This is a genomic window from Nonomuraea sp. NPDC054003, from assembly GCF_055585125.1.
Map to the genome: position 1 here is coordinate 1 of NZ_JBVJKR010000006.1, position 114,392 is coordinate 114,392.

General features: G+C 71.8%; 93 protein-coding genes, 1 pseudogene and 1 riboswitch. Of the genes and pseudogenes, 52 read left to right on the forward strand and 42 right to left on the reverse strand.

Going from position 1 to position 114,392, the window contains the following annotated elements; genetic code table 11:
• Positions 1–200 precede the first annotated feature (200 nt).
• Positions 201–1,073 carry an Ig-like domain-containing domain gene (locus tag ACZ6YG_RS16545; RefSeq protein WP_466018488.1) on the forward strand — a complete coding sequence of 291 codons (873 nt, stop codon included), beginning with the start codon at positions 201–203 and terminating at the stop codon, positions 1,071–1,073.
• Positions 1,074–1,212: 139 nt separating this feature from the next.
• On the opposite strand, the gene ACZ6YG_RS16550 is transcribed toward ACZ6YG_RS16545, so the two are convergent.
• On the reverse strand, positions 1,213–1,809 hold the full coding sequence (locus tag ACZ6YG_RS16550; protein WP_466018489.1) for a UTRA domain-containing protein: 597 nt from the start codon (positions 1,807–1,809) through the stop codon (positions 1,213–1,215).
• 38 nt (positions 1,810–1,847) lie between these two features.
• Between ACZ6YG_RS16550 and ACZ6YG_RS16555 the strand changes: the two genes are divergently transcribed.
• From ACZ6YG_RS16555 to ACZ6YG_RS16565, 3 genes are all read left to right on the forward strand, one after another.
• Positions 1,848–2,381, forward strand: coding sequence for a hypothetical protein (locus ACZ6YG_RS16555; protein WP_148029405.1), 534 nt, complete (start codon positions 1,848–1,850; stop codon positions 2,379–2,381).
• Between the two features lie 390 nt (positions 2,382–2,771).
• Positions 2,772–3,503 carry a dienelactone hydrolase family protein gene (locus ACZ6YG_RS16560; protein ID WP_466018490.1) on the forward strand — a complete coding sequence of 244 codons (732 nt, stop codon included), beginning with the start codon at positions 2,772–2,774 and terminating at the stop codon, positions 3,501–3,503.
• A gap of 183 nt (positions 3,504–3,686) precedes the next feature.
• Positions 3,687–4,859: a Cmx/CmrA family chloramphenicol efflux MFS transporter gene (locus ACZ6YG_RS16565; RefSeq protein ID WP_466018491.1), complete on the forward strand. Its 1,173-nt coding sequence runs from the start codon at positions 3,687–3,689 to the stop codon at positions 4,857–4,859.
• On the opposite strand, the gene ACZ6YG_RS16570 is transcribed toward ACZ6YG_RS16565, so the two are convergent.
• Entirely contained in the window at positions 4,814–5,761 is a 948-nt protein-coding gene (locus tag ACZ6YG_RS16570; RefSeq protein ID WP_148029408.1) for a DNA polymerase ligase N-terminal domain-containing protein, read from the reverse strand. The genes ACZ6YG_RS16565 and ACZ6YG_RS16570 overlap by 46 nt on opposite strands.
• A 104-nt stretch (positions 5,762–5,865) precedes the next feature.
• On the opposite strand from ACZ6YG_RS16570, the gene ACZ6YG_RS16575 reads away from it, so the two are divergent.
• Positions 5,866–6,720, forward strand: a complete 855-nt coding sequence (locus ACZ6YG_RS16575) for a hypothetical protein (RefSeq protein ID WP_466018492.1) — start codon at positions 5,866–5,868, stop codon at positions 6,718–6,720.
• Positions 6,717–7,568, forward strand: a complete 852-nt coding sequence (locus tag ACZ6YG_RS16580) for a hypothetical protein (RefSeq protein WP_466018493.1) — start codon at positions 6,717–6,719, stop codon at positions 7,566–7,568. Before ACZ6YG_RS16575 ends, ACZ6YG_RS16580 begins: the two co-directional genes overlap by 4 nt.
• On the opposite strand, the gene ACZ6YG_RS16585 is transcribed toward ACZ6YG_RS16580, so the two are convergent.
• From ACZ6YG_RS16585 to ACZ6YG_RS16610, 6 genes are all read right to left on the reverse strand, one after another.
• Complete coding sequence (locus ACZ6YG_RS16585; protein ID WP_148029411.1) at positions 7,565–8,239, reverse strand: FadR/GntR family transcriptional regulator; 675 nt, start codon at positions 8,237–8,239, stop codon at positions 7,565–7,567. The two genes, ACZ6YG_RS16580 and ACZ6YG_RS16585, sit on opposite strands and share 4 nt — an antisense overlap.
• A 25-nt stretch (positions 8,240–8,264) precedes the next feature.
• Positions 8,265–9,287, reverse strand: a complete 1,023-nt coding sequence (locus tag ACZ6YG_RS16590; protein WP_148029412.1) for an MBL fold metallo-hydrolase — start codon at positions 9,285–9,287, stop codon at positions 8,265–8,267.
• Complete coding sequence (locus ACZ6YG_RS16595; RefSeq protein WP_466018494.1) at positions 9,284–10,402, reverse strand: steroid 3-ketoacyl-CoA thiolase; 1,119 nt, start codon at positions 10,400–10,402, stop codon at positions 9,284–9,286. Before ACZ6YG_RS16595 ends, ACZ6YG_RS16590 begins: the two co-directional genes overlap by 4 nt.
• Before the next feature lie 43 nt (positions 10,403–10,445).
• A complete protein-coding gene (locus ACZ6YG_RS16600; RefSeq protein WP_466018495.1) occupies positions 10,446–11,441 on the reverse strand; it encodes a sigma-70 family RNA polymerase sigma factor in 996 nt (331 codons plus the stop codon).
• Between the two features lie 52 nt (positions 11,442–11,493).
• Positions 11,494–12,432 (reverse strand): NADP-dependent oxidoreductase, encoded by a 939-nt coding sequence (locus ACZ6YG_RS16605; protein WP_466018745.1) that lies wholly within the window; start codon positions 12,430–12,432, stop codon positions 11,494–11,496.
• A gap of 217 nt (positions 12,433–12,649) precedes the next feature.
• Complete coding sequence (locus ACZ6YG_RS16610) at positions 12,650–13,276, reverse strand: TetR family transcriptional regulator (protein ID WP_219551039.1); 627 nt, start codon at positions 13,274–13,276, stop codon at positions 12,650–12,652.
• 253 nt (positions 13,277–13,529) lie between these two features.
• On the opposite strand from ACZ6YG_RS16610, the gene ACZ6YG_RS16615 reads away from it, so the two are divergent.
• Positions 13,530–14,735, forward strand: coding sequence for an acyl-CoA dehydrogenase family protein (locus tag ACZ6YG_RS16615; RefSeq protein ID WP_466018496.1), 1,206 nt, complete (start codon positions 13,530–13,532; stop codon positions 14,733–14,735).
• Positions 14,735–15,889 carry an acyl-CoA dehydrogenase family protein gene (locus ACZ6YG_RS16620; protein ID WP_219550993.1) on the forward strand — a complete coding sequence of 385 codons (1,155 nt, stop codon included), beginning with the start codon at positions 14,735–14,737 and terminating at the stop codon, positions 15,887–15,889. Before ACZ6YG_RS16615 ends, ACZ6YG_RS16620 begins: the two co-directional genes overlap by 1 nt.
• Positions 15,890–15,920: 31 nt before the next feature.
• Here ACZ6YG_RS16620 and ACZ6YG_RS16625 read toward each other — a convergent pair whose 3' ends face one another.
• Positions 15,921–17,837, reverse strand: coding sequence for an RNA polymerase sigma factor (locus ACZ6YG_RS16625; RefSeq protein WP_466018497.1), 1,917 nt, complete (start codon positions 17,835–17,837; stop codon positions 15,921–15,923).
• A 270-nt stretch (positions 17,838–18,107) separates the two neighbouring features.
• On the opposite strand from ACZ6YG_RS16625, the gene ACZ6YG_RS16630 reads away from it, so the two are divergent.
• From ACZ6YG_RS16630 to ACZ6YG_RS16650, 5 genes are read left to right on the forward strand one after another with little or no spacing between them, the layout of a single operon-like run.
• Positions 18,108–19,166 (forward strand): ABC transporter ATP-binding protein, encoded by a 1,059-nt coding sequence (locus tag ACZ6YG_RS16630; protein ID WP_219550988.1) that lies wholly within the window; start codon positions 18,108–18,110, stop codon positions 19,164–19,166.
• The gene (locus ACZ6YG_RS16635) at positions 19,159–19,833 is read left to right on the forward strand and encodes an ABC transporter permease (RefSeq protein WP_148029419.1); all 675 of its coding nucleotides are present in this window, start codon (positions 19,159–19,161) and stop codon (positions 19,831–19,833) included. Before ACZ6YG_RS16630 ends, ACZ6YG_RS16635 begins: the two co-directional genes overlap by 8 nt.
• Positions 19,830–20,522: an ABC transporter permease gene (locus tag ACZ6YG_RS16640; RefSeq protein ID WP_466018498.1), complete on the forward strand. Its 693-nt coding sequence runs from the start codon at positions 19,830–19,832 to the stop codon at positions 20,520–20,522. Before ACZ6YG_RS16635 ends, ACZ6YG_RS16640 begins: the two co-directional genes overlap by 4 nt.
• A 15-nt stretch (positions 20,523–20,537) precedes the next feature.
• A complete protein-coding gene (locus ACZ6YG_RS16645; RefSeq protein WP_148029421.1) occupies positions 20,538–21,449 on the forward strand; it encodes an ABC transporter substrate-binding protein in 912 nt (303 codons plus the stop codon).
• A 31-nt stretch (positions 21,450–21,480) separates the two neighbouring features.
• Entirely contained in the window at positions 21,481–21,963 is a 483-nt protein-coding gene (locus ACZ6YG_RS16650) for a flavin reductase family protein (RefSeq protein ID WP_261808325.1), read from the forward strand.
• Here the strand turns inward: ACZ6YG_RS16650 and sppA are convergent.
• The 4 genes from sppA to glgB all read right to left on the reverse strand — a co-directional run bounded on the left by sppA (position 21,960) and on the right by glgB (position 29,345).
• Positions 21,960–23,657 carry a signal peptide peptidase SppA gene (gene sppA / locus ACZ6YG_RS16655; RefSeq protein ID WP_466018499.1) on the reverse strand — a complete coding sequence of 566 codons (1,698 nt, stop codon included), beginning with the start codon at positions 23,655–23,657 and terminating at the stop codon, positions 21,960–21,962. The two genes, ACZ6YG_RS16650 and sppA, sit on opposite strands and share 4 nt — an antisense overlap.
• Positions 23,658–23,718: 61 nt before the next feature.
• On the reverse strand, positions 23,719–25,086 hold the full coding sequence (locus ACZ6YG_RS16660) for a S8 family peptidase (RefSeq protein WP_466018500.1): 1,368 nt from the start codon (positions 25,084–25,086) through the stop codon (positions 23,719–23,721).
• A gap of 84 nt (positions 25,087–25,170) precedes the next feature.
• Complete coding sequence (locus tag ACZ6YG_RS16665) at positions 25,171–27,096, reverse strand: S8 family peptidase (protein WP_466018501.1); 1,926 nt, start codon at positions 27,094–27,096, stop codon at positions 25,171–25,173.
• A 98-nt stretch (positions 27,097–27,194) separates the two neighbouring features.
• Positions 27,195–29,345 carry a 1,4-alpha-glucan branching protein GlgB gene (gene glgB / locus ACZ6YG_RS16670; RefSeq protein WP_466018502.1) on the reverse strand — a complete coding sequence of 717 codons (2,151 nt, stop codon included), beginning with the start codon at positions 29,343–29,345 and terminating at the stop codon, positions 27,195–27,197.
• A 141-nt stretch (positions 29,346–29,486) separates the two neighbouring features.
• On the opposite strand from glgB, the gene ACZ6YG_RS16675 reads away from it, so the two are divergent.
• The 3 genes and pseudogenes from ACZ6YG_RS16675 to ACZ6YG_RS16685 form a co-directional block, all read left to right on the forward strand.
• Positions 29,487–31,010 carry an MFS transporter gene (locus ACZ6YG_RS16675; protein ID WP_271277193.1) on the forward strand — a complete coding sequence of 508 codons (1,524 nt, stop codon included), beginning with the start codon at positions 29,487–29,489 and terminating at the stop codon, positions 31,008–31,010.
• A 207-nt stretch (positions 31,011–31,217) separates the two neighbouring features.
• Positions 31,218–31,366, forward strand: a riboswitch (cyclic di-AMP (ydaO/yuaA leader).
• A 13-nt stretch (positions 31,367–31,379) separates the two neighbouring features.
• Positions 31,380–32,054 carry a CHAP domain-containing protein gene (locus tag ACZ6YG_RS16680; RefSeq protein WP_466018503.1) on the forward strand — a complete coding sequence of 225 codons (675 nt, stop codon included), beginning with the start codon at positions 31,380–31,382 and terminating at the stop codon, positions 32,052–32,054.
• 28 nt (positions 32,055–32,082) lie between these two features.
• Positions 32,083–32,358, forward strand: a pseudogene (locus ACZ6YG_RS16685) (DUF4328 domain-containing protein); the annotation flags it as partial.
• On the opposite strand, the gene ACZ6YG_RS16690 reads toward ACZ6YG_RS16685, so the two are convergent.
• The 3 genes from ACZ6YG_RS16690 to ACZ6YG_RS16700 form a co-directional block, all read right to left on the reverse strand.
• A complete protein-coding gene (locus ACZ6YG_RS16690; protein WP_466018504.1) occupies positions 32,355–33,695 on the reverse strand; it encodes a maltokinase N-terminal cap-like domain-containing protein in 1,341 nt (446 codons plus the stop codon). The pseudogene ACZ6YG_RS16685 and the gene ACZ6YG_RS16690 overlap by 4 nt on opposite strands.
• A 3-nt stretch (positions 33,696–33,698) precedes the next feature.
• Complete coding sequence (treS, locus tag ACZ6YG_RS16695) at positions 33,699–35,399, reverse strand: maltose alpha-D-glucosyltransferase (protein WP_148029430.1); 1,701 nt, start codon at positions 35,397–35,399, stop codon at positions 33,699–33,701.
• Positions 35,400–35,471: 72 nt separating this feature from the next.
• Positions 35,472–37,517, reverse strand: coding sequence for an alpha-1,4-glucan--maltose-1-phosphate maltosyltransferase (locus ACZ6YG_RS16700; RefSeq protein ID WP_219548324.1), 2,046 nt, complete (start codon positions 37,515–37,517; stop codon positions 35,472–35,474).
• A gap of 238 nt (positions 37,518–37,755) precedes the next feature.
• Here ACZ6YG_RS16700 and glgP point away from each other — a divergent pair, with 238 nt between their 5' ends.
• Positions 37,756–40,338 carry an alpha-glucan family phosphorylase gene (glgP, locus tag ACZ6YG_RS16705; protein WP_466018505.1) on the forward strand — a complete coding sequence of 861 codons (2,583 nt, stop codon included), beginning with the start codon at positions 37,756–37,758 and terminating at the stop codon, positions 40,336–40,338.
• 45 nt (positions 40,339–40,383) lie between these two features.
• Positions 40,384–41,280 carry a MurR/RpiR family transcriptional regulator gene (locus ACZ6YG_RS16710; RefSeq protein WP_148029433.1) on the forward strand — a complete coding sequence of 299 codons (897 nt, stop codon included), beginning with the start codon at positions 40,384–40,386 and terminating at the stop codon, positions 41,278–41,280.
• Here ACZ6YG_RS16710 and ACZ6YG_RS16715 read toward each other — a convergent pair.
• Complete coding sequence (locus ACZ6YG_RS16715) at positions 41,243–43,156, reverse strand: N-acetylmuramoyl-L-alanine amidase (protein WP_466018506.1); 1,914 nt, start codon at positions 43,154–43,156, stop codon at positions 41,243–41,245. The genes ACZ6YG_RS16710 and ACZ6YG_RS16715 overlap by 38 nt on opposite strands.
• 151 nt (positions 43,157–43,307) lie before the next feature.
• Between ACZ6YG_RS16715 and ACZ6YG_RS16720 the strand changes: the two genes are divergently transcribed.
• Entirely contained in the window at positions 43,308–44,081 is a 774-nt protein-coding gene (locus ACZ6YG_RS16720) for an enoyl-CoA hydratase/isomerase family protein (RefSeq protein WP_466018507.1), read from the forward strand.
• On the opposite strand, the gene ACZ6YG_RS16725 is transcribed toward ACZ6YG_RS16720, so the two are convergent.
• Positions 44,078–45,151: an endo-1,4-beta-xylanase gene (locus ACZ6YG_RS16725; RefSeq protein WP_466018508.1), complete on the reverse strand. Its 1,074-nt coding sequence runs from the start codon at positions 45,149–45,151 to the stop codon at positions 44,078–44,080. The genes ACZ6YG_RS16720 and ACZ6YG_RS16725 overlap by 4 nt on opposite strands.
• On the reverse strand, positions 45,148–46,488 hold the full coding sequence (locus tag ACZ6YG_RS16730; protein ID WP_466018509.1) for a glycoside hydrolase family 30 protein: 1,341 nt from the start codon (positions 46,486–46,488) through the stop codon (positions 45,148–45,150). The genes ACZ6YG_RS16725 and ACZ6YG_RS16730 overlap by 4 nt, the downstream gene beginning before the upstream one ends.
• Before the next feature lie 201 nt (positions 46,489–46,689).
• On the opposite strand from ACZ6YG_RS16730, the gene ACZ6YG_RS16735 reads away from it, so the two are divergent.
• From ACZ6YG_RS16735 to ACZ6YG_RS16780, 10 genes are all read left to right on the forward strand, one after another.
• Positions 46,690–47,073, forward strand: coding sequence for a hypothetical protein (locus ACZ6YG_RS16735; RefSeq protein WP_148029438.1), 384 nt, complete (start codon positions 46,690–46,692; stop codon positions 47,071–47,073).
• A complete protein-coding gene (locus ACZ6YG_RS16740) occupies positions 47,070–48,278 on the forward strand; it encodes a DUF6395 domain-containing protein (protein WP_466018510.1) in 1,209 nt (402 codons plus the stop codon). Before ACZ6YG_RS16735 ends, ACZ6YG_RS16740 begins: the two co-directional genes overlap by 4 nt.
• A gap of 34 nt (positions 48,279–48,312) precedes the next feature.
• Positions 48,313–49,155 (forward strand): M55 family metallopeptidase, encoded by an 843-nt coding sequence (locus tag ACZ6YG_RS16745; protein ID WP_466018511.1) that lies wholly within the window; start codon positions 48,313–48,315, stop codon positions 49,153–49,155.
• A gap of 179 nt (positions 49,156–49,334) precedes the next feature.
• The gene (locus tag ACZ6YG_RS16750) at positions 49,335–50,885 is read left to right on the forward strand and encodes a flavin monoamine oxidase family protein (protein WP_466018512.1); all 1,551 of its coding nucleotides are present in this window, start codon (positions 49,335–49,337) and stop codon (positions 50,883–50,885) included.
• A 60-nt stretch (positions 50,886–50,945) separates the two neighbouring features.
• On the forward strand, positions 50,946–51,458 hold the full coding sequence (locus tag ACZ6YG_RS16755; RefSeq protein ID WP_148029442.1) for a YbaK/EbsC family protein: 513 nt from the start codon (positions 50,946–50,948) through the stop codon (positions 51,456–51,458).
• Between the two features lie 191 nt (positions 51,459–51,649).
• A complete protein-coding gene (locus ACZ6YG_RS16760; protein ID WP_466018513.1) occupies positions 51,650–54,289 on the forward strand; it encodes a serine/threonine-protein kinase in 2,640 nt (879 codons plus the stop codon).
• 10 nt (positions 54,290–54,299) lie between these two features.
• Positions 54,300–56,099, forward strand: a complete 1,800-nt coding sequence (locus tag ACZ6YG_RS16765; RefSeq protein ID WP_246640756.1) for a serine/threonine-protein kinase — start codon at positions 54,300–54,302, stop codon at positions 56,097–56,099.
• Positions 56,100–56,135: 36 nt separating this feature from the next.
• Entirely contained in the window at positions 56,136–57,362 is a 1,227-nt protein-coding gene (locus ACZ6YG_RS16770) for a serine/threonine-protein kinase (RefSeq protein ID WP_466018514.1), read from the forward strand.
• Between the two features lie 228 nt (positions 57,363–57,590).
• A complete protein-coding gene (locus ACZ6YG_RS16775; RefSeq protein WP_148029444.1) occupies positions 57,591–58,370 on the forward strand; it encodes an electron transfer flavoprotein subunit beta/FixA family protein in 780 nt (259 codons plus the stop codon).
• A 19-nt stretch (positions 58,371–58,389) separates the two neighbouring features.
• Positions 58,390–59,343: an electron transfer flavoprotein subunit alpha/FixB family protein gene (locus ACZ6YG_RS16780; RefSeq protein WP_466018515.1), complete on the forward strand. Its 954-nt coding sequence runs from the start codon at positions 58,390–58,392 to the stop codon at positions 59,341–59,343.
• Between the two features lie 591 nt (positions 59,344–59,934).
• Here the strand turns inward: ACZ6YG_RS16780 and ACZ6YG_RS16785 are convergent.
• The 10 genes from ACZ6YG_RS16785 to ACZ6YG_RS16830 all read right to left on the reverse strand — a co-directional run bounded on the left by ACZ6YG_RS16785 (position 59,935) and on the right by ACZ6YG_RS16830 (position 68,712).
• Positions 59,935–61,731 (reverse strand): sensor histidine kinase, encoded by a 1,797-nt coding sequence (locus tag ACZ6YG_RS16785; RefSeq protein WP_466018516.1) that lies wholly within the window; start codon positions 61,729–61,731, stop codon positions 59,935–59,937.
• Positions 61,728–62,441 (reverse strand): response regulator transcription factor, encoded by a 714-nt coding sequence (locus ACZ6YG_RS16790; RefSeq protein ID WP_148029447.1) that lies wholly within the window; start codon positions 62,439–62,441, stop codon positions 61,728–61,730. Before ACZ6YG_RS16790 ends, ACZ6YG_RS16785 begins: the two co-directional genes overlap by 4 nt.
• A gap of 35 nt (positions 62,442–62,476) precedes the next feature.
• Complete coding sequence (locus ACZ6YG_RS16795) at positions 62,477–63,238, reverse strand: ABC transporter permease (RefSeq protein ID WP_466018517.1); 762 nt, start codon at positions 63,236–63,238, stop codon at positions 62,477–62,479.
• Positions 63,235–64,131, reverse strand: coding sequence for an ABC transporter ATP-binding protein (locus ACZ6YG_RS16800; protein ID WP_466018518.1), 897 nt, complete (start codon positions 64,129–64,131; stop codon positions 63,235–63,237). The genes ACZ6YG_RS16795 and ACZ6YG_RS16800 overlap by 4 nt, the downstream gene beginning before the upstream one ends.
• A 94-nt stretch (positions 64,132–64,225) precedes the next feature.
• Positions 64,226–64,726 carry an HIT family protein gene (locus ACZ6YG_RS16805; RefSeq protein ID WP_148029450.1) on the reverse strand — a complete coding sequence of 167 codons (501 nt, stop codon included), beginning with the start codon at positions 64,724–64,726 and terminating at the stop codon, positions 64,226–64,228.
• 17 nt (positions 64,727–64,743) lie between these two features.
• Positions 64,744–64,998 (reverse strand): response regulator transcription factor, encoded by a 255-nt coding sequence (locus tag ACZ6YG_RS16810; RefSeq protein WP_466018519.1) that lies wholly within the window; start codon positions 64,996–64,998, stop codon positions 64,744–64,746.
• 49 nt (positions 64,999–65,047) lie between these two features.
• Positions 65,048–65,845, reverse strand: a complete 798-nt coding sequence (locus ACZ6YG_RS16815) for an ABC transporter permease (RefSeq protein WP_271276432.1) — start codon at positions 65,843–65,845, stop codon at positions 65,048–65,050.
• Positions 65,842–66,762, reverse strand: coding sequence for an ABC transporter ATP-binding protein (locus tag ACZ6YG_RS16820; RefSeq protein ID WP_466018520.1), 921 nt, complete (start codon positions 66,760–66,762; stop codon positions 65,842–65,844). The genes ACZ6YG_RS16815 and ACZ6YG_RS16820 overlap by 4 nt, the downstream gene beginning before the upstream one ends.
• A 91-nt stretch (positions 66,763–66,853) precedes the next feature.
• The gene (locus ACZ6YG_RS16825) at positions 66,854–68,041 is read right to left on the reverse strand and encodes an MFS transporter (protein WP_148029453.1); all 1,188 of its coding nucleotides are present in this window, start codon (positions 68,039–68,041) and stop codon (positions 66,854–66,856) included.
• Between the two features lie 158 nt (positions 68,042–68,199).
• Entirely contained in the window at positions 68,200–68,712 is a 513-nt protein-coding gene (locus ACZ6YG_RS16830) for a TetR/AcrR family transcriptional regulator (protein ID WP_148029454.1), read from the reverse strand.
• Between the two features lie 54 nt (positions 68,713–68,766).
• Between ACZ6YG_RS16830 and ACZ6YG_RS16835 the strand changes: the two genes are divergently transcribed.
• Positions 68,767–69,930 (forward strand): cysteine desulfurase family protein, encoded by a 1,164-nt coding sequence (locus tag ACZ6YG_RS16835; RefSeq protein ID WP_271276429.1) that lies wholly within the window; start codon positions 68,767–68,769, stop codon positions 69,928–69,930.
• 27 nt (positions 69,931–69,957) lie between these two features.
• Here ACZ6YG_RS16835 and ACZ6YG_RS16840 read toward each other — a convergent pair whose 3' ends face one another.
• Positions 69,958–71,007 (reverse strand): DUF695 domain-containing protein, encoded by a 1,050-nt coding sequence (locus ACZ6YG_RS16840; RefSeq protein ID WP_397198818.1) that lies wholly within the window; start codon positions 71,005–71,007, stop codon positions 69,958–69,960.
• A 707-nt stretch (positions 71,008–71,714) separates the two neighbouring features.
• Between ACZ6YG_RS16840 and mnmA the strand changes: the two genes are divergently transcribed.
• Positions 71,715–72,773: a tRNA 2-thiouridine(34) synthase MnmA gene (gene mnmA / locus ACZ6YG_RS16845; RefSeq protein WP_187280965.1), complete on the forward strand. Its 1,059-nt coding sequence runs from the start codon at positions 71,715–71,717 to the stop codon at positions 72,771–72,773.
• Here the strand turns inward: mnmA and ACZ6YG_RS16850 are convergent.
• Positions 72,770–73,399, reverse strand: coding sequence for an MBL fold metallo-hydrolase (locus tag ACZ6YG_RS16850; protein ID WP_271276425.1), 630 nt, complete (start codon positions 73,397–73,399; stop codon positions 72,770–72,772). The genes mnmA and ACZ6YG_RS16850 overlap by 4 nt on opposite strands.
• Before the next feature lie 24 nt (positions 73,400–73,423).
• Here ACZ6YG_RS16850 and ACZ6YG_RS16855 point away from each other — a divergent pair, with 24 nt between their 5' ends.
• The 7 genes from ACZ6YG_RS16855 to ACZ6YG_RS16885 all read left to right on the forward strand — a co-directional run bounded on the left by ACZ6YG_RS16855 (position 73,424) and on the right by ACZ6YG_RS16885 (position 83,743).
• Complete coding sequence (locus ACZ6YG_RS16855) at positions 73,424–74,413, forward strand: methionine synthase (RefSeq protein WP_466018521.1); 990 nt, start codon at positions 73,424–73,426, stop codon at positions 74,411–74,413.
• A 70-nt stretch (positions 74,414–74,483) separates the two neighbouring features.
• Positions 74,484–76,646, forward strand: a complete 2,163-nt coding sequence (ligA, locus tag ACZ6YG_RS16860) for an NAD-dependent DNA ligase LigA (RefSeq protein WP_466018746.1) — start codon at positions 74,484–74,486, stop codon at positions 76,644–76,646.
• Positions 76,647–76,807: 161 nt separating this feature from the next.
• Entirely contained in the window at positions 76,808–78,868 is a 2,061-nt protein-coding gene (locus ACZ6YG_RS16865; protein WP_148029460.1) for a putative bifunctional diguanylate cyclase/phosphodiesterase, read from the forward strand.
• Positions 78,869–78,977: 109 nt separating this feature from the next.
• Positions 78,978–79,277: an Asp-tRNA(Asn)/Glu-tRNA(Gln) amidotransferase subunit GatC gene (gene gatC / locus ACZ6YG_RS16870; RefSeq protein ID WP_049556801.1), complete on the forward strand. Its 300-nt coding sequence runs from the start codon at positions 78,978–78,980 to the stop codon at positions 79,275–79,277.
• Positions 79,274–80,767 carry an Asp-tRNA(Asn)/Glu-tRNA(Gln) amidotransferase subunit GatA gene (gene gatA, locus ACZ6YG_RS16875; protein WP_148029461.1) on the forward strand — a complete coding sequence of 498 codons (1,494 nt, stop codon included), beginning with the start codon at positions 79,274–79,276 and terminating at the stop codon, positions 80,765–80,767. The genes gatC and gatA overlap by 4 nt, the downstream gene beginning before the upstream one ends.
• Before the next feature lie 38 nt (positions 80,768–80,805).
• A complete protein-coding gene (gatB, locus tag ACZ6YG_RS16880) occupies positions 80,806–82,311 on the forward strand; it encodes an Asp-tRNA(Asn)/Glu-tRNA(Gln) amidotransferase subunit GatB (protein ID WP_466018522.1) in 1,506 nt (501 codons plus the stop codon).
• A gap of 112 nt (positions 82,312–82,423) precedes the next feature.
• Complete coding sequence (locus ACZ6YG_RS16885; RefSeq protein WP_466018523.1) at positions 82,424–83,743, forward strand: MFS transporter; 1,320 nt, start codon at positions 82,424–82,426, stop codon at positions 83,741–83,743.
• A gap of 51 nt (positions 83,744–83,794) precedes the next feature.
• Here the strand turns inward: ACZ6YG_RS16885 and ACZ6YG_RS16890 are convergent, their stop codons facing one another.
• Genes ACZ6YG_RS16890 through ACZ6YG_RS16900 form a run of 3 tightly spaced genes read right to left on the reverse strand, consistent with a single transcriptional unit; the run spans position 83,795 to position 86,805 of the window.
• Positions 83,795–85,315: a tripartite tricarboxylate transporter permease gene (locus ACZ6YG_RS16890; protein ID WP_466018524.1), complete on the reverse strand. Its 1,521-nt coding sequence runs from the start codon at positions 85,313–85,315 to the stop codon at positions 83,795–83,797.
• Positions 85,316–85,843, reverse strand: coding sequence for a tripartite tricarboxylate transporter TctB family protein (locus ACZ6YG_RS16895; RefSeq protein ID WP_148029464.1), 528 nt, complete (start codon positions 85,841–85,843; stop codon positions 85,316–85,318). It abuts the gene before it with no gap.
• Positions 85,843–86,805: a tripartite tricarboxylate transporter substrate binding protein gene (locus ACZ6YG_RS16900; RefSeq protein WP_466018525.1), complete on the reverse strand. Its 963-nt coding sequence runs from the start codon at positions 86,803–86,805 to the stop codon at positions 85,843–85,845. Before ACZ6YG_RS16900 ends, ACZ6YG_RS16895 begins: the two co-directional genes overlap by 1 nt.
• 142 nt (positions 86,806–86,947) lie before the next feature.
• Here ACZ6YG_RS16900 and ACZ6YG_RS16905 point away from each other — a divergent pair, with 142 nt between their 5' ends.
• The 3 genes from ACZ6YG_RS16905 (at position 86,948) to ACZ6YG_RS16915 (ending at position 91,217) form a co-directional block, all read left to right on the forward strand.
• Positions 86,948–88,495, forward strand: coding sequence for an ATP-binding protein (locus ACZ6YG_RS16905; RefSeq protein ID WP_261808327.1), 1,548 nt, complete (start codon positions 86,948–86,950; stop codon positions 88,493–88,495).
• Complete coding sequence (locus ACZ6YG_RS16910; RefSeq protein WP_148029467.1) at positions 88,492–89,154, forward strand: response regulator; 663 nt, start codon at positions 88,492–88,494, stop codon at positions 89,152–89,154. Before ACZ6YG_RS16905 ends, ACZ6YG_RS16910 begins: the two co-directional genes overlap by 4 nt.
• Positions 89,155–89,333: 179 nt before the next feature.
• Entirely contained in the window at positions 89,334–91,217 is a 1,884-nt protein-coding gene (locus ACZ6YG_RS16915; protein ID WP_466018526.1) for a VanW family protein, read from the forward strand.
• A 3-nt stretch (positions 91,218–91,220) separates the two neighbouring features.
• Here the strand turns inward: ACZ6YG_RS16915 and ACZ6YG_RS16920 are convergent, their stop codons facing one another.
• Complete coding sequence (locus ACZ6YG_RS16920; protein WP_397198811.1) at positions 91,221–92,270, reverse strand: PQQ-dependent sugar dehydrogenase; 1,050 nt, start codon at positions 92,268–92,270, stop codon at positions 91,221–91,223.
• A 38-nt stretch (positions 92,271–92,308) separates the two neighbouring features.
• Here ACZ6YG_RS16920 and ACZ6YG_RS16925 point away from each other — a divergent pair, with 38 nt between their 5' ends.
• From ACZ6YG_RS16925 to ACZ6YG_RS16950, 6 genes are all read left to right on the forward strand, one after another.
• Positions 92,309–93,229: a 2-hydroxyacid dehydrogenase gene (locus ACZ6YG_RS16925; protein WP_148029470.1), complete on the forward strand. Its 921-nt coding sequence runs from the start codon at positions 92,309–92,311 to the stop codon at positions 93,227–93,229.
• Positions 93,230–93,468: 239 nt separating this feature from the next.
• Positions 93,469–96,087: a putative bifunctional diguanylate cyclase/phosphodiesterase gene (locus ACZ6YG_RS16930; protein WP_466018527.1), complete on the forward strand. Its 2,619-nt coding sequence runs from the start codon at positions 93,469–93,471 to the stop codon at positions 96,085–96,087.
• Positions 96,088–96,328: 241 nt separating this feature from the next.
• Entirely contained in the window at positions 96,329–98,065 is a 1,737-nt protein-coding gene (locus tag ACZ6YG_RS16935) for an acetolactate synthase large subunit (protein WP_148029471.1), read from the forward strand.
• Positions 98,062–98,586 (forward strand): acetolactate synthase small subunit, encoded by a 525-nt coding sequence (gene ilvN, locus ACZ6YG_RS16940; RefSeq protein ID WP_148029472.1) that lies wholly within the window; start codon positions 98,062–98,064, stop codon positions 98,584–98,586. The genes ACZ6YG_RS16935 and ilvN overlap by 4 nt, the downstream gene beginning before the upstream one ends.
• Before the next feature lie 23 nt (positions 98,587–98,609).
• Positions 98,610–99,593: a ketol-acid reductoisomerase gene (gene ilvC, locus ACZ6YG_RS16945; protein WP_148034310.1), complete on the forward strand. Its 984-nt coding sequence runs from the start codon at positions 98,610–98,612 to the stop codon at positions 99,591–99,593.
• A gap of 314 nt (positions 99,594–99,907) precedes the next feature.
• A complete protein-coding gene (locus tag ACZ6YG_RS16950) occupies positions 99,908–100,159 on the forward strand; it encodes a hypothetical protein (protein ID WP_148029473.1) in 252 nt (83 codons plus the stop codon).
• Between the two features lie 90 nt (positions 100,160–100,249).
• On the opposite strand, the gene ACZ6YG_RS16955 is transcribed toward ACZ6YG_RS16950, so the two are convergent.
• Positions 100,250–100,762: a nuclear transport factor 2 family protein gene (locus ACZ6YG_RS16955; protein WP_466018528.1), complete on the reverse strand. Its 513-nt coding sequence runs from the start codon at positions 100,760–100,762 to the stop codon at positions 100,250–100,252.
• Between the two features lie 108 nt (positions 100,763–100,870).
• On the opposite strand from ACZ6YG_RS16955, the gene ACZ6YG_RS16960 reads away from it, so the two are divergent.
• Positions 100,871–101,710 (forward strand): LysR family transcriptional regulator, encoded by an 840-nt coding sequence (locus ACZ6YG_RS16960; RefSeq protein WP_466018529.1) that lies wholly within the window; start codon positions 100,871–100,873, stop codon positions 101,708–101,710.
• Between the two features lie 140 nt (positions 101,711–101,850).
• On the opposite strand, the gene ACZ6YG_RS16965 is transcribed toward ACZ6YG_RS16960, so the two are convergent.
• The 3 genes from ACZ6YG_RS16965 to ACZ6YG_RS16975 form a co-directional block, all read right to left on the reverse strand.
• On the reverse strand, positions 101,851–102,681 hold the full coding sequence (locus tag ACZ6YG_RS16965; RefSeq protein WP_466018530.1) for a CAP domain-containing protein: 831 nt from the start codon (positions 102,679–102,681) through the stop codon (positions 101,851–101,853).
• A gap of 213 nt (positions 102,682–102,894) precedes the next feature.
• Positions 102,895–104,436 carry a D-alanyl-D-alanine carboxypeptidase/D-alanyl-D-alanine endopeptidase gene (dacB, locus tag ACZ6YG_RS16970; protein WP_148029476.1) on the reverse strand — a complete coding sequence of 514 codons (1,542 nt, stop codon included), beginning with the start codon at positions 104,434–104,436 and terminating at the stop codon, positions 102,895–102,897.
• A 94-nt stretch (positions 104,437–104,530) separates the two neighbouring features.
• Positions 104,531–105,088 carry a DUF1707 and FHA domain-containing protein gene (locus tag ACZ6YG_RS16975; protein ID WP_148029477.1) on the reverse strand — a complete coding sequence of 186 codons (558 nt, stop codon included), beginning with the start codon at positions 105,086–105,088 and terminating at the stop codon, positions 104,531–104,533.
• A gap of 88 nt (positions 105,089–105,176) precedes the next feature.
• Between ACZ6YG_RS16975 and ACZ6YG_RS16980 the strand changes: the two genes are divergently transcribed.
• From ACZ6YG_RS16980 to ACZ6YG_RS16990, 3 genes are read left to right on the forward strand one after another with little or no spacing between them, the layout of a single operon-like run.
• A complete protein-coding gene (locus ACZ6YG_RS16980) occupies positions 105,177–105,689 on the forward strand; it encodes a PadR family transcriptional regulator (RefSeq protein WP_148029478.1) in 513 nt (170 codons plus the stop codon).
• Positions 105,686–106,366, forward strand: coding sequence for an ABC transporter ATP-binding protein (locus ACZ6YG_RS16985; RefSeq protein WP_466018531.1), 681 nt, complete (start codon positions 105,686–105,688; stop codon positions 106,364–106,366). Before ACZ6YG_RS16980 ends, ACZ6YG_RS16985 begins: the two co-directional genes overlap by 4 nt.
• Positions 106,363–109,017: an FtsX-like permease family protein gene (locus tag ACZ6YG_RS16990; protein WP_466018532.1), complete on the forward strand. Its 2,655-nt coding sequence runs from the start codon at positions 106,363–106,365 to the stop codon at positions 109,015–109,017. The genes ACZ6YG_RS16985 and ACZ6YG_RS16990 overlap by 4 nt, the downstream gene beginning before the upstream one ends.
• Here ACZ6YG_RS16990 and ACZ6YG_RS16995 read toward each other — a convergent pair.
• Together ACZ6YG_RS16995 and ACZ6YG_RS17000 are read right to left on the reverse strand one after the other, a co-directional pair.
• Entirely contained in the window at positions 108,974–110,356 is a 1,383-nt protein-coding gene (locus ACZ6YG_RS16995) for an MFS transporter (protein WP_466018533.1), read from the reverse strand. The genes ACZ6YG_RS16990 and ACZ6YG_RS16995 overlap by 44 nt on opposite strands.
• 50 nt (positions 110,357–110,406) lie before the next feature.
• Entirely contained in the window at positions 110,407–111,261 is an 855-nt protein-coding gene (locus tag ACZ6YG_RS17000) for a hypothetical protein (protein ID WP_148029482.1), read from the reverse strand.
• 238 nt (positions 111,262–111,499) lie between these two features.
• On the opposite strand from ACZ6YG_RS17000, the gene serA reads away from it, so the two are divergent.
• On the forward strand, positions 111,500–113,089 hold the full coding sequence (gene serA / locus ACZ6YG_RS17005) for a phosphoglycerate dehydrogenase (RefSeq protein WP_148029483.1): 1,590 nt from the start codon (positions 111,500–111,502) through the stop codon (positions 113,087–113,089).
• 405 nt (positions 113,090–113,494) lie between these two features.
• Here the strand turns inward: serA and ACZ6YG_RS17010 are convergent, their stop codons facing one another.
• Complete coding sequence (locus tag ACZ6YG_RS17010) at positions 113,495–114,310, reverse strand: class I SAM-dependent methyltransferase (protein WP_466018534.1); 816 nt, start codon at positions 114,308–114,310, stop codon at positions 113,495–113,497.
• Between the last annotated feature and the right edge of the window lie 82 nt (positions 114,311–114,392).

The window sequence follows — 114,392 nt, forward strand, 5'->3', positions numbered from 1 at the left end:
CTGATGCAAGTGTGACTAATAGTGCTATTGCTGCTTAAATAGGATTTAGATCGCAGAGTGGTTGAACCTCATACACCACGATCTTGGACGCGGCCTACCCTGGCTGAGACTCCCACCCAACCCGCTGATCGTCTCCGGCAGCACTAGCCGCCAGCAACTGCGGTAGCTCTGCTGCGCCCTGGTGAATAGATTGGCTGTCCATGTCTGAGGTGATGCGCTTCTACTACGAAGGCGAACCTGAGCCGCAGATGTCCGAAGAGTGGGAAGCGTTCATGAACGATCCAGATCGCTTTCGCGGTTATCCGGCGCTGCCCGACCCTGAGGACATCACCGCGGAGGAACTGCTGGAGCAGTTGCAGACGGTCGACACTCGGTCAGTTCGCGATAGCAACGACCCGCTCCTTTCCGTACCACCGGAACAGATCGATCCACCTGTCGAGGACACCGATCCGCCCACAGTGGTCGCCTCTGGCCCAGAGAAGGACGCGGCGGGAGTACATCCCAAGGCCGAGATCTGGGCCGTGTTCAGCGAGTCGGTCACCGAAGCGCGGATGGAGCTGAAGGGCCCCGACGGCTCCCCGGTCGCAGGCACCTCCCAGCAGGAGAACGAAGACATCGCAGCGTTCCTGCCCGAGCAGCCGCTGGCCGTCGATACCCGATACACCGTCGAAGTGTCCGGTGCGAAGGACGCGGCGGGCAACGTCATGTCCGGCCCGCACACTTGGTCGTTCACCACGGGGGCTGACTTTCCGACCGTGAGCGGGTTCGAACCCGGCCGGGATGCCACCGATGCGCCCCCGGACATCAAGGTCATGATGACGATCAACGAGGCGGTGACCGACGTCCAAGTCATCATCAAGGATCCATCGGACACGGCCGCACAGGGGACGCTCAGCAGCGACAACGGCAACACCCTGTGGACCTTCACACCGGCGGCGCCGCTCGCCGTCTCGACCGTGTACCGGGTGGAGATCAGCGGGGCCAAGAACGACTCCGGCAATGTCATGGCGCCCTACACCTGGTCATTCACCACCGGCGAGACATCTCCAACCGAGCACAAGGCGGCGGGCTGATGTCTGGAGTATCGCTGTCCATCGTCAATCCCTCGGTCACGAGGAGTTCACTCCGAACATCGTCAGCTTCACCCTGCTGAAACTGTAGTTCTGTTCTGCTGTGCCATAGGAGTCCAACGCCGTGGCTGCGGCGCGAACCTCACGAGGTAGCCGCCGCATCGCCGACCGGGCCGTTGTACGCCAGCATGGTCGACTCCGCGGGCACCACGATGTCCGCCACCTCCACCACTCGATCGCCGGCGAGGTGGGCCCGTTGGATCACCATCACCACGCTTCCCGCGCCGATGTCGAGCCGCTTCGCCTCCTTGTGGGTCGCCACCCGCGCCGACACCCGCTCGTCCCAGGCGTCCACCATCAGCCCGATGGAGGCCATGCGGCGTGGCACGCCCTGACCCGCGAACTCGCCGCCTTCGGGGAACGCGATCGGCGTGCCCTTCGTCAGCGCCAGCGGCTCCCATGAGGTCAGCAGCATCCACGGCCCCTCGTCCTTGGTCGAGAACAGGTAGGCGGTGCGCATGACGTCGTGCCAGTGCCCGTCCGCTTCGGCGAGGCCGAGCCGCTCGCGTATCTCCGGCGGGGCCTGCATCGTGTCGGAGGTGTACTCCAAGCTGCCGTGACGGCCCTGCTCCTCTATCGCCGGACCGAACGGCGAGCCGTCCTGCCGCTCCCGGAACCACGAGCGCACCAGCACCTGCTGTCCCGCCTCGCCGACGCCTACGGGGAGCAGGCCACGCACACCGGACGGATGATCTACGTCGAGCTGTGGGACCGGCCGTGAGCGGCTACAGCGTCGTCCCGTTTGTGATCGCCTACGCCCGCGAGGAGGTACGCGACCGGCTCGTGTTCGAGCCGCACGACGGATCGGACCGCGGGCTGCGGTTGGCGTACGAGATCCCGCGCAAGGGCGACCGCGTCGGCGGCGTCCTGCGCGCCCGCGTGCGGGACCTGCGCAGGCGTGTCGGCAAGCGCGGCCCCGAGCGGATGCGCAAGCTCAACACGAGACGGCAGTGGTTGTGCATGGACCGGCTGTTGTGCCAGGTCTGCTCCCGCCCCGCGACCGAACCGGGCACCGGCCGGTCATGGTGGATCCTCGTCCCGCCCGTGTTCGAGGTCGACGACAGCGGGCGAGGGGGCCGTACGAACGCGCCGCCCACCTGCCGCGCCTGCGTCGACATCGCGCTGAGCGAGTGCCCGATGCTGCGCGCCGATGCCACCGTGTGCACCGTCGGCCGGGTCGAGCCCGCCGGAGTGCTGGCCGACATGTACGAGCCCGGCCCGGTGCCGACGCTGACCGCGCACAACGTCTAGGTCTCCTGGGACGCCTTCGCCCGCCACCCGCATATCCTGGCCACGTCGCAGGTCGTCCAGCTGCACGATGTACGCGAGCTGGTCAGGACCGGATGAACAGCCAGGAAGCCGACTCGCCCGGCTCGTAGGGGGAGTCGAGGCGTTCGGCGACCACGCCGGGTAGGCCCGGCCGATCCGCCGATATTTCGGATATATGCACTCAGCCAACCTCCCACAACGCGCTCACCGGCATCGCCCGCATCCCACCACCTCCGTGATACGTTCGGCGGCGGCATGCGCCGCTAAAGACTGAGGAGGTGAGACCGATCAACGCTGTGACAGGTCGGGGCTCCCTCCCTCGCATGGCCTAGGGAGTGCCCGAAGAAGGCATCCCGAAAGGCTTCAATCGCTATGCGCTTCACCTCTGAAACGTCGTCCGACGGCGTCTCCGAACAGCTCTTCACCCTCGGTGAGATCCCCGGCGTGCTGTGGACGCCGGAAGACGCCACCGGCCCTCGACCCCTCGTCCTGATGGGCCACGGCGGCGGCCAGCACAAGAAGGCTCCCGGCATCGTGTTCCGCGCGGGCCGCTTCGTGGCCGAGTGCGGTTACGCGGTGGTGGCGGTCGACGTGCCCAGCCATGGAGACCGTCCTAAGGACGAGGAGTACGACCGGATCGCGACCGCGAACCAGGCCCGCGCGGACGCCGGAGAGGAACTGGCTCCGCTGATCGCCTCCTTCCAGGCCCTCGTGGCCCGCCGGACCGTACCGGAGTGGCGGGCGGTCCTGGACGCGGTCCAGGAACTCGACCACGTCGGCACGGGCCCGGTGGGCTACTGGGGCGTGTCGCTGGGCTGCGGGCTCGGCGTCCCGTTCGTCGCCGCCGAGCCCCGGGTCCAGGCGGCGGTCCTGGGGTTGGGCGGGGCGCTGTCATCGGCCGGGGACGCCGCGCGCATCACCGTCCCGGTGGAGTTCCTGGTGCAGTGGGACGACGAGCGGGTCCCCAGGGCCCAGAGCCTGGCCCTGTTCGACGCCCTGGGCTCGGCCGAGAAGACGCTGCACGCCAACCCAGGCAAGCACGCGGAGATTCCGCTGTTCGAGATGGACAGCACGCTGCGGTTCTTCGCCCGCCACCTCCGCTGACCCAGGGACGCGAGCCAGGCGGATAATCGGTTGGCATCGCAGGACGCCCGTTGTTAGGTTGCCGGGCGTGTCCAGCCCAGAGGCGTCAAGACGGTAGCCACCGGTCATCCGGTGGCGTAAAGAGACCACCGGATCACCGGCCCCGCTTTCCTGTCGATCCCTCTCTGGGTGCGGAGCCTCTTCATGCCTTTCTTCGTCCACCTGCTCGGGCTGGCCGTGTTCGCCATGGGCACGTCCGAGTTCATGCTGTCCGGCCTGGTGCCGGGCGTCGCCCAGGATCTGGGCGTGACGATCCCGGAAGCCGGCCGGCTCACCTCGGCGTTCGCCGTGGGGATGATCGTCGGCGCGCCGCTGATGGCGATCCTGAGCCTGCGCTGGCCGCGGCGGCGCGCGCTGCTGGCGTTCCTGGCGGTCTTCCTGCTCGTGCACGTCCTCGGCGCGGTCACCACGAGCTTCGACGTCCTGCTGCTGACGCGGGTCGTCGGGGCGCTCGCCAACGCCGGGTTCCTGGCCGTGGCGCTGTCGGCGGCCACCGGCCTGGTCGCGCCGGACGCCAAGGGGCGCGCCACCGCTGTCCTGCTCGGCGGGGTCACCGTCGCCTGCGTCGTCGGCGTGCCCGCGGGGGCGCTGCTCGGCCAGATGTGGGGGTGGCGGTCGGCGTTCTGGGCGGTGGCCCTGGTGTCGGCGCCGGCGTTCGCCGCGATACTCAGGTCGGTGCCCGCCTCTCCGGCCGTCGTCTCCCGCGAGGGCGGGGCGCGCCCGGAGCTCGGGGCGCTGCGCGACCGGCGCCTGCTGGTGACGCTGCTGCTCGGCGCGCTGGTGAACGGGGCGACCTTCTGCGCCTACACCTACCTCGCGCCGATCGTCACCGACGTGGCGGGGATGGGTACGGCGTGGGTGCCCGTCGTGCTGGCGCTCTTCGGCCTCGGTTCGTTCGCCGGCGTCACCGTCGCCGGCCGGGTCGCCGACGTACGGCCCGCGCGGCTGCTGGTCCTGGGCGGGGCGGCGCTGCTCGCCGGGTGGGTGGTGTTCGCGCTGACCGCCGGGAGCCCGGTGGCGACGGTCGTGCTCGTCCTCGTCCAGGGGACGCTCGCGTTCGCCGTCGGTTCGACGCTGATCTCCCAGGTGCTCTACGCCGCCACGGGCGCGCCGACGCTGGGCGGCGCGTTCGCCACGGCGGCGTTCAACGTCGGCGCGGCGCTCGGGCCCTGGCTGGGCGGTCTCGCCATCGGCGCGGGTTACGGGTTCCGCTCGCCGCTGTGGGTGAGCGCGCTGCTGGTGGCGCTCGCCCTCGCCGTCCTGGTACGGCGTCAGGACGGGATGAACAGCCAGGCCGCCGACTCGCCCGGCTCGTAGGGGGAGTCGAGGCGCTTGGCGACCACGCCGGGCAGGCCCTGCCGACGTGCCGCCTCAAGGACCGGCCGGGCGTCGCCGGGCCAGGAGGGGGCGGTCTGCCAGCGGGGCGTGGACAGGTCGAGCGCCTCCAGGGCCGCCCGGCGGACCTCGTAAGGCTCGTCCAGCAACACCCGGCCGTCGTCGTACAGCAGGTCGTAGAAGACCAGCACCTCGGCGCCCGAGAGGGTGGCGAGTTCGCCGTCCAGGAGGGCGGTGCGGCTGCCGAACGACGCCGCGAGCGCCCGCAGCCACGGGTGCTCGCGGGCGGCGGCGGTGCGGCCGCCCTCGATCGGAACCAGGAGGCGGCGCCCGCCCCAGGCGAACTCGTACGCGTACGCGGCGGTGTCGCGCGGCAGGCGGGAGCGGCGCGAAGGGAGCATGGGCGCGACGTCCGGCAGGGGAGCGCGGGACGGGGGATCCATGCGGTGGATCATCCAGTTCTTGCCGTTCGTCTGGAACAGCACGAACCGGCCCTCGGCTCGGGAGCCGTGCAGGACGACCTTGACCTCGCGCTCGGACCATTTCTCGGTCTCGTACGTGCCCTGGTCCCAGATCGTCATGGTGCCGCCGCCGTACTCGCCCTGGGGGATCTCGCCGTGGAAGGTGAGGTACTCCATCGGGTGGTCCTCGGTGTGCACGGCCAGGTGGTTGGTGGCGGGGTCGGACGGCAGGCCCTTGGGGATGGCCCAGGAGGCGAGCACGCCGTCGCGTTCCAGGCGGAGGTCCCAGTGGAGGGAGCGGGCGTGGTGCTCCTGGATGACGAAGGAGTCGCCGCCGCCGGGAGCGGGGGATGCCGGGGGGACGGGTTCGGGGGTACGGCTGGCGTCGCGTTTGCTCCTGTATTGCGTGAGTTTGTCAGCCACACAGCCGTACTACCCGGTTATTCGCGAATGGACGAGCGAACCCCCGCCGGCTTCTGGAAGGATGATCTCTCCCAAGCAATCCCCCTCCCAAGGACATCAGAATCATGAGGCGTTGGATCCTCCCCGCGGCCGTCGCGCTGGCCGCGGCTCTACCCGCGACCCCCGCCGTGGCCCAGGCCGCCCCCGACCCGGCGCAGGCCGTCAAAGCGCAGCTGCGGCACGAGCGCGGGGTGCGCATCGCCGAGATCTCGCGGACCGTGACCGGCAAGGCGTCCACCAGGACCCGCTACCACAGCGGCATCCAGCTCGCCCCGACCGGCCCGGTCGCCTCGTGGGCCGACGTCGAGGACGCCTCCGACACCCGCAGCCAGGACGGCCTGGGCGCCAAGCCCGGCCAGAAGGCCGCCGTGGGCACGTCCGTCTACACCTCCGGCGAGGCCGTCGCCGACCTGCTGCCCAAGGACAAGCTCTGGATCCGGGTGAAGCAGAGCGGCCACCCGAACCTGGCGCTGGCCACGGCCAGCAAGCAGACGATCAACGTGTTCGACCCGGCCGTGCTCAAGGCGGTGCTGAAGGGCAAGGGTGGCAAGGCGGTCACCGGCGGCCGTCACTACAAGGGCACGATCACGTACGCCAAGCTGTACGAGGCCGCGAAGGGCCACTACGGCAAGCTGTTCGACGGCGCCCCGCGCGGCGCCTTCGCCAAGACCGCGATCTCCTGGAAGCTCTGGACCGACGGCCAGGGCCTGCCCGTGCGGCTCTCGACCACCGAGCGGGCCACGTCCGGCGCGTACCGCACCATCGACACCCGCTACTCCAGCTGGGGCGAGCACCTCATCGTCACCGCCCCGGCCAGGGCCGAGGTCGTCGAGTGGAAGGACCGCAGCCGCCCCGGCACCGCGAACTCCGTGAACGACCTGGTCCTGACGGACGCGTACGCCGGCACCGGCCAGTCGTGAGGCGACTCGTTCTCGCGGCGGTGGCCGCCACGCTGGCCGTCCTGATGACGGCCCCGCCGGCCGCCGCCCGGACCGCCGCCCCCGACCCCGTCCGGGCGCTGCAGAAGCAGCTCAAGTCCGAACGCGGCGTCAAGCTGAGCGAGGTGTCCAAGTCGGGCTTCGGCTCCTCCACCACACGCATCCGGACCAAGAGCGGCGTCCAGCTCTCCCCGTCCGGCCCCGTAGCCACCTACACCTCCATGGAGCCCGTGGACGAAGAGGACGCCTCGGTCGAGATGCTCGCTTTTCCACGGGGGGCATACCTCGGCGGAGAGGAGCTCGCGAAACTACTTCCCGACGGGAAGACCTGGGTGGGTCTCGAAGCCGCCAAGGGGATCACCATCAACCCCGTCGTCCTCGCCAGCATGCAGCCGATCCACGTGTTCGACCCTGCCGTGCTCAAGGCGACGCTGAAGGGCGAGCGAGCCAAGCCGGTCTCCGGCGGCTACTCCTACCGGGGCGTCGTGACGTACAAGGAGCTGTACGAAGCGTCGAAGTCCTTCTACGCCGCTCAGGTCGAAGGCCTCAAGCCCAGCGACTACGCCAAGAGGAAGGTCTCTTATCGGCTCTGGACCGACGAGAAGGGCCTGATCCAGCGCCTGCAGACGCAGGAGGCCATGGGTTCGGGCGAGCACAGGTACGTCGCCACCGCTGACACCCGCTTCTCCGACTGGGGGCACCCCCTGGTGATCTCGCCCCCGGCCGCGGACGAGGTGTTTCCCTACGAGGACTTGCAGAACCTGCGGATGCCGCTGCCCGACCCGCTGGAGGACCCCCTGCTGAAGGACGGTCTCCTCGGGCTTCGTTAGTCGAGGGCCTTGCGGAGCCAGGATTCGACGCCCGCCACGTGGACGGTGGCCCAGGCACGGGCCACCTCCCCCTGGCGGGCGGCGATCGCCTCGTAGATCGCGGTGTGCTGCTCGCGGGTCTTGGCCAGCGCGCCCTCCTGGGTGAGGCCGCGCCAGATGCGCGCCCGGGTGGTCGGCCCCGACAGGCTCTCGATGAACGAGCAGAGCACGCTGTTGCCCGACCCGAGCGCGATCCGCTGATGGAACCGCAGGTCGTTGGCGACCAGCTCCTCGATCGTCGGCTCCTCGGGCAGCGACTCCAGGATCACCCGCAGCTCGTCGATGTCGTCGTCCGTCATCAGCTCGGCGGCCATCGCGGTGGCGGCCGGCTCCAGGATGCGGCGTACCTCGAAGAACTGCAGCACCGTGTCGTCGCGGTGCAGGTCGAGGACGAACGACATGGTGTCGAGCAGCAGCCGGGGCTCCAGGCTGGTGACGTAGGTGCCGTCGCCCTGCCGTACGTCCAGGACGTTGATCAGGGCGAGCGCGCGCACCGCCTCGCGCAGCGAGTTGCGTGACAGCCCGAGCCGCTCGGCGAGGTCGGCCTCCTTGGGCAGCCTGTCTCCCGGGGCTACCTCGCCCGAGAGGATCATCTGCTTGATCTTGTCGATGGCCGCGTCGGTGACCGCCACGCTTTTCTCCCTAGACATCGGATGTCTACGATTCTAGGGCTTGGAAACGTACCGGATCGCCTCCCGGCAGGCGGCGGAGCACGCCGCGGACCTCCAGGGTGCGCAGGTGGGCGGCGGCCTCGCCGGCCGCCATGCCTCGCAGCATCGGCGGCAGCTCGGACCAGGGCCGGTTCCAGGTCATCATGGCGGCGGTCTCCCAGATGGTCAGCGGCTCCGCGCGCTCGGCCAGCAGGGCGAGGAGCCGTTCGAGCTTCTCCTCGTGATGGTGACGGATCTGCGCGGCCCGTGCCGCCACATCTGGAAATGTCCATTCATGAGCGGGCAGGGCGCCGAGCTCTCCCAGCTCGCCGACCCTGGTCAGCGACTCCAGGAAGTCGCCCAGCGGATCGACGTCGTCCCGGTCGAAGGGATAGATCCCGATGTGCGGGGTGATGCCGGGCAGGACGTGGTCGCCGGTGAAGAGACGGTCGGCGTCCTCCAGGTGCAGGCAGACATGGCCGGGAGTGTGGCCGGGGGTGTGCACCACCCGCAGCTTCCTGCCGGGCAGGTCGACGAGGTCGCCGTCCCGCAGCCGCCGGTCCGCCGGCGCGGGCGGGTCCTGCCTGCCGTCGGCCGCCGGGCCCTCGGGCAGGTCCTCCGACGGCGCGCCGGCCCGGCGGAGCATGTCGACCTGGAAGGACCCGCGGACGTCCGAGGGGACGCCGTTCATCATGTCCACGATCGCCGCGTCCGCCTCGTGCATGGCGATCCAGGCGCCCGACTCCTCCCTGACCCTCCCGGCCAGCCCGGCGTGGTCCGGGTGGAAGTGGGTCACGACCACCCCGTGCACCGACGCCACGTCGATCCCCGCCGCCGCCAGCCCGTCACGCAGCGCCGCCCACGCCTCCGGGTGGTTCCATCCCGCGTCCACCAGCACCGGCCCGCGCGGGGACTCGATCGCGTACACGAGCGTGTAGCCGAGCGGGTTGCCGGGGATGGGCACGGGCACGCTCCACACCCCGAAGCCGAGGTCCAGCGGGCGCTGCTCGGCGTACGAACGACGGGTCACGCGAGACGCTCGATGATCGTGGCGGTGGCCAGGGCGCCGCCCGCGCACATGGTCACCAGCGCCGTCGAGCCGTCCGACCGTTCCAGCTCGTGCAGCGCCGTGGTGATCAGCCGCGCGCCCGTCGCCCCGACCGGGTGGCCGAGCGCGATCGCGCCGCCGTTGACGTTGACCCGGTCGAGGTCGGGCTCGTGCACCTGCGCCCAGGACAGCGCCACCGACGCGAACGCCTCGTTGACCTCGAACAGGTCGATGTCGCCGATCGTCATCCCGGCCGCGGCCAGCGCCTTCGCGGTCGCGTCCACCGGCCCGTCCAGGTGGTAGTACGGCTCCGCGCCGACGAGCGTCTGGGCCAGGATCCGCGCCCGGGGGCGCAGCCCGTGGCGTGCGGCGGCCTCCCTGCTCATCAGCAGCACGGCGGCGGCGCCGTCGGAGATCTGCGAGGAGGTGCCGGCGGTGTGGAGCCCTTCCTCGCCCAGCACCGGCTTGAGCCGGGCCAGCCCTTCGGCCGTGGTCTCGCGCAGCCCCTGGTCCCTGGTGACGGTCCCGACGGGGACGATCTCGCGCTCGAACCGCCCGTCGGACCACGCCTTCGCGGCCCGCTGCTGGGACCGGGCGCCGAACCAGTCGAGCCGCTCCCGGGTGAGCCCTCGCCGCCGGGCGATCCGCTCAGCGGCCGTGAACTGGTCGGGCAGGTCGATGCTCCAGTCGTCGGGCCGCGGGTTCGCCGGCAGCACGTTGCTGCCGAGCGGCGCCCGGCTCATCACCTCGACGCCGCAGCCCACGCCGACGTCCATCACCCCGGCCGCGATCATGGCCGCCGCGAGGTGCACCGCCTGCTGGGAGGAGCCGCACTGGGCGTCAATGGTGGTCACGCCCGTCCGGTAGGGGAGACCGGCGTAGAGCCAGGCGTGCCTGCCGATGTGGCCGCCCTGCTCGCCCGCCTGCGTCACGCATCCCGCGAACACCTGGTCGACCAGCGCGGGATCGATCCCGGCCCGCTGGATCAGCCCGTTGAGCGCGGTGGCCAGCACCTGCTGCGGTTTCAGCTCGGCCAGCCAGCCGCCGCGCTTGCCGATCGGGGTGCGGACGGCCTCGACGATGACGGGTGTGCGCACAGTCTCCTCCAGAGCGTTACTCTGGTCGCGACTGTAACTTGTTCTACTTTGATCCGGAAGCCCCGGCGGGCAACGAGGCGGGCAGCCCGAACCGCGCGAACATCCCCGGCTCGAAGAACATCGCGACATGGCTGACCTGCGGCCCGTCGAAGTCGAGCACCTGCAGCGCGAACTCCCGATAGATGTCGCCCTCGCGCAGATAGAGGGCGAACGCCTCCTGCCCGTTGGCCCGTGCCGGAACCAGCCGCAGATCCTCAGGCGCCTCTGCGGGGCACTGCGCTTGCACGAGCCGGGCGATGTCTTCCGCGCCCTGGTACCACCCGTCGAAGGGGGGCATCTCGAAGACCGCGTCCTTGGTGAACAGCTCGACGATCGCCCCGACGTCGTAGGACTCGAACGCCTCGACGTAGCGGTCGAGCTGCTCGCGCTGGTCCGCAGTGAGCGGCTCCGGCCGGTCGTCGAGGCTCGGCGCGACCTGCTCCAGCTGGGCGCGGGCGCGCTGGAGGACGCTGTTGACCGCCGTGGTGGTGGTGTCGAGCACCTCGGCCACCTCGGCGGCCCGCCACTTGAGCACGTCACGCAGGACCAGCACCGCCCGCTGGCGCGGCGGGAGGTGCTGCAGGGCCGCGACGAGCGCGAGCCGGATGCTCTCGCGGGCGGTGACGATCGCGGCCGGGTCGTCGCCGCCCGCGCCCACCATCCCGTCGGGGACGGGCTCCAGCCACGGCACCTCGTGACGCTCCACCAGCGGCGCGGTCGGCTCGGACGCCGGCGCGCCCAGCCCGGTCGGCAGCGGCCTGCGCCCTCGGCTGTCGAGCGCGGTCAGGCACTGCGTGGTGGCGATGCGGTAGAGCCAGGTGCGCAGCGACGAGCGGCCCTCGAACCCGTCGTAGTGGCGCCAGGCCCGCAGGTAGGTCTCCTGCACCAGGTCCTCGGCGTCGTGCACCGAGCCCATCATGCGATAACAGTGGGCGAGCAGCTCCCGGCGCATCGGATCGGCCTGCCGGAGGAACTCCTCGTTAGATGGCCTCTCGGTCATACAGTCCTGTATAGACGACGCCACCGACAGATCGCTTACGCGCAGGTCAGGGTCAGTGCGGCACGGTGAGGACGATCTTGCCGGTGGTACGGCCGCTCTCGCCGAGTTCGTGCGCCTTGGCCGCGTCCCGCAGCGGTAGCACGGCGGCCACCTCGGGGCGCAGTCTGCCCGCCTCCATCAGCGCCGCCAGCGCGCGCATGGCGGCGTGGTCGGGCTCGACCAGCATCACCGCCGACCTGACGCCCAGCGCGGCCGCCTCGTCGTGCACGCCCTCGTCCAGCACCGACAGGGGCAGCGTGACGATCGTGCCGCCCCGGCGCATGGTGCGCAGCGAGCGCCGCCCGTAGTCGCCGCCGATGCCGTCCAGCACCACGTCCACGTCGCCGACGACCTCGGCGAAGTCGACCTCGCGGTAGTCGACCAGCTCGTCCGCGCCGAGCCCGCGCAGGAACCCGTGCTTGGCCGCGCTCGCCGTGCCGATCACGTACGCGCCCCGCGCCTTGGCGATCTGCACCGCGAAGTGGCCCACCCCGCCGGCCGCGGCGTGGACGAGGACCCGCTGCCCGCCCCTGAGCCCGGCCACGTCCACCAGCGCCTGCCACGCGGTCAGCGCGGCGAGCGGGACGGCCGCCGCGTGCACGTGGTCGACGCTGGGCGGCTTGCGGGCGAAGTGACGGGACGGCGCGGTGACGTACTGGGCGTAGGCGCCGTTGCCGTACGGGTAGCGCAGCATGCCGAACACCTCGTCGCCCGGCTCGTACAGGGCCTGGCCGAGACCGGAGCCCTCCACCACGCCGGAGACGTCGTAGCCGAGCGTGAACGGCGGCTCGCCCAGCAGCCCGCCCGTGGCGCGCGTCTTCCAGTCGGTCGGGTTGACGCCGGTGGCCTCCACCCGCACCAGCACCTCGGTCGGGCCGGGCACCGGCTTGTCGGTTTCCGTCATCTTCAGCACCTCAGGGCCGCCGAGCGCGTCCTGAGTGATCGCAAGCATCCTCATGCTCAAAGCTTGCGGTACGGGCGAGCGCCGCGAGAAACCGGCCCCCGCAAAGATCCGGCCAAACGCCTGACCACTTTCGCCGACCGGATCCAGCGCGAGCGTCCGCGAGATGCGGCCGGCGACGCGGGCCGGGCCGGTCGGTTGGAGGAGGCCGGTAGGCGAGCTCGACAGGGCGCACGCGCCGGTCGTGCGGGGACGCGGGCCGGGGGTGTCAGAGGCCGGCGAGGAGGCGGTCGGCGGCGAGCTCGATGCGGCGCTGGATCTGGTCGTGGGTGCGGCGGCCCCGGAGGATCTCCAGGAGTTCCTGGACCCACACGCTCGCCAGCGAGCCCGCGAGGGCGAGCTGCTCCTCGGTGGCCTGCTCGGGGGTGGTGCCCGTGGAGACGCGCAGCAGGAGGCCGGCCATGCGGTCGCCGAGCGGGATCTCGACGTCGTCGGCGAGGATGAGCGAGCGGATCAGCGCGTCGGCCAGCTCGGGCTCGCGCATGAGCCCTCTGGTGGCCCGCATCAGCACGTCGACCGCGCGTCCCGGCGGGGTGGCCGCGCTCGGCGGGCGCCGCTCGATGCTGCTCTCCAGCAGGTCGATCTCCTCGCCGACGACGGCCACGACGAGGTCCATCTTGGACGGGAAGTAGCGGTAGAGCGTGCCGAGCGCCACGCCTGCCCGCTCGGCGACGGTGCGCATCTGCATGGCCTCGACGCCGCCCCGCGAGGCGAGGGCCGCGGCGGCCTGGACGATGCGCTTGCGGCGCTGGTGCTGGCTGCGCGAGCGGGCGCCCTGGCCGTCGGGAGAGGATCCGCCGGACGTGAGGCCGTCGGGTGTGAGGTCGTGCTCCATGGTCCCCTCAGGGTGGGTGGGGGGTGTGGCGATGGCTCCGCGAGTGGCCGCCTGCGGGGTACGCATAAGAACACGTTATCTGATTTCCCGATGCCCCGGCTTGTTACTCGCCGGTCACAAAGAAGGCCTATCAGTGCATGTCTTCCCCGTTACGCGGATATATCGAGGATTATTCGGATTAATTGGCCCTGGACAGATATTGGAATCTGTTCTAGTTTTCGATTCGGTTGACCGAGCGCTTGGTGGAGGGCAGATGGACTTCGGCCTTGACGAGACCCAGGAAGCCCTGCGCGACCTGGCCGCCGGCCTGCTCGCCAAGGAGGCGAGCCAGGAGCGGCTGGAGGCGCACGAACGCGGCGGCGCACCGTACGACGAACGGCTGTGGCAGGCGCTGCGCGAGTCCGGGCTGACCGCGATCTGCGTGCCGGAGCACGCGGGCGGCGCGGGGCTGGGGCCCGTCGAGATGGCGGTGGTGCTGCGCGAGGCCGGTGCGCGGGCCGCGCCGGGCCCGCTGGCCGCCACCCTGGTGAGCACCTTGGCCACGAGCCGGTACGGCACCCCGGACCAGCAGAAACGGCTGACCGGCGCCACCGTCTCCACGGTCGCCATCAGGGAGCCGGGCAGAGCCCTGGCCGACCCACCCGCCACCACCGCCGAGCGGAAGGCGGGCGGCTGGGCGTTGACCGGCCGCAAGTGCGGCGTCGCCTACCCCGACGGCGACCTGCTGGTCACCGCGGACGAGGGCCTCTTCCTGGTCCCCACACCCGGCTCCACCCCGACGGCCGAGACCGCCGTCCCGGCGTCCGGCTCCGCCCCGACGGCCGAGACCACCGTCCCGACGTCCGGCTCCGCCCCGACGGCCGAAGCGACTGCCCCGGCGCCCGGGATCGCCGTCCCGGCGTCGGGCTCGGCCTCGGGGGGTGAGGCCGCCGCCGTGGTCGCGGTGTCCGAGTTCGCCTCGGCGGGGGAGGTCGTCGCGACCGTCACGTTCGACGCGGCACCGGCGGAGCGGGTCGCGGGTCCCGAGGCGGTGGCGGGGGTGCGCCATCTCTATACGGCCGCGACGGCCGCGCAGGCGTCCGGGGTGCTGGCCGGGGCGCTGCGGCTGACCACCGAGCACGTCAGGAACCGCAAACAGTTCGGCCGCGCGCTGGCCGAGTTCCAGGCCGTCACCACGCAGGTCGCCGACGTCTACATCGCGGCGCGGGCGCTCGACGTCGCCATGTGGTCCGGGGCCTGGCGGCTGGCCGAAGGGCTGCCCGCCGAGGAGGACCTGGCGCTGGCCGCGTACCACACGAGCGAGGCGGCCCGCGCGCTCTACACCTGCCAGCACCTGCACGGCGGGCTGGGGCTCGACGTGACGTACCCGCTGCACCGCTACTTCGCGCACGCCAAGCACCTGGCGCACCTGCTCGGCGGCGCCGACGCCCAGCTCGACCTGATCGGAGCGCTCGCCTGATGCTCATCGACCTGACCCCAGAACAGCGCCGCCTCCAGGGCGAGCTGCGCGCGTACTTCGCCGCCTGCCTGACTCCCGAGGAGCGCGCCAAGATCGCCGAGGATCCGTTCGGCGAGGCGTACATGGCCCACTGCCGCCGCCTGGGCCGCGACGGCAAGCTCGGCCTCGGCTGGCCGGAGGAGTACGGCGGCGCCGGTCTCGGCCCCATCGAGCAGCAGATCTTCGCCAACGAGATCGCCCGCGCCGGCGTCCCGTACCCGCTCATCTCCGTGCAGACCGTCGCACCGACGATCATGCAGTACGGGACGCGGGAGCAGAAGGAACGGTTCCTGCCGAGCATCCTCGCGGGAGAGTGCCACTTCGCGATCGGCTACACCGAGCCCGAGGCCGGCACCGACCTCGCGTCGCTCCGCACCACGGCCGTGCTGGACGGCGACCACTACGTGGTGAACGGCCAGAAGATCTTCACCAGCGGCGCCCACTACGCCCAGTACATCTGGCTGGCCGCCCGCACCAACCCCGACGCGAAGAAGCACAAGGGCATCACCATGATGATCGCCTCCACGGACGACCCCGGCTTCTCCTGGACGCCGATCACCACCATGGACGGCCGCCACCACACCAACGCCACCTACTACACCGACGTCCGCGTCCCGGTCGACATGGTGGTCGGCGAGGTCGACAAGGGCTGGGACCTGATCGTCAACCAGCTCAACCACGAGCGCGTCACGCTCGGCCCCGCCGGGAACCTCGCCCAGATCCACGATCGCCTCCTGGCCTGGGCCCGCCGCGCCGGGCTGGCCGACCAACCCGACGTGCGGCGCGTGCTCGGCCGCGTCCGGGCTTTCTCCCGTACGAACGAGCTGCTCAACTGGCAGGTCGCGGCGAACATGGACCTCGGCTGGCTGGGCGCGCCCGACGCCTCCGCCACCAAGATCTACGCCTCCGAGCGGATGCAGGAGGCGGGACGGCTCGTCGGCGAGATCCTGGCCCGCTACGGCGACCCGGCCGACCCGGAGACGGCCGCGCTGATCGAGGTGACCGACCGGGGCGTCAAGGGTGGCCTGGTGCTCACCTTCGGCGGCGGCGTCAACGAGGTGCAGCGGGAGCTGATCGCCATGCTCGGGCTGAGCCTGCCCAGGCCGCCTCGGTGACGGCGCTGGTCCCGGCTTCGCCCGGGGCCGGTCAGGGCTTGAGGATCATGGGGACCGAGAAGAACACGATCATCGCGATCGCCACGCAGATCAGGAAGCCGATCAGCTCCCATGCCCAGTCGTGGTGACGGTTGCGGCGCTTCTTCTTCTTTCTGTTCTTGGCAGGGGACGGCTTGCGGCCCTTCTGCGCCTGCGGCTTCCGGAGGGCGGGACGCGGCTTCGTCGCCAGCGGATCCGCCTTCTCCCCGCCACCCGCCGTACGAAGCTGTCCGGACTCACCCGTACGTGACCCATCCGTACGAGAGTCAGCCTTGAGGAAGTCAGAGGTACGGGAGTCGGCCTTGAGGACGTCAGCCGTGGGGGAGTCGGCGGGGGAGGGCTTCGCCGGCTGGGGGCGGAGGTCCTGGATCGGGGGCGTCTCCGGCTCCGGGGCTGAAGGGGCGGCCGGCATGCGGTAGACCGGCTCCCTTGGCTGGGCGCGCGGGGTGAACAGCGGCCCGGCCTCGCGGGCGGGGCCCGGCTGGGCGAGGAAGTCGCCGGTCATGGGAGCAGCCATGTCCGGGAGGCCTCCGGTCGCCGGGCTGGTGCCGCCCGGGTCGTCGAGCACGTCGCCGCCGGTCAGAAAACCGGTGGGCGCGGCCATCGGCGGCTCGCCCATACCGGGCTTCGCCCCCCGCGGCGTCGGCCGGCCGGGGGCGAACTGAGCGGGACCGGGCTGAGCGGGACCGGACGGCTGAGCGGGACCGGACCTGGCGGGGCCCGGCTGAGCAGCGCCGGGCTGAGCAGGACCGGGCTGAGCGGGACCGGGCTGAGCAGGACCGGGCTGAGCAGGACCGGGCTGAGCAGGACCGGGCTGAGCAGGACCGGGCTGAGCAGGACCGGGCTGAGCAGGACCGGGCTGAGCAGCGCCGGGCTGGGAGGGCCGTCGGGGGCGGAAGGCTTCGAAGGGGGTCGGGCGGGCCTCGAAGGGCTTCAGCGAGGCGGGGTTTCCCCTCAGGCGCTCGAAGGGCGCCGAGGACCCGGGGTTCGAGCGCAGGGCGTCGAAGGGCGCTGAGGACGCCGGGTTCGAGCGCAACGCGTCGAAGGAGGCCGGGGACGCGGGGTTCGAGCGCAGGGCGTCGAAGGGGTTCGCGCGGAGGGCGTCGAAGGAGGCCGGGCCCTCGCGTACGTCGTCGCGGAACTTGGGCATCGGCGTCGTGGTCGCGTCGTGGTCGGGGACGCGCGACGGCGAGGGGGGCCTGAGCAGGTCGCGGGGGAAGAGGACGGTCGTGGTCGCCGGGTCGGCCGTGCCGAGCGGCTGCGGCCAGGCCGGCGGCACGGGCCAGCGCGGCTTGACGAACAGCGGCGCGGGATCGGCGGTGCTGGAGCCGGCCAGGTGGATGCGGAGGGTGCCGGGTGGTTCGGGCCACGGCAGGCGGCCGAAGACGTCGCGCAGCGGCGCGACCGCCAGCGCGCCGTAGACGTCGGCCACCGGCTTCGAGCCGCCCGCCCCCGTCGCGGTCAGCGCCATGTTGAGTATCTGCCGGAACCGGTGGGCGGCGCTGAGCGCCAGCTCCTCCGCCGTGTCGGCCGCCACGTCGAGCACCCAGGCGAGCTCGGCCAGGTCGAGCCCGCAGACGTGGCCGAGCACGAGCACCTCGCGCTGCTGCGGCCGAAGCTCGCGCAGGATGCGCTCGACCAGCGCGGACACGGGGTCGGTCAGCGGATCGACGACCGGCGGCGCGTAGACCACGTCGCGCCGGTGGATCTCCCGGCGGGCGAACGCGTACAGGGCGGCCCGGGGAGGATCCTCCGGCGCGCTGGTGAGGACGGACTCCAGGACGTCGGCCGCCGAGCCGAGATCGCCGAGCTGGTCGGCACAGTAGACGAACAGCCCGGCGGCGTGACCGTCGTAGAGCTCGGCGATCTGCTCGCGACGGGAGCGCTGATCGGTGAGCGGGTGTGTCACGTTGACCGGTTCCTCTTAATAGCAAGGGCGGACGCTGAGGGGGAGGGGGTGCGCCGGTGAATCTGGAGGTTGTGGAGGCAATCATGCCAACAATCGCTGGTGGAGCGCACTACCGAAGGGCGAATTACTGGGGAATCGCAGGTCGGTGAAGCGGTTCAGTTCGGACCCGCTAGGACAGAGGGGGATGGATCGCCGTAGTCTGTGGGTTCAAGAGATCATGCGGCGGTCGTGGCAGGGGGTCGCGGCCCTGCTCGATGCGGGAGGTCGCGCGTGATCACTTTCGATGCTGTCACCAAACGCTATCCGGACGGGACGGTCGCCGTGGACCGCCTCGGCCTGGAGGCGCGCACGGGGGAGATCACCGTGCTCGTCGGCCCCTCGGGGTGCGGCAAGACGACGTCGCTCCGGATGATCAACCGGATGATCGACCCCAGCGAGGGCCGGATCCTGCTCGACGGCGCTCCCGTGGACACCGTCGATCCCCCGGTGCTGCGCCGCGGCATCGGATACGTGATCCAGCAGGCGGGCCTCTTCCCGCACCGCAAGGTCGTCGACAACGTCGCCACCGTCCCGTACCTGCTCGGCTGGAACCGCAAGCGGGCCCGCGGCCGGGCCATGGAGCTGCTTGAGCGGGTCGGCCTGGACCCCGCGATGGGCGAGCGTTACCCGTTCCAGCTGTCCGGCGGGCAGCAGCAGCGGGTGGGGGTGGCCAGGGCGCTGGCCGCCGACCCGCCCGTGCTGCTCATGGACGAGCCGTTCAGCGCGGTCGACCCGGTGGTCCGCACGAACCTCCAGGACGAGCTGATCAGGCTCCAGGCCGAGCTGAACAAGACCATCGTGTTCGTCACCCACGACATCGACGAGGCGATCAAGCTCGGCGACCGGGTGGCGGTGCTGCGCGTGGGCGGCAAGCTGGCGCAGGTCGCCGACCCCAAGACGCTGCTGACGGAGCCCGCCGACGACTTCGTACGCGAGTTCCTCGGCCGCGACCGGGGGATCCGCCGCCTGCAGTTCGTCTCCACGGGCGGGCTGCGCCTGCGCACCGACCTGACCGTGCGGGAGGGCGCCGACGGGCGGGGCGACGAGCCGTGGCTGCTCGCGCTCACCGCCGAGGGACGGGCCGCCGGCTGGCTGGCGCGCGGCCGGCCGGGCGAGCTGGGGCCCGCGGGCACGTTCCGCCACGGCCGCGACTCCATGCGCGCGGCGCTGGACGCGGCGCTGCTGTCCCCGTCGGGGCACGCGGTGGCGGTGGACGAGCAGGACAAGGTCGTCGGGGTGGCCACCCGGCAGGCGCTCGACGAGGCGCTGACGGAGGCCGTCCATGGGTGACGGGCCTCCCTCACTCTGGGAGTGGATCGCCCGCAACTGGGACACCGGGCGGGCCGGCAGCATCAGGGACCTGCTGAGCGACCACCTGCTGATGTCGCTGGTGCCGATCGTCGCCGGGCTGGCGCTGGCCCTGCCGCTCGGGCTCGCCTGCATCCGGTGGCGGTGGCTCTACCAGCCCACCGCGGCCGTGTTCAACGTGCTCTACGCGCTGCCGTCGCTGCCGCTGTTCATGCTGCTGATCTCGGTCACCGGGCTGTCGCCGGTCACCGTGATCATCCCGCTGATCTTCTACGCGATGGCCGTGCTCATCCCCGCCGTGGTCGACGGGATCCGCGCGGTGCCCGAGCACGTCCGGCAGTCGGCGGTGGCCATGGGCTTCACGCCGCTGCGCCGGCTGGTGCAGGTGGAGCTGCCGATCGCGGCGCCGGTGGTGATCGCCGGGCTGCGGGTGGTGGCCGTCTCCAGCATCAGCCTGGTCAGCGTGGGCGCGCTGATCGGGCAGGGCGGGCTGGGCATGCTGTTCACCCGCGCCTACCAGAACCCGTTCCTGCCGCCGGTCGTCGTCGGCATCGGGCTGATCGTGCTGCTCGCGCTGGTCGCCGACGGGCTGCTGGTGCTCGCGCAGCGGCTGCTGACGCCGTGGGAACGGGCGAGGAGGGCGACGTGAACTGGCTCGTCGACTTCTTCGGCGACCCCGCGCACTGGTCGGGGCCGTACGGGATCCCGGTGCGGCTGCTGGAGCACCTGGAGTTCTCCGCGCTGGCCCTCTTCCTGGCCACGCTGGTCGCGGTGCCGCTCGGCCTGCTGATCGGTCACACCGGCAGGGGCCACCTGGTCGTGGTGGTCTCCGCCAACCTGGCCAGGGCGATTCCCACGCTGGGCGTGCTGGTGCTGTTCGTGCTGCTGCTCGGCACCGCGTCGATCTGGCCGGTGATCATCCCGCTGGTGCTGCTGGCCGTGCCGCCGATCCTGGTCAACACCTTCGAGGGGATCAGGGGGGTGGACCCGGAGCTGCGTGACGCCGCGTACGGGATGGGACTGCGTGGCGGGCAGGTTCTGGGGCAGGTGCTGGTGCCGGTGGCGCTGCCGCTGATCCTGCTGGGGCTGCGGCTGTCGGCCATCCAGGTGGTCGCGACCACCACGGTCGCGGCCTACACCGGTCTGGGCGGGCTCGGGCGGTTCGTTATCGACGGTTTCGCGACACAGGATTACGCGAGCGTCTTCGGGGGTTCTGTGTTGATTGTGCTGTTCGCGCTCGTGGTGCAGGTCGGATTCGCGCTCGTACAGAGAGTGACCGTCTCCCCGGGCGTGAGCCGGCGACTGAAGGTACGTGACAGTGGTGCAACCTCCCGCTAGAAGGGGAAACAACTGATGAGACGCATGTTCGGCACCGCGGCGGTGCTCCTGTCCGCGGCGCTCGCGCTGGCCGGCTGTGGCGGCGGCGGCGGTGACAACCCGCTCCAGAGCACGGCCGCCACGCCGACCGGGTCGGCTTCCGGCGGGGGGACTGTCGTGATCGGGTCGTTCGACTTCGACGAGAGCGTGCTGCTCGCGTCGATCTACGCCCAGGCGCTGGAGGCCAAGGGCGTGCAGGTGGAGGAGAAGCCGCGGATCGGCAGCCGCGAGGTCGTCTACGACCAGGTGAAGGGCGGCGGGCTGACGATCGTGCCCGAGTACAACGGCAACCTGCTCGCCTACGTCGACAAGGAGAACACCGCGGCGACCGCCGAGGAGATCAACGCCGCGCTGAAGGAGAAGCTGCCGCCCGAGCTGGAGGTGCTCGACTCCTCCCCGGCCGAGGACAAGGACACCCTCTCGGTCACCAAGGAGACCGCGCAGAAGACCGCCACGATGGACGACCTGGCCAAGGTGTCGAAGGACATGGTGGTGGGCGGCCCGCCGGAGTTCAAGGACCGCTGGGAGCAGCGTTTCAAGGACGTGTACGGGATCGAGTTCAAGGAGTGGAAGCCGACGGGGCCCACGACGGCCGACGCCATCAAGGACGGCTCCATCCAGGTGGGCAACGTCTTCAGCACCGACCCGAAGATGACCATCAACGAGCTGGCGCCCCTTGAGGACACCAAGAACATCTTCCCGGCCCAGAACGTGACCCCGCTGGTCCACAAGGCCACGGTGGACGACACGGTCAGGACGACGCTCAACGGCGTCTCCGCCAAGCTGACGACGGACTCGCTGCTCGACATGATGCAGAAGATCTCCGTCAACAAGGACGAGCCCGCCACGGTGGCCGGGGAATGGCTGACCTCGAACGGCCTCGGCTGACCCGCCCCGCCCGGATCCGGGGGGCCGGGCGGTGAGCGAGTTCACCGACGCCATGGCGCAGCTCGCGGCGGGCGTGTCGGTCGTCACCGTGCGCGACGGGCGCGACGACGTGGGCGTCACCGTCTCCACGCTGATGTCGGTGTCGCTGGACCCGCCGCTGATGCTCGTCAGCCTGGGCAGCGGGGGCTACGTCAACGAGGTGCTGCTGCGCCAGGACCGGTGGGCGTGCTCCCTGCTGTCGTCAGGCCAGGCGGCGATGGCCAGCCGGTTCGCGGCGGCGGGCCGGCCGAGCGCCCGCCACCTGGTGGCGGGCGTCCCGCACCATCGCGGCCCGCACTCGGACGCGATCGTCCTGGACGGCGGCGTCGCCGCGCTGGAGGCGGAGACCACGCGGGTGGTGCCGGCGGGCGACCACACGCTGTTCGTGGCCCGGGTCCTGGCCGTCGACTACGTGGCCCCGGGCCTGCGGCCTCTCATCCGCCTGCGCGGCCGCTACCGCGCGGTCGGCGCCTAGCGGATCGTGTACCAGGCGGGGAGCGCGAGCGGACCGGTCGCCGGGAGGCCGAGCTCGGCGGAGAGCCTGGCCAGCGGGCCCCAGGAGTCCAGGCGCACCCTGGCCAGGGCCGCGGCCTTGTCGTCGCTGGACTCGGGGCCGCGCAGGCGCTCCAGCGGGTTGAGCCTGGGATAGACCCGGACCGGGGCGTCCTCGGCGAGGCCGACGCGCTTCCTGGCGAGCTGCAGCGCGTCCTCCAGCCCGCCCAGCTCGTCGACCAGGCCGCCCGCCCGCGCGTCGGCGCCCGTCCAGACCCGGCCGCGGGCCAGCTCGTGGGCGCGCTCGCGGCTCAGGTCACGGGCCTCGGCCACCTTGCCCACGAAGTCGTCGTAGATCCTGTCGAGCCAGGCGTTGACCCGCTCCCACTGCTCCGGCGAGAAGCCGCGCGAGGTGGAGAACATGCCCGCGTTCGCGCCCTGGGCGACGTGGTCGGTGTCCACGCCGAGCTTCTCCAGCAGCTCCGACAGCACCGGCTTGCCGCCGAGCACGCCGATCGAGCCGGTGAGCGTGCCCGGCTGGGCCACGATCACGTCGGCGGCCATCGAGACGAAGTAGCCGCCGGAGGCCGCCACGTCGCCCATCGACACGATCACGGGCTTGACCTTGCGCGTCAGCACCACCTCACGCCACACCGTGTCGGAGGCCACGTACGAGCCGCCCGGGCTGTCGACGCGGAACACCACGGCCTTGACGTGCTCGTCGCGGCGGGCGGCGCGCAGCGCGGCGCTGATCGTGTCGGAGCCCATCGCGCCGCCCCCGCCGAGCGGGCTGCGGCCGCTGCGGCCGGTGCGGATCGCGCCGTCGCCGTGGACGAGCGCGATGCCGTCGGCGGTCGGATGCGGCAGCTTCTTGACGGCCGACGCCCGGTGGTAGCGGGACACGTACTGCAGCAGGGAGTCCTCGCCGGCGGCGCGCTTGACCTCGCCGTACACCTCGTCCCGGTAGGCCAGGCCGTCGACCAGCCCGGCGTCCACCGCCTCGGCGCCGATGAACGGGCCGCGGTCGATCAGCTCGCGCACCTTGCCGGGGTCGAGCCGGCGGCCGTCGGCGATGCCGGCCACGATCTGCTCGGTGATGGACTCGACGATCCGGGCCATCGACTCGCGGTGCGGCTCGGTCATGTGGTCCTGGGTGAAGGTGTTGGCCGCGGTCTTGTACTCGTGGCGCTGGCCGATCTCGTAGTCGACGCCGAGCTTGCCCAGCGCGTTCTTGAGGAAGCGCTGCTCCAGGACCACGCCGGTGAGCCCCACGTCGCCGCTGGGCTGCAGGTAGACCCGGTCGAAGGCGCTGGCCAGGAAGTACGGGATCGTGCCGGCGCCGAACTCGCCGAACGTCTCGGCGAAGGCCACGGTCTGCTTGCCGGAGGCGCGGAACTCGACGACGGCCTGGCGCAGCTCCTGGACGGTCGCCAGCCCGATCGGATTGCCGCCGATCTTCACGATCAGCGCCTTGACCCGGGAGTCCTGCCGGGCCCGCTTGAGCCCGGCCAGCACGTCGGAAAGGCGGGGCTTGCGCATGGACAGCAGCGCGGCCAGCGGGTCCGAGGGCGGCCCCTGGGTGAGCCCCTCGGTGAGGTCGAGTTCAAGTACGAGCGGAGCGGTGCGCCGCTGCCGGAGCTTCTCGACGGTTTCGAAGATCGCCTTGCCTGGGTCCATAGAGCCACCCTAAGCGGCAGAAGTCGGGCGCGTGTGTCCAACTCCTGCCAAGTGGGGCGGCTCAGCCCTGCGTGACGGCCGAGGTCGCGCGGCCCAGGTCGATGCGCGGCGTGCCGACGCTCCGGGAGGAGGCGCTGTAGACGACGGACCGGCCGGTCTCCTGGAGCCGCCGCAGGATCTGCGCCGCGTCGAGCGCCGGAAACGCCTGCTTCATCACCGCGAACGCCCCCGCCACGTGCGGCGCGGACATCGACGTGCCGCTCATCGACGCGTACGTGTCGTCCGGCACCGAGGACTCGATCGTCACGCCCGGCGCGAACAGGTCGAGCAGCGCGCCCCGGTTGGAGAAGACGGCGACCGCGTCGGCGTCGTCGGTGGCGCCCACCGTGACCGCGCTGGAGATGCACGCGGGCGAGGCGACGCCGTCGCGCGCGCTCCCGTTGCCGGCCGCCACCACGGGCGCGACGCCCAGGTTCAGCAGCGTGTCGAACTGGCCCTTGAGCGCCGACGCCTCCGGGTCGGCGTCGCAGTGCGCCTGGAAGGGGCCGCTGCCGCCGAAGCTCATGTTCACCGAGGCCACGTTGTACGTCCTGGCCACGCGGGTGACGTAGTCCAGCGCCAGCTTCTGGTCGGAGGTGTAGGTGACGAAGCAGGGGGCCTGGGCGCCGACCCCGCCGCAGCCCGTGGCGGTGTCGACCCGGCTGAAGACCTGGATGGGCAGGACCGCCGCGTCGGGGGCGACCCCGTTGCCGGGGGCGCCGGGCGCGTTCCGGCCCGCGGCGATGCCGGCCACGTGGGTCCCGTGGCCGCACTGGTTGACGCCGCGCGACATGCAGCGCGGGATCGCTGTGTCCGCCGCGCCCGGCCCGGTCTGGGTGTCCTCGCCGCTCGGGCACAGGGAGACGGACCCGGTGCTCGCGTCGGTGGTGGAGAAGCAGGCCTGGTCCACGATGCGGCCGGCCAGGAAGGGATGGTCGCCGTCGATGCCCAGGTCCAGGACGGCGACGGTGGCGCCGCGGCCCGTCCAGCCCGCCGCGTTGGCCCGGTCAGAGCCGATCACGCGGGTGCTGTCGGCCAGAAAGGGCACGCTCGGCCGGTCCGCGTACACGGCCTGGACCCGGGGGTCCCTGCGCAGCTCGGCGAGGGTGGCGGCGTCGACCTCGGCGACCAGGAAGCCCGCCGAGGCGGACGACTCCAGCACCTTGGCGCCGGCCGAGGCCCGCTCGACGTCCGTGGCGACCTTGCCCACCGGCTGGCCGGGCCGCAGCTCGACGATGGAGCGGACCTTCTTCTCGGACCTGATCTGCTCGACCAGGCCGTTGCCGACGGTGGGACCGTCGCTGACAGGAGTGCCGGCGTTCCCCGCGGGCGCCGTGCCCACGATCGTCGTCAGCGCGACCGCGCAGGCGAGCACAGAGCGAGATCCCACGGGTTTCCTCCGAGACGTCAAGCGGACGACACGGCGGATAGCTCCCCGGTCGTGTCGTCCGTGACGCCTCGGTTTTCTAGCCTTTTACCGGGATTTGATCACCTTGGTGGCAGCTTTCTTGAGCGCGGCATTCGTGGGCTTCTTGGCCAGCCGCACCTTCTCTGAGGATTTGAGGGTCTTGGTGCCGTTCACGCCGTGCGCCCAGTTGAGCCAGCCGGTGAGCAGCGCGCTGTCCAGCCTGCGCTTGGCGGTCTTGGTGTTCTTGATCACCCGGTACGCCTTGCCCAGCGACGAGGCCTTGGTCAGCTCGGGGAAGACCTTGCTGGCCTTGCCCACCAGCTTCAGATAGCAGGTGAGGGTCTCGTCGCTCATCGTGCCGCTGCCGCGGTGGATCTCCTTGGCCCACTGCTTGGCGGTCAGCCGCTTGGCCGCGGTGCCCCTGGTGCAGACCGGCGCGGCCTTGGCGGCCGGGGTCGGCGTGACGGTGATCGTGACCGTGACGGTGACCGTCGGCAGCGGCACCGGCGTCGGGTCGTCGGACGGCTGCTCCGGCTCGGGGGTCGGGCCGCTGCCCGTCGGGTCGGGCTGAGGGCTCGGGTCCGGGTCGGCCGGGTCCGGGTCCCCCGGGCCTGGATCGGCCGGGTCGGGGGCGGCCGGCGGGCTCTGGCTGATCTCCGGCTGCGGCGTGCCGCCCGTCACCGCCGCCGCCACGTCCAGCCGCGGCGTGCGCACCTCGGCGCCGTCGACCTGGTAGACGTACGGCCTGCCGGTCGACACGAGCTTGGCGATCAGGTCCGGCATCGGCGTGTCCGGCGACTGCGCCTTCAGCAGCGCCAGCGCGCCCGCCACGTGCGGGGTGGCCATCGAGGTGCCGCTGTAGGTGGTCATCTGGTCGTCAGGCACCGACGACTCGATGTCCACGCCGGGCGCGAACAGGTCGAGCAGCGCACCCCGGTTGGAGAAGTCGGCGATGGCGTCGCCGTCGTCGTTCGCCCCGACGGCCACCGCGGAGCTGATGCAGGCGGGGAACGTGGCGCCCTCGAAGTACTCGTTGCCGGCCGCGACCACGGTCGCGACGCCCTTGGCGAGCAGCGCGTCGATCTTCGGCTTGAAGACCTGCGCCTCCTCGCTGTCGTCGCAGCTCGTCTCGTACGGCATGCCGCCCAGGCTCAGGTTCACCGCCGCGATGGGCTCGGTGAGCGAGGCCACGTGGTCCAGGGCCAGCCGCAGCGACGACTCGTACGCCAGCAGGCAGGCGGCCGCGCCGCACAGGTCCTCGTCGTTGACCCGGCTGAACACCTGCACCGCGACGATCCCCGCGCCGGGCGCGACGCCGCCGGTGCCCGCGGCGATGCCGGCCACGTGGGTGCCGTGGTCGCACAGGTTCGTCCCGTCCAGCAGGCACTTGGCCGTGGTGGCGTCGGCCGAGCCGGCGCCCACCTGGCTGGTCTGGCCGTTGGGGCAGAGCGACTCGACGCCCGCGTCCACGGCGGAGAAGCAGGCCTCGGCCACCACCCGGCCGCTCAGGAACGGGTGGTCGAGGTCGACGCCGGTGTCCAGGATCGCGATGTTCTGTCCGGCCCCGGTGTGACCGGCGGCGTGCGCCTGGTCGGCCCCGATCTGCGCGATGCTGGAGGCCAGCGCGGGCGGGTAGGCGCGGTCGCGGTGGATGGACGTCACCCGGGGGTCCTCGGCGAGCGCGGCCAGCTCCTCGGCCGTGCCCTCGACCACCATGAACGGCTGGGCCTGAGGCTGCAGCAGCACCTCGACGCTGCCCTCGGCGGCCCTGGCCGCCATCGGGGCGTGCTGGGCGGGGTCGGTCAGCTCGACGATGGCGCGCACGCTGCCGCCGTCGACGGCTAAGCCCTCCTCGACCTTCTCTTCGGCGCTCGTGGCGGCGGGGGTTGGGGTCGGTGTGGGCAGCGTCGGCGTTAAATCGTCGGCGAACGCCGGCGCCGCGGGGAGCAGCGCCAGCATGATCGCGGCAGCGATCAGGGGGCGAAGTCGCACCGGCTTCCTCCGAGGAGACATGATCTCGGAGTTTAAGGTGATTTGTCAGGACCGGACAGGCCCTGCCGCTCCTTTCTCACCAGACTTTCAGGCACCAGTCAGGAAGGCGGAGAGGTCAGCCAGACCGCGCCCATCGGCGGCACCCGCAACGTCGTCGAGTAGCGCAGCCCGTGCCACGGCTCGTCGACCGCCTCCACCTCGCCCATGTTGCCCACGCCGCTGCCCCAGTACTCGTAGGCGTCGGTGTTGACCGCCTCCGCCCAGCGCCCCCCGTACGGGAGACCGAGCCGGTAGTTCTCGTGCGCCGCGCCGCTGAAGTTGACCACGCACGCCACCGCGGACCCGTCCTTCGCGTACCGCAGGAACGAGAATGTGTTGCCCGGCGCGTCGTCGGCGTCGATCCACCGGAAACCCTCGGGCCTGGTGTCCTGCTCCCACAGCGCCGGGGTGTCCTTGTAGAACCGGTTGAGGTCGCGTACCAGCCTCTGCACGCCCTGGTGGCCGTCGAACTCCAGCACCCACCAGTCGAGCCCGCGCTCCTCCGACCACTCCGAGCCCTGGCCGAACTCGCCGCCCATGAACAGCAGCTGCTTGCCCGGATGCGCCCACATGAACGCCAGCAGCGCGCGCAACTGGGCGAAGCGCTGCCACTCGTCGCCGGGCATCTTGCCCATCAGCGAGCCCTTGCCGTGCACCACCTCGTCATGGGAGAGCGGCAGGACGTAGTTCTCCGAGTAGGCGTAGATGAGCGAGAACGTCATCTGATGGTGGTGGTACTGCCGGAAGATCGGCTCGTGCCGGAGATACTCCAGCGTGTCGTGCATCCAGCCCATGTTCCACTTGAACCCGAAGCCGAGCCCGCCCAGGTGCACCGGCCGCGACACCCCGGGCCAGGCGGTCGACTCCTCGGCCACGGTCGCGATGCCGGGCGCCTCCCGGTAGCAGACCGAGTTCATCTCCTTGAGGAACTCGACCGCGTCGAGGTTCTCCCGGCCGCCGTAGACGTTGGGGGTCCACTCGCCCTCCCGCCGGGAGTAGTCGAGGTAGAGCATCGAGGCCACCGCGTCCACCCGCAGGCCGTCGATGTGGAACTCCTTGAGCCAGTAGAGCGCGTTGGCGACCAGGAAGTTGCGCACCTCGCGGCGCCCGAAGTCGAACACGTACGTGCCCCAGTCGGGGTGCTCGCCCCTGGCCGGGTCGGCGTGCTCGTAGAGCGGGGTGCCGTCGAAGCGGGCCAGCGCCCAGTCGTCCATCGGGAAGTGCGCCGGCACCCAGTCGAGCACCACCCCGATGCCCTTGGCGTGCATCCGGTCGACGAACGCGCGGAACTCGTCGGGGGTGCCGAAGCGGGCCGTCGGCGCGTAGTAGGAGGTCACCTGGTAGCCCCACGACCCGCCGAACGGGTGCTCGGCCACCGGCAGCAGCTCCACGTGCGTGAAGCCCAGGTCGGCCACGTACTCGGAGAGCTGGTCGGCCAGCTCCAGATAGGACAGGCCGGGCCGCCACGAGCCCAGGTGGACCTCGTAGATGCTCATCGGCCCGTTGCGCGGCTGCTCGTCGCGCCGCCCCGCCATCCACTCCTCGTCGGCCCAGACGTAGTCGGACTGCTCGACGACCGAGGCGGTCTGCGGGGGCAGCTCGGTCCTGCGCGCCATCGGGTCGGCCTTGTCGCGCCACACGCCGTCGGCGCCCAGCACCTGGTACTTGTAACGTTCGCCCGCGCCGAGGCCGGGGACGAACAGCTCCCACACCCCCGAGCGGCCCAGCGAGCGCATCGGGTAGGCGGTGCCGTCCCAGTGGTTGAAGTCGCCGATCACCCGGATGCCGCGGGCGTTGGGCGCCCAGACGGCGAACGCCGTGCCCGGCGTGTCCTGGTGTTCCATCACGCGGGCGCCGAGCACCTCCCACAGCCGCTCGTGCCGCCCCTCGCCGATCAGGTGCAGGTCGACCTCGCCCAGCGTGGGCCAGTGCCGGTACGGGTCGCGCGTCTCGTGCGCCTCACCGCCGGGATAGCGCACGCTCAAGGTGTACGAGGGAACCTTGTCCAGACCGGGGACCGTGGTCTCGAACACGCCGTGGGCCACGTGCTTCATGTCGTGCGCGGTGCCGTCGTCCAGCACCACGCGGACCCGTTCGGCGAGCGGGCGCAGCGCTCGGAAGGTCACCCCACCCGCTCCTGGGTGGGCGCCCAGCACGGAATGCGGATCATGGTGCGCCCCGCCCGCGAGGCGGTCGAGCTCTGTCCTCATCGGCATGCTCCCAACACTGCCCTATGGCGACCGTCCATCTGTGGCACTGCCCGCATTCACCCCGACAATCACCGAAAGTGCGGAATCTTGGGTTTATCGGGGATTGACCTCAAGCGTGGTTGGGTTTTTAGCGTTCCATGCATGGACATACAACAGCGTGCGGGCAAGCGGGAGTGGATCGGCCTGGCCGTCCTCATCCTGCCGACCCTGCTGCTCTCGATAGACGTGACCGTGCTGCACCTGGCCGTGCCCGCGCTGAGTGAGGACCTCCGGCCCACCGGGGCGCAGCTGCTGTGGATCAACGACATCTACGGGTTCCTGATCGCCGGGTTCCTCATCCCCATGGGCACGCTGGGCGACCGGATCGGGCGCAGGCGGCTGCTGCTGATCGGGGCCGCGGCCTTCGCGCTCGCCTCCGCCGCGGCCGCGTACGCGCCGAGCGCCGAAGTGCTCATCGCCGCCCGCGCCGCGCTGGGCGTGGCGGGCGCGACGCTCATGCCCTCGACACTGTCGCTGATCCGCACCATGTTCCACGACCCCGCCCAGCGGACGACCGCGATCAGCCTGTGGATGGTCGGCTTCACCGGCGGCATGGTGATCGGGCCGCTGCTCGGCGGGTCACTGCTGGAGACCTTCTGGTGGGGGGCGGCGTTCCTGCTCGGGGTGCCGGTGATGGCCGTGCTGCTGGTGGCGGGGCCGCTGCTGCTGCCCGAGTACCGCTCGCCCGCCGTGGGCCGGATCGACGCGCCCAGCGTGGTGCTGTCGGTCGCGGCCGCGCTCGCGGTCACCTACGGGGTGAAGGAGCTGGCCGCCGGCGGGGCGGGCGCCGTCGCGCCGCTCTCCCTGGTAGCCGGGACGGCGCTGGCGGTGGTCTTCGTACGAAGGCAGCGCGGGCTGGCCGAACCCCTGCTCGACCTGCGGCTGTTCGCCGAGCGGCGCTTCTCCGGGGCGCTGGGCACGCTGATGCTGGTCATCCTGGTGGGGCCGGGGATCGGCCTGCTGACGGCGCAGTACCTGCAACTCGTGCTCGGCCTGTCGCCGCTGGAGGCCGGGCTGTGGACGCTGCCCAACGCGGTGGCGATCATCTTCGGGTTCGTGGCGACCCCGGCGCTGGCGCGGCGGGTCCGGCCCGCGGTCCTCGCGGCCGGGGGACTGGTGCTCGGCGCGGCAGGGGTCCTGCTCCTCACGATGGCAGGCACGTCGGGGCTCGCCGCGCTGGTGACCGGGCAGACGCTGTTCTTCCTGGGCGGCTCGCCGCTGCTCGTGCTGGGCATCGACATCGTGGTCGGCGCGGCGCCGCCGGAGCGCTCCGGCTCGGCGGCGGCGCTGTCGGAGACCGCCCAGGAGTTCGGCGGCGCGGCCGGGCTGGCCGTCTTCGGGAGCATCGCCGCCGCCGTCTACCAGGCCCGCCTGCGCGTACCGGAGGAAGTCCCCGCGGAGGCGGCGGCAGCGGCCCGCGACACCCTGGGCGGCGCCATGGCCGTCGCGTCCGCTCAGCCCGCCTCCGTCGCCGCCACGCTCGCGGAGGCGGCCAGGGCCGCCTTCACCACGAGCCTCACGGTCACGGCGGCGGCCGCCTCGGTCGTCCTGCTCGCCGCGGCGATCCTGGCGGCCACCGCCCTGCGCCACGTCCCCCGGCTCGGCTCCTCGCCCGACGGTTCGTAACCGGATCGAAGGTAAAGAATTCGTGCGGGATCCCCCATGTCATAGGGGATCCCGTCGTCGGGGTCCGTCCCGCGCTTGCCCTTTCCCTTGCGCGACGATTACCTTCGGACCCATCGATGGCACGCGCTTGAGCAGCGCTTTTAGGTAAGCCCCCGCGCGTTGCCGATGAATTGCCGAGACCGCGCCCACCCGCGCACATGCGGGAACACGGCGCGGCCGCCGAATCCGCCCTCTGGCGGAACCGGGGACCCACCTTTCTCTGGGGTGAATCGGTCGCTCTTCACCAAGGGCGCACCGTAGGGCACTTCCACGCCCGAACCCGACAGCTAACCCGGTAGGCGGCATGGAAGCAAGGAGCAATCCCCGAGCATGGTCAAGCACATCTTCGATCGCATCCCGTCCACCTCCCGCCTGGCCCTGGGCGCCACCCTGGCACTCGGCGCCGCCTTCGCCGGCACCTCCGCCGCCGCCACCGCGGCCGCCGCCTCCCCCTCCCAGCCCCACCCGGTCGCCCAGCAGCACAGCAGCGCCGGCCAGGCCACCGCCGTCAGCGCGAGCACCGTCCTGCAGGTCGCCGAGTCGCAGATCGGCGTCACCGAGGACGCCGCCGGCGGCGGCACCAAGTTCCACCAGTGGTACATGTCCTCCCCGCGCGCGGCCGAGACCCTGGCCCGTGACGGCGGCGGCACGCCCGCGCTGTACGCCAACGCCCCCTGGTGCGCGATGTTCGTGTCCTGGGTCGGCGAGCAGGCCGGCGCCCGCTCCACGATCGGCTGGGACGCCTACACCGTCACCCACGCCCAGTGGTTCAAGGACAACAACCGCTGGGGCAGCGAGGCCAAGCCCGGCAGCGTCGTCTTCTTCGACTGGGGCGGCAGCAAGAACATCAGCGCCGTCGACCACGTCGGCCTGGTGAAGAAGGACAACGGCGACGGCACGATCACCACGATCGAGGGCAACACCGGCAACGGCAAGGTCGAGGAGCGCATCCGGCCCGTGTCCCACGTGGCCGGCTACGGCTACCCCGAGTACAAGGCCGCCTGAACGGCCTGACAACCGCGCCAGCCATCGGGACGAGAACGATCCTTGGCCGCGCTCGGGGCTGGTCACGCTCTGGTGGGCGCTCTGGCTGATCGGCAACTGGGTGGCGCTCGTGGCCGGGCGGCTGTTCTTCAACGCCGAAGAGCTGGAGTCCATGGCGTCGGCGGCCAGGTTCGACGTGCTGAGCTGCGCGCTGATGCTGGTGGCGGCGGTGCCGGCGGCCCTGGTGGTCCTGCGGATCAGCAACGCGCAGGAGGCGCGGCGCCCCGCCGCTCCGGTGTCGCCCTTCGAGAGCCCGGCCGTCTAGCGGAAGGCGGCCAAGGGGATCGACACCCAGGTGGGGCGGTTGCGGGCCTCGTACACGACCTCGTAGACCGCCTTCGACAGTTCGAACGCGCGCAGCAGCGCCGTGTCGGCGGGGGTGATGACGCCGCCGCCCTCGGCGTAGCCCTCAAGGAACGCGGCCCTGTTGCGCTTGGCCCACTCCTCGGCCATCGGCTCCAGGCGGGCCGCCTCGGAGTGGTCCGCCAGCAGGTGCCTGGCCGCGTAGTCGAACGAGCGCAGCATGCCGGCCACGTCGCGCAGCGGCGAGGAGAGCGCGCGGCGCTCGGCCAGCGGCTGGCCGGGCTCGCCCTCGAAGTCGAGCACCACCCAGTCGGTGGTGGTGCGCATGACCTGGCCCAGGTGGTAGTCGCCGTGCACCCGCTGGACGCGCACCTCGGTGGTCAGCTCCTCGGCCCGGTGGTAGGCGAGCTCCAGGGCGGGCACGTGCTCGCGCAGCTCGGGGACCTCGCCCACGGCGCGGCCGAGCTGCCGCCTGAAGTCCTCGGCCATCCGCTTGATCTCGTGCGGCTCCATCACCTCCGTGCCGAACGCCTCGCGCAGCTCGTGGTGGACGCGGGCGGTGGCCGCGCCGAGCCGGCCCGCCTCTGCGGCGAAGTCGCCGCCCGCCTCCGCGGCGGGGAGGCCGGGCAGCGAGTTGTAGAGGTCGCGCACGCTGGTGAGCGCCAGGTCCCAGCCGTCGGTGGAGTTCGACAGGAACTCCTGCATGATCGCCAGCGTGGTCGGGGTCTCGTCGAGGTCGGTCTCGATCCACCCGTACGGCTGCGCGATGTGCGGCGCCTGCCTGATCGCGAGCGCGGTGACGATCTCCAGCTCCGGGTTGACGCCGGGGACGAGCCGGCGGAAGAGCTTGCAGATGTACTCCTCGCCGAACACCAGCGAGGTGTTGGACTGCTCGGCCCCCAGCACCAGGCTGCGCTGGGTGGTGTCGATCTCGACGCCGGGCAGGTGGTGGAACCGCACGCCCGCCCGGCCCGAGCCGGCCGCCATCGACTCCAGGATCCAGCGGGTCAGCTCGTGGTCGTGGACGGCGTCGTACACCACGCATTCCCCGTCGTCCGCCGCGTACGGCCCGATGAAGGCGTGGGTGAGGGTGTCGGGAAGCTCCCTGCGCAGGCCGAGCAGGAGCTGGTAGCGCTCGCGGGACCCCTCCTGCCACACCGACACGATCAGGTGGCGCAGGCTCGGGTCGCCCGCCTCGATGACGACGTCGGAGTCGATCGACAGCGAGTCGATCGGGCGCCCCTTGCCGCCGAACCAGCGTTGGCGTGCGATCCATGCGGCAAGGAGCTCCTCCAGCACGTCCTACTCCTCCTGGGTGTGGGCCGGCGGCAAAGTGAACCAGTAGAACCCATGCCCAGGGAGCGTCAAAAGATACGGAAGTTCGCCAATCGGTGGAAACGGCACGCCACCCATGGTCTCCACGGGCGAGACGCCGACGAACCTGCGCAGGTCCAGCTCCACCGGCTGCGGGAAGCGGGACAGGTTGTTCACGCAGAGCATGCGGTCGTCGCCCAGCTCGCGGACGAACGCCAGCACGCTCGGGTTGGAGGAGTTGAGCTCGATGAACTCGCCGAGCCCGAACACCGGGTGGCGCTTGCGGATCTCGATCATCCGGCGGGTCCAGTGGAGCAGCGAGCCGGCGTTCTTCTGCTGGGCCTCGACGTTGAGCCCCTGGTAGCCGTAGATCGGGTCCATGATCACCGGCAGGTAGAGGCGGCCGGGGTCGCAGTCGGAGAAGCCCGCGTTGCGGTCCGGGTCCCACTGCATGGGGGTGCGGACGCCGTCGCGGTCGCCGAGCCAGATGTTGTCGCCCATGCCGATCTCGTCGCCGTAGTAGAGCACCGGCGAGCCGGGCAGCGAGAGCAGCAGGGCGGTGAACAGCTCGATCTGGTTGCGGTCGTTCTCCAGCAGGGGCGCCAGCCGGCGGCGGATGCCGACGTTCGCCCGCATACGGGGGTCTTTGGCGTATTCGGTATACATATAGTCGCGTTCTTCGTCCGTGACCATTTCGAGGGTCAGCTCGTCGTGGTTGCGGAGGAAGATTCCCCACTGGCAGTTTTCCGGAATTTTCGGCGTTTGTGCCAAAATTTCGGAAATGGGGTAACGGGACTCCCGGCGGACCGCCATGAAAATGCGGGGCATCAGCGGGAAATGGAAAGCCATGTGGCATTCGTCCCCGCCGCCCACCGGGTCGCCGAAATACTCCACCACGTCCGAAGGCCACTGGTTGGCCTCGGCCAGCAGCACCCGGTCCGGGTAGAGCCTGTCGACCTCGGCCCGCACCCGCTTGAGGTATTCGTGCGTCTTCGGGAGGTTCTCGCAGTTGGTGCCCTCCTCCTCGAAGAGGTACGGCACCGCGTCCAGCCGGAACCCGTCGATGCCCAGGTCGAGCCAGAAGCGCAGCACCTCCAGCATCGCGTCCTGCACCGCGGGGTTCTCGTAGTTGAGGTCCGGCTGGTGATGGAAGAACCGGTGCCAGTAGTACTGCCCGCGCACCTGGTCATACGTCCAGTTGGACGTCTCGGTGTCGATGAAGATGATGCGGGCGTCGGGGTAGCGCGTGTCGGTGTCGGACCAGACGTAGAAGTCGCCGAACGGCCCCTCCGGGTCGTGGCGGGACGCCTGGAACCACGGGTGGGCGTCGCTGGTGTGGTTCATCACCAGGTCGGCGATGACCCGCATGCCGCGCTTGTGCGCCTCTTCGACCAGCCGTACGAAGTCGCCGAGGTCACCGAACTCCGGGAGGATCTTCATGAAGTCGGCGATGTCGTAGCCGCCGTCGCGCAGCGGTGACTCGTACAGCGGGAGCAGCCAGAGGCAGTCGACGCCGAGCCACTGCAGGTAGTCGAGTTTGCCGATGAGGCCGCGGATGTCGCCCGTGCCGTCGCCGTTGGAGTCGGCGAACCCTCTGATCAGCACCTCGTAGAAGACGGCACGCCGGTACCAGTAGGGGTCGCGTGGTTTCTCGTCGTCGAAGGTGTTGGGAATGGGTGTGGAGCTCATGAGCTCTCCTCTCGGGTGCTCATGAGGGAGGCGCTTGCACACACTGTTGAAGACTCCCCGCTGAATTCAGCTCTACCGTGGCGACGCTCGTACGGTGAGAAGGTGGGCCGGCTGGATGTGAGGGTCGAGACGCACGTAGTTGTTCTGTCTCCAACGGTACGACTCGCCAGAAAACTCGTCGTCCACCACGAACTCGGCGTTCCAGTCGAGCCCGAGGGCGGGCAGGTCGAGGTCTACCGTGGCCTCGTGCGTATGGTGCGGATCGAGGTTGATCACCGCTATGACGACGTCGCCCAGTCCGTGCCGTCGTGTGGCCGCGTCGTAGGCGCCGGGCAGCCGTTTGGAGAAGCAGATGATGTCCGGCTGGTCGACCCGGTGGAACCGTAGGTTACGCAATTCCTGCAGGGCCGGGTGGGCCCTTCTGAAGAGATTCAGGTGGGTGATGAAGGGCGCCAGGCTGCGGCCCTCCCGCTCCGCGGTCACCCAGTCACGCGGCCGGTACTGGTACTTCTCGCTGTCGAGATACTCCTCGCTGCCGGGACGTACCGGCACGTTCTCCGCGAGTTCGTAGCCCGAGTACACCCCCCACGTCGGCGAGGCCGTCGCCGCCAGCACGGCCCTGATCTTGAACGCCGGGACCCCGCCGTGCTGCAGGTACTCGTGCAGGATGTCCGGCGTGTTGACGAACAGGTTGGGCCGCAGGAAGTGGGACGTGGCGTGGGACAGCTCCGCCAGGTAGTCCTCGACGTCCCACTTGGAGTTCTTCCAGGTGTAGTACGTGTACGACTGGTGGAAGCCGATCTTGCCCAGCGCGTGCAGCATCGGCGGCCGGGTGAACGCCTCCGACAGGAACAGCACGTCAGGGTCGGTGGCGTGGATGTCGGCCATGAGGCGCTCCCAGAACGCCACCGGCTTGGTGTGCGGGTTGTCCACCCGGAAGATCCGCACGCCGTGGTCCATCCAGTGGCGCAGCACCCGCTTGATCTCCGCGTACAGGCCCTCGGGGTCCTTGTCGAAGTTGAGCGGGTAGATGTCCTGATACTTCTTGGGCGGGTTCTCGGCGTACGCGATCGTGCCGTCGGCCCGGACGGTGAACCACTCCGGGTGCTCCTTGACCCACGGATGGTCGGGGGAGCACTGCAGCGCGAAGTCGAGCGCCACCTCCATGCCCAGCTCGCGGGTGCGGCCGACGAAGTCGTCGAAGTCGTCGATGGTGCCCAGGTCGGGGTGGACGGCGTCGTGCCCGCCGTCCTCCGAGCCGATCGCCCACGGCGAACCGGGGTCGTCGGGCTCGGGGTTGAGCGTGTTGTTGCGTCCCTTGCGGAAGGTGTGGCCGATCGGGTGGATCGGGGGCAGGTAGACGACGTCGAAGCCCATCTTGGCGATGGCGGGCAGTCGCTTGGCCGCAGTCTGGAAATTTCCGGACTTGGAGGCGCCGACGCCGTTGACCACGGCCCCCTCCGACCGCGGGAAGAACTCGTACCAGGAGCCGTAGAGCGCCCGCCGCCTGGACACCCGCACCTTCTGCTGCCTGGACCTGGTGACCAGCTCGCGCAGCGGGTGGGCCGCCAGCAGCGAGGCCGTCTCGGGCAGCTGCGCGATCGACAGCCGGGCCCGCGGGTCGAGGTCCTCGTCGCGCAGCCTCGCCGCGACGCCGAGCAGCGCGGCCCGGTGGCCGCAGGCGCTCTCGCCGTTGGCGCCGTCGGGAGCCGGGCAGTCGGCCTGCCGCACGGCCCTGGCCGCGCGCTCGAACAGGCGCGCGCCCTCCTCGCACATGAGATCGGTGTCGAGCCCGCGCGGGATCTTGATGTCGGCGTCGTGCAGCCAGCTGGCGATGGGGTCGCTCCACGCCTCCACGCGGTAGAGCCAGTCGCCCTCGCTCGGCAGGCAGACCTCCACGGCCCACCGGTCGGTGCCGGGGGCGGTCTCGCGCATCGGTCTCAGCCTGCCCCGCTGCCCGTCCGGCGCGGTGAGAACCACTCCGGCGGCCACGGCGTCATGGCCCTCCCGGAACACGGTCGCGGAGACCTCGAAGGTCTCGCCGGCGACCGCCTTGGCGGGCCACTGCCCGCAGTCGACGACGGGGGAGATGTCCGTGATGGGAATTCGTCCGATCATCGCATTTCAAGGTTTGCGACGGCACTCGGTACCGCCGGAGGCTTTCCTGGCAGGATCGATCCTTGCACGTGAATTGCGGGCAGCGGTGGATAGAACTCCCGAGTGTCCCCGGGAGAACCTGACATGGGGGAAAGTTGCCCCAAAAGTCTCCCTTCATGCTTCATCTCGGAAGGGGTTTGAAAGCCGGGACTGGGGGTGAAGGAACCAGACGTTCCTCCTAGCCCGTAGGGTTCACATTGTGAGAGCTATCCGCCGGTTCACCGTCCGGACCGTCCTGCCCGCGGAGCTGGCCGCACTCGGCGAGCTCGTCCACAATCTGCGCTGGTCATGGCACCCAGAGACGATGGATCTCTTCGCCGAGGTCGACCCCGTCCTCTGGGAGCGGGTCGGCCACGACCCGGTCGCGCTGCTGGGCGCCGTGGGGCCCGACCGGCTGGCCGAACTGGCCGCCGACCGCCGCTTCCGCCGGCGGCTCGCCGACGCCGCGGACGACCTGCGCGAGTACATGACCGCGCCGCGGTGGTACCAGACGCTGCCCGACGCCGCGCGGGCCATCGCCTACTTCTCACCCGAGTACGGCATCGCCGCCGCGCTGCCGCAGTACTCGGGCGGCCTCGGCATCCTGGCGGGCGACCACCTCAAGGCGGCCAGCGACCTCGGCGTGCCGATCCTGGCCGTGGGCCTGCTCTACCGCCACGGCTACTTCACGCAGTCGCTCTCGCCCGAGGGCTGGCAGCTGGAGCACTACCCGTCGCTCGACGCCGGGGGCCTGCCGCTGAGCCTGCTCAAGGAGCCCGGCGGCGCGCCGGTCAAGGTCCGCATCTCGCTGCCCGACGACCGGGTGCTGCACGCCCAGGTCTGGATGGCGCAGGTCGGGCGGGTCCCGCTGCTGCTGCTCGACTCCGACGTGGCCGAGAACGACAGCGCCGCCCGCGACGTCACCGACCGGCTCTACGGCGGCGGCACCGACCACCGGCTGATGCAGGAGCTCCTGCTCGGCGTGGGCGGGGTGCGCGCCATCCGGGCCTTCTGCCGCATCACCGGCAACCCCGACCCCGAGGTGTTCCACACCAACGAGGGCCACGCGGGCTTCCTCGGCCTGGAGCGCATCCGCGAGCTGACCGAGTCCAGGCTCTCCTTCGACGAGGCGCTGGAGGCGGTGCGGGCCGGGACGGTGTTCACCACCCACACCCCGGTGCCCGCGGGCATCGACCGGTTCCCCGTCGACATGATCGCCCGCCAGTTCGGCGGCGGCAACGCCTGGCCGACCGTGCCCGTCGAGCGCATTCTCGAACTCGGCGCCGAGGCCGATCCAGGCCGGTTCAACATGGCCGTCATGGGCATGCGGCTGGCCCAGCGCGTCAACGGCGTGTCCGAGCTGCACGGCGAGGTCAGCCGGGACATGTTCAAGGACCTGTGGCCCGGCTTCGACGTCGACGAGGTGCCGATCGGCTCGATCACCAACGGCGTCCACGCGCCTACCTGGGTCGGCCGCGAGTTCATGGAGCTGGCCGGCCGCGAGCTGCCGTCGCTGCTGGAGCGGGCGCGCGGCTGGGAGGGCGTGCAGAAGATCTCCGACGCGGAGATCTGGGAGATCAGGCGCGAGCTCCGCGGCCGCCTGGTCGAGGGCGCGCGGGCGCGGCTGCGCCAGTCGTGGCTCGACCGCGGCGCCTCGCCGGCCGAGCTGGGCTGGATCGACGACGTGCTCGACCCCGAGGTGCTGACGATCGGGTTCGCCCGGCGGGTGCCGTCCTACAAGCGGCTCACGCTCATGCTCAGCGACCCCGAGCGGCTGAGCGAGCTGCTGCTCCACCCCGACAAGCCGGTGCAGATCCTGATCGCGGGCAAGGCCCACCCGGCCGACGAGGGCGGCAAGAAGCTCATCCAGCAGATCGTCAAGTTCGCCGACCGCGCCGACGTCCGCCATCGCATCGTCTTCCTGCCCGACTACGACATGGCCCTGGCCCAGCTGCTGGTGCAGGGCTGCGACGTGTGGCTCAACAACCCGCTGCGCCCGCTGGAGGCTTCCGGCACGTCCGGCATGAAGTCGGCGCTCAACGGCGGACTCAACCTGTCCATCCGCGACGGCTGGTGGGACGAGTGGTACGACGGCACCAACGGCTGGGCCATCCCCACGGCCGACGGGGTGACCGACCCCGACCGGCGTGACGAGCTGGAGGCCACCGCGCTCTACGACCTGATCGAGCACGAGGTGGCCGACCGCTTCTACGACCGGGCCGCCGACGGGCTGCCCCGCCGCTGGATGGAGATGGTCAAGCACACCCTGACCTCGCTCGGGCCCAAGGTGCTCGCCGGGCGGATGCTCCGCGACTACGTGGTGGGCCTCTACACGCCCGCCGCCAGGGCCGCGCGGGCGCTGTCGGCCGACGGGTACGCTCCCGCGCGGGCGTTCGCCGACTGGCGGCTCAAGGTCACCAAGGAGTGGCCGGGCGTGCGCGTCGAGCACGTGGAGGCGTCGGGCGTCGGAGACACGCCGGAGGTCGGGGCCTCGCTGGAGCTGCGGGCCACGATCACGCTCGGCGACCTGGAGCCCGGCGACGTGCTGGTGGAGGCCGCCTACGGCAGGGTCGGCCCGCACGACGAGCTGATCCATCCCGAGTACGCCGAGCTGACCGCGGCCGGGGTCGACGACGACGGCCGCGCCCACTTCACCGGGGTGGTCCCGCTCGGCCGCACCGGCGCCTTCGGCTACACCGTCCGGGTCGTGCCGCACCACCCGCTGGTGGCCGCGCGGGCCGAGCTGGGGCTGATCGCCGTGCCCGAGGAGCCGGTCGGCATGACCAACGGCACCCTGCGCTGATTACGCGGTGTAGAAATCAGGTCAACCAACGGCATAATCAGGTCTGTGGACGACAGCGGCAACGGCATGCGAGCCGACACCCTGGTGGCCACGGTCCGTGGTGTGCTGCCGTCCCTGACGCCCGCTGCCCGCACCGTCGCCCAGCTGATCCTCGAGGACCCGGCGACGGTGGCCCGCAGCACGATCACGGAGCTGTCGGCCGCGTCGGGCACGAGCGAGGCGACGATCGTGCGCACCGCCAGGCTGCTCGGCTTCGCGGGCTACCCGCAGCTGCGCCTGGCGCTGGCCGCGGCCGCCGCCCAGCCCGACCGGCTGGTGCCCGGTGACCTGGCCCCCGACGACCCGCTGTCGGAGGTCATCCAGAAGGTCGCCAGGGCCGAGTCGGAGGCGATCAACGACACGGTCGCCCAGCTCACCTCCGAGCGGCTCGGCCTGGTCGTCGACGCCATCGTCGGCGCCCGCCGCATCGACGCCTACGGGGTGGGCGCCTCCGGCCTGGTGGCCGAGGACGTCGCGCAGAAGCTGCTGCGCATCGGCCTGTCCAGCCACGCCTTCCAGGACGCCCACCTGGCGCTGACCAGCGCGGTGCTGCTCAAGGACGGCGACGTGGCGATCGGCATCAGCACCTCGGGCGAGACGCCCGACGTGATCGAGCCGCTGCGCCGGGCGGGGGAGGCCGGCGCGACCACGGTCGCCATCACCAACAACCCCCGCTCGTCCATCGCGGAGCTGGCCGAGCACGTGCTCATCTCGGCCGGGCGCGAGACGGAGTTCCGTCCCGGCGCCCTGGCCAGCCGCATCAGCCAGCTCCTCGTCGTCGACTGCGTCTTCGTCGGCGTCGCCCAGCGCACCTACGACTCCTCGCAGGAGGCGCTGGCCAGCACCAGGCGCGCCGTCTCGGAGTTCACCCGGAGAACGTCACCCGCACGTCGTCAGCCTTGACGAACATGATCCGGTGCCCGAACTGGATCTGCAGATACTTCGTCTTGCCCCGGACCACCTGGTGGTTGGCCGGGTCGAAGGTGACGGCCCGGTAGTACTCGGTCGCCGCCGTCCCGGCCAGTGTGTACTTCTCGCCCGCCGAGAACGTGTACTGCAGCGGCGTGACCGCCTGGTACGGGACGCCCTCGGGGTAGGCGGCCTCCTCCGGATAGGCCCTGCCGTACACCGGCACCGTCGCCAGGCCCGGCCTGGGCGTGACCACGAGCCCCATCGACGGCACGGCGGTCGGCGCGGACGCCGGGTTGTGGAACCACGCCTTCTGGCCGAGATACCAGATCGCCGTCCAGTCGCCCTGCCGGTCGGCCACCGCGTACCGCTGGCCGGTGCTGGCCCGCGCGCTGTGGTCGTACACGCTGTAGAGGGACTCGCCCGTGGGGTGCTTGCCGATGTCCTTCACCAGCGGCGCGTCCTCGCGCGGCTCGGTGCGCAGCCAGACGGTGTGCGCGGGCAGCGGCGGGCAGGCGGCCTCCGGGTTCTGCCGGTCGCAGCCGTAGAAGTACGGCTTGTTGTTCTCGAAGTCGGGCCTGATCATGACCGCGCCGGAGCGGGGGCCGCCGAACGGGTGCAGCGGGGCGCCGAGCAGCTTGAAGTAGTGCGCCCAGTCCCAGAACGGGCCGGGGTCCTCGTGCATGCCGCGCACCGTGGTCGGGAGCGTGCCGGGCACGTTGTCGTGGCCGATGATGTGCGCCCGGTCGAGCGGCACGCCGTGCCGGAGCGCCAGGTAGCGCACCAGTTTGGCCGACGTCCGGTACATCGCCTCGGTGTACCAGGTGTGGCCCTCGGCCAGGAAGCCCTCGTGCTCCAGCCCGATCGACTTGGCGTTGATGTACCAGTTGCCGGCCTGCCAGGCGACGTCCTTGGCCTTGATGTGCTGGGCGATGTGCCCGTCGGAGGAGCGGAGCGAGTACTGCCAGCTCGCCCGGTAGGCCGGGTTCTGCACCAGTCCGACGGAGGGGCCGAAGTAGCCCTCCATGTCATGGATGACGATGTAGTCGATCTTCTGGGAGCTGGGGCGGTTCGCCAGGTCGTGGTTGCCGTAGCCGCCGCCGGGCAGCTCGGCGTAGCCGGCCGGGATCCACTCGCACGACACCGTGCTCGGGCACTCCACGCCGTCGCGGCGCGGCGCGCGCAGCCCCAGCTTCTCCAGCCACGCCACGACCTTGCCCAGGTTCGGGACGGGGCTGAGCCTGACCCGGTGGCCGTCGTCGGTGACCCGCTCCTCACCGGACTTGATCGTGGCGAAGACCTCGTCGGCGAAGAACCGGGCGGCCTCCTGCTGCTCGGCGCCCGAGTACTTGGCGACCGCGCCGTACCACTGGCCGGGGTCGTCGCTGAGCGGCGCGCCGATCGACTTCTGGTAGTCGGCCAGCAGCGCGGCGCCGCCCCTGATGTTGGCGGCCGGGTCGGCGCGCAGCCGCTCGCGGCTCTCTCCGGTCAGCTCGGCCGCCCGCTCCAGGGTGCGCAGCGCGGCGGGGATCTCGGCGGGCTCGGGCGCCTCGGCCGCCGGGACGGCGGGCCTGCTGTCGTCGCCGCGCGGGTCCTCCTCGTCCTGACCGTGGTGGTTGGAGCCGGTGTACGAGGCCGCGTCGGTCAGGTGCATGGGGCCGAAGCCCGCGTTGTTGCTGGGCGTCCCGGCGTGGGCGTCCCAGCGTGACTCCAGGTAGGAGACGCCGAGCAGCACGCTCTCGGGGACCTGGAACTCCTCGGCCGCCGCCGCGAAGGCCTGCTGCCGGTCGTCGGGCTCGGCGGCCGACGCGGCCGTGACGTGGGCTAAGGGCAGGATGGCGACCGCCGCGATCGCCAGCGCTCTGCGCATGTACCGCTCCTTGCTGGGGGCTGTCAGAACGGAGTCAGCGTCTCAACATTTTCCTTCTCTGGCGAGAGCTTTGCGAAGAAATTCTTCATCGACTGGGTCACCAGACAGACCTGCCGGAACCGGGGAAAAGGCAGCCGGTAGGGTTCGCTCCATGGCTGAGTTCGTAAGCGTCGAGGTGGCCGACCAGATCGCCACGATCAGACTCGACCGTCCGAAGATGAACGCCCTCGACGCCCAGGTCCAGCGGGAGATCGCCGAAACGGCCCGTCTCGTGGACGACGATCCCGGGGTGCACGCCGTGGTGATCTACGGCGGCGAGCGGGTGTTCGCCGCGGGCGCGGACATCAAGGAGATGGCGGTCATGTCGTACGCCGACATGTACGCGCACTCGCGCGCCCTGCAGGACAGCCTCACCGCCGTCGCCCGCATCGGCAAGCCGGTCATCGCCGCCATCACCGGCTACGCGCTCGGCGGCGGCTGCGAGCTCGCCCTGTGCGCCGACTTCCGGGTCGCCGGGGAGTCCGCCAAGCTGGGCCAGCCTGAGATCCAGCTCGGCATCATCCCCGGCGCCGGCGGCACCCAGAGGCTGCCGCGTCTGATCGGTCCGGCCCGCGCCAAGGACCTCATCTTCAGCGGTCGTCACGTGCCCGCCGCCGAGGCGCTGGCCATCGGCCTGGTCGACCGGGTCGTGCCCGACGCCGAGGTCTACCAGGCCGCGCGCGAGTGGGCCGCGACCTTCACCGGCGGGCCCGCGATCGCGCTGCGGGCCGCCAAGCTGGCCGTCGACCGGGGGATGGACGTGGACCTCGACTCCGGCCTGGAGATCGAGAGGCTCCAGTTCTCCGGCATCTTCGCGACGGAGGACGCGAAGGCCGGCATGACCGCCTTCACCGAGAAGTCCACCCCCGAGTTCACCGGCCGCTAGCGCCTCGCGGTCGCCAGCAGGGCCTGGTAGGCGGGCTTGGGCCGCAGGTCCTCGTCGAGGATGCAGGCCGCGCCCTCGCCGTCGAACCAGCCGGGCACCCACGAGTGCCGGTCGGTGTAGCCCCAGACGGTGAACTCGCGGCAGGCCTTGACGCTCAGGCAGTCGGTCAGCGCCCTGCTGTAGTACTCGGCCTGGGTGGCGAGCTTCTCGGGCGTGACGGGCAGCACCATCCGCACGTCCATCTCGGTGACCGCGATCTCCAGGCCGAGGGCGGCGAAGCGCCGCATGACGTCGGCCCAGTCACCGGGGTAGTCGTACTGGATGCCCAGGTGACCCTGGAAGCCCATGCCGTCGATCGGCACCCGCTGCGCCTGCAGTTCCTGGACGATGCTCAGGTAGCGGTCGATCTTGCCCTGGTTCCATTCGACGTTGTAGTCGTTCAGGTAGAGCTTGGCGCGCGGGTCGGCGGCGCGGGCCCAGCGGAAGGCGTCGGCGATGTAGCCGGGGCCGAGGTGCTGCAGCCAGATGGTCTGCCGCATGTTGCCGTCGTCGTCGACGGCCTCGTTCACCACGTCCCAGGCCCTGATCTTGCCCTTGTAGCGGCGGACCTGGGTCTGGACGTGCTCGCGCAGGATCTTCCTGAGCTCGGCGGGGCCGATGGAGCCGTCCTCCACGCCGCTGGTCAGCCAGCCGGGGAGCTGGTTGTGCCAGATCAGCGTGTGGCCGCGCACCTGCTGGCCGTTGCGGCGCGCGTTCGCGACCACCGCGTCCGCGTCGTCCCAGGTGTAGACGCCGCGCTCGGGCTCCACGCTCTCCCACTTCATCGCGTTCTCGGCGGTGAGGTGGGTGAACTCGCGGTTGAGCACGTGCCGGTAGTCGGCCTCGGCACGCAGCGCGGCGACGTCCACGGCGCTGCCGATCCTGATGCCGTGCTTGCGCGCCAGGTCGCGCAGGTCCTTGACGCGGTGGTGGTTCTTCGCGGCGTCCTGGCCGGGGGGCGCGGCGGACGCGGGGAGTGCGAACGCGGGCACGGCGAGCGCCAGCGTGAGCGCGACGATCAGGGGTCTCATCGATGGCCTCCGACGACGATGGTGGTGAGGGCGCGCGGCGGGAGCGTGACGCTGCCGCCGGTGATCTTGCTGGGGGCGAGGTCGTGCGTGCTGTCGGTCAGGTACGCGGTCGCCCGGCCGCGCACGCCGTGCCAGGTGACCGGCTCGGCGCCGGTGTTGATCACTTCGATGACCGTGGACCCGTCACGGTTGCGGAAGGCCGACGCCTTGAGCGCCGGGTTCGCGGTGGTGGCGTCGAGCCGGACCGCGCCTGGCCTGATGAACCTGCCGTAGGCCGCCAGCGCCCAGAACCGCTTGGCCACCCGGTAGGTCCCGGCCGCGTCGTCGATCTGCATCAGCGCCCTGGTCGCGCCGCGGGAGGCGCCGAACCAGTAGACGTAGGCGTTGGCCCGGCCCAGCGTCAGCGCGTCGTGCACGGCCAGGGCGATGGTCATGCCGTCGTAGCCGCTGCCGTCGTCCCAGTTCTCGTTCCAGGTGGTGCCGTTGGGGTTCCACTCCGACATCCACACCTGGCGGCGGGTGGGCAGCGGGCCGTCCACGGGGCTCGCGTACGTGTGACCGGTGTGGACCTTGACCCAGCGGCGGGCCTCGGGGTCCGCCTCGACGGCCCGGGTGTAGGCGCGCGCCTCGTCCCAGCCGAAGGAGTCGCAGCAGACCACGTTCATGCCCTTGGCGATCGGGCCCAGGACCTTGACGAACGCGGCGGCCTGTTCCGGGATGAACCGCATGGAGGCGTACGGGGCCGTGTAGTCGGGCTCGTTGGTGAACGCCAGGTCGGTGATCCGGATGCCCTCCTTCTTGTAGAAGTCGGTGTAGGCGACGAGGTAGCGGGCGTAGGCCTCGGCCCACTCCGGCTTGAGCGTGCCGCCGTTCTTGTCGTCGCCGTTGTCCTTCATGTAGCCGGGGGCGCTCCAGGCGTTGGCGTAGAAGCGCTCGACGCCGTACCGCCGCGCCTCCTTGGCGACCCACACCTGGCTGTTGTCGTCGCCGTCCCACACGTACCGGGGGCGCGCGTCCGGCCCGCCCGGGTCCTCGGGCTGGTGGGAGACCATGTGGTCGTACGGGCTGCCGGCGGGGGAGGAGCCGATGCCCAGGCGAAGGATGCTCAGCCCGGCCCCCTCGCGCGGGTCGAACCACAGGTCGAGGATCTCGCGTCGCTGTTCGGGGGACAGCGCTTCCAGCAGCTCGTTGCGCCTGAAGGCCTGGGAGAGGCCGAACCCGTCGATGTTCTGGTGGCGGATGTGCTCCCGGACGGTGACGGCCGGGGGGTCCCCGTGCGGCGCGGGGTTCACGGCGGTGAAGCCGAGCAGGGTGACCGCGACAACGCCTCGTAACATGGCGCCTCCGAAACTTTTCGGAAAAGTGACGATATATTTCGTCGCCAGCCGGAAACGTAGATGGCGGGGGCCGCTTCGTCAACACCTCTGTCAAGGTCCGCCGGATATGCCGGATATTCGGTGGCAGAGCCATACCGATCCAGCTACAGCCCGGATTCGGACGGCAGGAGCGAGGGAGGTTTCCGACTATGGTGACGTTCCATGAAGCGCGTCCTCGTCCCCGCGCGGCTGCGTCAAGCCGTGCGTTCGTGGTTCGACTCCCGGTACATCTCGATCGCGGATCACCGCCAGGACATCAGAGACGCTCTCTGGGAGGTGCAGACGCTGCGCCGGGAGATGGCCGCCCTCCAGGCCGAGGTCGAGCGCCTGCGCGCCGCCGTCAGGCAACCGGCCGGGCCGCCGGGGCCGCAGCCCGGGTCCGCCGACGCCCAGCGGGTCGCCGGTGACGCCCACCGCCTGGCCAAGGAGACCGCCCAGGCCCTCGACGGCCTGCTGCAGAACGAGGTCCTCATCTGGCAGGCGATCGACGACCTCAAGGCGCGGGTGCCCGCCGTGGCGCGGGAGGAGCCTCGGCCGTGCGCGTGACCTGGGCTGACGGCCTTCTCACGTTCCGGCTCGACCTCGAAGACCAGATCACCGGCAAGGCCTCCGACGAGTATCCCGTCAAGCTGGCCACGAACTCCTGCACCATCACCGACGTGCCGGACGACGCCCACCCCGACCTGTTCGCCGTCGCCGCCTGGACGGTCGTCGCGCCCTGGACGAGGAAGCGGATCACCTTCGACCGCGCGGTCTCCGCCCGGTTCGCGCAGGCCCTCCATGACGGCTGGGGCGTCGAGGCCGGCCCCGTCGGCGCCGAGCCCAGGGCCGCCGGCGGCACGCTCGCGATCTCGTACAGCGGCGGCGCCGACTCCGTGGCCGCGGCCGCGATCTACCCTGACGCCCCGTTCGTGCACTTCCGCCGGGTGCCGCACCCCCGGGTGCCGAACCGGTGGCCGCACTACCGCTCCGACGTGCTGGCCAGGCTCGCCCAGCAGACCGGCCGGCCGCTCACCACGGTGCGCTCCGACCTGGAGTACACCCTGGCCGAGCCGCGCCCCGGCTATCCGGAGCACCACGCGGTGGCGGCGGGCGCGCTGCTCAACGCCGACCGGCTGGACCTCGGCGGGCTGGGCTTCGGCTACGAGATCGGGTCGCGCTGGCTCGGCGGCGGCCGCTACCTGCACCGCTACACCCCCGACAACCCCATGTGGGCCCCGCACGGCAAGTGGGGCCGGCTCTTCGCCGCGGTGGGCGTGCACATCGTGCTGCCCGTCGGCGGCGTGAGCGAGGCGGTCACCATGCGCCTGGCGCTGGAGTCCGAGCTCGCCGGCCAGGTCCGGTGGTGCCTCAGCGGCGCGGCCGACGGCCCCTGCCGGACCTGCGCCAAGTGCCTGTACAAGGAGCTCATCCAGGCCGCCGTCGAACGCCGCCCGCTCGACACCCCGCTCACCGCCGGCCACCCCCGGGCCAGGAAGTGGCTCCGCCCGCCGCCGTACGGCGGTCAGGAGATGGTCGAGTACGGCCTGGCCCGCATCCCCGGGATCGAGCGGACGCTCTTCGCCGGGGCACTCGACTACTTCGACGCCACGGAGGAATCCACCAGCTGGCTCGAACACTGCTACCCGCCGGCGCTGGCCGAGATCCCGGAGCCGTGGCGCGACCGGGCCACCTCGTTCATGACCGCCGAGGTCGGCCTCATGACGGAGAAGGAGATCCACCGGGTCGAGACCTGGGGCTCCACCGGATAACGTCTCCGGCGGCAGCGAGTGAGGGAGTGAGCGCATGAGGGTCTACCTGTCCGTCGACATGGAAGGCGTCACCGGCCTGACCGACCCCGAGGAGATGCACGCGGGCAAGCGCGGGTACGAGCGGGGCTGCGAGCTGATGACGGCCGACGCCAACGCGGCGGTGGAGGGGGCGTTCGCCGCCGGCGCCGGGAAGGTGCTGGTGAACGACGCCCACGGGTCGACCAAGAACCTGCGGATCGACCTGCTCGACCCGCGGGCGACCCTGATCAGGGGGCCGGGCAAGGCGCAGCGGATGGCGCACGGGCTCGACGGGTCCTTCCAGGCGGCCGGCTTCGTCGGCTACCACGCGCGGGCCGGGGTGGGCCACGGCGTGCTCAACCACACGTGGATGGGCAAGGAGATCCAGAACGTCTACCTCAACGGCGAGATCGCCGGGGAGGCGCGGGTGGTGGCGGCGTGCGCCGGGTTCCACGGCGTGCCGGTGGTGCTGGTCACCGGTGACGAGGCCGTCGGTGAGGAGGCCCGCCAGCTGCTCGGCGATGTGGAGACGGTGGCGGTCAAGAAGGGGATCGACAAGTTCTCCGCCGAGCTGCTGCCGCCGAGCGTGGCCCAGGGACGGATCCGTGAGGGCATGGCCAGGGCGCTCAGCCGGTTGACCGACTTCACGCCCTACACGATCGATCCCCCGTACACGCTGGGTGTGGAGTGGAACTCGACGGCGATCGCGGCGGCCGTGGCGCTGATCCCCGGGGTGAAGGTGGCGGGGTCGCGGCACACCGAGTTCACGACGGACGACTTCGCGCAGATCATGGCGCTGTTCGGCATCTTCGCGACGATCGGCGGCCAGGTGGCGTGCGGCAGCGGCCCGTACGGGTGAGGGCCCTCGCGTGAGGACCGGGGGCGGGGAGTCGTAGGGTTCCACCGTTCGTCCGGCGTTCCAGGTTTTGCGATGGATTGGCCGGTTCCGTGGGTGTCCCGGGCGGCGGGGCGGCAGCATGGGCGGGTTCGTGACGCCGCGCGGGTCTGACAGCGCGGCCAGGGCTGGAGGCGGGTGGCATGGAAGGCGCGGAGCTGACCAGGCGCGGGCTGCTGGTGGGCATCGGGGCCGCGGGCGGCGCCGGGGCCATGTACGCCGCCATGGGCGCGCTGGGGCTGGCCCCCGACGAGCAGGACAAGACCTTCACCCCGCCCAGGCCGGGCGACTTCTCCCTGCAAGGACGCGGCGCGGCCAAGGTGGTGATACTCGGCGCCGGCGTGACGGGGCTGACCGCCGCCTACGAGCTGGGCAAGGCCGGCTACGACTGCACGCTGCTGGAGGCCAGGGCCAAGGCCGGCGGGCGCAACCTCACCCTGCGCGGCGGCGACCGGCTGACCGAGCTGAACGGCCCCGCCCAGGAGGTCAAGCTGGGCGAGGGCCTCTACTTCAACGCCGGCCCGGCCCGGATCGCGCAGTGGATGGTGACCCTGGACTACTGCCGCGAACTGGGCGTCCCCATCGAGACGTTCGTCAACAGGAACGCCCAGGCGTACATCCACACCAACGGCCAGTCCGTGCGCCAACGCACCGCCCGAGCCGACATGTACGGATATGTCGCCGAACTGCTCGCGAAGGCCACCGACTCCGGCGCGCTCGACCGCAAGCTCACCGCCGAGGACCGGGATCGGCTGCTCACCTTCCTGCGACGCTTCGGCGACCTGGGCCCCGAGCTCGACTACGAGGGCTCGCCCCGCCGCGGCTTCTTCGACTACCCGGGCCTGGACGAGGGCAGCCCGTTCCCCCCGCCCGGCAGCCTGGCGCAGGTGCTCGCCGCGGGCACCGGCCGGGCCATCACCAACGACTTCGGCCACGACCAGGCCAGCCCCATGTTCCAGGTCGTCGGCGGCACGGACACGATCGTCACCAGACTGGTGGAGGCCATCGGCGCGGACCGGATCACCACCGGCGCCAAGGTCACCGGGATCACCGACCTGCCCGACGGGGTCGAGGTCACCTGGGACGGCGGCCGGATCAAGGCCGACTACTGCATCGCCACCCTGCCGCCCCACCTGCTCGCCAAGATCCCGCACAACCTGGGCGCGGACGTCACCGCCGCCCTGCGGCTCCCCACGCCCATGTCCACCGGGAAGATCGGCCTGGAGTACGACCGCCGCTGGTGGGAGCTGGAGGACCGGATCTACGGCGGCGTCAGCGAGACCGACCTGGACATCGCACGCATCTGGTACCCCTCGTACGGCTACCACAGCGAGCGCGGCGTGCTGGTCGGCTACTACAACCACGGGCCGGACGCCGAGCTGTACGGCGCGCTCACTCCCGACGACCGCCGCCGCCGCGCGCTCACCCAGGGCAAGAAGATCCACGGCGAGAAGTACCGCACCGGCGTCCTGTCCTCCATCTCCGTCGCCTGGGAGCGCCAGGAACACATCCAGGGCGGCTGGGCGAGCTGGCCCGCCTTTGATTCGTCCTTCACTCTTCTGCAACGTCCCAGCGGAAGGGTCTACTTCGCGGGCGACTGGCTCACCCGGCTGACCGCCTGGATGGCCGGAGCGATGGAATCAGCCCGTGGCGTCGTCACTGAGCTGCACAAACGCGTGCTGCAGTCATCGTGACGCCACCCGCTGCTCCCGGGACCGGCGTAAGGTCCTGAGAGGAGCGATCGAGGAGATGGGATGACGTTGCACTGGGTGCCGGCCGCCGGCCGGACCGACCTGCTGGCCGAGCCGGTGGCGCGGGCGATCGGGCAGGTGGAGGACGCCCGGGTCGCGGAGATCGACCCGGAGCTGGCCGACACGGCCGCGTTCTGCGAGCGCTACGGCGTGGCCATGGGAGCTTCGGCCAACTGCGTCGTCGTCGCCGCCAAGCGCGGCGGCGAGGTCCGCTACGCCGCCTGCATGGTGCTGGCGACGACCCGGGCCGACGTCAACGGCGTGGTGCGCAAGCATCTCGGCGCCCGCAAGGCGAGCTTCGCCCCGATGGAGGAGGCGGTGGAGCTCACCGCTATGGAGTACGGCGGCATCACCCCGGTCGGCCTGCCGGCCGACTGGCCGATCCTGGTCGACACCCAGGTCGCCGAGCACCCCGAGGTGGTCATCGGCAGCGGCCTGCGCCGGTCCAAGCTCGCCGTCTCCGGAGCCACCCTGGCCGGGCTGAAGGGAGCGGAAGTCCTCTCCCTGTCCGTCTGAGCGCGACAGCTCCAGAGAGCGAGGAACGATGCCGGCGGAGGGCCGATCGGTCACGGCGGGAAGACACCGTGGCCGAACCGAGACCGTTGGATCGGAAACCATTCACCCCGATCCGGACGTTGTACGAGTGGGAATGTGGCCTCATGGTTCATCTCGTGGGCGGGGATTAAGCCGGTATGGTGCTTCATGCCATGAACGATGACCGACTCGGCCCTTACCGGCTGCTCAGGCGGCTCGGCGAGGGGGGAATGGGCGTCGTCCACCTCGCGGTCGACCCCCAGGGGCGGCAGGTCGCGGTCAAGGTCCTGCGCGCCGAGGTCGCCGGCGACGAGCTCGCCAGGCGGCGGCTTTCGCGCGAGGTCGAGACGATGCGCCGGGTGCGGAGCAAGTACATCGCCGAGGTGCTCGACGCCGATGTGACCGGTCATCGCCCGTACATCGTCACCCGCTACGTCGCCGGCCGCTCGCTCGACGAGATCGTCAAGGACGACGGCCCGCTCGACCTGCCCGCGCTGCTCAAGATCGGTCACGGGGTGGCCGCGGCGCTGGCCGCCGTCCACTCGGTCGGCGTGATCCACCGCGACCTCAAGCCGGGCAACGTGCTGATCCTCGACGGCGATCCCGTGCTGATCGACTTCGGCATCGCGCAGGCGGTCGACGCGACGCGGCTGACCCAGACGGGCATGTTCATCGGCACGCCCGGCTACCTCGCGCCGGAGATCATCGAGGGGCAGGAGGCCGGGCCCGAGGTCGACATCCACGCCTGGGCCGGCACGCTCCTCTACGCCGGCACGGGCCAGCCGCCGTTCGGCAAGGGCACGCTGGAGATGGTGTTCTACAACATCACCGCGGGCAAGGCCGACGTGAGCGCCGCCCCCGGGCCGCTCCAGCCGCTGCTCAAGGGCGCCTTCCAGCGCAACCCGGCGAAGCGGCCCAAGGCGGCCGAGCTGGCCGAGCAGGTGGCCAGGCTGATGCCCAAGGCCGGGCTGTCGATGCCCGACGAGATCTCCACGGTCCCCCACCCGGACCCGTCCGTGACTCCCCCGTACGAGGGTCCGACCACCCCCGCACCCGGCCACGACAGAATCCGCCCCCAGCCCGCCAGCGGCCCCCAACCGGCCTTCCCCGGCGGCTCCCAGCCGGCCTTCCCTGGAAGCGGTTCTCAGCCATCGTTCCCTCCGGCTGGCGGCGGTTCTCAGTCGGCGTTCCCCGCGGTCGGCGGCGGTTCTCAGGTCCCGCAGAGCGGCGGCCCTCAGGTGCCTTCGTCCCTGCCTCACGGCGCCGCGGCGAGCGGCCCGCAGGGGCCGGGCAGCGGAGCGCAGAGCCTCCTCACCGGTTCCCAGAGCCCCGACACCGGCCCTGCCGCCGGTACGTCCGGCACCCCTTACGGGCCGGGCAGCGGCGCCCAAGGCCCCGGTGGAACCCCCCACAGCCAGCCACAGAGCCTCCTCGGCGGCCCGCCCGGTCAAGGCCCCGCCGGAGGCCCGCAGAGCGGCCCCCAAGGCCCCGCCGGAGGGCCGCCTGGCCCTGGCAGCGGCGCTCAGGGTGCCGCCGCCGGGCCATATGGGCAGGGAAGCGGTGCTCAAAGTGCCGCCGCCGGGCCGTATGGGCAAGGGAGCGGGCCGCAGAGTCCTGCGAGCGGGTCCCATGGCACGGGCAGTGCGCCGCAAGGGCTTGCCAATAGGCCTCACGGCAGCGGGCCGCAAGGGCCTGCTGGAGGGCCGCACGGCTCGCAGGTGGCTGGTGGGGCGCAAGGGGGCGGGGCTCGGGATGCGGAGGCCGGTGACAAGCCGTCGTGGGAGATCTCCACGCCGCCGATGACGCCGCGCAAGCTCGTCGAGGGCCAGGACCCGCGCGTCCCGCCGCCCGCGCAGGACCAGCGGTACGTCTCGCTGCTCGGCCAGGGCGACCCGTGGCCGACGCGCAGGGTGAGCCCCGAGGAGCTGCGCCAGATGCAGCGCGAGGCTCAGCAGAGCGCGCCCTGGCAGCAGGGCCCGGGCGGCCAGGGTCAGGCCAACCACCATGTGCCGGAGGCCGACGTGCCGACCCGGCGGGTGCGGCCCGACCCGCAGGACCTGCCCACCAGGCGGGTGCGCCCCGAGGCCCCCGACTACGGCAGGGGCACCCCGGTGCAGCCTCCTCCGTACATCCCGCCGCAGGCCCAGTTCCCGCCCGACCCGCAGACCAAGCGGGAGCCGTTCATCCCCGGCGCCCGCCCGGGTCAAGTGCTGCAGCGATCGGCCGCCTACGGGGTGGCGGGCGCGATGCTGCTCATCATCATGATCGTGCTGGCCGCGCGGGCGCCGGTGCTGGTGGCCCTGGTGTCGCTGCCGGTCGCGGTGCTGCTGCGCGCCGCCGACCTGGCCCAGCCCGAGCTGATCACCCGCCGGCCGACGGGCGCGGCCGCGCTGGACGTCATCAGAGTGTTCGCCTACCCCAAGGCGCTGGTCAAGTCGGCGGCCATCACGCTTGCCCTGATCCCGTACGCGCTCATACTCGGACTACCCGTGACGCTCCTGCTCACGGTGATGGCCGGCATGAGCCCGGACAACGCGCTGGCCTGGGGCGCCGGGGTGGCCCTGTGGACGGTGTGCGCAGGCCCCGGAGTCGAGGGCCCGGGGCGCCAGATGCGCAGGACGCTCTCATCGCTCGTACCCTCGAGAACAGCGGCGATGGTGATGGCGGGAGTGTTCGCGGCGATGGCCGCGCTCACGCCGATCCTCGCCACCGGCACATTCGGGGACAACGCGAGGAGGGCCATATGGACTCCGGTGAACGTCGGGCCCGTGGTCGATCTGCTGCAGGACTGGAAGGGGGACTCGGGGGGATGACGCTGGGACGATGGCGATGAGCGCGGGCAACACCCAGACGCCAGAGCGGCTCGGCCCGTACCGGCTGGTGCGGAAGATCGGCGAAGGCGGCATGGGGGTGGTGCACCTCGGCATCGACGGCGACGGCCGCGAGGTCGCCATCAAGGTCCTGCATCCGCACGTCGCCGCCGACCTGAAGGCGCGCGACCGGCTCACCCGCGAGGTCGAGACGATGCGCCGGGTGCGCAGCCCGCACGTCGCCGAGGTGCTCGACGCCGAGCTGGTGGGGGGCCAGCCGTACGTGGTGACCCGGTTCGCGCCTGGGCGCACGCTGGAGGAGACCGTGCTGTCCGACGGGCCGCTCGGCCCGCGCCAGCTCATCACCCTCGCCCAGGGCCTGTGCCAGGCGCTCGTGGCCATCCACGCGGCCGACGTGATCCACCGCGACTTCAAGCCGTCCAACGTGATGCTCGTCGACGGCGAGCCGCTGGTCATCGACTTCGGCATCGCCCATCTGGTCAACGCCACCCGGCTGACCCAGACCGGCATGTTCGTCGGCACGCCTGGCTACCTGGCGCCGGAGATCATCCGCGACTCCGACATCACGCAGCGGGCCGACGTGCACTCGCTGGCCTCCACGGTGTTCTTCGCCGCGACGGGGGTGCCGCCGTTCGGCACCGGCACGTTCGAGGCGGTGTGCTTCAACATCATGGAGGGGCGGGCGCAGCTCGACAAGGCGCCCGTGTGGCTGCGCGGCTGGCTGAGCCGCGCGCTCCAGGTCGACCCCGCCGACCGGCCCGACGCGCGCGAGCTGCTGCGCATGGCCAGGGCGCTCGACCCCTCGGTGACCACGTTCAACGAGTCGCCGCCGGAGGACCAGCCGGGGCGGACCAAGCGGCTGCTCGGCCGTACGAAGGTCATGGAGTCGTTCTCGGACCTGCTGCCGCCGGTCCAGTACGGGCGGCCGGCGCGCGAGGAGAAGCCGCCGCCGTACGTCCCCGCGCCTGTCACGTCCCGGCCCCCGTGGCCGGACCAGCGGGTGGCGGGCTATCCCGCGCCGGCCCCCACACACGCGCAGCCGCAGGCCCAGCCCCAGCCACGGGCCCAGGCCCAGGCGCGGCCCCGGGCCTACACGCCGCCGCGCGACCAGACGCCGCCCCGCGAGCGCAAGCGCTACCTCGCGGGCAGCCAGTTCGTGGCGCTGCTCGGGCTCGTCACGCTGGTCGCGCTGGCGGTGATGATGCCGGTCATGGTGAGCGCGATCGCGATCGTGCTGGCGCTGGTGCTGCGGGTGGGCGAATACCTGTTCGGCGACATGGTGCAGCGGCGCCAGGTGCGCGGCAGCAGCGCCGCCGACCCGCTGCTCGTGCTGGTCGGCACGCCGTGGGCGCTGATCAAGGCCACGCTGGTGAGCGTGGTGCAGGTGCCGCTGGCGATCCTGTTCGGCGTGTGCGTGTGGGGCGTGCTGCGGTGGGGCGGCGGGATGGGCGTGAACGAGGCCGCCGCCTACGCGGCCGGCGCGCTCGTGGCCGGCCTGTTCCTGCTGCCCGGCGGCGGTTCGCCGCGCAAGGCGGTCACCCGCACGCTCACCGGCGTGCTGCGCTCGCCCGGCGCCGCGACGGTGGCGGTCCTGGTGATGGGCACGGTCGCGCTGTTCGCGGTGATGTTCGCGCTGGGCGGCACGCCGTCGTGGGAGCCCTGGCGGGCCCCCGAGACCGTCATCGAGGAGCTGACCACCCGGGCGCATGACAGTGCGACCGGCCTGATCACGGGCCTCGTCGACGACCTGATGAGAGAGCTGGGGCTGGGCTTCCTGTCGCCCTGGTCGTGAGTGTCCCCGGCGGCCGTGGTGGGGAGAAGTAGGGGTATGAGCGAGCACCTCGGCCCCTACCAGCTGCTCTCGCGGCTGGGCGCGGGCGGGTTCGGCCACGTGCACCTGGCGCTCGACCAGGAGGGCCGCACGGTCGCGGTCAAGGTGCTCCATCCGCACGTCACGGCCGACTCGGCGGCGCTGGCTCGGCTGGCCCGCGAGGTCGAGACCATGCGGCTGGTGGGCGGCAAGAACGTCGCGGAGGTGCTCGACGCCTCGTTCGACGGCGACCGGCCCTACCTCGTGACCCGCTACGTGCAGGGCAAGCCGCTCAGCGCGGTGCCCGTGCCGGTGGCCGACCTGCGCAAGCTGGCCACCGGGCTGGCCGAGGCGCTGGTGGCCATGCACGACGCGGGGGTCGTGCACCGCGATCTCAAACCGGCCAACGTGATGATGAGCGAGGGCGAGCCGGTCGTCATCGACTTCGGCATCGCGCACGCGCTCGACTCGCTGTCGGTCACCGCCTCGGGGGCGGTGGTCGGCACCCCCGGCTACTTGGCGCCCGAGGTGCTGGAGGGCGGGCCGGCCGGCCCGGCGGCCGACGTGTTCTCCTTCGGGGCGACGCTGGCCTACGCCGCGACCGGGCGTCACCCGTACGGCACCGGGCCCGCGTCGGCGGTCGCCTACCGCGTCGTCCACCACGATCCCGACCTGGAGGGCGCGCCCGGCTGGCTGGAGCCGCTGCTGGCCGAGTGCCTCGCCACCGACCCGGCGGCGCGGCCGGTGGCCGCCGACATCTGCGCGCGGCTCGGCGTGGCGGCGGTCCCGCGGTTACGCCGCCTGCCGCGGCCCTCGGCGGGTACGGGACGCCGCTCCGGTCGTGATGTCCACCACATGGCGACGAGGGAGTGGCAGCCCGGCAGGGCGGGCGGCGAGCTCTCGGCGGAGGACGCCAGGGCGCGGCACCAGGAGAGGGTGCGCAGGCGCTGGCTGGCCGGCTCGACGGTGTTCGTGGGCTTACTGTCGGCCGCGGCCACCGAGCCGCTGCCGGAGGTGGCGCTGTTCCTGATGGCTGTGTTCTCGCTGGCAGTGGTGGTGGACGCGGGGTTCGCGCTGTTCTCCCGAGGGCCTTTCACCAAGGGCAGGGTCATCGCGGACGCCGTGGGCGTCGCCGGGGGGATCGGCCTGTCGGTGGCGCTGAGCGCGTTCTTCAGCACGCCCGTGCTGGCGTTGTTCGCGGGCACGGCACTGGTCCTCGGGATCGTGTTCCTGCTCACAGCCTGAGCGCGTGACCAGGGCCGCCAGCAAGCAGCGGAACAAAGCTCGGTAAGGTGGGGCGGGGAGTCGTTACGCGCGGATGCACGTGTCAGCGCGTAAGCTACCCGTGGGTAACATGAGCGCCGGGACACCCGCTGTCACAACGCCCATGGGGCCCTGGCAGTCTGGACAGGACATCCGGCGCCGACCGCTCGCGCGGCGGCGCACGCGAACACGGGAGGTCGGCCACCGGCCATGAACATTGTCGTCTGCGTGAAGCAGGTCCCCGACACGGCGACCGAGCGCAAGCTGCGGTCCGATGACAAGACCCTCGACCGTGACGCGGTCGACGGCGTGGTGAACGAGCTCGACGAGTACGCGGTCGAGGAGGCGCTCAAGCTCAAGGAGGCCCACGGCGGTGAGGTGACCGTCCTCACCATGGGCCCGGGCAAGGCCACCGAGACGATCCGCAAGGCCCTGGCCATGGGCGCCGACAAGGCGGTCCACCTCGTCGACGACGCGCTCCACGGCTCCGACGCGCTGGGCACGTCCTACGCCATGGCCCAGGCGCTGAAGAAGATCGGGTTCGACCTGGTCATCCTCGGCTCGGAGTCCACCGACGCGCGCACCGGCGTGCTGCCCGCGATGCTGGCCGAGCGCCTCGGCACGCCGCAGCTCACGCTCGCCAACAAGGTCGAGGTCGACGGCTCGTCCATCAAGATCCAGCGGATCACCGACTACGGTTTCGACCGGGTCGAGGCCTCGCTGCCCGCCGTCGTGTCCGTGGTCGAGAAGATCAACGAGCCGCGCTACCCGTCCTTCAAGGGCATCATGGCGGCCAAGAAGAAGCCGGTCGAGACCCTGGGCGTGGCCGACGCCGAGATCGACGCCGCCCAGGTGGGTCTCGACTCCTCCTGGTCGCAGGTCGTCGACTTCGCCCCGGCCCCGCCGCGTGCCGCCGGCACGATCGTCAAGGACGAGGGCGACGGCGGTGCCAAGGCCGCCGAGTTCCTCGCGTCCAAGAAGTTCATCTGAGAACGGGGGTTTTACTGATATGTCGGAGATTCTCGTTCTCGTCGAGCAGGTCGACGGCGAGGTCAAGAAGGTCACGCTGGAGCTGCTGACCCTGGCCCGCCGGCTCGGCACGCCCGCCGCCGTCTGGGCGGGCCCCGGCTACATTCCGGAGGCCAAGGCCAAGCTGGCCGAGTACGGCGCCGAGACGATCTACGTGGCCGGCTCCGAGGAGATCACCGGATACGTGGTCGCGCCCAAGGCCGAGCTGCTCGCCCAGCTCGTCGGCGAGAAGTCGCCCGCGGCCGTGCTGGTCGCCGCGACCGCCGAGGGCAAGGAAGTCGCCGGGCGGCTGGCCGTCAAGACCGACTCCGGCGTCATCACCGACGCCGTGGGCCTCGGCGACGGCTTCGTGGCCGAGCAGTCCATCTTCGGCGGCGGCGTGAACGTCCAGGCGAAGGTGAGCAGGGGCATCCCGATCGTCGCCGTGCGGCCGAACTCGACGGCCCCGGAGGCCGCCGCGGGCGCCGGCGCCGAGGAGGAGGTGTCGGTCTCGCTGTCCGACGCCGCCAAGTCCGCCCGCGTCGTCGAGCGCGTCAAGCAGGAGAAGGGCGCCCGCCCCGAGCTGACCGAGGCCGCGATCGTGGTCTCCGGCGGCCGCGGCGTGGGCTCGGCGGAGAACTTCTCGGTCATCGAGGGCCTCGCCGACGCCCTGGGCGCGGCCGTGGGCGCCTCCCGCGCCGCCACCGACGCCGGCTGGTACCCGCACCAGTTCCAGGTGGGCCAGACCGGCAAGACCGTGTCGCCGCAGCTCTACATCGCGGCCGGCATCTCCGGCGCCATCCAGCACCGGGCCGGCATGCAGACCGCCAAGACCATCGTGGCGATCAACAAGGACCCGGAGGCGCCGATCTTCGAGCTGGCCGACTACGGCGTCGTGGGTGACCTGCACCAGGTCGTCCCGCAGCTCACCGAAGAGGTCGACAAGCGTAAGTAACTTTTCGGAGCTCTTTTCCGGGAAACGGCGCCGCACCTCTGTGCGGCGCCGTTTTCGCGTCCGGGGGCCATTGGTGAGGGTCGGTTCGGGCTCTGCGAGGCCGCTTGGGCTGGTGGGTCGCGTTCTGCAAGCTTTTTGGCTGGCGGGTTGGTCCGTAAGCCTCCTGCGCTGGTCGCTTGGGTTCTGTGAGCCCCTTGGGCTGGTGGGTCGGGGTCCGCAAGCCTCCTGCGCTGGTGGCTTGGGTTCTGCGAGCCTCTTGGGCTGGTGGGTCGGGGTCCGCAAGCCTCCTGGGCTTGTGGCTCGGGTTTTGCAGGCCTCTCGGCCAGTGGGTCGGGGTCTGCAAGGCCTTCGGGGTTGGTTCTGGTTTTGCGGGCCTTTTGGGATGGTTGGGGTTTCGGCCGGGGTTTTGGATTGGTTTGGGTTTTACTAGCTTTTTGGGAAACCCCTCGGGCTGGGCGCCGTTAGCGAGCCTTCGGCCCGCCCGCTCCGCCGTAGGCGATGGAGACCGGCCTGTGGTTCTGTGAGTGGGGATCTCGAACCTTGGGACGTGGTCGGTTCTCGTGGGAGTTCAGGGGCCGGGTGGCTCTCGTTTCACTGTGGCTCGGCCGGGAGCAGGAGGCGGAAGGTCGCGCCTTCGCCGGGGGAGGAGTGGATCTCCACCCGGCCGCCGTGGGCGGTCACGATGGAGCGGACGATGGCCAGGCCGAGGCCCGCTCCTCCGGTCGTGCGGTTGCGGGAGCCGTCGGCGCGGTAGAACCGGTCGAAGACCCGCTCCGCCTGCTCGGGGGAGAGTCCGGGGCCGGAGTCGGCGATCACCAGCGCCGCATCCCGGCCGACGGTGCCCACGCCGATCCTGACCGGGGTTCCCGGTGGGGTGTGGGTTACGGCGTTGCCCACCAGGTTCGTGACCACCTGCCGGAGCCGGTCCTCGTCGCCCAGCACCGGGGCGCTCCCCGGCGGGCCGTCGTCGGGGCCGGTGAGCGTGATCGCCCGCGTCGGGTCCAGAGCGGCGAGATCGGCGCGGGCGTCGGCGGCGAGCGTCCGCAGATCCATCGGCGTCAGATCAAGCCCCACCCCGAACGCACCGTCCCTGAACCCGCCGTCCCTGAACCCACCGTCCCTGGACCCGCCGTCCCCAAAGGTGCCCTGGCCGGTGGTGCGGTCCCCGAGGGGGCGGTCTCCAAAGGTGCGGTCCCCGAGGGGGCGGTCTCCAAAGGCGCGGCCCCCGAAAGGGCTGCAGCCCTTGGTGCGGTCCCTGGAGGGGCGGTCCCTGGAGGTGGGGTCCCTGGAGGTGGGGTCTCTAGAGGTGAGGTCGGCCGGGGTGGGGTCTCTAGAGGCTAGGTCGGCCGGGGTGAGGGCTTCGGGGGTGGGGGTTGTGTGGGTGGGGTTGGGGGTGGCGAGGTCCATGGTGGCGAGCAGCAGCAGGTCGTCCACCAGTTTGGCCAGGCGGGCCGACTCGCTCTCGATGCGGGCCAGGGCCGCGTCCGCGTCCGTGCCGCCCATGCGGTAGAGCTCGGAGAAGCCCTTGATGCCGAAGAGCGGGGTGCGCAGCTCGTGGCTCACGTCGGCGACGAAACGGCGCATCCTGGCCTCCGACTCCTCCCGGGCGGAGAAGCCCCGCTCGATCTGCGCCAGCATGCCGTTGAGGGAGCGGGCCAGCCGCCCCACCTCGGTGCCCGGACCGGCGGGCTCGGGCACCCTCCTGCTGAGGTCGCCGGCGGCGATGGCCGCCGCGGTCTCCTCGACCCGGCGCAGCGGCGCCAGCCCGGCCCTGATCGCGAACCCGCCCGTCAGCGCCAGCAAGCCCAGCAGCAGGCCGCCTGCGACCAGGGAGGCGACCCGCACCCGCTGGACCGTCGAGTTCATCCCGTCCAGTGAGACCGCCGCGACGACCGAGGCGTGCGTGCCGCGGGTGGCGGGCACCGCGACCGTCCGCCACTGCTCGCCGCCGTCGCCGGAGACCGTGAACGGCCGCCCCGCGCGGGCCTCGACGGCCGCCGCGTCCAGCCGGGGCAGCCGCGGCAGCCCGCCGGCCGCCGGAGCGCCGGAGGCAGGGCCGGTGCCGGTGCCGACCCCGGTGCCGGCGCCGGTGCCGACCACAGTGGTGACCACGGTGCCGTCGGCGGAGAGGAAGGCCAGCCGCACCTCCTCGATCAGGTCGAGCTGGGACGGGGCGGCGGGGGCGGCCCGCTTGCGCAGCAGGTCCATGAGCTCGGGCGGCATCGAGGCGGCCGCTGTCGCCAAGGGGCCGAGCTGGGCGTCGATCCGGGCCAGCAGTTCGGCTTCGAGCTGCCGTACGACGACCGTGCTCACCAGCGCGAGGCCCGCCACGAGCAGCGCCACCGTGATGGCGAGCAGCCGGGCGCGCAGCGACAGCCGCCTGATCATGGCTTCGGCCTGCGCAGCACGTAGCCGACGCCGTGGACGGTGTGGATGAGCCGCGGCCCGCCGGTGTCGAGCTTGCGGCGCAGGTAGCTGATGTAGGTGTCGACGATGCTGGAGTCGCCGGCGAAGTCGTAGCGCCACACGTGCTGGAGGATGTCCGCCTTGGGCAGCACCCGGCCGGCGTTCTCGGCCAGGTGGCGCAGCAGCCTGAACTCGGTCGGCGACAGCCGCACCGGGACGCCGCCCCGCGTCACCTGGTGGCCTTCCGGGTCGACCTCCAGATCGCCGACCGTCAGCGTGTGGTCGCCGGGTGAGGCGCCGGTGCGCCGCAGGATCGCCCTGATGCGGGCCAGCAGCTCCTCCAGGTCGAACGGCTTGGTCACGTAGTCGTCGCCGCCCAGCCGCAGGCCGTTGATCTTGTCGGCGGTGGCGTCGCGAGCCGTGAGGAACAGCACCGGCACCGGCCCCGGCCTGCCGCCCGCCCTCGGCAAGGTTCTCAGCCTGCGGAGCACCTCGAACCCGTCGAGGTCGGGCAGCATCACGTCGAGCAGCACCAGATCGGGCGGGTCACGCCTGGCCGCCTCCAGGGCCCGCGTGCCGCTGTCGGCCGAGCTGACGGTGAAGCCCGCGAACCGGAGCGTGGCCGCGAGCAGCTCCTTGACGGTCGGCTCGTCGTCGACCACGAGCAGCCGCTCGCCTGTGGGTTCACGCACCTGCCGCCCTCCCGCCTTCAGCCTACGAGCCGGGGTCACACATCACGCGTGCGGAACCGGGTGCGTGCCCAGACCATCATGACCGCCACGAAAGCGGCCAGCACCCCCATCCCCATCCAGATCGGGAGTGAGCCTTCCGAGGGCATGAGCGACCGGAAGGCGGCCGTGTTCGGCCACCAGGTGCTCAGCGTGAGGCCCAGGAAGTCGGGCATGATCGGGGCGAACATCGGCAGCAGCAGGAAGGCCGTGGCCGTGTTCACCGCCGCCGCCGTGCTCCTCAGCAGGATCCCGAGCGACAGCCCGAACAGCGCCACCAGCTCCAGCACCACCGGCCCGAAGAGCAACAGCCGCACCGCGTCGGGATCGTCCAGCCAGACCCGCGGCACGCCGTGCATGGCGAGCGTGACCTGTGAGACCAGGAACATCCCCCACACCGCCGCCGCGCCTGCCGTGAGCCCGGTCACGGCCACCAGCGCCGCCTTGGCCACCACCAGCCGGGTGCGCCGCCCGGCCGCCGCCACGGTGGCCCGGATCGTACCGGAGCCGTACTCGGTGCTGGCCACGAGCGCACCCAGCGCCGCGACCAGCAGCTGGACGATGAAGACGCCCCGGGAGCCTCCCTGCAGCGGATCGAACACGGCCTGGTCCGCCGCCGTGGCCCGCGCGTACTCGGCCGCCGACGCCTGCGCGAACAGCCACCCCAGCAGCACCGACACGGCGATGACGGCCCCGGCCAGCACCGGCATGACGGGGACGCTCCTGAACTTGGTCCACTCGGCCCGCACCAGCCCCCTCACAGCGCGGCCCCGAACTCGACGCTGTCCCTGGTCAGCTCCATGAACGTGTCCTCCAGTGAGGCGCGGCGGGGCGTCAGCTCGGCCAGCGCCACCCCTTCCGACGCGGCCAGCCGCCCGATGTCCGGGGCCGGCATGTCCGTCACCACCAGCTCGTCGCCGTGCGCCCGCACGTGCGCCCCCGCCAGCTCCAGCAGCCTGCCGAAGCCCGCCCCGTCGGCCACCCGGACCAGCACCTCGGCGCCGGCGCCGGTGAAGTCCTCGACGTCCCCTTCCGCGATCAGCCGGCCCCTGCCGATCACCACCAGCCGGTCGGCGGTCACCGCCATCTCGCTCATCAGGTGGCTGGAGACCAGCACCGTGCGGCCCTCGGCGGCCAGGCCGCGCAGCAGCGTGCGGATCCACAGCACGCCCTCCGGGTCCAGCCCGTTCACCGGCTCGTCCAGCACCAGCACCGGCGGGTCCCCGAGCAGCGCGGCGGCGATGCCGAGCCGCTGGCACATGCCGAGCGAGAACCCGCCGGCCGGGTAGCCCGCCGCGTCGGACAGGCCCACCAGGTCGAGCACCTCGCCGACCCTGCGGTCCGGGAGGCCGCTGCTCCTGGCCAGGTAGAGCAGGTGGTCGCGGGCGGTGCGGCGCGGGTGCACGGACTGCGCCTCCAGCAGCGACCCCACCTCGCGCAGCGGCGTCTCCAGGTCCCGGTAGCGCCGCCCGCCGACGGTCACCGTGCCGGACGTCGGCAGGTCGAGCCCGAGGATCATCCGCATGGTGGTGGTCTTGCCCGCGCCGTTGGGCCCCAGGAAACCTGTGACGAGGCCGGGCCGTACCTCGAACGTGAGCCCGTCCACGGCGAGCGTCCCGCCGTGGCGTTTGGTCAGTGCGTTGAGCCGGATCATGCCGCCAGCCTGGCCCGCCCGGTTGGAGACGTCCTGAGCGATCCTGTGAGACCTCTGTGAGCCCGCGACCCCGGCCTGGGGGACGCGGGCGGACTCAGAGGGAACTCACAGCTTCCCGGAGCCGCGCGGCCAGGTCCTCCGCCTGCTCCCGGCTCCACGGGATCAGCCCGTTCTCCGACATCAGCGCGTGGTACTGCTGCTGCCCGTACGGGGTGCCCGGCGGCAGCGGCACCACGTGCCAGTGCAGGTGGGAGTTGCCCTGCTGGCTGCCGAGCGAGAGCAGGTAGGTGCGCTCCGACGGCACCACCGACTCCACCGCCAGCGCCACCTTCCGCACCACGCCCGTCAGCGCCAGGTACGCCTCCTCGTCCAGGTCGCGGACCACATGCTCGACGTGCGCCTTCGGGCTGACCAGCACGTAGCCGGGCACCGTCGGGTAGGTGGACAGGAACGCCAGGTGGTGCTCGTCCTCGTAGAAGATCTGCTCGTGCTCGTAGGCCGGGTCGCCGGCGACGATGGCGCAGATGAAACAGGGGATGGACCGGACACGCGCCTCGTAGGCGGCCACGTCGAAGGGGACGTTCCTCTCAGTCATGATGACGATCATGACCGTCAGAGCCGGCCCATGTCACGGGCGCGGCGGACGGCGGTATGCCGGTCCGCCACGGCGAGCTTCGTCACCGCCGAGGACAGGTAGTTGCGCACGGTGCCTTCCGACAGGCTCAGCTGCCTGGCGAGCCTGGACACCGGCGCGCCCCCGGCGGCCGCGCGCAGCGTGTCCAGCTCGCGCGGGGTCAGCGGGCACTCCCGGATCGCCAGCGCGTCCGCGGCCAGCTCCGGGTCGATGTGCCGGCCGCCCTCGTGCACCTTCCTGATGATCTCGGCCAGGGTCGCCGCCGGGTTGTCCTTGCCCAGGTCACGCCCGGCGCGGGTCCCACCGGAAGAACTTCCGGGTGCACCACAGCCCGACGCCGATCCACAGCAGCCCGATCCCGAGGCCCGCGGCCGACACCTGGAAGCCCTCCAGGAAGCCGACCTCGGGCGCGCCCGCCCGGCCGAGGTCGCGGCCCAGGAAGGCGATGCGCATCATGTCCACGACCGGTGTCATCGGCAGCACCTCCGCCACCCGCTGCCCCCATTCGGGCAGCACCGACAGCGGGAACATCATGCCCGCCCCGAGCATGCTGGCGAACAGCACCGGCAGCGCCACCAGCTGCGCCACCTCGTAGTTGGGGATGAGCCCGGCCGTGCCGATCGCCAGCGCCGCGAACACCGCGGCGCCCAGCACGAACGCGACCAGCATGAGAGGCACGTTCCCCGGCACCGGCACGCCCACCACCCCGACCGCGTAGACCAGGATGACCGCCGCCTGCACCGCGCCGACCAGCGTGGCGTGCAGGATGTCGCCCGCGAAGATCGCGGTGGTGGACAGCGCGCTGCCGCGCAGCCGCTTGTACACGCGCTCCTCCCGGCGCACCACGATGCCGGTCGCGATCGTCATGTACGAGAACGGGAACACCACCGCGATGGCCCCGATCGCGGCGAGCGCGGCGGCCGGCACCCCGTTCACCTCGCCGGAGGCCGTCGGGCCGCTGGTGTAGACGAAGGCGATGAACAGCGGCAGCAGCAGGATGGTGAACGCCAGGCCGCGCTGCCGCAGCAGGACCGTCTGGTTGAGCCGGGCCTGCGCCCAGACCGTCGAGAGCCAGTTCACGCCGCCACCCTTTCCGTCTCCGCGACTTCGAGGAAGATCTCCTCCAGCGACGGCCTGCGCACTTCGAGGCCGCCCAGTTCCCGTCCGCGCTCGTCCGCCCACACCAGCAGATCCCGCAGGTCACGCTGCGGCTCGTGGGTCTCGACCGTGAACGTCTCGCCGTCCTGCCTGACCGAGCGCCGCGCCAGGCCGGGCGAGTACGGCAGGTCGCCAGGGCGCGCGCCGGGCAGCCGGAAGCTGATCCTGGTGCCCCGCTCCCCGAGCACGCCCGCCAGCGTGCCCTCGGTGACGATCCGGCCGTCGTGCATGATGGCCAGCCGCTGCGCGAGCTGCTCGGCCTCGTCCAGGTAGTGGGTGGTGAGCAGTACGGTGGCGCCGTCGGCGACCATGCCGCGCACCAGCTCCCACACGTTCCGCCTGGCCTCCGGGTCCAGTCCGGTGGTGGGCTCGTCCAGGAAGAGCACCTCGGGCCTGCCCAGCACGGCCAGCGCCAGGTCGAGCCGGCGCTTCTCGCCGCCGGACAGCTGCCCGATCCGCACCGCCGCGCGGTGACCGAGCCCGACCCGGTCGAGCACCTCGCCCCGGCCGAGCGCGTGCGGCGTCCAGCGCCGCCAGGCGTCCACGGTCTCCGCCACCGTCAGGTCCTTGTAGAAGCCGGCCTCCTGGAGCACGATGCCCATCCGGGGCCGGATGCGGGCCCGCTCCTTGACCGGGTCGTGCCCGAGCACCCGCACGTCGCCGCCGGTCGGTGCGACGTACCCCTCCAGCACGTCCAGGGTGGTCGTCTTGCCCGCCCCGTTGGTGCCGAGCAGCGCGTACAGCTCGCCCCGGCCGACCCGGAAGCCGATCCCCTTGACCGCCTCGAAGTCGCCATATTTCTGGTGCAGGTCCCGCACCTCGATCGCTGTCGTGTCCACGGGACCACTGTGCCGGGGCGGGGCGCCGTCCCGGCAGTGCGCTGTCTCAGCTCTTTCCCGGGAAAACCGCAGGGTCCGGGCGTGACATTTGTCAGGCGGCCACCGGCTGCCGCTCGGGGGCGGGCAGCGGCGTGACCGCCGCGGGCTCCTCGCGCGGCAGCAGGCGCGCCGCCACGGCGATCAGCAGGCCCAGCACGACGGCCAGCCCGAGCGCGGTACGGAGCGAGGTCACGTCCGACAGGAACCCGATCGCCACCGGCCCGAGCAGCAGGCCCGCGTATCCCATGGCGCCCGCCTGGGCGATCGCCGGGCCGGGGGTGCTGGTGGCGGTGCCGGCCAGCGACAGCGTCATCGGCGAGATGGTCGCCACACCGAGGCCCACGAAGAACACCGCGACCAGCGCGACCACCGGCGCGGGCGCCGCCAGCACCATGCCGAAGAAGGCGGCCGTGGCCAGCCCGGCGGCCGTCAGCATGCCCCGTACCCCGAACCGCGAGCGCAGCCGGTCACCCGTCAGCCTGCCGAGCAGCATGCCCGCCTCGAAGATCGGGTAGCCGAGCGCGGCCAGCGCCTCGGGCGCCTTCATGGTGTCGCGCATGTAGAGGCCGTTCCAGTCGGCGACCACGCCCTCGACCATGAACGCGAAGAAGGCCAGCGCGCCCAGCAGGTACACGACCGGCGGCATGCGGCGGCGCGGCCCCGCGGCGGTCGCGGGCGCGGGGACGTCAGGCAGGTACGTCCGGCCGAGCACCAGGAGCACCGGCAGGGACAGCAGGCTGACCAGCACCAGGTTGGCGGTGAACGACAGGCCCAGGACGATCGACAGGCTGCCGGTGACGCCGGCGGTCATGGCGCCCACGCACCAGCCGGCGTGCATGCCGTTCATCAGCGGCCGCCCGTAGGCGCGCTCCACGGTGGAGCCCTGGGCGTTCATCGCGATGTCGAACAGGCCGAACGTCATGCCGAACACCGTGGACGCGACGAGCAGCGCCGGAAGGCTCGGCATGAGCGCCACCGCGATCAGGGCGAGCGCGGTCAGCGGGCCGCCGACCCGCAGCACGGTGCGGCTGCCGGCGCGGGCCATCACCCGGCGCATCGACTGCATGGTCACCAGCGCGCCCAGGCCCCAGGCGAGCAGGACGGTGCCGACCTCCGCCTCGGACAGGCCGAGCTTGTCGGTCAGCGCGGGGATGCGCACGGTCATGGTGCCGACCATCAGGCCGGCGAGGGCGAAGGTGAGGACGGCGCCGTAGCGGGCGATCCTCAGGTCACGGTTCATCAGGGCATGCCTCACAGAAACATCACTTCGGGCAGAAATCAGGCCCGGCCGTGGCCGAGCCTTGAAGGAAGGGGGAGTGGCGCACGCGAACGCCGGCGGCGCGTCGCGTCAGAAGGGCGCGCGCAGCGGTGTCCGACCGTACGAGAGAGCCGGAAACCTCAGGAAGGAGGTTTGAGCAGAGCTCTCATCCGGGCGTCGAGCGCGCCCAGAGCCTCGTCGCCGTTGAGCTCCGGGTCATGGCTCGCCAGATCCCAGAGCCCTTCGCAGGCCAGCCGCACGATCTGCGACGCCACCGGGTCGGGCTCGTCGTCCAGGCCCTCGCGATGCCAGCGGGCCATGGCCTCGCGCAGCGGCGCGAGCAGGTAGGTGTTGCCCGACGCGCCGGTGACCACGGCCCAGCGGCGCAGCTTGCCCTCGCGGACGGCGACGAGCGTGGCGCCGAGGTAGCGCTCGGTGTAGGTGGCGTCCGGCTGGGCGGCCACCAGGTCGTCGAACTCCTCGATCAGACGCTCCACCATGGCCTTGATCAGGGCATCCTTGGTGGCGAAGTGGTAGAGGAGACCGCCCTTGCTGACGCCGGCCCGGTCGGCCACGGCGGAGAGCGTGAGCGCGGTCGAGCCGAGGTCGCTGAGCAGCTCTTCTGCCGCGTCCAGTAGCTCGTCCCGTCTCATGCGCTCTACTGTACCGTCCGGACGGTACAGGGGCAAACGAGATACCCTGGCCGGGTGAACAGACCGTCGGCCTATCTCGATCACGCGGCGACCACGCCCATGCTCCCCGAGGCCATCGAGGCCATGACGGAGCAACTCGGCCGGGTCGGCAACGCCTCCTCGCTCCACGCCGCCGGGCGCGAGGCCCGCCGGGTGGTGGAGGAGTCGCGCGAGACGATCGCCGACGCGCTCGGCGCCCGGCCCAGCGAGGTCGTGTTCACCTCGGGCGGCACCGAGGCCGACAACCTCGCCATCAAGGGCATGTTCTGGGCGCGTCAGCCCAGGAAGCGCGTCCTGATCAGCTCGGTCGAACACCACGCCGCGCTCGACCCCGCCCACTGGCTGGCCGACAGCCAGGGCGCCGAGATCGAGCTGCTGGAGGTCGACGAGCTCGGCCGGGTCGGCCCCGACACGCTGCGCGCCGCCATCGAGCGCGACCCCGACGGCGTCGCCCTGGTCAGCGTCATGTGGGCCAACAACGAGGTCGGCACCATCCAGCCCGTCCACGTCCTGGCGGCCATCGCCGGCGACCACGGCATCCCGTTCCACACCGACGCCGTGCAGGCGATCGGCCAGCTTCCCGTGTCCTTCGCCGAGTCCGGCGCCGACGCGCTCACCCTGACCGGCCACAAGATCGGCGGCCCGATGGGCGTCGGCGCGCTGCTGCTGGCCCGCGGGGTGACCCCGGTCTCCGTGCAACACGGCGGCGGCCAGGAGCGCGACGTCCGCTCCGGCACCCTCGACGCGCCCGCCATCGCCGGGCTCGCCGCCGCGGTCCGCACCGCGGTCAAGGAGCAGGAGTCCCAGCGCCGCCACCTGACGGCGCTCCGCGACGACCTCATCGCCCGCGTCCGCCAGGCCGTGCCCGGCGTGGTGCTCAACGGCGACCCCACCGACCGGCTGCCGGGCAACGCCCACTTCTCCTTCCCCGGTTGCGAGGGCGACGCGCTGCTCATGCTGCTCGACGCCAGGGGAGTGGAGTGCTCGACCGGCTCGGCCTGCTCGGCGGGGGTGGCGCAGCCGTCCCACGTGCTGCTGGCGATGGGCGCCGACGCGGCCGCCGCCAGGGGTTCGCTCCGCTTCTCGCTGGGCCACACCTCGACCCAGGACGACGTCGACAGGCTCATCGAGGTGCTGCCGGCCGCGGTCGAGCGGGCCCGCCGCGCCGGCCTCGGCTGACAGACCCCGCCGCCCCGTACGGCCCGCTCAGGCGAGGAAGGCCGCCACCGCGCTCCAGGCCGGGTCGGGGGTCACGTCCACCCGCGCCCTGCCCTCCTTCCAGGTGGACGCCAGCTCCTTGAGCGCGGCCGCGGCGGCGCTCTCGCGCGTGGCGTACACGTGCATGACGCGGCGGCGCTCGGCGCTCAGGTGGGCGGCCAGCACCACGTCGTCGCCGAGCGCGCGCAGCCGCTCGCCGAGCCGCTCCTCGAACGCGCCCAGCGCCGCCAGCGACCTGCCCTGGGGCAGTCCGCCCGCGTCCTTGTCGCGGTACGGCAGCGTGACGGCGATGTGGTGGTCGAGCAGCGGGTAGTCGACGGGCCGCAGCGGATAGCGGGCCGAGGCGACCAGCGGCGCGCCGCTCGCCGTCCGGCCCTCCAGCGTGGCCCACTGCTCGGTGTCGTAGTCGGCGGCCACGTCGGCCACCACCACGGGCAGGTGGACGGCGGGCACGGCGTCGATCGGCGGTGCGGCGGCGGGGACGATCTCGCCCACCCACCGGGCCACGTCGTCCTCGCCGAGCAGCCGGTCGAGAGCCAGCAGCGTGGCGTCCATCCGGGCGTCCTCGCCGAGCTCGCCGAAGATCGGGTGGTGCGCGGTCACGTCCACCCGCAGCGCCCCGCGCGGCACCCGCAGCCCCAGCACCAGCTTGTCCAGCCCGAACTCGATCCCGCCCGCGTCGAGCGTCAGCTCACCGGGCAGGGCGCTCGCCTGGCGCGACGGGTGGAACTCCCACAGCATGTCGGCGGGCGGCGCCGCCCGCGCCCAGCGGTGCGCCAGCGAGCGCAGCTCGGCGTCGCCCGCGGCCGTCACGACCAGCGCGTGCGCCGCGTTCCTGCCCGGCGCCAGCTCCCACACCAGGTCGGGGTGGACCGCCGCCACCGCGGGGCCGAGCAGCTCCGCCGGCTTCCCGCTCTCTCCCGCCGCCACCGCCGCGTCGAGCTCCGGCCTGGCGCTCGCCCACCACTGCCAGAACCCCGCCACGCGCTCACCCGGGTCGGCACCCTCGTCTTCGCTCTTGCGCCCGAACAGTCGCATGGCAGAATCCTCGCAGACTCGCCCCCCAGGTCGCGCACTCCGAGCGCGCTTCGACCTGGCCGGATCACGATCGGGAACAGCCCCGCCACGGCCGCGTATCCCAGGCCCCCGCGCAGTCCGAAGACGACCAGGGCGTTCCCGATCGCCACGCTCACGATCAGCAGGGCGGCGATCCCGCCGGCCAGCATCAGGAGCAGGCTCGTGGCCAGGAAGGCGACGGTGGCCGCCTTGCGCAGGGGCGGGACATCCTGCCGCCACGGCATGAGCAGCCAGAGGACACCGCTCATGGGCAGAGCGGCGGCGCTGACGAAAAGGAACACCTTCGGTAACAGCCAGCCGGCCGGGTCCGAACGCCCCAGTTCCTGGAAGCCGGTGACGAAGACCAGGGCGCTGATGATGGCGGATCCCCAGAAGAAGGCGCTGAACACCCAAGGAGGGTGGTCGTGGGTGAATCCCACCCAGCTTCCCACCTCTCTGATCGATCGGGAACCCCGCATAACCGCGAGCATAACCAGCCGGTTCTCGCAGCACAGCGTGGCCGTGGTCATGCCTCGCCGGGCCGCCGCGCATGACTTGGGTCATGGCTCGACCAGGCCGACCGGCCCGCGTCCGCCGTCCTTTCCGGGAGCGCCTCCCCGTCAGCGGAGGTCAGCCGACCGTTCGGTGACGCCACACCACATCCGCGCGGCCAGTACGCTGGAACGGTCATGGGATTGCGTGTGCTTGCCGCCATGTCGGGCGGCGTCGACTCCGCCGTGGCCGCCGCCCGGATCGCCGAGGCCGGTCACGACGTCACCGGTGTCCATCTCGCCCTGTCCGCCAACCCCCAATCCCACCGCACCGGGGCCAGGGGCTGCTGCACGATCGAGGACTCGCGTGACGCCAGGCGGGCGGCCGACGTGATCGGCATCCCGTTCTACATCTGGGACATGGCCGAGCGGTTCCAGCGTGACGTGGTCGACGACTTCGTGGCCGAATACGCGGCCGGCCGCACGCCCAACCCGTGCCTGCGGTGCAACGAGAAGATCAAGTTCGCCGCGGTGCTCGACCGGGCGCTGGCGCTCGGCTTCGACGCGGTCGCGACCGGCCACCACGCCAGGCTCGTCGACGGCGTGCTGTCCAGGAGCGCCGACCCGGCCAAGGACCAGTCGTACGTGCTCGGGGTCCTCACCCGCGAGCAGCTCGGCCACGCCGTCTTCCCGCTGGGCGACTCCACCAAGGCCGAGGTGCGCGCGGAGGCGGCCCGGCGCGGGCTGACCGTCGCCGACAAGCCCGACAGCCACGACATCTGCTTCATCGCCGACGGCGACACCCGCGGCTTCCTGGCCGAGCGGCTCGGCGCGGACGAGGGGCCGATCGTCGACGAGTCGGGCGCGGTCGTCGGCAGCCACCAGGGCGCCCACGGGTTCACCGTGGGCCAGCGCAAGGGCCTGCGCATCGACCGGCCCGCGCCCGACGGCAGGCCGCGCTACGTGCTGTCGATCGAGCCGGTGTCCAACACCGTCACGGTCGGGCCGCGCTCGGCGCTGGAGGTCACCCGCATCTCCTGCGTGCGCCCGGTGTGGAACGGCCCGCACGTCCGCGACGACCTCACCGTGCAGCTGCGCGCGCACGGCGAGGTGTACGGGTGCGCGTTCGAGGAGCGCGACGGCGGCCTGGAGATCGAGCTCGACAGGCCGGCCACCGGCGTCGCGGCCGGCCAGGCGGCGGTGCTCTACTCGGGGCCGACGGTGATCGGGTCGGCCACGATCACGTCGGCGGCCTAGAGCTCGATCGACCCGCCGACGGGCAGCCGGCGCATGTCGGCCTTCTGCGCCTCCGACTCCATCCGCAGCCAGTTGTCGACCAGCCCGAGCCCGATGTCGTTGAGCAGCCCGTCGTGGGTGGAGAGCGCCCGCGCGGGCCGGATCGTGCGCAGATACTCGACCATCTCCACGAGCTTCAGCCACGGCGCGTTGGTCGGCACCAGCAGCGTCTCCACCTCGGCGTCGGGCACGGTGAGCGCGTCGCCCGGGTAGAACAGCGCGCCGTCGACCATGAAGCCGACGTTCTGCACGATCGGCAGGTCGGGATGGTTCTTCAGATGCCACTCGCCGAACACGTCCACCCGGAACCCGGCCGCCTGGAAGTCGTCGCCGTGACGTACCACGCCGACCTTCAGCGGCAGCTCGTCGAGCTCGGCGGCGACGGCCTCGCACGTCCACACCTCCAGATCGGGGGAGGCGGCGGCCAGCCGGTCGACGTCCAGGTGGTCGGGGTGCTGGTGGGTGATGAGCACCGCGTCGGCGCCGTCGAGCACCGGGTCCCGGGTGAAGGTGCCGGGGTCGATGACCAGGACCTTGCCGTCCTTCTCCAGGCGTACGCAGGCGTGCCCGTACTTCGTGAGCTTCATCTGACACACCCTACGCTTGTGCCCATGCTGACGTGGGAAGCCACCGGGGTCGGGTCGCATCCCGGCGATGATCATCTTGAGGCGCTGCGGGTCGTGTTCGGGGAGGTGCCGGGGCTGCCCTACCTGCCGGAGCTGCCGGCGCGCGGGGTCGGCGCCGACATGGTGGGGCGGACGGCGGGGCTGCTCGTCGACCTGCCCGTGGAGGTGCAGCCGTCCGGGTGGCGGCTGGCGGGGCGGCCGGGGCGCGACCACCAGCGGGCCGTCGACCATCTGCGGCGCGACCTCGACGGGCTGGAGGAGGTCGGCGACGGCTACGTGGGGCCGCTGAAGCTGCAGGTCTGCGGGCCGTGGACGCTGGCGGGCGCGATCGAGCTGCGTCACGGCGACAAGGTTCTGTCCGACCCGGGCGCGGTGCGCGACCTGGCCGCCTCGCTCGCGCAGGGCGTCGCCGACCACTGCGCCGAGGTGCGCCGGCGGATGCCCGGCGTCACCGACCTCGTGCTCCAGCTGGACGAGCCCGGCCTGCCCGGCGTGCTGAACGGCACGGTGCCGACCGCGTCCGGGTTCGGGCGGCTGCCCGCCGCCGAGGAGTGGCGGGTGGAGGAGTCGCTGCGCGCCTTCCCCGACGTGGTGGTCCACTGCTGCGCCCCTTCCGTGCCGTACGCGCTGCTGCGCCGGGCGGGGGTGCGGGCGGTGTCCGCGGACGCGTCGCTGATCAGGCGCAGGGACGAGGAGTCGATCGGCGAGCTGGTCGAGGCCGGCGTCGGGCTGTTCCTCGGCGTGGTGCCCGCGACCGACACGCGGCTGCCCCGTTACTCGGCGGTGGCCCGGCCCGCGCTGGAGCTGTGGCGGCGGCTCGGGTTCGCGCCGGAGGAGCTGGCCGGGAAGATCGTGCTCACGCCCGCCTGCGGGCTCGCCGGCGCCTCGCCCGGCTACGCCAGGTCGGCGCTGGCCGCCTGCCGGAAGGCCGCCCAGGTGATCAAGGACGACCCCGCGCGCGACCTCCAGGAGTGACGGTGCCGCGCGATACCGTTCGGCCAGGGGTGTTCGTACGGAAGGAGACGCCGTGAGCGAGCAGGGGGACATGCCGGCGGCGGCGCGGCAGCGGCATGCCGAGCTGAGCGAGCTGGTCGAGGAGGCGCGTTACCGCTACTACGTCGAAGACGCGCCGACCGTCAGCGACGCGCAGTTCGACACCTGGTTCAGCGAGCTGCTGGAGCTGGAGAAGGCCCATCCGGAGCTGCAGACGCCCGACTCGCCCACCCAGAAGGTCGGCGCGCCGGTCTCGGGCGAGTTCACCAAGGTCCACCACCTGGCCCGCATGGAGAGCCTCGACAACGTCTTCGACGCCGACGGCATGACCGCCTGGCTGACCAGGGCCGAGCGGCTGGCCGAAGGCGATCCCGGCCCCTACCTCTGCGAGCTGAAGATCGACGGGCTGGCCATCGCGCTGGTCTACCGCGACGGCAGGCTGGAGCGCGGCGCCACCCGCGGCGACGGGCGGGTGGGCGACGACGTGACCGCCAACGTGCGCACGATCAGGGACATCCCGCACCGGCTCACCGGCGACGACGTCCCCAGCCTGGTCGAGGTGCGCGGCGAGGTCTACATCCCGGTCGACGAGTTCAAGCTGCTCAACGAGCAGCTCGTGGAGGAGGGCAAGCCGCCGTTCGCCAACCCGCGCAACTCCGCCGCCGGCACGCTCAGGCAGAAGGACCCGCGCGTCACCGCCAAGCGGCCGCTGCGCATGCTCGTCCACGGCGTGGGCGTCTGGGAGGGCGCGGCGGAGCCGCGGTCGCAGTCGCAGGTCTACGAGCGGCTGCGCGGGTTCGGGCTGCCGGTGAGCGACCTCTACCGGGTCGTGGACGGGCTCGACGAGGTCAACGCCTACATCGAGCACTACCGCGAGCATCGTCACGATCCCGCTTACGAGATCGACGGCGTGGTCGTGAAGGTCGACCGGTTCCGCATCCAGCGCGAGCTGGGCTCCACCTCGCGGGCGCCGCGCTGGGCCATCGCCTACAAGTACCCGCCCCAGGAGGTCAACACCAAGCTGCTCGACATCCAGGTCGGCGTCGGGCGCACCGGCCGGGTGACGCCCTTCGGCGTGATGGAGCCGGTGGTGGTGTCCGGCTCGACCGTCAACCGGGCGACGCTCCACAACGCCGCCGTCGTCGAGAAGAAGGGCGTGCTCATCGGCGACACGGTGATCCTGCGCAAGGCCGGCGACGTCATCCCCGAGATCATCGGCCCGGTCACCGCGCTGCGCGACGGCTCCGAGCGGGCCTTCGCCATGCCCACCCACTGCCCGGAGTGCGGCACCGAGCTGGCCTACGAGCAGGAGGGCGACGCCGACCTGCGCTGCCCCAACGCGCGAGGCTGTCCCGCGCAGATCCGCGAGCGCCTCTACTTCGCCGCCCACCGCAACGCGCTCGACATCCGGGGCCTGGGTTACGTCGCCGCGACCGCGCTCAGCCAGCCGGTGCCGCCGCAGGAGCCGGTGGTCCGCACCGAGGCCGACCTGTTCGACCTCACGCTGGACCGGCTGGTGCCGATCAGGTCGGTGGTCCGCGACCAGGAGTCCGGCCTGCCGAAGATCGACCCGAAGACCGGCGAGGAGAAGGTCGTCTCGCTGTTCTCCAACGCCGACGGCAGGCCCAGCCAGGCCGCCCACCAGCTCATCGCCGAGCTCGACCGGGTCAAGCGGGAGGCGCCGCTCTGGCGGGTGCTGGTCGCGCTGTCGATCCGCCACGTCGGCCCGCCGACCGCGCAGAAGCTGGCCGCCGAGCTGCGCTCCGTCGACGCCGTCATGAACGCCACCGAGGAGGAGCTCGCCGCGGTCGAGGACATCGGCCCGCGGATGGCGGTCACCATCAAGGAGTGGTTCCAGGTCGACTGGCACCGCGAGATCGTCGAGCGGTGGCGGCGCGCGGGCGTCCGCATGGAGGAGGAGGCCCCGGCCGTCTCCGAGCTGCCGCAGACGCTGGCGGGGCTCACGTTCGTGGTCACCGGCACGCTGGCCGGCCACACCCGCGACGAGGCGGGCGCGGAGCTGACCGCCAGGGGCGGCAAGGTGACCGGATCGGTGTCGAAGAAGACGTCGTTCCTGATCGCCGGCGAGAACGCCGGGTCCAAGTACGACAAGGCCGTCAGCCTCAAGATCCCCATTCTGACCGACGAGGGTTTCGCGACCCTGCTCGAACACGGGCCCGACGCCGCCGCGGAGCTGGCGGTCACGCCCGAATAGTGACGCTCGGGAAGTTTCTGCGAATACAGGGCGTTGACCAGGTAACTACGGAGGGTGGGTGCAGGCCGGGGAGGAGATGTGACGGAACGTACGCACTTGGCTGCGAGAAGTGGGTTATGGTCGTACCCTCCCATAGTGAACTAATGGGGGTTTCGTTAACGATGACTGACCCAACCGACACCCGCGACACCGGGCCGCGCGCCGGCACGCCCCTGTGGGCGTTCCTCGCGGGCGTCACCGTGATCGGCTTCACCGCGCTCCTCGTGGCCGTGCTGAGACTGGACCCGGGCCCCTTGACGGAGCTCGTCCGCACGCCGCTGTTCTGGGTGCTCGCGGTGCTGGTCGTCCTGGGCGAGCTGCGGCCGGTCATGGTGTCCTCCGCCACCGCGGTGGGCGGCACGTACCCCTCCGCCATGTTCACCTTCGCGGTCCTGCTCTACCTCGGCCTGCCCGTGGCCGTGCTCCTGCAGGCCGTGGCCGTCATCGTCAACGGCATCGCCACCCGCAAGGCCTGGCACCGGGTGATGTTCAACATCGCCCAGTCGACGCTCGCGCTCACCGCCGCCGCCGTCGTGATCGGCGCGTTCGGCCACGCGCCGAACCCGGCCGTGCCGTGGGTGCCGACCGGCGACGCGCTGCCGGCCATCGCGCTGGCCGGGGTCGCCTACTTCGCCACCCGCGCCACCCTCGTGTGCGGCGCCGTGGCGCTGCACGAACGCCGCTCCATCCTGCGGGTGCTGCGCGCCTCGATCGGGCCGCAGGCCCTGGTGTACGCCGGGCTGCTCGGGCTGGCCCCGCTGGTCGTCGTCGTGATGAACCACTCACCCGGGCTGGTGCCGCTGTTCGTGGCCCCGCTCGCGGCCGTCTACTTCACCGCCACGCTCTCCATGCGCCGCGACCACCAGGCGCTGCACGACGAGCTGACCGGGCTGCCCAACCGCAAGATGCTCATCGTCAGCACCGAGGAGGCGCTGGCCGAGGCCCGCCATGACGAGCGGGTCGGCCTGTTCCTCATCGACCTCGACCGGTTCAAGGAGGTCAACGACACGATGGGCCACCCGGTCGGCGACCGGCTGCTGCAACTCGTCGCCCACCGGCTCACCCACTCCGTGCGGCCCGGCGACGTGGTGGCCCGGCTCGGCGGCGACGAGTTCGCCGTGCTGCTGCCGTCCATCAGGGACGCCCACGCCGCCCGCGAGGTGGCCGCCCGGCTGCGGGCCGCGCTCACCGAGCCGGTGCGGCTCGAAGGCATGTCGTTCGACCTCGACGGCTCCGTCGGCATCGCCCTCTATCCCGACCACGCGCCCGACTTCGAGCTGCTGCTCCAGCGCGCCGACGTGGCGATGTACCTGGCCAAGGAGGGCCGCACCGGCGTCGAGATCTACCAGCCGGACAAGGACCGCAACTCGCCCGAACGCCTCAACCTGCTGGGCGACCTGCGCCGCGCGCTCGACGGCCGTGAGCTGCGCCTGCACTACCAGCCGAAGGTCGCCCTGGCCGGCGGCGCCGTCGACGGGGTGGAGGCGTTGCTGCGCTGGCACCACCCGGTCCACGGCGCCATCGGGCCGTCGGACTTCATCCCGCTGGCCGAGCAGTCCTACCTGATGCGCCAGCTCACCGCCTACGTCGTCGACGAGGCGCTGGAGCAGGCCGCCCGCTGGTGGCAGACCGGCCTGCGGGTGCAGATCTCGGTCAACATCTCCGCCCGCGACCTGCTCGGCCCCGCCCTGCCCGAGCAGCTCGAAGCCGGCCTGGCCAGGCACCGGCTGCCGCCGGCCGCGATCCAGCTGGAGGTCACCGAGCGCATCCTGACCGGCGAGCAGGTCTACACCCAGGAGACCATCAAGGCGCTGGCCGCGCTCGGCGTGCCGCTCGCGCTCGACGACTTCGGCACCGGCTACTCGTCGCTCATCCGGCTGCAGCGGCTGGCGATCTCCGAAGTGAAGATCGACTCCTCCTTCGTGCGCCGCATGGCCGACTCCGCCGACGACGACCGCATCGTCCGCTCCATCGTCGACCTGGTCCGCTCGTTCGGCCTGCGCTCCGTTGCGGAGGGCGTCGAGTCCGAGACGGTCGCGCTCCGCCTCGCCGAGATCGGCTGCGACCTGGGCCAGGGGTGGTTGTTCTGCGAGCCGATGCCGGCCGCCGACGCCACCGCCTGGCTCCGCGAGCGTCAGGAGCGCGAGTACGAGTACGGCGAGGAGTTCCCCCAGACCGTCTGAGGCGTCACGCCACTGGTGTTACCAGGTGGTTAAGGGTTCTGAGGCGATCCGTCAAGGCCCCTAGGATGTGAGTGTCCAAACTCCATCCACGAAACGGGTTCAACGACTCATGTCCGCCATAACCCGCGACGAGGTCGCGCATCTGGCCCGGTTGTCCAGGCTGGCGCTCACCGACGACGAGCTCGACCACTACGCCACGCAGCTCGATGCCATCATCGAGTCGGTCGCGAAGGTGGCCGAGGTCGCCGCCGAGGACGTGCCGCCATCGTCGCACGCTCTGCCTCTGACCAACGTCTTCCGTCCCGATGAGGTGCGACAGTCCCTGACGCCCGAGCAGGCCCTGTCGGGCGCTCCCGCCGTCGAGGACGACCGCTTCCGGGTGCCGCGCATCCTCGGGGAGGAGGCATGAGCCTGATCCGCAAGACCGCCGCCGAGCTCGGCGCGATGATCGCCGCCGGTGAGGTGTCCGCGGTCGAGGTGGCCGAGGCCCACCTCGATCGGATGGCCGAGGTGGAGCCCCAGGTCAAGGCGTTCCTGCACGTCGACCGCGAGACCACGCTGGGACAGGCGCGGGCCGTGGACGCCCGGCTGCGGGCGGGCGAGAAGCTCGGGCCGCTGGCCGGGGTGCCCATCGCGCACAAGGACATCTTCACCACCCACGACATGCCGACCACGGCCGCGTCCAAGATCCTCGAAGGCTGGCGTCCGCCCTACGACGCGACCGTCACCCGGCGGCTGCGCGAGGCCGGGCTGGTCATCCTGGGCAAGACCAACCTGGACGAGTTCGCGATGGGCTCCTCCACGGAGAACTCGGCCTACCACGCCACCCACAACCCGTGGGACCTGACCCGGGTGCCCGGCGGCTCGTCGGGCGGCTCCAGCGCCGCCGTGGCCGCCTACGAGGCCCCGCTGGCGACCGGCACCGACACCGGCGGCTCGATCCGCCAGCCCGCCTCCGTCACCGGCATCGTCGGCATGAAGCCCACCTACGGCGGCTCGTCCCGTTACGGGCTGATCGCCTTCGCCAGCTCGCTCGACACGCCGGGCCCGTTCGCCCGCAACGTGCTCGACGCCGCGCTGCTGCAGGAGGTGTTCTCCGGCCACGACCCGATGGACTCGACCTCCATCGACGCCCCGGTGCCGTCCGTCGTCGAGGCCGCGCGCCACGGCGACGTCTCCGGCATGCGCATCGGCGTCGTCAAGGAGTTCGCCGCGGGCGAGGGCGCCCAGGCCGGCGTGCTGGCCCGCTTCAACGAGACCGTGCAGCTCCTGGAGTCGCTCGGCGCCAAGGTCGTCGAGGTGTCCTGCCCGGCGTTCGCGAGCGCCCTGCCGGCCTACTACCTGATCGCGCCGTCGGAGTGCTCCTCCAACCTGGCCCGTTTCGACGCCATGCGTTACGGCCTGCGCGTGGGCGACGACGGCGACCGCAGCGCCGAGGAGGTCATGGCGCTGACCAGGGCCGCCGGCTTCGGTCCCGAGGTCAAGCGGCGCATCATGCTGGGCACGTACGCCCTGTCGAGCGGCTACTACGACGCCTACTACGGCCAGGCGCAGAAGGTCCGCACGGTCATCTCGCGCGAGTTCGAGGCCGCCTTCCACCAGGTCGACGTGCTCGTCTCGCCGACGACGCCGACGACGGCGTTCCCGATCGGCGAGCGCGCCGACGACCCGATGGCGATGTACCTCGCCGACCTCTACACGATCCCGTCCAACCTGACGGGCAACGCGGCCATCTCGGTGCCGTGCGGCCTGGCCGACGAGGACGGCCTGCCGGTGGGCCTGCAGATCATGGCCCCGGTCCTGGGCGACGACCGCTGCTACCGGGTCGGCGCCGCCGTGGAGCAGGCCCTCGAAAGCCGCTGGGGCGGCAGCCTGCTGGCCAAGGCCCCGGCGCTCTAGGAGCTGGTTCGCATGCGATCTGAACGAAGGACCTCATCATGACTGTCGAGACGGCCATGCCGTACGACGAGGCGCTCGCTCGCTTCGAGCCCGTGCTCGGGCTGGAGACGCACGTCGAGCTGGGCACCGCGTCGAAGATGTTCTGCGGCTGCAAGACCACCTTCGGCGCGCCGCCCAACACGCAGGTGTGCCCGACCTGCCTGGCGCTGCCGGGGGCGCTGCCCGTGGCCAACGCCATGGCGATCGAGTCCACGATCAGGATCGGCCTGGCGCTCAACTGCTCGATCGCCGAGTGGTGCCGCATGGCTCGGAAGAACTACTTCTATCCGGACATGCCGAAGAACTACCAGATCTCCCAGTACGACGAGCCGCTCTGCTTCGACGGCTACCTCGACGTGGAGGTCGACGGCGAGACCGTGCGGATCGAGATCGAGCGGGTCCACCTGGAGGAGGACACCGGCAAGTCGACCCACGTGGGCGGAGCCACCGGCCGCATCCACGGCGCCGACTACTCGATCGTCGACTACAACCGGGCCGGCATCCCGCTGGTCGAGATCGTCACCAAGCCGATCCCCGGCACCGACCGGCTCGCGCCCGAGGTGGCCAAGGCCTACGTCACCGAGCTGCGCGAGATCATGCGCTCGCTGGGCGTCTCCGACGTGCGCATGGAGGAGGGCTCGCTGCGCTGCGACGTGAACGTCTCGCTCATGCCGCGCGACGCGTCCGAGTGGGGCACCCGTACCGAGACCAAGAACGTCAACTCGCTGCGCAGCGTCGAGCGCGCGGTGCGCGGCGAGATCGAGCGGCAGGCCGCGATCCTCGCCGACGGCGGCCGGATCGTGCAGGAGACCCGTCACTTCCACGAGGACACCGGCACCACCACGTCCGGCCGGTCCAAGGAGGAGGCGCAGGACTACCGCTACTTCCCCGAGCCCGACCTGGTGCCGATCGCGCCGGACCCGGCGTGGGTGGCGGAGCTCAAGGCGGGGCTGCCCGAGCTGCCGACGGTCAAGCGCAAGCGGCTGCAGGCCGAGTGGGGGCTGTCCGACCTCGACATGCGGGCCATGCACAACGCCGACGCCATCGACCTGGTGGAGGCCACGGTCGCCGCGGGCGCGCCCGCGGCCGACGCCCGCAAGTGGTGGATGGGCGAGCTGGCCCGCCGCGCCAACGAGACCGGCGTGGCGCTGGCCGACCTGCCGATCACGCCCGCGCAGGTGGCCAAGGTGACCGAGCTGGTCGCCTCAGGCGCGCTCAACGACAAGCTGGCCCGCGAGGTGCTGGAGGGCGTGCTCGGCGGCGAGGGCGCCCCCGACGAGGTGGTCGAGAAGCGCGGCCTGAAGATCGTCAACGACGAGGGCGAGCTGTCGGCGATGATCGACGAGGTCCTGGCGGGCAACGCCGACGCCGCCGAGAAGGTGCGCTCCGGCAAGATCGCGGCCGTCGGCGCGCTGGTCGGCGGCGTGATGAAGGCCAGCCGGGGCAAGGCCGACGCGGCCCGCGCCCGTCAGCTCATCCTGGAGAAGCTGGGCGTCTCCGAGTAGGTCCTAGGTCCCGCCCTCCACGCGTGGGGGCGGGACCTAGGACGATCCGCGTACCCCGGCCTACGGCCGTGGCTGGAGGTTTTCCGCGAGGAGCGGATCTACCGTCTCCGGTATGAAGACATCTGCTCTGACCGCGGGCCTCGTGGCGATGGTGTCACTGGTGGCCTTCGAATATGTGGCGGTCGCGGTGGCGATGCCGGTGGTGGCGCGTGAGCTCGGCGGGTTCGAGCTCTACGGGCTGGCCTTCAGCAGCGCGCTGGCGGCCGGGGTGGTGGGCACGGTGCTCGGCGGCCGGTGGGCGGACGTGCGCGGGCCGCTCCCGCCGCTCTGGACCGGCGCGGCCGCGTTTATCGGCGGGCTGACGCTGGCGGGGCTGGCGCCGGCCATGGAGGTGCTGATCGCCGGGCGGCTGATCCAGGGGTTCGGCGGGGCGCTGGTGAACGTGGCGCTGTACGTGGTGGTGGCCCGGGTTTATCCCGAGGAGCTGCATCCCCGGGTGTTCTCGCTGTTCGCGACCGCGTGGGTGGTGCCGTCGATGGTGGGGCCGGCGATCGTCGGCGTGATCGTGGAGACGCTGGGCTGGCGGTGGGTGTTCCTGCTGGTGCCGTTCCTGACCGTGGCGGCCGGGCTGGTGCTGGCGCGCGGGCTGGTCGGCCAGCCGGTGCGCGGCGGCCAGGGCGCCCCGGCGCCGGGGCTCATGGGCAAGATCGCGTGGGCGGCGGTGACGGCCGTGGCGGCGGCCCTCATGCAGTACGGGAGCGACGGGCGGTTCGCGCTGCTGGCGATCGGGCTGGTGATCCTGGCCGTGGCGCTGCCCAGGCTGCTGCCCCCCGGGACGCTCAGGGCCGCCAGAGGGCTGCCGGCGGTGGTGGGGCTGCGCGGCCTGGCCACCGGGGCGTTCTTCGCGGCCGAGGTGATGGTGCCGCTCATGTTGCAGGAGGAGCGCGGCATGTCGCCGTTCACCGCCGGGATCGCGCTCACCGGTGGCGCGCTGACCTGGTCGCTCGCCTCCTGGCTGCAGGGGCGCGAGGTGTTCAGCCGGAGCACGAACCTGCGGCTGGGCTCGGTGGCGCTGTCGGCGGGCATCGTGGCGATGGGGGCCGTGACGTTCCCCGGGGTGCCGCTGGAGCTGGCCTACCCGGCCTGGATCGCGGCCGGGTTCGGGATGGGGCTGATCTACCCGACGCTGTCGGTGCTCACGCTGGAGCTGTCGGCCCCCGGCGAGGCCGGCGAGAACAGCGGGGCGCTGCACCTGGGCGAGTCGGTGTTCTCGGTGGTGGCGGTCGCCGTCACCTCCGCGCTGTTCATCGCGGCCGGCGGGGCCTACTGGACGGTGTTCACCGCGACCCTGGTCATAGCGGCGGCCGGGCTGCTGATCGTGCCCCGCGCCGTGCGGGCCGGAACCCCCGTCCCCGCGGCCGCGGCGGTCTGAGACGGACGCGGCCCCGGGTGATGTCCGGGGCCGCGCCGTTCAGTCCTGGTGTCAGTCCTCGTGCGAGACCGGCAGCGGCGGCATCCGCCGTCTGGCCATGAAGCCCCGCAGCAGCGGCGTCAGCAGGGCCAGCAGCGACAGCCCGAGCAGCACCACCGCGACCGGGCTGCCCACCAGCACGGTCACGTCGCCGGCGCCGATGGCCAGCGCCCGCCGCAGCTGGATCTCCGCCATCGGCCCCAGGATCATGCCGATCACCGCGGGCGCGACCGGCAGCCCGAACCGCCGCATGGCGAACCCGAGCAGCCCGAGCACGAACAGCACCACGAGGTCCACCGCGCTGGCGTTCAGCGCGTAGACGCCGAGCGCCGCGAACAGGATGATCCCGCTGTAGAGGTACGGGCGCGGGATCCGCAGCAGCTTGGCCCAGACCGGCGCGAGCGGCAGGTTCAGCACGAGCAGCATCGTGTTCCCGATGAACAGCGACGCGATCATGGCCCACACCAGCGCCGGGTTGTGGTCGAAGAGCTGCGGCCCGGGCTGCAGCCCGTACTGCTGGAAGGCCGCCAGCATGATCGCGGCCGTGGCGGAGGTCGGCAGCCCCAGCGTGAGCAGCGGCACGAGGGTGCCCGCCGCCGAGGCGTTGTTGGCCGCCTCGGGCCCGGCCACGCCCTCGATCGCGCCCTTCCCGTACTCCTCCCGCGCCACGCCGCGGGCGAGCCGCTTCTCGGCCGCGTACGACAGGAACGTGGGGATCTCGGCGCCGCCGCCGGGCAGCGCGCCGAACGGGAAGCCGAGCGCGGTGCCGCGCAGCCACGGCCGCCACGACCGGCCCCAGTCCGAGCGGCCCATCCAGGCCCGCCCGACGGGTACGACGTCCGGCGGGGCGTGCCGCAGCCGGGAGGCCACGTACAGCGCCTCGCCCACGGCGAACAGCCCGACCGCGACGATCACCACGTCGATGCCGTCGAGGAGCTGCGGGACGCCCAGCGTGAGCCGGGCCTGCCCGGTCTGCTGGTCGATGCCGACCAGCCCGATCGCCAGCCCCAGCACCAGCGAGGCCAGCCCGCGCACGACCGACCGCGACAGCACCGACGACACCGCGGTGAAGGCCAGGATCGCCAGCGCGAAGTAGTCCTCGGGACCGAACGAGATCGCGAAGCTCACCACGGCAGGCGCCGCGAACACCAGCAGCGCGGTGGCGATCGTGCCCGCCACGAACGAGCCGATGGCCGCCGTGGCCAGCGCCTGCGCGGCCCGCCCGCGCCTGGCCATCTTGTTGCCCTCCAGCGCGGTGATCATGGAGGAGGACTCGCCGGGCGTGTTGAGCAGGATGGACGTGGTCGAGCCGCCGTACATGCCGCCGTAGTAGATGCCGGCGAACATGATGAACGCGCTGGCCGGCGGCACCGTGAAGGTGATCGGCAGCAGCAGCGCCACGGTCATCGCCGGCCCGATGCCCGGCAGCACGCCGACCAGGGTGCCGAGTGTGACGCCGACGAGCGCGTACAGCAGGTTGACCGGCGTCAGCGCGGCGGCGAACCCGTCGAGCAGCAGCCCCAGCGACTCCACTCAGATCACCCCCGACAGCAGCCCGGCGGGCAGCGTGACGCCCAGCCCCTCGACGAACGTCAGGTACGTCGAGACGGCCAGCACCACCGCGATCAGGGCCGCGCGGACCCTGTGCTCGGCGCCGAGCGCCAGTGACAGCCCGAAGAACAGCAGGCTCGCCGCGATGATCCAGCCGAGCACGTCCAGCACGGCGGTGAAGGCCAGGAAGACGCCGCTCACCAGGCCGACGCCGCGCCAGTCGGCGGGCGCCTCGGCGTCCACGTCCTCGCTCTCCTCCGGGTCGCCGCGCCCGCCGCGCAGCACGTCGGCCACGTAGAACAGGCCGATGAGGATCATCGCCCCGCCGACCAGCATGGGGAAGAACCGCGGCCCCGGCCCGAGCCGGGAGGCCGCGGCCGACACGTCGAGCGTGCCCACGACGACGAACACGCCGAGACCGAGCACCACCAGGGCCAGCCCCAGCTCGGGCCGCCAAAGGCCGCGCTTGCGCCCGGTCTCCTGAAGAGTGGGCTCCTCGGGTGAGGACATCAGGACACGAGCCCCATCTCGGCGATGATGCCCTTGACCCGGGTCTCCTCGGACTTCAGGTAGGCGTCGAACTCCTGGCCGGTCATGAACGAGTCGATCCAGCCGTTCTTGGCCACCGCGTCCTTCCACGGCTGCGAGTCGCGCATCTTGGTGACCAGGTCGGTCAGCGCCTGCCGGTCGGCGTCGGCGAGCCCGCCGGGGGCCACGAAGCCGCGCCAGTTGGCCAGCTCCACGTCCAGGCCGCCCTCCTTCAGCGTGGGCGCGTCCAGCTCGGGCAGCCGCTCGCCGGAGGTGACGCCGAGCGCGCGCAGCTTGCCGGACTTGACGTGCTCGGCGAACTCGCCGACGCCCGAGACGCCGATCGTGACCTTGTTGCCGAGCAGCGCGTTGAGCGCCTCGCCGCCGCCTGAGTGCGCGATGTAGTTGACCTGCTTGGGGTCGACCCCCGCAGCCTTGGCCATGAGCCCGGCCACGATGTGGTCGGTGCCGCCGGCCGAGCCGCCCGCGACCGACACCTTCGCCGGGTCCGCCTTCCACGCGGCCACCAGGTCCTGCAGCGACTGGAGCGGGGACTCCGCCGGGACCACGACGATCTCGTACTCCTCGGTCAGCTTGGCGATCGGCGTCGTCTCGGCCAGCGTGACCTTGGACTTGTTCTGCTCGATGGCGCCGACCATGACCAGGCCCATGGTCATCAGCAGGTTGCCGTTGCCCTGCTCACCGGCGAGCTGGGCCAGCCCGATCGTGCCGCCGGCGCCGGGGACGTTGAAGACCTCGACGCCGCGGTCCGGCGCGACGGACTTCAGCGCCTGCTCCGCGGTGCGTGAGGTCTGGTCCCAGCCGCCGCCGGGCGAGGCCGGGGCCATGATGCGCAGGGTCGTGGTGCCGCCGCCGCTGCCGCCGCCGCAGCCGGCCGCCGCGACGGAGAACGCCGCGAGCGCGGCGATGATACGCAAACGCATGATCAACTCCATGGGGTTTCACATCTATGAACCCTGGATCGTGCGGCCCGTGAGCGCCCGCGTCGAGACTCTGCAGGTAGCGGTCGTAGTGGTCGTATTGGTCGCAACCGGCCCGTGACCTGGCGCTGTTTGCATGTGCTGCGTGAGACTCGGCACCCAGCTGTTCGTGCTCCAGATGGCGATCGTGCTGCTCGCCGTCGGCAGCACCGCCGCTGTCTGGGCACAGCACACCCGCAACCAGTACGACTCCCGCTACGAGCAGCGGGCGCTGGCCATCGCCCAGTCGGTCGCCGCCCTGCCGCAGGTGCGCGAGGCGTTCAAGCTGCGCCGGCCGGAGACCGTGCTGCAGCCGCTCGCGCTGAGCGTGCAGCAGACCACCGGCGCCGACTACGTGGTGATCGCCAACGCCGACCAGGTCCGCTACGCCCACCCCAACGCCTCGCTGATCCGCCACCGGCTGTCCACCGACGGCAGCTACGTGCTCACCACCGGCGGCGACTGGGTGGGCACCCAGAAGGGCACGATCGGCATCACGGTCCGCGGCAAGACCCCGGTGCGCGACGAGTACGGCGAGGTCATCGGCCTGGTCTCGGTCGGCGTGCTGGAGACCACGGTCATCGGCGAGGTGGCGGGCGCGCTGCCGCCGCTGCTGTGGACCGCGACGGCCGTGCTCGTCGCCGGGCTCGCCGCGGCCGCCCTGATCACCGCGAGGGTGCGCAGGCAGACGTTCGGGCTGGAGCCGCGCGAGATCGCCGCCCTGCTGGAACAGCGCGAGGGCGTGCTGCACGGCGTCAAGGAAGGCGTGCTCGCGCTCGACCTCGACGGCCGGGTGACGCTGGTCAACGACGCCGCCCGCGAGCTGCTCGGCGACGTCGGCGACGACCTGACCCGGATGCCGGTCTCCGACCGCATGCGCGACGTGCTCGGCGGCGCCGACCCCGGCGAGGACCGGGTGGTCCTGCACGGCGAGCGGGTGCTGGTGCTCAACCGCACCCCGGTGTCCGTACGGGGCCGGCAGAGCGGCTGGGTGATCACCCTGCGCGACCGCACCGAGCTGGTCCGCCTCGCCCGCGAGCTGGAGTCGACCAGCAGCGCGACGGAGGCGCTGCGGGCCCAGGCGCACGAGTTCGCCAACCGCATGCACACCGTGGTCGGGCTGCTGGAGATGGGCGAGCACGACGCCGCCATCGCGTTCATCACCAGCACCACCCCGGGCGTGAAGGCGGGCGAGCTGCGCGAGCGGGTGCAGGACCCCACGCTGGCCGCGCTGCTGCTGGCCAAGTCGGCCGAGGCGGCCGAGCGCGGCGCCCGGCTGGTGCTGTCGGACGACTCCACGGTGCCCGAGGGGGCGCTCGGCGACCCGCAGGACGCGGTCCTGGTCGTCGGCAACCTGGTGGCCAACGCCATCGACGCGCTCGACGGCCGGGCCGGCACGATCGAGGTCTCGGTCGTGGCGGGGGACGGCGGGCTGCGCGTACGGGTGCGCGACTCGGGGCCGGGCATCACGCCGGAGCTGGTGGAGGAGGTCTTCCGCGAGGGGTTCACCACCAAGGCGGCCCACTCGGGGCCGCGCGGGCTCGGCCTGGCGCTCACCCGTCAGGCCTGCCTGCGCCGCGGCGGCTGGGTGCGGGTGCGCAACTCCGGCGGCGCGGTGTTCACCGCCCTGCTGCCCGAGGAGGCGGCGACGTGAGCGACATCCGGGTGCTGGTCGTGGACGACGACTTCATGGTGGCCCGCATCCACGCCGGCTACGTCGCCAGGGTGCCGGGCTTCGAGGTGGTGGCCACCGCCCACAACGGGGCCGACGCGATCACGGCCGTCGCCGGGTCCCGGCCCGACCTCGTCCTGCTCGACATCTACCTGCCCGACATGTCCGGCCTGGAAGTGCTCAAGGCGATCAGCGGCGTGGACGTGCTGGTCATCAGCGCGGCCCGCGACGTGCCGACGGTCAGGGAGGCCATGCGCGGCGGGGCGGTCAACTACCTGATCAAGCCGTTCGCCGCCGCCGCGCTCACCGAGCGGCTCCAGCAGTACGCCCATACCCGCAGGCAGCTCAGCGCCATCGGGCCGGAGGCCCACCAGGACGACGTGGACCGGCTCTTCGGCGTCACCGGCACCCCGCCGGCGCTGCCCAAGGGCCTGTCGCAGGCGACCTGTGCGCTGGTCGCCACGGTGCTGCGGGAGGCGGGCCGCGACCTGTCGGCCGTGGAGACCGCATCCCTGACGGGGCTGTCGCGGGTCAGCGCCCGCCGCTATCTGGAGTACCTGTGCGGCGCCCGCCGGGCCGAGCTGCGGCCCAGGTACGGGACGGCGGGCAGACCGGAACACCGGTACCGCTGGATCGGCTGACACACTTCCGTAGTCGTTTCTCGTGACATATCCGTACCCGCGTGCCTTACTGTTTCCTGAGAAGTGGCTGCGGAGAGGGAGGAGATTGAGGCGTGCGTAACGCGGGACCGATCGAATCACCGACCGACCCGTTCGCCTCGGTGCCGTTACCCTCGCGCGCCACTTCGAGGAAGCCGAAGGTGGAAGGCCTTCCACCCGGTGTGTCCAGGGACATCTTCGGCCCTCAGGGCCGGCCGGAGTCCCCGCCCGCGGGCCAGGGCCCCCAGGCCGCCGCGAACGGCGGGCCGCCCCCGGCCCCGCAGCAGTCGCAGCCGTGGCCGGTCAGCGTGAATCCCGCACCGGCCTTCACCGAGCCGCAGCCGCCCGCTTACACCGACCCCGAGCCGTCCAGGCGGCGCCGCCTGCTGCCCGCCGTCGGCGTGCTCGTGCTCCTCGCCGTCCTCCTGGCCTACCTGGTGCCGGCCGTGCTGATGTCCGGCACCGTACTGCCAGGCACCCGCGTCGACGGCGTCGACATCGGCGGCCTGACCGTCACGCAGGCGGCCGAGAAGCTCCGCGCCGAACTGGCCGCCGAGCTCAGCAAGCCCGTCGTGGTGACCGTCGGCAAGCACCGCGACACCGTCCAGCCCGACGAGGCCGGCTTGCAGCTGGACGTCGTCAGCACGATCAACCAGGTGCCCAGCGGCTTCCCCAGCCCCGGCGAGGTGTGGCGGGCGCTGACCGGCACCACCGAGCTGGAACCCCAGGTCACCGTCGACGCCTCCCAGCTCGCCAGGACCGTCGAGGCGCTGGCCGGGACCGTCGACAAGCCTCCGACCGAGGGCAAGGTGACGTTCAAGGAGCTGCGGCCCGTCGTCACCCAGCCGCGCCCCGGCGCGCTGCTCGACCGGGGCGAGGCCGTCAAGGCCATCAGCGCCGCCTTCCTCACCGGCAGCGGCAAGGCGTCGCTGTCGCTGAAACCGGCCGAGCCCGCCACCACGCAGGAGGCCGTGAACCGGGCCAGGACCCAGGCCAGGCGCGCCGTCGCCGGCCCGATCACACTGACCCTCGACGGCAAGCAGGCCCAGCTCACCCCGGCGGCCATCGCGGCCAGCCTGACCTTCGTGGCCGACGACGAGGGGGCGCTGAAGCCCCGCTTCGACGCCGCGAAGGCGCTCGGCCCCGTGGAGAGCGTCCTGGTGGACGCGGCCCAGGCGCCACGCGACGCCACGTACGAGATCGTCGACGGCAGCCCCCGGCTCGTCACCTCCCGCGCGGGGCGCGGCATCGACGAGGAGCGCCTCGCCCGCGACGTGACCGGCATGCTGCGGCGCGGCGGCGAGCGGGTCGTCCCCGTCACGCTGTCCGCCGCGCCGCCGGACGTCACCACCGAGGAGGTGAGCGGGCTCGGCATCAAGGAGGCCGTGGGCTCGTTCACCTCCATGTTCGACTGCTGCCAGCCGCGGGTCACCAACATCAGGCAGATGGCCGCGGACGTGGACGGCCACCTGGTCAGGCCGGGCCAGACGTTCTCGCTCAACGAACTGGTCGGCGAGCGCACCACCGAGGGCGGCTACGTGCCGGCGCCGCAGATCGTCGGCGGCCGGCTGCTCACCATCATGGGCGGCGGCTCGTCGCAGTTCGCCACCGCGCTCTACAACGCGGTCTTCTACGGCGGCTTCGAGGACGTGACGCACACGCCGATGGACTACCACTCGACCCGCTACCCGGCCGGCCGCGACGCCGCGCTGCTCTACCCCGACCTCGACCTGAAGTGGCGCAACGACTCCGACCACGGCGTGCTGATCAAGACGGCGTCCACCGAGACGTCCGTCACCGTCACCCTCTACAGCACCAAGCGGTACGAGAAGGTCGAGGCCGTCGAGTCCGAGAAGCGGGACTTCACCCCGTTCCGCCGCGAGACCAGCGACGCCCCCGACTGCGTGGCCGGCCCCGGCCAGCAGGGCTTCACCATCGACGTCACCCGCGTCTTCCACAACGACGGCAAGGTGGTCAAGCGCGACAAGAAGCTGACCACCAAGTACCGGCCGCGGGCCGAGGTCGTCTGCGCCTCCGGAAGCTGACCGTCACGGCGTGACGGCGATGATCCTGTCGTCGCCGTCACGCACGTCGCCCCGGCCGTCCTTGTTGCTCGTGCCCACCCAGAGCTTCCCGTCGGGAGCCGTGGAGACCGCGCGGAGCCTGCCGTAGACGCCGGAGTAGTGGGCCACCGGTTCGCCGGGCGAGCCGTCCGCGGCCAGCGGGATCTGCCACAGGCGCTCGCCGCGCAGCGCGCCCATCCAGAGCGACCCGTCGGCGTAGGCCAGCCCCGACGGCGACGCCTCCGAGGTGTCCCAGGTGACGATCGGGTTCTCGAACGCGGGGTTGTCGCCGCGGCCCTCGACCTCCGGCCAGCCGTAGTTGGCGCCCGGCTTGATCAGGTTGAGCTCGTCGAAGCTGTTGGCGCCGAACTCGGACGCGTACAGCCTGCCCTGGTCGTCCCAGGCCAGGCCCTGCACGTTGCGGTGGCCGAGGCTGTAGACGAGCGTGCCGAACGGGTTGCCGGGCGCGGGCTCGCCGTCGGGGGTCATCCGCAGGATCTTGCCGGCCAGCGAGTCGCGCTGCTGCGCCAGCTCCCGGTCGCCGATCTCGCCGGTGCTCGCGTACAGGTGGCCGTCGGGCCCGAACGCCAGCCTGCCGCCGTTGTGGATGCCGCCCTTGGGGATGCCCTGGACGATCACCCGCGGATCCGACACCGCGTCGCCGGTGAACCGGTAGCGGACGATCCGGTTGTCCTCGGCGGCGGTGTAGTAGACGAACACCTGGTCGTCCTTGACCGCCAGCCCCATCAGCCCGCCCTCGCCGTCGGGGACGACGCCGTCGATCTTGGCCACCTCGGTGACCTGGCCGGAGGCGCTCACGCGGACCAGCCGGGCGGTGTCGCGCTCGGTCACCAGCGCGTCCCCGCCGGGCAGGAACGCGATCGACCACGGCACCGCGAGGTTCTCCGCCACCGTCGTGGGCTCGCCCGGGGAGCGCCCGGGGCTGACGGAGGCCGTGGGCGTGGTCGCCACCCCGTCCGCGCCTGAACAGGCGGTGAGCGCCGCCAGGAAGATGATCATCCAGATGTGCCTCATGTGTCCCATACTCACTCCCGACCCTTAAGGTTTCCCGCATGAAGATCTGGGTGCCCTCCGACGCTGTCGCCGACGTCCTGTCCGAGCTGCCCGGCGTGGAGTGCGCGGTGTTCCACCGCGACGTGCCGGAGCCGCCCGGGATCGAGGACGTCGAGGTGTGGGTCCCGCCTCTCGTCGTGGTGTCCGACGTGCCCGGGATCCTCGCCCGCATGCGCTCGCTGCGCCTCCTCCAGACCGTGACCGCGGGCGTCGACCCGTACCGCCCCCACCTGCCGGAGGGCGTGGTGCTGTGCAACGCGCGTGGCGTGCACGACGCCGGCACCGCCGAATGGGCGGCGGGAGCGATGATCGCGGTCGTCCGCGAGTTCCCCGAGTTCGCCGGCGCGCAGCGGCGCGGCGCGTGGACCTACCGCCACACCGGGGCGCTCGCCGACTCCACCGTGCTGATCGTCGGCTACGGCTCCATCGGCGGCGCGCTGGAGCGCCGCCTGGCGGGCTTCGAGGTGGAGATCGTCCGGGTGGCCAGGAGCGCCCGCGACAGTGAGTACGGGCCCGTCCACGGCATGGACGAGCTGCCCGGCCTGCTGCCGGAAGCGGACGTGGTGGTGCTGCTCGTGCCCTCCACCCCCGCCACCGCCCGCATGGTGGACGCCGGATTCCTGGCCCGCATGAAGGACGGCGCCGTGCTGGTCAACGCCGCCAGGGGCGGGGTGGTCGACACCGGCGCGCTGGTCGCCGAGCTGGAGGCCGGCCGGCTGCGGGCCGCGCTCGACGTGACCGATCCGGAGCCGCTGCCCGAGGGCCACCCCCTGTGGAGCGCGCCCGGCGTGCTGATCACCCCCCACGTGGCCGGCAGCACGCCCGCCTCCGGCCGGCGCACGCTGAAGCTCATCCGGGCGCAAATCTCCAGACACCTCCGCGGCGAGCCGCTGGACAACATCATCACCGACGCGTACTGAGGAGAATCCGGAACGTGGCTGGGCCGTGACCTTCGGTGCGTACGGTTGCGTCTATCCAAGGTTTCCTGACTTCCTGTCAAGGAATTCTTGGCGGCAATTGGTCCGTGTGGTTATCAGATCGGTGACGACATCGGCGTTGTCACCACCCGCGCAGCCGAGACCACACACACTGGCGATGTGGACCCGCCGGGCTTCGGCGGCCACGGGAGCAGGGTTCGAGGACGGGATGGGCAACGACTGTGATCCGCTGGCGTGATCCACGGGCATCGCTGACCGCCGGAGCGGCGATCGGCGCGGCCGGGGTCGCGGCTGCGCTCCTTGCGGGCGGCCCGGCCCTCTACATCGGCGCTGTCGCCGGATTCCTCGCGGCCATGCTCGCCGCCGCCTCGCTGCTGCTCGCCTCCGGGCCGCCGGCCGAGCGCCGGTCCATGTCCAGGGGCATCCGCTGGATGGGCGGCGGCGCCGCGGTCTGGGCACTCGGCGTGGCCGTGCGCCCGTTCACCGACAGCTCCAGCCTCATGGTGAGCTTCGCCGACCTGCTCGTGCTGCTCGGCACCGTGCTGATCGGCGGGGGCGCGCTCGTCGCCGGCGGTCGCCGCCCGCCCGCCCTGGTCGTGCTCCGCCACGTCACCGACTCCTACCTGTCCGCCGCCGCGCTGTTCGTGGTCGGCTGGGTGGTGGCGCTGCGCCACGTCTACGACAACACCGCCGACCCGGCGCTGTTCACCTTCTCGATGCTGCCGCCCATGCTGGCGCTGCTGGTGACGTGCGCGGTGGTGCCTTCCGTGGTCACCGGCAGGGCCGTCGCCCTGCCGCTCGGCGTGGCCGGCCTGTGCGTGCTCGCGGCCACCACGACCTCCAGCCTGGCCGGCGCCGTGGCCAGGCTCGACGGCGGCGGGCCGCCCGGGTGGAGCCTGGCGCTCGCGCCGGCGGCGTTCCTGCTGCTGACCGTCGTGCCCTGGGCCCGGCCGCGCGAGGTGACGGCCTGGCCGCTCATGGGCAGCCTCGTCGCCCTGCTGCCGCTGGCGCTGGTCGCCGTGGCCACCGTGACCATGGTCGTCCACCTGTCGAGCGGGGGGCGGCAGGCGCCCGTCACCGGCGTCGTGGTGGTCGCCGCCTCGATGGTGCTGCTCCTGCTGCTGCGCCTGTTCGTGCTGTCGGGCGTCAACCTGCGGCTGCGCACGCTGCTCTCGCGCGGCGAGAAGCAGCTGCGCGACCTGGCCGAGAGCACCGGCGACGTGGTGCTCATCTGCGACCACGAGGGCACCGTGCACGAGATCGGGGCCGGGGTGGAGGAGACCTACGGCTACCGCCCCGAGCAGCTCGTCGGCGGATCGATCTTCGACTACATCCACCCCGAGGACGTGCCGCAGATCCAGTCGTCGCTGCGCGCGATGGGCCTCGACGACGAGGACGACGCCAATCCCGGCGCCTGCCTCATCGCCTGCCGCGTACGCGCCGCCGACGGCACCTGGCGGCCCACCGAATCCGTCGCCACCCGCCACGCCAGCGGCGAGGACCAGATCCTGGTCACCACCCGCGACATCAGCGACGAGGAGGCGCTGCGCAACCAGGTCGCCCACCTGACCTTCCACGACGGCGTCACCGGCCTGCCCAACCGCGCCTACTTCGAGGAGCGCACCCGCGAGGTGCTCGGCGGCTCCGGCCACGTCGCGGTCATCTTCCTCGACCTCGACGGGTTCACCTCCGTCAACGACTCCGTCGGCCACGCCAGCGGCGACTACCTCCTCGGCCAGGCCGCGCGCCGGCTGCGCGGCGCCGTACGCCCCGACGACACGCTCGCCCGGTGGGGCGGCGACGAGTTCGCCGTGCTCATCGAGACCGGCGGCGACGCGCAGCTCGCCGTCGACCTGGCCGAGCGCCTGCTGCGGGCGGTCTCGCAGGAGCCGTTCCGGGTGGCCGACCGCGACGTGGCGCTCACCGGCAGCGTCGGGGTCGCCTTCGCCGAGGACGACGTGCCCGCCGGCGACCTGATCCGCAACGCCGACGTGGCCATGGCGCGGGCCAAGGAGCTCGGCGGGCGCCGGGTCGAGGTGTTCGCCGCGCAGATGCACGCCGACGTGGTCCGCAGGCTGGAGCTCGCCGCCGACCTGCAGCGGGCGCTGATCGAGCACCAGTTCGCGATCGAGTACCAACCCGTGGTCGACCTGGCCACCTCCCGGGTGACCGCGGTCGAGGCGCTGGTGCGGTGGTGCCGCGGCTCGGTGTTCGTGCCGCCCGACCAGTTCCTCGGCCCGGCCGAGGACACCGGCCTCATCGTGCCGCTGGGGGAGTGGATCCTGCGCGAGGCGTGCCGCGAGGTGGCCGCCTGGCGGGCCGAGTCCTGGGGCATCGGCCTGTCGCTCAACCTGTCCGCCCGCCAGATCACCGCCCCCCGGTTCGTGCAGACGGTCGAGGAGGCGCTGGAGGAGAGCGGGCTGCCCGCCTGCGCGCTCACCCTTGAGGTGATCGAGGAGATGCTCGTCGACGACGCCGACGAGACCGTCAAGCGGCTGTCGGAGCTGCGCGCCCTGGGCGTGCGGCTGGCCATCGACGACTTCGGCACCGGCTACGCCTCGCTGGCCTTCCTCCGTCAGCTCCCGGTCGACATGATCAAGATCGATCCGTCGTTCGTGTCCGGGCTGGGCCAGGACGACACGCTGACCCTGCTCACCCGGACCATCGTGCGGCTCGGCCACGACCTCGGGCTCATCGTGGTGGCCGAGGGCATCGAGCGGCCCGAGCAGCTCGACCTGCTGCGCGAGATGGGCTGCACCCGCGGTCAGGGTTTCCTCGTGGCCCGGCCCATGGCGGCCAGGGGCGTCGACTCGCTGATGCGGACCAGTCTCACCGTTTGATCTCACCGTTTGATCTCACCGTTTGATCTCAGCGTGTGAGACCTGTGTCCCACCAAGTTGACACCGGGCGGTTCAGAGCGGCTATCGTGTAAGCCATGCTTCGCAGTGAGATTCTCGTAGTACTTCGCTGGCGCGCAGGCCGTTAGCGAAGCACTCCGACCTGCGCGCCGCCCCGCTCCCACTTCCCGTGGGGAGGGGCATTTTTTATGTCCTGACGTGTGATCACACAAGGAACGAGCCGATGACCGAACGGATGACAGGTGCACAGGCCCTGGTCAGGGCCTTGGAGCACGTGGGAGTCGACACCGTGTTCGGGATCCCTGGCGGCGCCATCCTCCCCGCCTACGATCCCCTGTACGACTCGGCCAAGGTCCGGCACGTGCTTGTACGGCACGAGCAGGGCGCCGGGCACGCGGCCGAGGGATACGCGCAGGCCACCGGCAAGGTCGGCGTGTGCATGGCGACCAGCGGGCCGGGTGCGACCAACCTGGTGACTCCGATCGCCGACGCCTACATGGACTCGGTGCCGATCGTGGCGATCACCGGGCAGGTGGCCAGCGGGGCGATCGGCACGGACGCCTTCCAGGAGGCCGACATCTCCGGCATCACCATGCCGATCACCAAGCACAACTTCCTCATCACCGACGCCGACGACATCGCGCGGACGATCGCCGAGGCGTTCCACATCGCCGCCACCGGCCGCCCCGGGCCCGTGCTGGTCGACATCTCCAAGGACGCGCTGCAGGCCGAGACCCTGTTCAGCTGGCCGCCGGTCATGCAGCTGCCCGGCTACCGCCCCGTCACCCGGCCGCACTCCAAGCAGATCCGCGAGGCGGCCAAGCTGATCGCCGAGTCCCGGCGGCCGGTGCTGTACGTCGGCGGCGGCGTCCACAAGGCACGCGCCTCCGAGGAGCTGCTCCGCCTGGCGGAGCTGACGGGCATCCCGGTGGTCACCACGCTGATGGCGCGCGGCACGTTCCCCGACAGCCACCCCCAGCACCTCGGCATGCCCGGCATGCACGGCTCGGTCTCCGCGGTGGGCGCCCTGCAGCAGGCGGACCTGCTCGTCGGCCTGGGCGTCCGGTTCGACGACCGGGTCACCGGCCAGCTCTCCACGTTCGCCCCGTACGCCAAGATCGTGCACGCCGACATCGACCCGGCGGAGATCTCCAAGAACCGCCACGCCGACGTGCCGATCGTGGGCGACTGCAAGGAGGTCATCGGCGACCTGATCGCCGCCGTCGAGGCGTCCGGCCAGCAGGGCGACTACGCCGACTGGTGGACGACGCTCAACGGCTACAAGGAGACCTACCCGCTCGGCTACGACGAGTTCGACGACGGTTCGCTGGCTCCTCAGTACGTGATGCAGCGGCTGAGCGCGATCGCCGGGCCCGACGCCTACTACGTGGCCGGGGTCGGCCAGCACCAGATGTGGGCCGCCCAGTTCATCGCGCACGAGCGGCCGGGCGCGTTCATCAACTCCGGCGGCGCCGGCACCATGGGCTTCGCGGTCCCGGCCGCGATGGGCGCGAAGATGGGCGACCCCGACGCGGTCGTGTGGGCCATCGACGGCGACGGCTGCTTCCAGATGACCAACCAGGAGCTGGCCACGTGCACCCTGGAGGGCGTGCCGATCAAGATCGCCGTCATCAACAACGGCAACCTCGGCATGGTCCGCCAGTGGCAGACCCTCTTCTACGACGAGCGCTACTCCAACACCGACCTGCAGGCGACCCGCCGGATCCCCGACTTCGTCAAGCTGGCGGAGGCCTATGGTTGTGTTGGCCTGAGGTGCGAGCGTCCCGAGGACGTCGACGCGACCATCAAGAAGGCCATGGAGATCAACGACGTGCCGGTGGTGGTCGACTTCGTCGTCCACCAGGACGCCATGGTCTGGCCCATGGTCGCGGCAGGGACGAGCAACGACGAGATCAAGTACGCCCGTGACATGGCGCCGACGTGGGAGAACGAAGAATGAGCAGACACACGCTGTCAGTGCTCGTGGAGAACAAGCCGGGTGTCCTGGCGCGGGTGTCCGCGCTGTTCAGCCGGCGGGGCTTCAACATCGACTCGCTGGCCGTCGGGCCCACCGAGCACGAAGACATCTCCCGCATGACGATCGTGGTCAACGTCGAGGAGCTCCCGCTGGAGCAGGTCACCAAGCAGCTCAACAAGCTGGTGAACGTGCTCAAGATCGTCGAGCTCGACCCGTCCCAGTCCGTGCAGCGCGAGCTGACGCTGATCAAGGTCAAGGCCGACGCCGACAGCCGCTCCCACGTGCTGGAGCTCGTCCAGCTCTTCCGGGCCCGCTGCATCGACGTGGCCTCCGACGCGGTGACCATCGAGGTCACCGGCACCCCCGACAAACTCGACGCGTTCGTCAAGGTGCTCGAACCGTTCGGCATCAAAGAACTCGTCCAGTCGGGCATGGTGGCCATCGGCCGCGGCGCCCGTTCCATCACCGACCGGTCCCTCAGGGCACTGGACCGTACCGCCTGAAAGGTTATTCGCAAGTGACCGAGATTTTCTACGACGACCAGGCCGACCTGTCGATCATCCAGGGGCGCCGTGTGGCCGTGCTGGGGTACGGCAGCCAGGGCCACGCCCACGCGCTCTCCCTGCGTGACTCCGGCGTCGACGTGCGCGTCGGCCTGCCCGAGGGCTCCAAGAGCCGCGAGAAGGCCGAGAACGACGGCCTGCGCGTGCTCACGCCGTCGGAGGCGGTCAAGGAGGCCGACGTCACGATGATCCTGGCGCCGGACCACATCCAGCGCCACCTCTACGCCGAGCACGTCGCGCCGAACCTCAGGGAGGGCGACGCGCTCTTCTTCGGCCACGGCCTCAACATCCGCTACGGCCTCATCGAGGCGCCCGAGGGCGTCGACGTGTGCATGGTCGCGCCCAAGGGCCCCGGCCACCTGGTGCGCCGCCAGTTCGAGGCGGGGCGCGGCGTGCCCTGCCTGGTGGCGGTGGAGAAGGACGCCTCCGGCAAGGCCCTCGACCTGGCGCTCTCGTACGCCAAGGGCATCGGCGGCACCCGCGCCGGCGCGCTCAAGACCACGTTCACCGAGGAGACCGAGACCGACCTGTTCGGCGAGCAGGCCGTGCTGTGCGGCGGCGTCTCCGAGCTGATCAAGGCCGGTTTCGAGACCCTGATCGAGGCGGGCTACCAGCCGGAGGTGGCCTACTTCGAGTGCCTGCACGAGATGAAGCTCATCGTCGACCTCATGTACGAGGGCGGCATCTCGAAGATGTACTGGTCGGTCTCCGACACGGCCGAGTACGGCGGCTACACCCGCGGCTCGCGCGTCGTCACCGAGCAGACCCGTCAGGCGATGCGCGAGATCCTCGCCGAGATCCAGGACGGCCGGTTCGCCCGCGAGCTGGTGGAGGAGTTCGACGGCGGCCAGAAGGAGTTCCAGCGTCACCGTGACGAGCTGGCGGAGAACCCGATCGAGAAGACCGGCGCCGAGCTCCGTCCGATGATGAGCTGGCTCAAGGCCTGATTTTTCATGACGTCACGCGGCTGACAGAGCCGCGTGAGTCCGCGTGCGCGGCCCCGGCCGGGGTGATCCTCCGGCCGGGGCCGCGCCCTTTTTGCCGCTTTTCCGGCGCCGCCGTGGCTGTCCCCGTCTCATCCGGACGGCGTCGCCTGTGGGTAGTCCGATCGTCATGGACGACCGGCTTTCGTCTAGGTTCCGCCAAGGGAGGCTTCTTCGTACGTCAAAGCGTGATTCTCGGCGTTTGTTCGGAGAGGCCTTCGGGGATACTTCCGACCGCTACCTACGGAGAGTAGTCGAGAGGTAACAGAGGAGATCCGATGTACAAGACGGGACTTGTCCTGACCGGTCTGATCGGCGGCATGGTCATGCTGGGCGGCGCTCCCGCGCTCGCTCAGGGTTACACCACCGCACCGGTAGTGGCCAACTACGACCACGACCACCACGACGACGGCGACGACATCAGGTACAACAGGTCGCAGGATGGCGAGTGGACCAACAACGGTTCTGACAATGACTTCCTCGACCTCGACGTCCTCAACGATGTCCTGGACATCCTCACCAACCGCTGAGGCATAACAGGTCGTTAGAGCGGGGCCCACCTCATCGACGAGGTGGGCCCCGTCACCGTTTTCAGCCCCTTCCCCCATTCCCCTCCCTCTCTACGCGACGCCGCCGGGCCGGTTACTGTCCGTGAAGATGGCCGCCGGGTCGCCGGTGTACCAGACGTTCTCGATGCGGATCCGGCTCATCAGCCATCGGCCGCCGTCCCGTACCAGCCTGACGTCGTAGCGGTTCTTCAGCAGCGCGTGCGTGTCGTGGTCGGCGGTGAGCAGGTGCTGCGCCTCGACCAGGGCGGTCAGGCGGGCCGTGTCGCCGGTGACGGCGATGCGCGGGTTCGTGACCTGGTGGGTGGTGTCGACCCGTCCGCTGAAGCCGGACAGGATAGTCGTGACGATCGCGTCCCGGCCCTTCATCAGCGGCGGCGCGGCGCCCCAGCGGGCGGCTGCCGGGCGGAAGTCCAGCTCGGCGTCCTCGGTGAAGCAGGACGCGAACAGGTCCTCGTCCCGCAGATCCTGGCCCAGGGCGAAGCGGAGGAGGGCGTCGGTGATCTCCGTCCGGTCCTCCAGCTCGCGCGGGGCGCCGGACAGGGCGCGGTGCTCGGTGACGTACATGCGTGGTGCTCCTTTCGAACGCGCCTCCAGCCTCCGGTTCCGGCGGGCGGTGATCAACGCCGCTCTGTGCCACGATCGTGAAGCCGGGCTTAAGGACGGGAGGGCGGGGTGCTGGAGAGGCACGAGATCGAGGCGTTCCTGACCCTCGCCGAGGAGCTGCACTTCGGGCGCACCGCCGAGCGGCTGCGCGTGTCCACCGCGCGGGTCAGTCAGACGATCAGGAAGCTGGAGCGGCGGGTGGGCGCGCCGCTGTTCGACCGGACCAGCCGCCGCGTCGCGCTCACCCCGGTGGGGCGCCGGCTCCACGAGGAGGTGCGGCCCGCCTGGGAGGCCATCGGGGCCGCGTACGAGCGGGCGGCCGACGCGGGCCGCGGGCTGACGGGGACGCTTCGAGCGGCCTTCACCGGGGCGGCCGCGGGGCAGCTGCTGGCCGGGGTGGAGGAGCTGTTCCGGAGCAGGGTGCCGGGCTGCGAGGTGGTGATCAGGGAGGCGCAGCCGGGAGAGGTGGCGCCGTGGCTGCGCGACGGCGAGGTGGACGTCGTGCTGACGACACTGCCGGTGCCGGGCGCGGACGCGGGGCCGGTGCTGGTGCGGGAGGCGTTGATGGCGGCGGTGCCGGCGGGGCATCCGTTCGCCCGCCGGGAGTCCGTGGGGCTGGCCGACCTGGAGCGGGTGACGGTGGTGGAGCTGGCGGGCGGCCGGGCCGCACCGGGCTCGCCGGGGACTCGGGCGGCGACCCTGCACGAGGCCCTGACGCTGGTCGGTGCGGGGCGCGGGGTGCTACTGGTGGGGGCGCAGACGCGGCGCTACTACGCCCGCCCTGACGTGGCCTACGTGCCGGTACGCGACGCGCCGCGGGTCGAATGGGGGCTGGTGTGGCGGGCCGGCGGGGAGACGGGCAGGGTGCGCGCGTTCGGCCGGGCCGCGGTGGACCTTCTGAGCGACTGACACGCCTGGGTGCGGGCCCGGCCACGGTCCGATACGGAGTCGCGGCCGGGCCCGCCGGAGGGGAGCGCGGGGCGTGCGGTGGGAACCGGCACGGGTGGGGCCGGTACGCCCGGCGCTCCGGTGGTCTCGGCGCCCGGGGCTCAGTGGCTGGCGAAGGTCTGGGTCCAGTGCGGGCCGCGCGGGTGCTGGCCGACGCCGATGTGGGTGTACGAGCAGTCCATGATGTTCCTGCGGTGACCGGGGCTGTCGAGCCAGCCCCGCACCACCTGGGCGGCGGAGTGCGGGCCCACGGCGATGTTCTCGCCCCAGCCGCGGAGCGGTGCGAAACCGGCGGCCCGGATGCGGTCGCCCCCGGAGCGGCCGTCCCGTCCCGTGTGGTCGAAGTAGCCCCTGGCGGCCATGTCCGCCGAGTGCCGTTCGGCCGCCCTGTGCAGCCTGCGGTCGTGCAGCAGCGGCCGGCAGCCCCGGCCGGCGCGGGCCTGGTTGGTGAGCCTGACGACCGCGGCTTCGGCGGCGGAGGCGTCCGAGCCGGACCCTCGCCCGTACCCGCAGGACAGCACCACGCTGCGCGACGTGGCGGGGCGGCCCTCGAAGTCCATGGCCGTGACGTAGTAGCGGCGCGGAGCGGGGGAGCAGCGCAGCCTGACCGTGACGCGGCCGTTCACCAGCACCCGGGAGTCGCTCCCGAGAGTGCGGTCGGGGCCGGGTCCTGCCTCCCTGATCCGTAGGCGGAGCAGGGACTCGTCGTCGCAGCCGGTCCGCACGGCCGTGGCCGTGATCGTCCCGCCCGGGTCCAGCGCCGGCCTGGCGGCCACCACGCGGCACGCCGCCATCGTGGAGACCGCGGCGCCCGCCGCGGTCTCCACGGCCTGCGCCGTGTACGCGGTCTGCGCGGCCGCCGGGCTCGACGCGGGAATGCCCGTCGCCGCGAGACTTCCGAGGCAGGCCAGTGCCTGGAGCCGTCTTCGCATCGCTGTCCTCCGGTGAGTTGAGCGTCGAGACCGCATTCTGGCCCTCCGCGTCGTTGATGTCCGGAAAAACTCCTCTATATCTGGAGCTCCACGTGACCCAATCGTAACAATTAACCCGCTGGCCTCGGTAAACCCAACGTCTGGATCACGCGTCCAGGGCACAAAAAACCGGGTGCGCCCGTTGGGGCGCACCCGGTCAGAAAAGTGATCGTGCTAGCACTGCGCGGGCTTGAGCCACGAGCACTCCAGGTCGGGCGACTCCTCGGCGGCCGACTTGAGCTGGACCGCGGCGTCCACCGTCGCGGTCCTGGAGAACTGCGCGAGGCGGATCGCGATCTTGTCCTCGATGTCCTTCGGCGAGGACGACAGATACTGGTTCAGCATGATGGAGAACACCAGCGGCTCCCCGTCGGCGCTCGTCACGTATCCGGACAGCGCCGTGACGCCGGTGAGCGACCCGGTCTTGGCGCGCACGTTGTTCGCCGCCGGAGTGTCGCGCATCCGGCTGCGCAGGGTGCCGCCCACGAACCGGTCCGCGTTCCCCGCGACCGGCAGCGAGTCGTACCACGCCTGATACCACGGCTTGTCACGAACGGCGAGCAGCAGCTGCGCGATCGAGGCGGGCGTGATGCCGTCGCGGCGCGACAGGCCGGAGCCGTCGCGCAGGTTGAGCACCTGCACCCCGTTGGCGCGGGCGAAGTCGGAGCTCGCCTTGAGCCCGGCGGCCCAGGTGCCCTGGTCGGCGACCTTGCGGCCCATCGCCTTGGTGAGGATCTCGGCGTGGATGTTGTTGCTCAGCTTCATGAACGGCACGAGCAGCTCGCTGAGCGGCATCGACTCCTTCTTCGCCAGCTCCTTCGCACCGCCGGGGGCCGCGCCGGCCACGGTCTTGCCCAGCACCCGCACGCCGTGCTTCTTGAGCGCGTCGCGGAACAGCGCCGCGGTGTAGGAAGCCGGGTCGTCCACGGACACCCACTCGTTGTACGTGGACGCGACCGTGCCGGTGATGACCACGGTCTTCGTGCCGTGCGTGCGCTCGATGAGCACATCGGTGGACGATCCCACCGTGGCCTTGTTGACGATCTCCAGGTAGTCGGTGTCCGGCGTGGTGGTCACCTTGACCTTGCCGCCGTCGGGCGCGACGGTGACGATCACCGAGCCCGCGTCGTAGTCGCGGTCGGGGGAGGCGGTGAGCGCGGAGATCGGGGCCGCGTAGTAGGCCGTCTCGTCGTCCCACGCCCAGTCCTGGCCGAGCCGGACCGCGTCGAACCAGGTGTCGTCGGCCACGAGCTTGCCGGTGACCAGCTTGACGCCCGAGCCGGCGACCTCGGCGGCCAGCGCGTCGTAGTCCTCGGCCAGCATGGTCGGGTCACCGGTGCCGCGCAGCACCAGGTCGCCCGTGAGCACGGAACCGGCCTTGCGCCCGGAGCTCAGCACGCTGGTGGTGAACCGGTAGTCGAGGCCGAGCACCTCCGCCGCCGCGGCCGACGTGAACAGCTTGGTGTTGGACGCCGGCATCAGGAGCTTGCCCGCGTCGGTCGAGTAGAGCTCCTCGCCGTTCGCCGCGCTCTTGACCATCACACCGGCCTGGGCGATGGTCAGCCGGGAGTCGGCGAGGATCTGGTTGATGTCCTGGGCCAGGTCGGCCACGCCGGGCGAGGGTTCGAGCGCGACCGCGGGGGAGGAGGGGCCGGACGCCCACGCGAGGGCCGCGACGAGCGCGCCCGCGACGAGGGATGCTGAGGTGCGCCGCATAGGGGGTCTCCAAAGGGATGCGACAGGGGCTCGCCTGTGATCATGAACCAGGCGGCGCACGGTGTAATCCGCAAATATCCGTATTTTTGTGGAACTAGGGCCCCTCGGCGTTCATGACGAACCCGCAGTCGCCGAACGAGACCTCGTCGCCGGGCTTGACCCGGGCCGGGCCGACCAGCCGCCAGCCGTTGAGCCGGGTGCCGTTGAGCGAGCCCAGGTCGACCAGCATCCACTCGCCGTCGTCGTCGCGGCGCAGCTCGGCGTGGACCCGGGAGACCGTCAGGTCCGACAGGACGAGGTCGCACGCGGACCCGCGGCCGACCACGTAACGCCGGCGGTCGTCGTCGGGCAGGGCGAGGCGGGGCAGCCGGGGCTTGCGCCAGGCGGACTGCAGGCTGGTGGTGAAGTCGGAGACCGCCGACACCGCGCCGGTGACCGCGTTCGTCACCCGCCGGCGCAGCGTGAGCCGCCGCGGCAGGTCGGCCACGAGCGCGTCGAGCTCCTGCTGGTTGCGGGCGCGCAGCGCCTGGTCGACGCGGACCACGAAGGTGTCGTGCGAGAGCCGCCCCTCGGCGGCGCGCTCGCGGAGCTCGTCGATCGCGCGATCCCGTTCGCCATCAGAGGCGCGGAACGGTGGGTGCGTCGAGCTCATCTCCCGAGTATCGGCCGCGAGTGCGCACCCTGTCCAGAATACGCGGATCTGTTGCCAAGAGCATACCGAGTATGCATACTCAGTATGCATGTCGATCAGACACGGACTGCTCGCCCTCCTGAGCGGCGAGCCACGCTACGGCTACCAGCTCAGGGTGGAGTTCGAGGCGTCGACGGGGGCGACCTGGCCGCTGAACATCGGCCAGGTCTACACGACGCTCTCCCGCCTGGAACGCGACGGCCTGGTGGCGCCGGGCGGCGCCGACGATCAGGGCCGCACCCTCTACGCGATCACCGAGGCGGGCCGGGAAGAGCTGGCGACGTGGTTCGCCACCCCTGTCGGCCAGACCGACAGGCCCAGGGACGAGCTGGTCATCAAGATCGCCATGGCGGTCGCCGCCGCCGACGTGGACGTGGCCGGCGTGATCCTGGCCCAGCGGATGGCCACCATGCGCACGCTGCAGGAGCTGACCAGGGCCAAGCGCGGCGCCGCGGACGGGGCCGCCCAGCGGCTCGTCCTGGATTCCATGATCTTCAAGGCCGAGGCGGAACAGCGCTGGCTGGACCACTGCGAGGCCGTACTCAAGGAGAGGAAGGCATGAGCGTGCTGGAGATGCGGGAGGTCACCCGGACGTTCGGGGACGTGCCCGCGCTGCGCGGCGTCACCCTGGCGGTGGGACGCGGCGAGCTGCTGGCCGTGATGGGCCCGTCCGGGTCCGGCAAGTCCACCCTGCTCAACCTGGCCGGCGGGCTCGACCGGCCCACCTCGGGGAGCGTGTCCGTCGAGGGCGCCGACCTGGCCTCGGTGCGTGATCTGGCCGCGCTGCGGCGCGGCGGCATCGGGTACGTGTTCCAGGACCTGAACCTGATCCCGTCGCTGACCGCCGCCGAGAACGTCATGCTGCCGCGCGAGCTCGACGGCGTGCGCGCCGGTCGGGCCCGCGAGGAGGCCGAGGCCGCGCTGCGCGAGGTGGGCGCGGACGAGGTGGCCGGCCGCTTCCCCGGCGAGCTGTCCGGCGGCCAGCGCCAGCGGGTGGCGATCGCCAGGGCGCTGGTCGGCGAGCGACGCCTGCTGCTGGCCGACGAGCCGACCGGCGCGCTCGACACCGCGACGGGCGACGACATCCTGCGGCTGCTGCGCGAGCGGTGCGACGCGGGCGCGGCCGTGCTGCTGGTGACGCACGAGCCGCGCTACGCGGCCTGGGCCGACCGCGTGGTCTACCTGCGCGACGGCCGGGTGGCCGACTCGACCGCGGAGCCCCTGGAGAGCGCGAGATGAGCGCGTTCCTGGCGGCGCTGCGCCTGTCCCGCAGGGAGGCGCTGCGCGCCAAGGGCCGCACCGCGCTCGTCATGGCCATGATCGGGCTGCCCGTGCTGGTCTTCACCGCCCTGCTCACCTACGACGCCACCGTGGACGTCGCACCCGGCGAGGACATCACGGCCGAGCTGGGCGCCGCGGACGCGCGGATCGTCACCACGGCCCACGGCGGCCGCGTCTCCCAGCCCGTGCACGGCCGGTTCATGCTGGCGGCCGAGGGGCCCGCGACGGACGGCACGGTGCGGACCGCGGACGAGGTGACCGCGCTGCTGGACGCCCGGCTCATCCCCTATGACGTGGGATCGGTGGAGATCCGCGACACCGACCGCTACCACGAGGTCAGTGCGCTGGAGCTGGACCTGCGCGACCCGATGACCCAGGGCATCCGCCTCCTGGCCGAGGGCCGTTTACCCGCCTCCGCGGGTGAGGTGGCCGTGACACCCGCCCTGGCCCGGGGGTCGGGCCTGCGCGTCGGCGACACGATCACGGTGACGGCCAGGGACCGGCGGGTCCGCGTGGTCGGCGTGGTCGAGCACCCGCACAACGTGGAGATCCAGGAGGTGGTCGGCCTCCAGCACACGCTCCTGCTGGACAAGCGCGGCGGGCACGGTCCCGGGTGGCTCGCCGACTCCGCGCGTCCTGTCCTGTGGGAGGACGTGCGGCGACTGAACGGCATCGGCATGCTCGTGACCTCCCGTGCCGTGCTGACCGGTCCGCCGGTGGCCGGCGCGTACGGTGACCCGTTCGACCGCGCGCTCGGCGCGCCCGCCCTGATGACGCTCGCCGCCATGGCGGTGCTGGTCGTGATGGAGATGGCCCTGCTGACGGGCCCGGCCTTCGCCGTCGGGCTGCGGCGCCGGCGCAGGGAACTGGCGCTGATCGCCGCGCAGGGCGGCTCCGCCCGTCATCTGAAGGTGATCGTGCTGGCCGACGGGCTGGTGCTGGGCGGGGTGGCCGCCCTGCTCGGCGCGGCGCTGGGCACCGGCGGCACGCTGGCGCTCATGCCGCTGCTCAAGCGGCTGCTGGGCCAGTCCGGCCCGGCGGACGTGCCCTGGGGCCCGGTCCTCGGCGTGACGGCCCTCGGCGTGGCGGGCGCGCTCGTCGCGGCCCTCGTCCCCGCCGTGTCAGCCGCGCGCCAGGACCCGGCCCGCGTGTTGGCCGACCGCGAGGAGAGCGCGGGAGCCGGCGTCGTCGCGCGCCGTGCCCGGCGTTTCGGGGTCATCAACCCGCGCGGTGCCCGGCGTCCCGCGCTCGCCGGCTCGCGGCGTGGGCGACTTCCCGTGCTGGCAGGACTCCTGCTGGTGGGCGGGCTTGCCGTGACCGTGTACGCGCTGCGTGGCGGGCGTCCGTACGGGGTGATCGCCGACGCGTTTCTCCTGCCGGCCGGTGTTCTGGTGGTGCTGGGACTGGTCGCGCTCATCCCGGTGATGGTGACGGCACTCGGCGGGCTCGTCGCGCGGCTGCCGCTCCCGCTCCGTCTGGCCGTACGCGACGCCGCCCGCCATCGGACCCGTACGGCGTCCGCGGCGGCGGCGGTGATGGCCGCCACGATGGGGGCCGTCACGCTGGGCATCGGGGTGGAGAGCTCGATCACCGTCGCCCTCACGACGCACCGGGCCCAGCAGCCGCCGGACACGCTGCGGATCGCGGCCAGGCAGGTCGACGACCGGGGATGGGCCGACCTGCGCGCGGCCGCGGCCAAGGCGCTGCCGGGGGTGCCGCTGGTGCCCGCGGGCAAGGCGTTCGACAGCGAGGGGAGGGCCGTGCAGATCCTGGCGGACGAGAATCCCAGGATCAGCTACTTCCTCGTGGACCCGCCCATCGGCGACGCCCGCCTGCTGGCCTTCTTCCAGGGACGGCCCGACCCGCGGGCGGCCGAGGCGCTGGCCGACGGCAAAGCGGTGGTGTTCGATCCCGCGCTGCTCCAGAACGGTACGCTCGCCCTCCAGTTGACGGCGGACGGCGGGGGAGGAGGCAGTCTCGTCCGGATCCCCGCCGTGGCGGCGGCGTCCGGCGACCCGGGCAGGACCGGTGTCGTGATCCCGCCCGCGGCCCTGGAGAAGGCCGGGTACACGGTGGCCGAACGGGTGCTGTACGCCACGCACCGGTCCGCCGACGTCCAGCGCCTGCAACGGCAGCTCAGCATGCCGTCCGCGCGCGCGGACGTGGCCGTCCTGGACAGGGAGGCGCCCTCGACCCTGGGCATGTTCTGGTGGGCGTTCGGCCTGGCGCTGCTCCTCAGCCTCGGCGGCACCTTGGCCGCCACCGGGCTGGCCGCGGCCGACCTGCGCCGCGACCTGGACATCGTGTCGGCGGTCGGCGGGCCGCCCAGGACGCGCAGGGCGATCCTGGCCGCTCAGGCCGGCTTCATCGCCGGGATCGGCGCCCTCGTGGGCGCGGCCGGCGGCGCGGTCATGGGCGCGGCGATGGCCGTGCCGCTGACCAGGGAGCGACAGCCGCTGGGTGCCCTGGACGGCCTGGGGCCTGCCGTGATCGCCGTGCCGTGGGCGGCCACGGCCCTGGTGGTGCTCGGGCCGCCGCTGCTGGCGGCGCTGGTGGCCGGGCTCGTCACACGGTCGCGTCAGGGACCGCCGGGGAGACGGTTCGCTTAGGGTCCCTGAGCTGGTAGCGCAGCGTCATCACGACCGACAGCAGGATGATCAGCGCCGGGACCGCGGTCTGCCCGATGAGCACCGCGGTCACGGCGCTGTCCGGCTGCTCGACCCGCTGGCTCGCCACGGACGACAGGAACCCGCCGATGCTCAGGATCGATCCCAGGATCAGCGCGCCGAACGCGCTGACCCCGCTCTCGATCGCCGTCCACAGGCCGGTGAACACGCCCGCCCGCCGCTTGCCCGTGGTGGCGGCGTCCACCGCGATCACGTCGGCCAGCATCGAGAACTGCAGCAGGGTGACCCCCGCGACCCCGGTGCCGACCAGCAGGATCATCACGTGCGCGTACCAGCCGCCGAAGATCGGGGTGGCCAGCGCCAGCGCCGTGCCGGCGGCGAAGGTGGAGGCCGCCATGATCATCGCGTTCCGCTTGTCGAAGCGCTTGGACAGCCACGTCCACATCGGCATCGTCAGCATCATCGGCACCACCAGGGCGGCGAACAGCGTGGTGGTGGCCCGGGGATCGCCGATCGTGTACGTGGCGAAGTAGGGGGCGGCCGCCAGCATGATGGCCACGGCGAGCTGCTGCGTGCAGCTCAGCGCCGTCAGCCAGATGAACGCCTTGTTGCCCCTGACCACCGCGAACTGCTTGATCAGGCTGCCGGTGTCGGCCTCCGGCGCACCCGTCATGGGGGCGCGTGCCGTACCGAAGAAGGATCCCAGCATGGCGGCGAACAGCACCACGGCGATCACCACGCCCATGAGGCGGTAGCTCGCCAGCGTGCCGCTCTCGCCCTGGCTGTTGACGATCGCGGGGGCCGCGACGCCGGCGATCGCCGTCGCCGCGCCGACGAACACCATCCGCCACTGCAGCAGCGACGTCCGCTCGTGGTAGTCGTCGGTCATCTCCGCGGGCATCGCCTTGTACGGCACCTCGAACAGCGCGTAGGCCGTGGCCGCCGCCATGAAGCAGGCTCCCACGTACAAGGCGGCGGGGATGCCCGTGAGCGGCGGGCCGGCGAACACCAGGAAGAAGGCGACCGGCAGCGTGCAGGCGCCGGCCAGCAGCCACGGCCGGCGCGGCCCGAGCCGCGAGACGGTCCGGTCGGACCAGCGGCCCACCAGCGGGTTGATCAGCAGGTCCCACACCTTGGGCGCGGTCACCACGATCCCGGCCAGCCACGCGGGCACCGCCAGGAAGTTGGTCATGTAGAACAGCAGCAGCAGTCCGGGCACGGAACCGAAGGTGGCGGTGCAGAAGGAGCCGACACCGTAGCCCAGCCGCACGCCTCTGGGGACCGTGGGGGCGGCCACGGCGGGTGCGATCACGGAACTCATTGAAGCCGAGCGGAAGACCGTTCGGTAGGGCCTAGTTCGACGGATCCACGCTATTCGTTCACGTTGGCGCATACCACATGCGCGCCGATCTCCACCATGCGGCGCTCGCTGAGCGAGTCGGCCACCCTGGCCATGAGGATCGGCGCCCCGCTCGCCGCGAGCTGCGGCAGCCGGGCGCGCACGCCCCGGTGGAGGTCGCGCACCACGTCCTCGGCGGCCGTCATGTGGACCTTCACGTGCAGCATGATGCCGGGAGCGCCGGAGGCGGTGCGGGCCTCGGAGATCCACACGTGGTGGACCAGCGGGAAGTCCATGAGCAGTTGCGCGACGGCCTGGCGCAGCGCGGGCAGGATCGGGTGCGCGCACCGGCGGTAGCCGGGGTCGACCTGCTGCATCGGCCCCGACAGATGCGGTCTGGGCGCCGGGATCCACGGGAGCGGGGGCGCCTCCTGCGACCGCGGCGCGGCCTGGGCGATCGCGCCGCTCCGCGACACCGTGGCCATCGCGCCCGTCGCGTACGCGGCGGGGGCGGCCCCGGACAGGACGGGGGTGGGCCCGGTGCGGGTCGAGGTGAGGAAACGCTGCAGGTCGTCGATCGGAACGGCGGCCGCGGCCGGGCCTGCGGCGTCGATCACGATCTCCCGGACGCCGGTGACACGCTCGATGTCGAGGATGGTGTCGGCGTCACAGGCCGAGAGCGAATGGGTGCCGTGGTGTCTGGCGTAGGTCGCCGCGCTGGTGTATCCGAGCAGCACGCGGTCACCGGCCTGGGTCGTGCCCAGGACGACGGATCGATCCGGTCGCACGGCCACCAGGACTCCACCGTCAGCGAGAGCCGCCAGCAACCGGTGCGGAGCACCATGCTGGGCGAGCACGTCGGCAAGCGCAGGATTCCCGATGCTCATATGACGAACCATAGGTAGTCGGCCACGGCTTATCAGGCTAATGGCGAATAATTCTCCGGATCAAGATGAAGATGGCTGCGGTGTGGATGACTTGTCCCGTCCAGGGGTACGGACCGCGTCATCTCAGATGCTGATCCTTCGTGAAAGCGTTCACAAGCCACCGATAGACTCTCAGGTGACCGGGGGACCCATCGACGTGTCCCTGACGCCCGCCGCACGCTACTAAGGACTCACGCTCGTGAACAAGCCCGTCGTACTGGTCGCAGAGGAGCTCTCCGAGGCCGGCCTGGCCGTGCTCGGTGCCGATTTCGAGGTCCGCCACACCGACGGCGCCGATCGGTCCCAGCTGCTGCCCGCCCTCGCCGACGTGGACGCGCTCATCGTCCGATCCGCCACCAAGGTGGACGCCGAGGCGATCGCCGCGGCGCCCAAGCTGCGCGTCGTGGCCAGGGCCGGCGTCGGCCTCGACAACGTCGACGTCGAGGCGGCCACCAAGGCCGGCGTCATGGTGGTCAACGCGCCCACCTCCAACATCACCAGCGCCGCCGAGCAGACCGTCGCGCTCATCCTGGCCAGCGCCCGCAACACCGCGCAGGCCCACGCCGCGCTGAAGAACGGCGAGTGGAAGCGGTCCAAGTACACCGGCGTCGAGCTCGACGAGAAGGTCGTCGGCATCCTCGGCCTGGGCAAGATCGGCCAGCTCGTGGCGCAGCGGCTGCAGCCGTTCGGCGTCGAGCTGATCGCCTACGACCCCTACCTGCCGCCGGCCCGCGCCGCGCAGATGGGCGTCCAGCTCCTGAGCCTCGAAGAGGTGCTCAAGCAGGCCGACTTCCTCACCGTCCACCTGCCCAAGACCAAGGAGACCGTCGGCCTCATCGGCGACCGCGAGCTCCACGAGGTCAAGCCGTCGGTGCGCATCGTCAACGTGGCCCGCGGCGGCATCGTCGACGAGGCCGCACTCTACGCCGCGATCAAGGAAGGCCGCGTCGCCGGCGCCGGCCTCGACGTGTTCGCCAAGGAGCCCTGCACCGACAGCCCGCTCTTCGAGCTCGACCAGGTCGTCGTCACGCCCCACCTGGGCGCCTCCACGCATGAGGCCCAGGAGAAGGCCGGCACCCAGGTCGCCAGGAGCGTGAAGCTGGCGCTGGCCGGCGAGTTCGTGCCCGACGCGGTCAACGTCCAGGGCGGCGCGGTCGCCGAGGACGTCAAGCCGGGCCTGCCCCTGGCCGAGAAGCTGGGCCGGGTCTTCACCGCCCTGGCCGGCGAGGTGGCCACCAAGCTCGACATCGAGGTGCGCGGCGAGATCGCCGCGCAGGACGTGCGGGTCATCGAGCTGGCCGCGCTCAAGGGCGTCTTCTCCGACGTCGTCGAGGAGCAGGTCACGTACGTCAACGCGCCGCTGCTGGCCAAGGACCGGGGCGTCGGCGTCGACCTGGTCACCAGCTCCGACAGCCCCGACTGGCGCAACGTGGTGACCGTGCGCGGCGTGCTGGCCGACGGCCGCCAGGTCTCGGTCTCCGGCACGCTGTCCGGCCCCCGGCAGATCACCAAGATCGTCGAGGTCAACGGCTACGAGATGGAGATCGAGCCGACCGCCCACCTGTCGTTCTTCACCTACACCGACCGTCCGGGGATCGTCGGCGTGGTCGGCCGCATCCTCGGCGAGCAGGGCATCAACATCGCCTCCATGCAGGTCTCCCGCCACGCCAAGGGCGGCAAGGCGCTCATCGCGCTGACCGTCGACACGGCCATCCCGGCCGAGGTGGTCGAGCAGATCGGCCAGGAGATCGGCGCCGACACCGGGCGCTCGGTCGACCTGGAGGACTGACGGCTCCAGCGACGACGGCCGCCGCCGGGCTTCCGGCGGCGGCCGTTTCGTTGTCTCACGATGCGAGATGCTAGGACATCCAACGAGATGCTCGGGTAACCTGGCTGGTGATGCGTCAGGTGCTCGTACTCATTGCCTGCCGCGGCGGGGCCTGTTAGGGCAGGTCGACGACCCGCCGCGGTGAGCGGCGTCGCGTCGGCCGGTAAGCCCCATCGCCCGGTCCGTGACCCGGACTGGCGAGATCAGGCCCGGTCGGGTCCGCGACCGGGGTTCCGACTCACTGCAAGCACACACCCCGCGAAACGAGATGATCACCATGCGCGAGTACGCCGCCGACGAGCACCGTGACGAGGCCGCCGAGGCCCTGCAGACCGCCCTGGACCGCCGCGACAACGGCGGCGCGCCTCAGAACTCCAGCCGGTAGAAGACGGCCGCCCGCCGCATCGCGGGCACCGCTCTCATCAGCCGGGTCACCAGGCGCAGTCCTCTGGCCAGCCGGTCGTAGCCCGGCAGGTCGAGCGCGCTGATCGCGTCGCGGCAGCGCAGGCGCGGGTGGATCGACTCGAGGTCCTCAGGGCCTCCGACGGCCCAGTGCATCCGCGCCCCGGCCTTGCGCACCGGGCTGTTGAGCACCTGGAGCCGCAGCCCGAACGGGCTCAGGGCGTCGAAGACGAACTCGCCGTGCGGGAAGCGGTCCACGATCCGCCGGAAGAGCTCACGGCCGCCCGTCTCGTCGAGGTAGTAGACCAGCCCTTCGGCGAGCACGAGCACCGGCCTGCCGGCGGGGACGCGGTCCAGCCAGCCGGTCTCGGTGACGGACGAGCCGATCGTCGTGTATCCGGGACGCCCAGGGAACAGCCTGCCGCGCAGCTCGACGACCTCCGGGAAGTCGACGTCGAACCAGGCGACCTCCGGCGGCGGGTCCATCCGGTGGACGCGAGTGTCGAGGCCGCACCCGAGGTGCAGCACGGTGGCGCCGGGATGGGCGGCGAGGAACTCGGCCGCCCACCGGTCCAGGAACCTGGCCCGGAACGCCACCGCTCCGGCGTTGCGGGGGCTCATGCCTAGCTTGGTGAAGTCGTGGTCGATCCGCTCGACCGCCCGCACGGCCATCGTGTCGTTCAGGATCGGCTCGGGGGAGCGGGCGTCCAGCGCCCGGCCGTACAGGGTGGCGAGGAGCGTGGCCTTCTCGCCGTCGAGACACACCTTCTCGGCAGCCATGACGCCACGGTACGCCCGCGGTGTGAAAGATTTGGGTCAGCAGCACCACCTGTCCACACAATGAGATCAAGTGTTCGTCAGC

Bases quoted from the DNA above. Each gene is read 5' to 3' on its own strand.
- ACZ6YG_RS16545 (WP_466018488.1), top strand. From the start codon at position 201: ATGTCTGAGGTGATGCGCTTCTACTACGAAGGCGAACCTGAGCCGCAG.
- ACZ6YG_RS16560 (WP_466018490.1), top strand. From the start codon at position 2,772: ATGCGCTTCACCTCTGAAACGTCGTCCGACGGCGTCTCCGAACAGCTC.
- ACZ6YG_RS16565 (WP_466018491.1), top strand. From the start codon at position 3,687: ATGCCTTTCTTCGTCCACCTGCTCGGGCTGGCCGTGTTCGCCATGGGC.
- ACZ6YG_RS16575 (WP_466018492.1), top strand. From the start codon at position 5,866: ATGAGGCGTTGGATCCTCCCCGCGGCCGTCGCGCTGGCCGCGGCTCTA.
- ACZ6YG_RS16600 (WP_466018495.1), bottom strand. From the start codon at position 11,441: ATGACCGAGAGGCCATCTAACGAGGAGTTCCTCCGGCAGGCCGATCCG.
- ACZ6YG_RS16605 (WP_466018745.1), bottom strand. From the start codon at position 12,432: ATGCTTGCGATCACTCAGGACGCGCTCGGCGGCCCTGAGGTGCTGAAG.
- ACZ6YG_RS16610 (WP_219551039.1), bottom strand. From the start codon at position 13,276: ATGGAGCACGACCTCACACCCGACGGCCTCACGTCCGGCGGATCCTCT.
- ACZ6YG_RS16615 (WP_466018496.1), top strand. From the start codon at position 13,530: ATGGACTTCGGCCTTGACGAGACCCAGGAAGCCCTGCGCGACCTGGCC.
- ACZ6YG_RS16620 (WP_219550993.1), top strand. From the start codon at position 14,735: ATGCTCATCGACCTGACCCCAGAACAGCGCCGCCTCCAGGGCGAGCTG.
- ACZ6YG_RS16635 (WP_148029419.1), top strand. From the start codon at position 19,159: ATGGGTGACGGGCCTCCCTCACTCTGGGAGTGGATCGCCCGCAACTGG.
- ACZ6YG_RS16645 (WP_148029421.1), top strand. From the start codon at position 20,538: ATGAGACGCATGTTCGGCACCGCGGCGGTGCTCCTGTCCGCGGCGCTC.
- sppA (WP_466018499.1), bottom strand. From the start codon at position 23,657: ATGGACCCAGGCAAGGCGATCTTCGAAACCGTCGAGAAGCTCCGGCAG.
- glgB (WP_466018502.1), bottom strand. From the start codon at position 29,345: ATGAGGACAGAGCTCGACCGCCTCGCGGGCGGGGCGCACCATGATCCG.
- ACZ6YG_RS16675 (WP_271277193.1), top strand. From the start codon at position 29,487: ATGGACATACAACAGCGTGCGGGCAAGCGGGAGTGGATCGGCCTGGCC.
- ACZ6YG_RS16680 (WP_466018503.1), top strand. From the start codon at position 31,380: ATGGTCAAGCACATCTTCGATCGCATCCCGTCCACCTCCCGCCTGGCC.
- treS (WP_148029430.1), bottom strand. From the start codon at position 35,399: ATGAGCTCCACACCCATTCCCAACACCTTCGACGACGAGAAACCACGC.
- ACZ6YG_RS16700 (WP_219548324.1), bottom strand. From the start codon at position 37,517: ATGATCGGACGAATTCCCATCACGGACATCTCCCCCGTCGTCGACTGC.
- ACZ6YG_RS16715 (WP_466018506.1), bottom strand. From the start codon at position 43,156: ATGCGCAGAGCGCTGGCGATCGCGGCGGTCGCCATCCTGCCCTTAGCC.
- ACZ6YG_RS16720 (WP_466018507.1), top strand. From the start codon at position 43,308: ATGGCTGAGTTCGTAAGCGTCGAGGTGGCCGACCAGATCGCCACGATC.
- ACZ6YG_RS16725 (WP_466018508.1), bottom strand. From the start codon at position 45,151: ATGAGACCCCTGATCGTCGCGCTCACGCTGGCGCTCGCCGTGCCCGCG.
- ACZ6YG_RS16730 (WP_466018509.1), bottom strand. From the start codon at position 46,488: ATGTTACGAGGCGTTGTCGCGGTCACCCTGCTCGGCTTCACCGCCGTG.
- ACZ6YG_RS16735 (WP_148029438.1), top strand. From the start codon at position 46,690: ATGAAGCGCGTCCTCGTCCCCGCGCGGCTGCGTCAAGCCGTGCGTTCG.
- ACZ6YG_RS16745 (WP_466018511.1), top strand. From the start codon at position 48,313: ATGAGGGTCTACCTGTCCGTCGACATGGAAGGCGTCACCGGCCTGACC.
- ACZ6YG_RS16750 (WP_466018512.1), top strand. From the start codon at position 49,335: ATGGAAGGCGCGGAGCTGACCAGGCGCGGGCTGCTGGTGGGCATCGGG.
- ACZ6YG_RS16755 (WP_148029442.1), top strand. From the start codon at position 50,946: ATGACGTTGCACTGGGTGCCGGCCGCCGGCCGGACCGACCTGCTGGCC.
- ACZ6YG_RS16760 (WP_466018513.1), top strand. From the start codon at position 51,650: ATGAACGATGACCGACTCGGCCCTTACCGGCTGCTCAGGCGGCTCGGC.
- ACZ6YG_RS16765 (WP_246640756.1), top strand. From the start codon at position 54,300: ATGGCGATGAGCGCGGGCAACACCCAGACGCCAGAGCGGCTCGGCCCG.
- ACZ6YG_RS16770 (WP_466018514.1), top strand. From the start codon at position 56,136: ATGAGCGAGCACCTCGGCCCCTACCAGCTGCTCTCGCGGCTGGGCGCG.
- ACZ6YG_RS16775 (WP_148029444.1), top strand. From the start codon at position 57,591: ATGAACATTGTCGTCTGCGTGAAGCAGGTCCCCGACACGGCGACCGAG.
- ACZ6YG_RS16780 (WP_466018515.1), top strand. From the start codon at position 58,390: ATGTCGGAGATTCTCGTTCTCGTCGAGCAGGTCGACGGCGAGGTCAAG.
- ACZ6YG_RS16785 (WP_466018516.1), bottom strand. From the start codon at position 61,731: ATGATCAGGCGGCTGTCGCTGCGCGCCCGGCTGCTCGCCATCACGGTG.
- ACZ6YG_RS16800 (WP_466018518.1), bottom strand. From the start codon at position 64,131: ATGATCCGGCTCAACGCACTGACCAAACGCCACGGCGGGACGCTCGCC.
- ACZ6YG_RS16805 (WP_148029450.1), bottom strand. From the start codon at position 64,726: ATGACTGAGAGGAACGTCCCCTTCGACGTGGCCGCCTACGAGGCGCGT.
- ACZ6YG_RS16825 (WP_148029453.1), bottom strand. From the start codon at position 68,041: ATGAACCGTGACCTGAGGATCGCCCGCTACGGCGCCGTCCTCACCTTC.
- ACZ6YG_RS16830 (WP_148029454.1), bottom strand. From the start codon at position 68,712: ATGAGACGGGACGAGCTACTGGACGCGGCAGAAGAGCTGCTCAGCGAC.
- ACZ6YG_RS16840 (WP_397198818.1), bottom strand. From the start codon at position 71,007: ATGCGACTGTTCGGGCGCAAGAGCGAAGACGAGGGTGCCGACCCGGGT.
- mnmA (WP_187280965.1), top strand. From the start codon at position 71,715: ATGGGATTGCGTGTGCTTGCCGCCATGTCGGGCGGCGTCGACTCCGCC.
- ACZ6YG_RS16850 (WP_271276425.1), bottom strand. From the start codon at position 73,399: ATGAAGCTCACGAAGTACGGGCACGCCTGCGTACGCCTGGAGAAGGAC.
- ACZ6YG_RS16855 (WP_466018521.1), top strand. From the start codon at position 73,424: ATGCTGACGTGGGAAGCCACCGGGGTCGGGTCGCATCCCGGCGATGAT.
- ligA (WP_466018746.1), top strand. From the start codon at position 74,484: ATGCCGGCGGCGGCGCGGCAGCGGCATGCCGAGCTGAGCGAGCTGGTC.
- ACZ6YG_RS16865 (WP_148029460.1), top strand. From the start codon at position 76,808: ATGACTGACCCAACCGACACCCGCGACACCGGGCCGCGCGCCGGCACG.
- gatC (WP_049556801.1), top strand. From the start codon at position 78,978: ATGTCCGCCATAACCCGCGACGAGGTCGCGCATCTGGCCCGGTTGTCC.
- gatA (WP_148029461.1), top strand. From the start codon at position 79,274: ATGAGCCTGATCCGCAAGACCGCCGCCGAGCTCGGCGCGATGATCGCC.
- gatB (WP_466018522.1), top strand. From the start codon at position 80,806: ATGACTGTCGAGACGGCCATGCCGTACGACGAGGCGCTCGCTCGCTTC.
- ACZ6YG_RS16885 (WP_466018523.1), top strand. From the start codon at position 82,424: ATGAAGACATCTGCTCTGACCGCGGGCCTCGTGGCGATGGTGTCACTG.
- ACZ6YG_RS16895 (WP_148029464.1), bottom strand. From the start codon at position 85,843: ATGTCCTCACCCGAGGAGCCCACTCTTCAGGAGACCGGGCGCAAGCGC.
- ACZ6YG_RS16900 (WP_466018525.1), bottom strand. From the start codon at position 86,805: ATGCGTTTGCGTATCATCGCCGCGCTCGCGGCGTTCTCCGTCGCGGCG.
- ACZ6YG_RS16920 (WP_397198811.1), bottom strand. From the start codon at position 92,270: ATGAGGCACATCTGGATGATCATCTTCCTGGCGGCGCTCACCGCCTGT.
- ACZ6YG_RS16925 (WP_148029470.1), top strand. From the start codon at position 92,309: ATGAAGATCTGGGTGCCCTCCGACGCTGTCGCCGACGTCCTGTCCGAG.
- ACZ6YG_RS16935 (WP_148029471.1), top strand. From the start codon at position 96,329: ATGACCGAACGGATGACAGGTGCACAGGCCCTGGTCAGGGCCTTGGAG.
- ilvN (WP_148029472.1), top strand. From the start codon at position 98,062: ATGAGCAGACACACGCTGTCAGTGCTCGTGGAGAACAAGCCGGGTGTC.
- ACZ6YG_RS16950 (WP_148029473.1), top strand. From the start codon at position 99,908: ATGTACAAGACGGGACTTGTCCTGACCGGTCTGATCGGCGGCATGGTC.
- ACZ6YG_RS16955 (WP_466018528.1), bottom strand. From the start codon at position 100,762: ATGTACGTCACCGAGCACCGCGCCCTGTCCGGCGCCCCGCGCGAGCTG.
- ACZ6YG_RS16965 (WP_466018530.1), bottom strand. From the start codon at position 102,681: ATGCGAAGACGGCTCCAGGCACTGGCCTGCCTCGGAAGTCTCGCGGCG.
- dacB (WP_148029476.1), bottom strand. From the start codon at position 104,436: ATGCGGCGCACCTCAGCATCCCTCGTCGCGGGCGCGCTCGTCGCGGCC.
- ACZ6YG_RS16975 (WP_148029477.1), bottom strand. From the start codon at position 105,088: ATGAGCTCGACGCACCCACCGTTCCGCGCCTCTGATGGCGAACGGGAT.
- ACZ6YG_RS16980 (WP_148029478.1), top strand. From the start codon at position 105,177: ATGTCGATCAGACACGGACTGCTCGCCCTCCTGAGCGGCGAGCCACGC.
- ACZ6YG_RS16985 (WP_466018531.1), top strand. From the start codon at position 105,686: ATGAGCGTGCTGGAGATGCGGGAGGTCACCCGGACGTTCGGGGACGTG.
- ACZ6YG_RS16990 (WP_466018532.1), top strand. From the start codon at position 106,363: ATGAGCGCGTTCCTGGCGGCGCTGCGCCTGTCCCGCAGGGAGGCGCTG.
- ACZ6YG_RS16995 (WP_466018533.1), bottom strand. From the start codon at position 110,356: ATGAGTTCCGTGATCGCACCCGCCGTGGCCGCCCCCACGGTCCCCAGA.
- ACZ6YG_RS17000 (WP_148029482.1), bottom strand. From the start codon at position 111,261: ATGAGCATCGGGAATCCTGCGCTTGCCGACGTGCTCGCCCAGCATGGT.
- ACZ6YG_RS17010 (WP_466018534.1), bottom strand. From the start codon at position 114,310: ATGGCTGCCGAGAAGGTGTGTCTCGACGGCGAGAAGGCCACGCTCCTC.